Genomic DNA, 115,343 nt, shown 5'->3' on the forward strand with positions numbered 1-115,343 from the left:
ACAGACGCGCCCGCGGACGATACGGAGATCTCGAGCGACGAGGAAGAGACGATTTCGGTCGACTTCGATCCCTCGACCACAGGTGAACTGACTGCGACGCTCGCGATCGAGACGAACGACCCCGACGAGGACACCGTCGAGGTCTCGCTGACCGGTGTTGGGTCTGCACCGAGCGCGTCGGTCGATCAGAGTCAGAGTTCGACCCAGTTCGGAGCGGTCGAGACGAACACCACGAGCTCGCCGGCAACGGTCGAACTGACGAACGACGGTGGCGAGGACCTCACCGTCTCGGACGTCAGCGCTTCGGGTCAGTTCCGCGTGACGGGCCCGGCTGACAGTGAGTTACCCGTCACCATTGTCCCCGGCGGGACCCGCACGATCACGGTCGTGGCTGAACCGACAGCGACCGGCGAGCAGACGGGGACGCTCACGATCCAGTCCGACGACCCGGACGGTGACACTACCGTCGATCTCGACGCGGACGGGATCGAACCGAACCTCACCGTCACCAGTGAACTGAACGGGACCTTCGGCGACGTTCGCACCGGAAGTTCCGCCCGGCGCTCCCTCACCGTCACTAACGACGGGAACGCGACGCTGGAGATCGACGAATCGAACGTTACCGGATCCGACGCATTCACCATCGTGAGCGGCGAACCGACGTCGCTCGCCCGCGGCGAATCGGAGACGTTCGCCGTCGCCTTCGGCCCCGATGCAAACGAGAGTTACAGCGGGACGTTCGAGCTGACCTCGAACGACCGCAACCGCTCGATCGCCCTCACAGGTGACGGCGTCGCGGGCAACGCGTCGCTCTCGCCGTCGGCCAACGACTTCGGCGCGATCCCGATCTCCGACGCGCGCGAACAGACGTTCACGTTTGAGAACGAAGGCACCGCGGCGCTCGAAATCACGAGCATCACGGTGACGGGCGACGATGCCTCGGCGTTCTCGGTGAACGGCCTGTCGACCGGCACCGTCGACGACGGTGGCGAACGGACGTTCACTGTCGAGGCAGCACCGGGCGTGACCGGTAGCGCGACCGCGACGCTCGAGATCGGGACGGCCCAGTCCGGGACGACGACCGCCAGCCTCGGCGCGACCGGTGTCGAACAGGACATCGAACTCGACACGGAGGGCCTCACGTTCAACCGGACGCGCCTCGGAACGACCACGACTACGACACTCACGATCTCCAACCCCGGTAATGCGCCGCTGAACGTGACAGACCTGGCGCTCGCTGGGACCAACTCCGACCAGTTCAACGTGAGCGATCCGACCGTTACCGACAGTTCACCACTGACGGTCGCGGCCGGCGGAAGCCGTGATGTCGAGGTCACCTTCACTCCGGCGATCGACGATGTCGAAGACGCGAAGAACGGCACCGCACAGACTGCACGGCTTATCGTCCGTAGCGACGATCCTGATGCCGATGAGAGCACCCTCGAGGTCGCTCTCAGCGGTACGGGTAAGACACCCGAACTCCGCGTGAGCAGTGAATCGATCCGGTTCGGTGCGACGTCGCTCGACGACACGTCCACGCGGACGCTGACGGTCACGAACGACGTCAGTGCTACCGCAGACGTGAACCTCCGTGCTGTCGCTGCTTCGGGTGGCATCGGCAACGAATTCACCGTGACCGATGCTGGAGCAGACGTCCTCGAACCGGGTGATTCGACGACCGTCACCGTCGAGTTGACACCGCAGGTCCCAGGCGCGAAGTACGGGTCGCTGAACATCATTACGACCGACCCGCGCCAGCCTGGCAAGTCGGTGTTCCTCTCGAACTCCGAGACCATCGTGACTGTCACGTACGGCAGCGTCATCGCGTCCTATCAGAATGTCCAGCCCGGACTCCAGCCAGAGCGCTCGTTCCGGCCGTACCCGGGCGCCGACGCGGAGGTGATCGGCACGCAGCCGTTCGTCCAGACGAGCGACGACTTCGAGCTGTCCATCGACGGCTCGCCGACTCCGTTCGGCGAAGCGGTCGACGAGACTGAGTACACCGACATCCGGTACCTCTCGGCCACGAAGTCGAACATCTCGGCCAGCTCGCTCGAGAACAACACCTTCACGTTCCGCGTGAGCAAGTCTCGACTCAACGAGTTAGACGCTGACCCGTCGGATGTCAAGCTGCTCCGGTACGACGGGAGCGACTACGTCTCCACGAACGTCGAAACCACGTACCTGTCCGGCAGCACCCGTAGTCTCGCTCAGACCAACTACATCTACGAGGCAGAGACCGACGAACTCTCGCAGTTCGCCATCGTCGTGGACGAGCCGCAACCAAACCTCGTATTGAGCAATGCGAGACTCGGTTCGAGTGAGGTCGAAGAAGGAACGAGCGTCTCCGTCTTCGTGGACGTGAGAAACGACGGCGGACTCCGAGGAAGTACGACGGTCGCTCTGAGCACGAACCGCACTGTGGGAGGTCCGGATCAAACCGTGACACTTGATTCCGGCCGATCCACGACGGTCGAATTGACGTTTACGCCTACGGACACCGGCACGTACGACATCAACATCGGTGGCCTTAGCGCCGGTAGCCTGACAGTGAACGCGGCTGAAGAAGGTGATGGTCCCACCGGTGGCGGTGCTCCGCCTGCCCTCACCGACACGCCCGGCGCCGGAACACCCGCCCCAGTTTCGGCCACGGCCGACCTCGACGAGACCGGAACGGCCGCGGTCAATCTCTCAGGCGGCACCGGTGCGACGAGCGTCTCGGTGAACGTCCCCGAGACGACCGGGCAAGTAAACGTCCAAGAGCTGCCGAGCCCGCCGACGGACGTCCCCGAACCGACGGGACAGTACGTCAGCGGTGTCGACATCGACGCACCCGATCCGCCCGAGGGGCAGACTGCGACGGTGACGCTAACTATCTCGCAGTCCCGGCTTGACGATCTCGGTGTCACCGCCGATGATCTGGTGATCCAGCACTACACCGACGGCGCGTGGCAGGAGCTCGAAACGACTGCGACAGAGTCCGGCAACCAGGTTACGCTGAGCGCTCCCGTCACCGGATTCTCACCGTTCGCCGTCACGACGCGTGAACAGGTGACGACGACCGCACCGCCGGAAACGACGGCACCGCCCGAAACGGAAACGACGACACCGTCGGACACAACCACCTCGCCTACTGAGGTACCGGAAGAGCCGGGCGGATTCGGCTTCCTCCCGGTGATAGTCGTCGTCGCGCTGCTCGCGGCCGCGGGGTACCTCATCTATCGGCAGCAAGACTGAGGGAGCCCTCGTCGCCGCATTTCGACTGTCTCGTTTAAGCCGTCCATCCGACTGAGGACGACCACCCTATCCGGGACTCTCCGAGCGCTCGGAATCGGGTCAGTTATGATTTCTGCCTCTTTGGCGGGAGCCTTCCAACCGCGGTTTCAGTGCCCGCCCGGAGTCGACTCAGCGTCTTTCTCGTCCACACGTAACTGGACCCGACCGTTAGCGCGACGAGGTAGACAACAAATAACACCAGAATCTGACCGACATCGCGCAGGTACCCTCGCCCGTCGTTATCGTTCATACGAGGCCGTAGGTACACCCGGTTTCAAAAGATACCGGTGTGAGTATCAAAATTGATTATATCGGGCTTCCAGACGTCTTTTTGTCTTGAGCACGTAATTACGGTGGGGTGAAACGATGCCCCTGGTACCGCACTACCCGACAGACGAACCTCGGCGTGATCGCCGCACTCCGGACATCGACGACATCGTCGAAGATATCCTCGGGAGCGGCGGCGACGACCCTGCACCGGTCGTCGGCTGAACCCGACAGGGGGTGCGGCGACCATTTTTGTGTCAAGTAGTAGTACTATACAGGGGGTAATGATACCATATTATTTTACGAATAGCCACTTCTCCGTTCCAATATATTGTTAGATACTGAATATACTGCCGCGACTGACGGCGAAAATCTCACGCTCGCTCCGTTCGGCTCGCCCGCGGTTCGCCTCGTCGGGAACCTCACCAGCGATGCTGATCCGTCCCGATCGGACGACTGCCTGGCAGTGCTGGCCAGTCGGCCTTTCGTGCAGGCACCGTTGCGTTCGGGGCGACTGTCGTCGAGACGCTCTGGGGGTGGGGCAAGCCGAGCGCGCGACCTTCGCCGCCGACCGAATCCGCTCCCCCGATCGCGTTGACCTGAGTTGCGCCCTCGATACGGCGGCTTCGACCGACAGCTAAAGGTAGACGCACGTTGGAGTAACGCGCAAGATCCGACGGGACCACCTGGCTCGTCTCCTCACGGCCGTCCGGTGGAGCGTCGAGAACCCGGACAACAGGCACCACACAGAGAGAATTCAGCATATGTCGATCACAGCAAAGGTACACATCGAGCACGAGCACCTCGCGCTAGTCCCGACCTTACGACGCCTCGGGGACGTGAAGATCCGTGTGATCACACAAGGGACGACCGATCCGGGGTCGACGTACTTTCCGTTCCTCATCGAATACGACGACCCCGAGGAACTCGAAGCGGCGCTGGCGGACGACGTCACGGTCGAGGCGTTCGAGTTGATCGACCGGACCGAAGAGACGGCGATCTACTACATCGAGCACACGCCGCAGACGCGGTTGATCAGCAGCATCGTGACCGACGAGAACGGGTTCTTGGTCCACACCGAAACCAAGAACGGCGGGTGGATGGTCCACCTGCTGCTGCCGGATCGAGCCGCCCTCAACTCGATCTGGGAGTACGCGATCGCGAACGACATCGCTCTCGACATCGTCGAGATTTACAGTAACGAGGACGCCAGCGGCGACTCCTCGTACGGCCTCACCGACGAGCAGCGCGAGGCGCTCCAGCTCGCGTTCTCGGAGGGCTACTTCAGCGAACCGCGGGACATCTCGCTGAGCGAGGTGGCCGAGAAGATGGACCTCTCCTCGACGGCGATGAGCGGACGGCTCCGCCGCGGGATGCGGAACCTCATCGGCGCGACGATCGCCGAGCGAGACGACTGAGCGGGCGGAGCGGCGGCCGATCGAGGCGTGTGAAACGTTCCGCGACGCCGATCCGTCGGCGGCACCGCCGGCACGCTCCGGTCGTCGCTCTCTGGTCGTCGCTCCGGGACTGTCATCGTCCGCCCGCCGCTTTCGGCCTGTCTTTGTCCGGCCGCCACTCTCCGACGTCACTCTTCGACCGTCACCTGATCGCCGGTACGGAGGCGCTTCCCCCGGTCAGCCTCGACGACGCGTGCGAGGATCATCGCCGTGTAGTAGTGATCGAAGGCCGCGGCGTCGGCCCACGCCGGTAACGTCTCCACGCGCTTGTCGACGAAGCGCTCACGGAATCCTGCGGTCTCCGTTCCCGTCTCTGGGTCGCGTGCCGGGACGATGCAGCGACCGCAGGGGCCGAGACCCTCGAATTCGACGCCCCCGATCTCGAACCGCGGTGCCGCATCGCTCACGAAGCGGTCCTCCCAGAACGCCGGCACTCCCGCCACCTCGACGTTCGCTCGCAGCCGTCGGCGAACGCTCTCGGGCGTCACCTCGGCGAACCACGACGCGATCTCCTCGACGGTGCCGGTACTCAGGACCGAGAGCCCCATCTCCCGGCGGTCGACGAACCCCCGACTGCCGTCGCGTTCGAGCGTGAGGTCCACCTCGAAGAACTCGCTGAACCACGCCTCGGCCCGGTTGCGATCGTCGGGGAGGACGAACCGCTCGGTCTCGCCGGCGGGCGTCTCGACGGCGAACGCGCCCGTCTCCGGGTCGAAGTCGGTACGGAGGTCGTGAACGCGATCCGTGCGCTTCCCGTTCAGGACCTCGCCCTGAGTGTCGAAGAGCGCATATTCGCGGTCGTGGGCGAGCGTCCCGCCGTCGCGTACCGCGGCCGCGTCGACGTCGACGCCGTCGAGTCCCTTCACCGGATAGACGCGGAGCCGTGCCAGTCGTGTCATCGTCTCTGAGACGTCGGTCACGAGCGTGGTAGCGTTTGTGGTCGCCTCGGCACGGACGACGGCGACGCGTTCGGCCAGTGGCAGAGTCGGGCTCAGCGCTCGGTGCGGTAGACCGGTCGGAGCGCGGTCGCGTCCTTGTTGTAGCCGAGCCAGAGGCTGAGACCGACGGCGACGAACACGAGATAGACGGGAAACAGCAGCACGATCGTGTACGCAAAGAGCAGCAGCGTCAGCGCCCCACTCCAGTACAGCAAGCCGATACCTGTGAGGCCGATCAACGCGCCGGCGAACATCCCGAGCCGGAATGCGCGCGCCGCGTCCGGGCCCGGAGCGGGACGAGACGAATTCATACCCGGGATTAGGAGCCCACGATCATAAGCAATGCGCGGTATGGAGTGGAATATCACGCCCAGATTTCGCCGGCCGGGATAAAAGTACGGTACTATCAGGGTCATCTTTTATTGAGATCTGTTGTGTGGATTCAGGAGATGTCAGGGGACCACCCGAACCACCCGAGTATCGATCAATCCGACCGCACCCTCCCGCGTAACCTGCGACAGACTGGCGACCCCGGAATCCGGATGCTGGTCTCGACCCGCGTCCGCAAGTCGCCGTTCTTCGACAAGTCGTTCAACGAGGAAGGCGCCTGGCGCGCGACGGTGTACAACCGGATCTATCACCCGCGCGGCCTCGTCGAGCCCGAAGACGGCGGCGCAATGGCCGAGTACGAAGCGCTGACCGAGAAGGTGACGCTGTGGGACGTTTCCGTCGAGCGACAGATCCGCGTGAAAGGTCCCGATGCGGAGGCGCTCACGGACTACGTCATCACGCGTGACGCCACCGAGATCGAGCCGATGCACGGCAAGTACGTCATCCTCTGCAACGAGGACGGCGGCATTCTCAACGACCCGATCCTCCTGCGAGTTGCCGAGGACGAGTTCTGGTTCTCGATCTCGGACTCGACGCTGATGCAGTGGATCCAGGGCGTGAACGTGGGGATGGACTTCGACGTCGAGGTCGACGAGATCGACGTCGCTCCGATGCAGATCCAGGGCCCGCTCTCCGAGGACGTGATGGTCGAAGTCGTGGGCGAAGAAGTCAGCGAGATTCCGTACTACGGCCTGATGGAGGCCGAAATCAACGGCGCGTCCGTGCTCGTGAGCCAGACCGGGTTCTCCGGCGAGAAGGGCTTCGAGATCTACGTGCGGGACGCGACCAAGAACGCCGAGCGCGTGTGGGACCCCGTGATGGAGACCGTCAAAGACCACGGCGGCCGTCAGATCGCGCCGGGACACCACCGCCGTATCGCCGCAGGGATCCTCTCGTGGGGCCAGGACATGGACCACGAGACCTCGCCGTTCCAGGTCAACCTCGGCTACCAGGTCCCCGACGACAAGGAGGGCGACTACATCGGCAAGGAAGAACTCGAGCGGCAGCAGGAACTCATCGAGAACGGCGAGTACCCGTTCAACCTCAAGATGGTCGGCCTGAAGATGGCCGGCGAGCCGATCCGCGACTACGCGCCTGACTTCTGGCTCATCTCCGATCCGGAGACGGGCGAAGAGTGCGGCTACATGACCTCACCGTGGTGGAACCCCGATCTCGAGACCAACATCGGTCTCGGGTTCGTCCCCGCCGACAAGCTTGAGGACGCCGCGCAGGCGACCCTCGACGACGAGATCTACGAGGACGACCTCGACCTCGAGTTCCAGGTGCACCTCCCCGACGAGTACGCCGAAGAAGAAGGCGAGCCGGTGTTCGCAACGGTCGCGGAAGTCCCGTTCAAGGAGTCCGTGAACCCGAGCGCCCGCGAGCAGGCGAAACTGAACGCGCGCGAAGACGCTCAGTCCGAATAACGTCCGGAGCCCCCCGGTTCCGGCGGGCCTGATTCGCTCGGCTGGGCCGGTCGACTCCGTGTTTTCCGCTCTCCTCTTCGCTTCTGTCGCGATCCTCACACGGCGAGCGCTGCCGCCGCGACTCCCGACCACCGTGGCTCTCGACCACCGTGGCTCTCGACCACCGCGACCCACGCTCTGGGCGCGTATTCGCGTCGCACGGTGAGTCGGGTGCTCACTACCGAGAAGGGCCGGGGCTCGGGACGTGAGCTACCCGGTGAGCGTGACCGGCCGGTCCGCCGAGAGCATCACGTCCTGCACGATGCTTCCGAGCAGGACCTTCTGGACGCCCGAGCGCTTCCGCCCGCCCATCACGATCCCGGTCGCATCCCGGGTTTCCGCCTCCTCGACGATCGTCTCCGTGACGCCGCCACCGACGGCGACGCGTTCGGTGTCGATGCCGTGGTCTTCGAGCGCGTCCGCCGCCTCGACGGCGGCGTCGACGTCATCGAACTCGTGTGCTGGCGCGCCCTTGTAGTCCTGCTCGGGGAACACGTAGAGCACGGTCGCCTCGACGTCGTCCGGCGCGGCCGGGAGACTCGTGACGTACTCGACCTGGTGGTGTACCCGGTCGGCGTTCGAGTCGACCGGGAGCAACAACCGCCGCGTCCCACGGTGGATCGACATCTCCGTCCCGGTCATCGTCACCGGCCGATCGGTCGAGACGAACACGTCGTTGACGACGCTCCCGATGAGCAACCGGGCGACGCCCGAGCGCTTGCGACCGCCCATCACCAGTTCGTCGGCAGCGATGTCGTCGGCGACGTCGATGATCTCTCTCGCGATCGTCTCACCGCCCTCGACTCGCCGCTCAACGGAGACACCGTTCGTCTCTAAGTACTCCGCGGCCGCGACAGCGGAGTCCATATCCGAGAAGTCGACGCCCTCGTCGGTCTGCAGCGAGTCGGGCGGGACGACGTACAGCACCGTCACTTCGGCTTCCGCAGCCGATTCTGTGAGCGCGACCGCGTGATCTGCTTGCGCGAGCGCCCGCTCTTCGTTGCCGTCGACTGGAATGAGTACTCGGTACATAGTCCAGTTAAAACGATGACATCAGAGGTGTTAAAACGGCCGTTGAATCCCAGTTCCCCGTAATCGCGGGCGCTCGGGGCCGTTACTCGTAGAGGGTGTACTCGTCGGTCAGTTCGTCGACCCGCGTCGCGACCGCCGAGAGGGTCTCCTCGTCTTCGGGATCGTCCACGATGCGGGCGATGAGGTCTGCGACCTCACGGCACGTCGACTCGGTGAAGCCGCGCGTGGTCACGCCCGGCGTGCCGATTCGGATGCCGCTGGGGTCGAACGCCGACCGCGTCTCGCCGGGGACCGTGTTGGCGTTGAGCACGACGCCGACGGATTCGAGCGCCGACTCGACGGTCTTGCCCGTCGTGTCCGGATGCGACGGTCGGAGGTCCACGAGCAGCAGGTGGTTGTCGGTGCCGCCAGAGACCAGCGTGAAGCCGTGTTCCTGCAGGCGGTCTGCGAGCGCCTGGGCGTTCGCGATCGTCTGTTCGGCGTACGCCTGGAAGTCCTCGGAGAGCGCCTCGCCGAATCCGACGGCTTTGCCGGCGATGTTGTGCATCGCGGGGCCGCCCTGTGCGCCGGGGAAGACCGCATTGTCGATGGCGTCGGCGTACTCGTCGTCGCACATCACGATCCCGCCGCGCCCCGCGCGGATGGTCTTGTGCGTCGAGCCCGTGACGAAGTCGGCGACGCCGACGGGCGACGCGTGGACGTCGGCGGCGACGAGCCCGGTGATGTGGGCGATGTCCGCGAGGTGGTAGGCATCGGCCGAGTCGGCGGCCTTCTGAATCCGCTCCCACTCGACCTCCCGGGGGTACGCGGAGTAGCCCGAGACGATGATGTCGGGGTCGAACGACTCTGCCTTCGCGGCCAGTCCCTCGTAGTCGATGTACCCCGTCTCCTCGTCGACTTTGTACTGTTCGACCTCGTAGGTCTTGCCGGCGAAGTTCGCGGGGTGCCCGTGTGAGAGGTGCCCGCCGTGGGTCAGATCCAGCGAGAGGATCTTATCGCCCGGGTCGAGCATCGCCAGATAGACCGCCATATTCGCCTGTGACCCCGAGTGGGGCTGGACGTTGACGTGGTCGGCTCCCCACAGTTCTTTCGCCCGGTCGATCGCTAGCTGCTCGACCTCGTCGGCGTACTCACAGCCCGCGTAGTAGCGCTCGCCCGGATAGCCCTCCGCGTAGTTGTTGGTCAGCTCCGAACTCTGCGCTTCCATCACGGCCTCCGAGACGTGGTTCTCGCTCGCGATCATCGACAGCGTCTCGTTCTGTCTCCGGCGCTCGCCTTCGAGCGCCTCGGCGACGGCCTGATCGACCGACGCGACAGTTTCATACGTCATATCTGTTCCTCAGAACCGGATCCGCATAACTCTCTGTTCGACACAACATTCCTGACTTTCGAGAGGCTGAGTGACTCGGCCTGTCGGTGGGGTGCATATTCATTCGTGTGAGTGGTCCGCCGCTCGGACGCGCCGGGTCGGTGCTGCGTCCGCGCCGTCCGGTCGATCGTCGATTAGTTCTGGAGCCGACTCTGTCGCCAGTTCTCGAGGTCCGGCGTCTGATTGAACGTGTAGATGTGGACGCCGCGGATCTTGTACTCGTCGTCGTTCACGTACGGTGCCAGCCCCTCGATCAGGTCGTCGGGCTTGTAGCGTCCGCGCGATCCGACCAGTTGCTTGACGAACCCGAAGATCCCGGTCGTCTTCCGCAGGAACTTCACCGAATCGCCGACGCCGACCTTCTGTGAGATGCTCAAGAGACGCTGGTAGTTCATCACGCCCGGGATGCCGACCTCCACCGGGAGGTCGACGCCGCGGGCACGAATGTCCTCGATCCACTCCAGGATCGCATCGGGATCGTAGCACAGTTGCGTGACGATGTACGTCGCGTACGGCGCCTTCTTCTCCATCGACTCCGCGAGTTCCTCCTCGCCGATGAAGTCGTGGCCCTCCGGATAGCCCGTGATGCCGACTTCCTCGAACTCGTACTCGAGGTCGTCGAGGGCGACCAGGAGGTCGTAGGCGGACTCGAACTCGCCGACCGGCTCCTCCTTGTCGCCGCCCGGGACGAAGATGTCGGTGATACCGGCTTCGGTGAGGCGTCGACAGACCTCTTCGAGTTGCTCGGGCCCGTCGATGTAGCGGGCCGCGATGTGCGGAACGACCTCGTAGCCCGCCGCGGCGGCGTCTTCGGATCGCTCGACTGTCTTTTCGATGCCGAGTTTCGGTGAGGTGGTGATCGCGATGCTCGATCCCTCGGGCAGCTCTTGGATCTCGTCGTCGAAGCTGTCGAACGGCATCAACTCGAACCGCGCCTCGCGCAGCAGGAACTCCACGCCGGCCTCGGCGTCTCGTTGGGTACCCAGTGCCATACAAATACTGGAGGGGCCGAACCCACTTTTGTCTATGGGCAGCGACCCCGGGTCCGACGGCGCGAAGCGGCGTCCGATCGATGCAGCATCCGCTGATCAGTCGCACCCGGTCGACGTGATCCCGAGTGTTACGCGCTCTCGATCGTACACTGCCTGATCCGCCCGGCGACGGTCTCGACGCTACAGCGTCCACCCGAGGCGTTCGAGACGCGGCACAGGACGAGATCGAGGACGTTGAGTTGCCGGAGGAGCCGGCGGGTCCGATCGTGCTCCAGCCCGAGTTCTCGTCCGACCTCGTGGACGGTCCGGGCGTCGATGACAGCGTCGACGACGTCGGGCAGGGTCAGCGTCTCCGGCAGTCCGATCCCGTCGGCGATCAACTGTTCGTCCGGGAGCGAGTCCGGTGCCAGCAGTTCCTCGGCGTCCTCCGCCGTCGCCTGGGAGCCGTCGCCGTCCCCCCGTCGTTCCGACGAGCCGTCGGGCGCCGGGGGAGCCGTCTCGTCCGCCCGTTGCTCCCCCTCTGACGCCTTGCTTGGGGCCGCTTCCGGTGTCGCGTCGCTCGCGTCCCGCTGTCCCGTCGCGTCCGCCACATCGGGGGTTCTCCCGTCGTCTGTCGTCGATCCCGAGTCGGCGGCGTGCTCGACAGCGTGTGTCGCCGCTCCGTTCTGTGTCGCCGCCTCACTCCGTGTCGCCGCTTCACTCTGGGTCTCGTCGTCGTCGGTTGTGGACACCTCGGCGTCGCCGAGCGTGTACGACCTGGGCGAGTGGACGTCCGCGTCGATCATATACCGTCGCACCGTCTCCGCAGAGACGTCCATCTCGATCCGTTCGCTCATCTCGTCGAACGTGTCACAGACCTCGTACAGCCGCCGCAAATACGGCGTGTCCTCGTAGGGCGGAACCGACTCGTCGCGAACCGCTGTGGGGGCCTCTCCCCCGACGTCCGACGCGTCCGGCGCTCCGAGCACCCGGTCCGGCTCCGTCCCCGACTCCTCCCGTCCGCTGAGGGGGCTCCGCTGCGACTCGTCTGTGGTCGCTGCCGCCTCGTTCTCCTCCGGTCGGGCGTCGTCATCGACTGAGGCCGTTCGCTCGACGGCCGGCTCCGAGTCCGGGGACGCCGCTGGTGTGGACTCCTGCGGGGTCGACGCCGGCGTGGTCGACAGTGCGCCGGAGTCGGCGGGGCTTCGGGCTTCGTCCGAACGACTGCCCTCGGGGGCGACGATCACGACCTCGAGGGTCGTCCGCACCGCCGCTCCTGCGACGGTCGCCTCGCGAGAGCGGACGGTGACGTCCGCGTCGGTGTCGCCGATCTCGGGATTCCGTCGAAGTCCGGGGAGAGACAGCTCGAACCGGAGTCCGTCGGCTGCGGTGTCCGACGGTTCGATCCTGACCCCGTCATCGCCTTCCTCCAGCGGCACGTCGACCTCGACTGTCGCACGGAGCTCGCCGTCCTCCCCATCTGCGGCCGCCTCGACCCGATCGACCGACCGACCGTCGGCACCGAGTTGTTCGATGACGGACGCGAGCGCGTCGAACGAGGAGTACGGCTGCTTCGCCATATTTGTCATAGCACGACACACTGTGACTGGTTAACGATCAGTGTGGAATGATGAGGGGATTCAAATAGCCGGCCGGTCCGCGGCGCAGTCCAGGTGTTTCTGCGCGGAAACGAGCCACGCTCGCAGGCCGTTCGCGACCCCGCTACGCGACGCTGGCGATGCTCGCGAGACGCTCGCCGGTGACCACGACGCGACCGCGAGCCACGGAGAAGATGACCCCGTCGCCGGTCGCTTCGATCGTCTCGAGTTGCTCGAACGAGGAGGGGTCGTACACCGCACCGATATCCTCACCGTCCGTGACCTCCGCGCCGATCACGAGGTCGTCACGGAGTTCGAAGAGCCCGGAGGTCTGGGCGACGACGCGCGGGACGTCGTCGCGGAGCAGGCGCTGCTCGGGGGTCGACTCGGGTGGATCTCCGAGGACGTCGCACTCCCGAAGCACGTTCCACACGCCGTCGGCACCAGACTGGGCCGCCTCGCGGCTCACCGTCCGGCTGTTCGACAACTCGGCAGTGATCGCTGGAACGCCCGCCCGCGCTGCGGCTTCCCGAAACTTCCCGGCAAACTCGTCGGCGTCGCCGTCGCTCTCGGGATCGATCGGGTCCTCGTTGACGAGCACGTCGGCAGTCCCGAATGCCGCGGCGAGCGCGCGGGCCTCTGGATCCGACTCCCTGAAGCGGACGTGTTCCAGCATCTCGGGCATTCCCGTGTGCAGGTCGACCGCGGCGTCGGCCCGCTCGACGAGCGGCCAGACGTTCGCGACCAGCCGTTCCTGGAGGCTGCCGTCGGCGTCACCCGGCCAGATGCGGTTGAAGTTCGCGTTGAAGGCGTCGTAGGCCTCCGGCGTCAGATACGAACGGTGATCGAAGGCGATCGGGTTCACGACCGGCACGACGACGACGGTTCCGGCGATGTCGGCGTCGACGAGCCGGCGGTGGAGGCGTCGCAGCGCCGCCGGACCGTTGAGTTCGATCCCGTGCTGGGCCGCTTGGACGAAGACCGTCGGCCCGACGCCGCCCTCGTAGCGGTGGACGGTCACGGAGACGTCGCGACCGGAGGGGAAGCGCCCGAGGCGTCGGCTGACCGTCGTGTGACTCGCGGGGGCGTACTCCATATGCAGGAGCGGTGTCGGCGAGGCAAAAATCCCGGGCATCGGGTCGTCGTCGGGACCGCTGGCTCCCGACCCGCCGGCACCGAGGGCAGCGACGCGTCGACCCGGCAGAGTCATCGATGGGGCGAACAGTCGGCACCGGCTGTCGGCGTCGCCGCCGACTACCCGCATCGGCGTGCCGAGCAATCGCGGCCCGACGCGGGATGGCTCTCACCGCACGGCGACCCTGGCCCCGCCTTCGGAGATAAACCCTCGCTGCAGTCGGTCCGTACGTTTATCGGTCCCCTGAGCCACGGATCGGGTATGCACCTCGAAGAGACCACCTGGACCGACGCCGAGGCTGCGGAGACGAATCTCGCACTCCTGCCGGTCGGCAGCACCGAACAGCACGGCCCGCACGCGCCGCTGGGGACCGACACCCTCGACGCCGAGGCCGTGGCCGACGCGGCCGCCGAGCGGTACGCGGATCCGGTCGTCGTCGCGCCGGCGATTCCGGTCGGGATCGCGGAGGAACACCGCCAGTTCGCGGGAACGCTCTGGACGAGCGAGGACACGTTCCGTTCGTACGTCCGCGACGTGGTCGACAGCCTCGCCTCCCACGGCTGGGACCGTGTGGCCGTCGTCAACGGCCACGGTGGGAACATCGCCGCGCTCAGAGAGGTGACGGCGCGGATCGTCCGCCACGACGACGCCTTCGCCGTCCCGTTCACGTGGTTCGACGAAGTCGGCGACCACAGCGCCGAGATGGGCCACGCGGGCCCGCTGGAGACGTCGATGCTCCGTCACGCCGACCCAGAGACGGTCCACGAGGATCGCCTCGAAGCGGCCGCCGCGAACGGCAGCGACGGCTGGGGCGACTGGCAGGGGCGAGTCAACCTCGCGGTCGACTCCCACGAGTTCACCGACAACGGCGTCGTCGGCGACCCCACCGAGTCCAGTGCGGCGCTGGGCGAGGAACTGCTGGACCGTTCGGCGACCGCGCTGTGTGACCTTCTCGATGCGATCCGCGACCGTGACCCGGAACCTCGCACGACGGAGTGAGCCGATGGAATGAGCCGGCGGACGCAATCCACAGACTGTCCGTCGCGTGATCATTCGAGGCCGCACCCGCCTCCCCGCTCTCCCGTTCGGCTCTCTAACGGCAGGTCGCGACACGTATTTTGCCGTCCACACCAAGGGCGGGTACGATCTATGGATCCCACCGAGCACGTCCCGGAGCAGGCTGGAACCGTCATCGTCGGCGCTGGCATCGTCGGCTGTAATCTCGCGTATCAGTTGACCCAACTGGGGCGCGAGGACGTCGTCGTCGTGGACCAGGGACCGATGCCCACGACGGGCGGTTCCTCGACGCACGCCCCCGGGATTATGTTCCAGACTGCAGAACCGAAGGAACTCTCGCAGTTCGCCGACTACAGCCGCCGACTCTACTCGGACCTTGAGGGTGCCGACGGTCAGCAGGCCTACAACGAGGTCGGCGGCATCGAAGTCGCCCGGACCGAAGAGCGAATGGACTTCCTCCAGCGGCGCGTGGAACACGCGAAAGCGTGGGGCATCGACGATCCTCAGCTGCTCTCGCCCGAGGAGGTCACCGAGCACCTGCCGCTGGTAGACGACGAACAGATCCTCGGCGGCTACTACTCGCCGACCGACGGCCAGGTCTCCGGCGTCGTCGCCTGCGACGCTCTCGCCCGGGAGGCCATCGACCGCGGCGCGACATTCGTGCCGCACACGCGCACTGAAGACGTCGAGACCGCCGATGGCGAGGTTCAGAGCGTGATCACAGAGCGCGGAGCGATCGAGTGCGACGACGTCGTGATCGCGACCAACATCTGGGCACGGCAGTTGGGCGAGAAACTCGGTGTCCACCTCCCGGTTGCCCCGGTCGAACACCAGTACACGATGACCGAGTCGCTCCCGGAACTCGAAGAGAGCGCGGTCGACATCACCGACCACCCCCTCTTCGAGAACTACGAAAACGTCTCCGGCGAGAAGGCAAAACGGCTGCTGGTCGGCCCCGATCGGCCGATCCTCCGGGACCAGGACAACGCGATGTACTTCCGGACCCACGGCGACGCCTACGGTATCGGTTCGTACAACCACGAACCGATCGTCCCCGACCCGCAGGACCTCGGCGGCAACGACCCCGATGGCGAGCAGGGATCCGTTCACGAGTTCACCGAGCAGCACATGAACACCGCGACGCACCCGGACCGGCCGGACAAGGCGCCGCGGCAGGCCAGCGACGAACTCCTGCCCGCCACCGACGGCGCGAATCTGGACTTCAAGTACAACGGGATGTTCTCGGAGTCGCCGAACGGGCTGCCGATCCTCGGTCCCGTCGAGCAGTACGACGGCCTCTGGACCGCGACGGCGATCTGGGTCACGCACGCCGGCGGGGCCGCGCGAGCACTCGCCCAGTGGATGGAGACCGGCGTCCCCAAACTCGACGGCGAACCGATGGACCTGGCGCACTGCGACGTCAACCGCTTCGACGACCACGAGGGCAGTTGGGACTTCACCCGCGACATCGGCGCGGAGGAGTACCGCATCGTCTACAACGTGATGCACCCCAAGTGGGTCTGGACGGAGAACCAGCGGGACGTCCGCCGGACGCCGATGTATCACTCCCACAAGGAACTCGATGCCGAACTGTGGGCCGAAGCGGGTTGGGAAGAACCGCAGTGGTTCGAGTCCAACGCAGACCTCGTCGAGACGTACGAGGATCAGATCCCCGACCGCGACGAGTGGACGGGCACGTACTGGTCACCGATCGAGGGCGCGGAGGCGCTGAACGTCCGCGAGAACGTCGGCCTCCACGACATGACCTCGTTCAACAAGATCGAGGTCGTCGGGAGCGACGCCGGCGCGTTCGTCCAGCGGCTCTGTACGAACGATATGGACCTCGCGGTCGGCGACGTGAAGTACACGCTGATGTGCAACGAGGCCGGCGGCGTCCGCGCCGACATCACGGTCACCCGGACCGACGAGGACCGCTACCTCCTCTTGACGACGGGTCGGGAGGTCGGAAACAACCACGTCGCCTGGGTCCGAGCGCACTCGCCCGACGACGTCGTCGTCAACGACGTGACCTCCAGTCTCGCCGCGATGGTGTGTACGGGCCCGAACGCTCGGAAGGTGCTCTCGGAGGTCACCGACGTCGACCTCTCCGACGAGGCCTTCCCGTTCTTCAGCAGCCAGGAATTCTTCGTGAAGAACGTCCCCGTCCGGGCGCTTCGCGTGTCCTACGCCGGCGAACTCGGCTGGGAACTGTACACGCCCTCGGAGTACGGCGAGCGGCTCTGGGAGTACCTCCTCGACGCCGGCGAAGCGTACGGGCTGCGCCCGTACGGGAACGGCGCGCTCAACGCGCTCCGCATCGAGAAGGGCTTCCGCCTGTGGGGGCAAGACCTCCACACCGAGCACGACCCCTACGAGGCGGGCCTCGGCTGGGCCGTCGACCTCGACACCGACTTCATCGGCAAGGACGCCCTGTCGGACTCGGTGGCCGCAGTCGCCGACGGCGGTGCGCCGAGCCAGCAGGTGGCCTGCCTGACGCTCGACGACGAGAGCGAGACGATCCTGCCGCACCGTCCGGTGTTCGCGCCGGACGGCGATGAGGCACTCGGATACGTCCACAGCGCGGAGTACGGCTACTCGGTCGGTGCCTGCGTCGCCTACACCTACCTCCCGCCCGCCTACGCCGAGCCGGGGACCGAAGTCGAGATCCTCTACGAGGGCGACCGGTACGACGCGACAGTGCGCGAGGAACCGCTCGCGTAACGGCCGGGCGCGCGCTCCCCGACCGCGGCGGCCCCGTCATATCGCCGGACTGTCAGACTGTGGTTCGCGCACGCGTCGCGAGGTGACCAATTCGTAGGGCGGCGGAGAATCGGCACAAAACGCCCCTCTGTAGCTTCACACGCGCGTTTCCTGGGCCGGCCAGCGGGCCTCACCGTTGTCTTTATGCCCGTGACAGAATCACCGAGAGACAGGAACAATGAGTGCAGACTTCCCATCGCAGGCGGACACCGTCGTCATCGGAGCCGGCGCGGTCGGCTGTAGCGTCGCATATCACCTCAGCGAACTCGGCGCCGAAGACGTCGTGGTCGTGGACCAGGGCCCACTCCCCGTCACCGGCGGCTCGTCGGTCCACGCCCCGGGCATTATGTTTCAGACGTCGCCCTCGAAGATCCAGACCAAAGCGGCGTACTACACCAGTCGCCTGCTCTCGGACGCGGGAGTCTACGACGAGGTCGGCGGGATCGAACTCGCCCGTAGCGAAGAGCGGATGGACTTCCTCCGCCGCCGCGTCGAGTGGGCGGAGTCCTACGGCCTTCCGGACCCGCAGTTACTCTCGCCCGAGGAGGTCACTGAGCACTTCCCGCTCGTCGACGAGGACGAGATCCTCGGCGGGTACTACTCCCCGACCGACGGTCGCGTGGACGGCATCTCGGCCCTGCAGTGGTACATCGCCAAGAGCGACGGTGCCGACTTCTACGGCAACGTCGAGGTGACGGATCTCGACGTCGCCGGCGATTCGATCGGCGCGGTCGAGACCGACCGCGGCACGATCGACTGCGACCGCTGCGTCATCGCGACCAACAACTGGGGGTATCAGACGGCCCAGATGGCCGATCTCGACCTCCCGATCGCCCCGGTCGAACACCAGTACGTCGTCACCGAAGCCCTCGAGGAACTCTCGGGCGTAGACTCGAACGTCGGCAGCAACACCGAGGGGCTGCAGGTTCCCGGAAACGGCGATATTCAGGAGTACATGAGCGAGGGGCCCCACCGACCGGTCGGTCGCGACCAGGACAACTCGCTGTACTTCCGAACCCACGGCGACTCGCTGGGACTGGGATCGTACAACCACGAGGCGCTCTCGGTCGACCCAGACGTGATGGGCAAGAACTCAGAAGAGAGCCAGGCGTCCGTCCACAGTTTCACCAGCGAGCACTGGGAGAAGGCCACTCACCCGGACCGCGAGAAGTCCCCCAAACAGGCCTTCGACGAGCTGCTGCCGGCCACGAAAGACGTGGAGTACGAGGCCACCGAGAACGGCATCTTCGTGTTCACTCCCGACGGGATGCCCGCGATTGGCCCGACGCACGTCGACGGCCTCTGGAGCGCGCTCGCCATCTGGTGGACGCACTCCGGTGGCTACGGGAAGATCATCGCCGAGTGGATGGAGAACGGCGTGCCGCGACTCCCGTCGGGCCCCGTCGACACCGGCGGCGTCCACGTCCGTCGGTTCAGCCCGCACGCGGGCGAGAAGAACTACTTCGTCGACAAGGGCGCGACGCGCTACCGCCAGGTCTACAGCATCGTCGAGCCGCGCTGGCAGCCGGACAAGCACCGCGGACTCCGGCGGAGCCCCTTCTACGACCGACAGCAGGACCTCGGGGCGGAGTTCTATCAGTCCGGCGGCTGGGAGTCCGCACAGTGGTACGATTCGAACGCCGACCTCGTCGAGGAGTACGAGGCCCAGATCCCCGACCAGGACGGCTGGCAGTCGATCAACCGCTCGAAGATCGAGGCCGCCGAGCATCTCCACACGCGCGATGCGGTCTCGATGTTCGATATGACCTCGTTCAGTTCGATTATGGTCGAGGGCGCAGACGCCGGCGACTTCCTCCAGCGGGTGTGCAGCAACGACGTCGACATCGACGTCGGCGACGTGCGCTACTCCCTCCTGCTGAACGAGGGTGGCGGCATTCTCGCAGACGTGACCGTCGTCCGCCTCGGTGCCGAGGAGTATATGGTCACCACCGGCGGCGGCAACTCGCCCGGCATCCACGGCGGCTGGCTCGAAGACCACGCCCCCGAGACCGTCTCCGTGACCGTCGAAGAGGGCGCAAAGAGCACGATCGGCCTGTGGGGGCCGAAGTCACGGCTCCTGCTCCAGCGCTGTACCGACGCCGACGTCTCCAACGACGACTTCCCGTACTTCAGCGCCAAGCAGATCTACGTCGGGGAGGTGCCCGTGATCGCCCTGCGCGTGTCCTACGTGGGCGAACTCGGCTGGGAACTGTGGGCGCCGACCGAGTACGGAAACCGGCTCTGGGAAACGCTTTATGAGGCCGGGCAGGATCTGGACGTCCGACCCATGGGCGGCGGCGCGCTGGAATCGATGCGCTTAGAGAAGGGCTACCGCCTCTGGGGCACCGACATCGACACCGACTCCAACCCCTACGAGGCGGGCCTCGGCTTCGCGGTCGATCTCGACACCGACTTCATCGGCAAGGAAGCACTCGAAGCGGCGAAGGCCGAGGGCGTCGACGCCGAGATCACGCCGATCACGCTGGACGACTCCACGGACATCCTGCTGTCGGGCCGTCCGGTCCTCGTCGACGGCGAGGCGCAGGGATACGTCCAGGCCGCCGACTTCGGCTACACGATCGGCGAATCGATCGCCTATACGTACCTGCCCACGGAGTACACCGAGGCCGGGACGGACGTCCAGGTCCGGTGTGAGGGCGAACTGTACGACGCGACCGTCCGGAACGAACCGCTGTTCGATCCCGGCCGCGAGAAGATCATCCGATAACGGGACGAACTCATCCCACTCCCTGGTCGGTCACTGACCGACCGATCCACTCACCACGACGATGACAGAATCAGAATCCACCGACCCCGACGCGGACGAACTGCCCGTGCAGTACGTTGACATCGAACGTGCACGCGAACGACTCGACGACGAGACCGTCGTCAAACAGACGCCAGTCGAGGAGAGCACGTCGCTCGGCGCCCTCGTCGACGCCGACGTCCACTTGAAGATGGAACATCTTCAGTGGACGGGCTCGTTCAAGACCCGTGGCGCGTACAACAAGATCAGCCAGGACGTCGCCGACGGCGTCACCGACTTCGTCGCCGCCAGCGCCGGCAACCACGCCCAGGGCGTCGCACTCGCGGCCACGAAGTGCGGCGCGGACTCGACGATCTATATGCCGACCGACGCCCCGCAGGCGAAGGTAGACGCCACGCGGAGTTACGGTGCGACCGTCGAACTGGTGGGGAAAGACTTCCAGGAGACGATGTCCCACGCGCAGGCCGCCGTCGAGGAGACCAACGCCGAGTTCGTCCACGCGTACGACGACACCGACATCATCGCCGGCCAGGGCACCCTGGGCACGGAGATGTACCACGACCTCCCGGACGCCGACACGGTGATCGTCCCCATCGGCGGCGGTGGTCTGATCAGCGGGATCTCGACGGCGATGAAGCACCTCTCGCCGGAGACGCGCGTCGTCGGCGTCCAGGCGACCGGCGCGGAGACGGTCCACGAGAGCCTCGACAAGGGGATGCCGGTCACCCTCGACGAGGTCGATACCATCGCCGACGGCATCGCGACCGGCGGGATTTCCGAGACCACGTTCCGGTGCATCCGGGCGAACGTCGACGAGGTCGTCACCGTCACCGACACCGAGATCGCCCGCGCGATTCTCCTGTTGATGAAGCGCGCGAAGCAGGTCGTCGAGGGCGCGGGTGCGGCCTCGGTGGCGGCGATGTTGAGCGACGACCTCGACGTGAGCGGCGAGACCGTGATGCCGCTGCTCTGCGGCGGCAACCTCGATATGACGCAGTTGCAGACGGTGCTCGTCCACGCGCTGACCCAGCGGAAACAGCGGATCCGGCTTCGCGTCCGGATCGACGACCGGCCGGGCAAGATGGAGGACATCTCCGGCATCATCGCCGATCAGGGAGCGAACATTCACAACGTCCGGCACGACCGCTCGGTCGCAGACTTAGAAGTCGGCGAGGCGTATCTGGTGTTCACCGTGATGACGAGCGGCGCGGAGCACGCCGCGAGCATCGTCGACGCGATCGAGGCCGCGGACTACCGCGTCGAGGACGTCACCCGATCGCAGAACTGAGGGGGACCGCGGCCCCGGCGGTTCAGTCGCCGCCGAGGGCCGAACTCATTCCACCCGCCGCGGAAACCACTCGCTCGTTGGCTGCCACCCACCGCAGGAGCAGGAACGAGAACACGTACTTCGCGAGGACGTCGAGCGCCGAGTACCCCCACGAGGTGAGCCCCACAGACTGGACGATGGCGAATCCTTCGACGCCGACGGCCCAGATGATCGGATAGCCGAGCCACAGCACGACCGTCAGGACGCGCAGCGTCCCGAAGATCTCGCCGGTGCCGGCGCCATCTGCGGACTCTGGCCACTCGACCAGCAGTGCGTAGAGGACCACGAGGAAGAACGCGCAGCTGACGATGTAGAACAGCCAGCGGAACATGTACGAGGAGGTGATCAGCGCGGCCGCGAGGCCGGTCACACACATCCCGATGTCGGCCGCGATGACGGTGAAGATGCTCCCGGCATCGACGTCAGCCAACAGGCCGAGCGCGAGGAGGATCATCGGCGTCGAGAGCGCCCACGTGAGGTAGCGACCCCACTGGCTCATCACTTCCTCACCCGCCAGGGCGTGCCCCGCGGGCATCTCGATGAAGCCGACGGTCAGCCCGGAGGCGAGTCCCAGATAGCTGGATATCGATACCAGTGGGATCAGGAGCGTCGCGCCCCAGATCAGACGCGCCCGGCCCGCCTCGACGTTCCGTCCCATATACACGAAGAGGAGGATCGAGAGCCCGGCGAGCGCGATGTTGATCCACAGTGACGAACTCAACAGGGCGTCGTTCTGGATCTGCGTGAACGCGTCGCTCTGTGTCGCCTGCAGGAGTACGGTACTTACGTCGATCGTTCCAGGTAATGGCATAGTGCACTATCCCGTACGCGTTCGAGGTACTAATAAGTGGGATGACGATCCGTCGATTATCGGCTCACTCGACACCAATGTGGCCAAAAATTACTTTATATCCGGCGACAAATGGGAACGGAAACTCGAACGGGGATCGCCCCGTTAACTGTGGCCGCGGCGCTCCAGTTCGTCGCTGACAGCCGGCAGGACCTCGTGGAGGTCGCCCGTGACGGCCCAGTCGGCCTTCTGGATGATCGCCGCCTCGGGATCGGTGTTCACCGCGAGGATGTTTTCGGCACCCTTACAGCCGACCATGTGCTGGACGGCACCGCTGATGCCACAGGCGATGTAGATCTCGGGGGCGATCTTGTTCCCGGTCTGGCCGATCTGGTCGTCGTGCGGCCGCCAGCCCTCGTTGACCGCGGCGCGGGAGGACCCGACAGCCGTGTTGGGGAGGTGATCGGCCAGGTCCTCGATCTCCGAGAAGTCGCCGTCGGTCCCGCGACCGCCGGAGACGACGACTCGCGCTTCCGCCAGGGGAACGCCTTCGACGTCGGACTCTTCGACCTCGGTCAGTCGAACCCGGAGGTCGCTGTCTTCGAGGTCGGGCGTGAACGCGCTGACGTCGGCGGGACCGTCGCCGGTCCCGCTCGTCGAGATCTCGTTGGGCGCGACCGTCAGCAGATTGGTGTCTGCGTCGAGTTCCGCGTGCTCGATGAGCGTGCCGCCCCAGCGCTGGCGCGTCAGTTCGTAGGTGTCACCGACCTCGACGTCAGTGACCTCGGCGGCCATCGTCTCGTCGAGTTTCGCCGCCACGTGGGCGAGGATTTCCGACCCGCGGTCCGTCCCGGGCGCGACGACCGCTTCCGTGCCGGTCTCCTCGGCGCACTGGATCACGGCTCGGGCGTACGCCTCGGGCGTGTAGTCGTCGAGATCGCTGTGATCGACCACGTTGAGGACCTCCACGCCGTGTGCGCCGACGTCGTCCGCGACGCCCTCCGCTTCGGGGCCGAAGGCGATGGCTTCCAGCGCCTCGCCGGCGTCATCGGCGACCGAACGGGCGAGGGTGAGCGCTTCGAGCGAGTTGTCGTCGACTGCACCGCTGTCGTGTTCGACTAACGAGAGTACCAATGTTATAGCACCTCCAGTTCCTCGAGCACGTCGACGACTTCGTCCGCCGCCTCGGGGCTTTCACCGAGGATATCGGCGGGGCTGTCGTCGGTCTCGGGGACTTCGAGTTCGAGCAGTTCGAGGCCATCGTCGGTGGGCTCCGGTTCGACCTGGTCGACGGAGGCCTTCCGGGCCTGCATCTTCGCCCGCATCGAGGGGTACCGCGGTTCGTTGAGGCCCTCTTTGACCGTGATGACGGCCGGAAGATCGACCTCGTAGACCTCGGCACCGCCGGGGATCTCCCGCTTCGCGACGGCGGTGTCGCCGTCGACGTCGAGGTCTTTGACCCCGGTGACGCACGGCACGTCCAGGTGCTCGGCGACGCGGACGCCGACCTGGTGGTTGGCCGTGTCGGCCGACTCGTTCCCGAAGAGGAACAGGTCGAAGTCCGTCTTCTCCGCCTCGACGGCGCTCGCGATGGCGCTGGCGGTCGCTTTCGGACCCCACTCCCCGCCGTCGGTGGGGAGCAACAGTCCGTCGTCGGCTCCCATCGCGATGGCCGAACGGAGTTGCTCGGTCGCGTCCTCCTCGCCGAGTGTGAGTGCCGTCATATTGCCGCCGTTCGCTTCGACTAACTGCACGCCCTCTTCGACGGCACACTCCTCGTGCGGGCTGAACGTGAAGCCCAGCGAGCTGGTGTCGATGTCTCGCTTGTCCTCGGTCAATACGATCTTCGCGCCCGTCTCGGGCACGCGCTTGATGGCTGTGAGTACTTCCATACGTGTGTGAATCCTGCGTCGCGTGGTGGTTCGGACGGGCGATCGATCGCGTCGTTCGCCCGTCGCGTGTCCGGACCGATGTCCGGACGCCGTTCAGTAGTCGTTCCGGAACAGGCGGTCACCCTCGGGGTCGAAGACGCCGCCGTGTCCGACGACCTCGACCTCGACGGGGTAGTGCTGGCCGAAGTATTCGACCTGCAGTTCCTCGCCTTCGTTCGCGTACTCCTGCGGCAGGTACGAGAGCAGGAGGTGCTTGCCGACCGACGGGCCCGTCCCGGCGGAGGTGACGTACGAGCGCCGACCCTCGTCGTCGATCAGGACGTCGCCATCCTGGTCGAGGATCGGTTCCCCACCCGTCATGAACCGCGGCTCGCCGCCGTCCGGCGCGTGGTCAGTGACCGAGAGGGTACACAGCGTGGCTGCGTTCTCCGCTTCGATGGCCTCGACGTACGCCTCCTTGCCGACGAAGTCGGCGTCCTTGACGCCGTGGAACGTCAGCCCGGCCTCGGCGGGGTTGTAATCGATCTCGAGTTCCGCACCCATCAGCCGGTAGCTCTTCTCCATCCGGCCGGTCTCGCCGTAGACGCCGGTCCCGACCGGGCGGATGTCGTACTCCTGTCCGGCCTCGTAGATGGTGTCCCAGAGCTTCTGGCCCTGGTCCATCGGGACGTACAGCTCCCAGCCGTACTCGCCGACGTAGGAGATCCGGAAGGCCTGGACTCGCACCGGGCCGATGGTGACCTCCTTCATCTCCGCGAAGTCGAAGGTGTCCGTCGACATCTCCTCCTCGGCGAGTTCGTTCAGCAGTTCCTGGGCGTTCGGTCCCCAGACGCCGAGCGTGGCCAGTTCGGAGGAGCGGCCGATGAGTTCGACGTCGCCTTCGAGGTGGTTCTGGAACCACGTCTTGTCCTGTCCGGCGTGTGCGCCGCCGGTGATGACGCGGTAGTGGTTCTCACCGATCCGGGCGACCGTGAGGTCCGACACGAAGCCGGCGTTCGGTGCCAGCACCGGCGTGTAGGCGGACTCGCCGACGTCGACGTCCATCTCCGCGACGCAGAGCTGCTGCATGTTCTCCATCGCGTCGTCGCCGACGATGTCGAAGATCCCGAAGCCGGTGTCGCCGATCATCCCGACGTTGTCGCGCATGTGGAGGTGCTCGCCGAGGATGATGTCGGACCACCAGCGGCTGTCCCACTCGTTGGGACGCTGGAGGCCTTCGATCTCGTCGCTGTACTTCTCGACGAGGTCCGCGTTCGATTCGTACCACCGCGGGCGCTCCCAGCCGCCGGCCTCGAAGAACTCCGCGTCGAGGTCTTCCTGGCGGTTGTAGAACGCGCTCGTCCGCAGGGGTCGCGTGGACTGCCACTGCTCGCGCGGGTGGACGATGCCGTAGGTCTTCTGGAAGCCTTCGGCCCCTCGGCTCTTGACGAACTCTCTGGTCTCGCCGTACTCGTCGAAGCGGGCGACGTGGTCGTGGGCGACGATGTCGATGTCGGGGTGGCCCTTCGTCATCCACTTCGAGACCTCGCGGGCGATCGCGGGCGCTTCCTTGATCCAGATGGCGGCACACGACCACAGGCCGTCGACTTCCGGGATCGGGCCCAGCAGCGGGTGGCCGTCCGGCGTGACCGAGAGGAGTCCGTCGATGGAGTGACGGATCCCGGCGTCGGGGTCGTCGAGCACGTCGGGGATGATTTCGAGCGCGTGCTCCATCGACTGCTCGAAGGCGTCCTCCGTCAGCGGCGGCTGGGTCGGCGAGAGGGGCGCCTCCTCGATGGAGGGCACGTCGTCGACGTCCCAGAGGATCGGCCGGTGCTCATACGAGCCGACCTCGATGTCGTTGCCGTGCTGTCGCTCGTACATCTGGGTGTCCATGTCGCGGACGACCGGGTAGTTGATCTCACCCTCGCCGTCCTCGAACCGCTCGATGGGGCCCACAGAGACCATCTGGTGGACCGCCGGCGACAGCGGGATGTCGACGCCGGCCATCTCTGCGATCTTTGGACTCCACAGTCCGGCGGCGATGATCACCTCGTCGGCCGCGACGGTGCCCGCGTCGGTCTCGACGGCCTGAATGTCGCCGTCCTCGACGTGGAGGTCGGTTACTTCGGTGTTGGCGGCCGTGCTGAGTGCGCCCTTGTCCTTCGCCTGCTGGCGGTAGAGTTCGCCGGCGCGGAGCGGGTCACACGTGCCCGCGCCCGGACTGTAGAAGCCGCCCTTGATGATGTCGGTGTTGAGATAGGGGACGAGTTCCTCGACTTCCTCGGGCGTGAGGAGTTCGGCCTCCTCGCCGAAGGACTTCGCGGAGACGACCCGTCGCTTCAGCTCCTCCATTCGCTCTTCGGTCCGGGCGACCTCGATCCCGCCGGAGTTGGTGAACGTATCGAAGTCGCGGTAGATGTCCCGGCTGACCGAGGTCAGCTTCGTCATGTCCTTGCTGTGGTCGACCGGGAAGATGAAGTTCGACGCGTGACCGGTCGAGCCGCCGGGGTCCGACAGCGGCCCCTTGTCGATCAGCAGAATATCGTCTCGGCCGCGTTCGGCCAGCTCGCCCGCCAGCGAACTGCCGACGATTCCGGCCCCGATGATGACTGTGCCTGCGCTCTGTGGTAGATCGTTTGTGCTCATATGTGTCGTCTCTCTCTGTTGAGCGGTTGGTCTGTTGCCGTTCGCACCGATGCGTCCGCCGAAGTCACGTTGTGGTCCACATAGGTGTGTTCTTGGCGCTCGATAAGAACCAACTATACCAATCGTCAATTAGATACCCCCGGATTATTGAACCTCGTTTTATGTGATCTCCTGTGACCGACCGCTCGCCGCTGACTTACAGCAGTAAAAAGAGCAGGAACGGGAGGACGAACAACAGGACGAACAACCCCAGGAGTCCGAGGCCGTAACTGACGAGACTCGCGGTGAGTGCAGTCCACGCTGGGTGATCGAATCGGGCGGGTACGTTCATACGATGGGTTTAGCGACACCACGACAAAATACTGGGGTCCCGACGCAGTATCCACAAAATATATGAATTCCTTCATTTTGTGTTTCGGGCGTCGTGCGATCCGCCCCAGCGGGCCGCCGGCGCGATCAGACAGTCGCGGTCCCCCCAACTCGACTGCCGAGTGGCGGTTCGACTGCCGAACAGACGGGTCGGGGCCTCCCACGCGGACGCTCGCACGCCCGAGTGCAGCAACTTTTAAGCCGGAATTAGAGAATTATCGACCGTTATGGTTGCAGAAGGAGCGACGACCAGACCGACGTTCTGGCAGATCGGGCACGTCGGCGAGATCATCTTCTACCTCCTCGCCGCGGTCGCGATCGTGATCTTCGCGTACGGACTGTACAGAAAGATCGACCGATACACCTCGGGGCAGGAAGACTGGTTCGACAGACTCGACGACTTGCCGACGCGGATCGTCGAGGCGACGCGGATCGTCCTCTCGAATCGGAAGCTGTTCGACCGCGACACCACCGGCGGCGTGATGCACGCCCTGATTATGTGGGGCTTTCTCACCCTCCTGATCGGGACGACGATCCTCGCGATCGATATGGACATCTATCAGCCGCTGACGGGGCTCACCGGCGCCGAGCAGTCGTTCTTCATCGGCGATTTCTACCTCTCGTACTCGTTCGTGATGGACGCGATGGGCCTGCTCTTCGTCGTCGGCGTCGGCGTCGCGCTGTACCGCCGGTACGCCGCCCGCGAGGAGCGGCTGTGGGGGAAACACACGAGTATCGAAGACGACCTCTTCATCTGGGCGCTGTTCCTCCTGGGCGTCGGCGGCTACGTCACTGAGGGCATCCGGATCCTCGGGACGGGCTTCCCCGACTTCGAGACGGTCAGTTTCGTCGGGTGGTTCCTCGCGGAGGCGTTCGCTGTCGCCGGGATGAACGAGTCCCTCGCAGCGACGGTCTACCCGGCCGTCTGGTGGTCGCACTCGCTGCTCGCGCTGGCGTTCGTGGCCGCCATCCCGTACGCGAAACCGTTCCATATGCTCTCGTCGTACATCAACATCGTCGCGCGCGACGAGAAGGCGGGCGCGCGCCTCCCGGGCATCCCCGCCGACCTCGACGCCGACACCGGCGCGGAATCCATCGACGACTTCTCCTGGAAGGAGATGCTCGATCAGGACGCCTGTACGAAGTGCGGCCGCTGTTCGTCGGCCTGCCCGGCGAAAGCGTCCGGTCGCCCGCTCGACCCGCGGGACGTGATCCTCGATCTCAAACAGTACCGCGAGGACCTCGACGCCGGCGAGACCGAGGAGATCGACATCGTGACCGACGGCGGCGAGAGCGTGATCGCCGCCGAGACGATGGAGTCCTGTATGTCGTGTATGGCGTGTATGGACGCCTGTCCGGTCGACATCGAGCATCTCAAGTCCTTCACCCGGCTGAACCGACAGCTCACCGACACGGGGCAGGTCGATTCCAACGTTCAGGATACCTTCGACAACATCATGGGGATGGGCAACACCTTCGGCGACCCGCCGGACGCCCGGGCCGACTGGGCCGACGAACTGGGGTTCGACGTCACCGACGCACGTGAGGAGGACGTCGAGTACCTCTGGTACGTCGGCGACTACCCGAGTTACGACGAGCGGAACAAGAAGGTCGCCCGCTCGCTGGCGAAGATTCTCGAACACGCCGACATCGAGTACGGCATCCTCTTCGAGGACGAGAAGTACGACGGCAACGACATCCGCCGTCTGGGAGAGGAGTTCCTCTACGTGGACCTCGCGGGCCACCACGTCGAGCAGTTCGAGGCCGTCGACCCCGAGAAGATCATCTGCACCGATCCGCACTCGTACAACACGTTCAAGAACGAATATCCGGACGTCAACTACGATGACTTCGCCGACGAACCGCTGATGCAGTTCGACTTCGACGGCGAGTGGAACGCCGACGGGGAGATCGACGTGCTCCACTGGACGCAGGCGATCGAGGAACTCGTCGAGGAGGACCGCTTGGACCTTCGCGGCGACGAACTCGATTACACCGTCACCTACCACGACCCCTGTCACCTCGGCCGGTACAACGACGAGTACGAGGCGCCCCGAGCACTCATCCGCGCGACCGGCGCAACGCTCTCTGAGATGCCGCGCAACCGCGCGAACTCGTTCTGTTGCGGCGGCGGTGGCGGCGGCCTCTGGATGGACATCGACGAGGAGACGAAACCCAGCGAGGAGCGGATGCGCGAGGCGCTCGAAGACACGCCTGCCGGCAGCGACGTCGAGAAGTTCGTCGTGGCCTGCCCGATGTGTATGACGATGTACGAAGACGGGATGAAGACCGGCGGCTACGAGGACGACATCGAGATCGTCGACGTCGCTGAACTGCTCGTCGAGGCGCTCGAGAGCGGCCCAGGCATCGAAGCCGGCGTCACCACGGACGCCGACGCCGACGGTCGGGCCAGCGGACAGGCAGACTGAGCACCGACCGGTCACCTGCGCTTGGCGCGTCGGGTTGCGCTCCTCGGTTGCTGTGCGGGGTCGGATCATCCCCGCTGTGTGTCCGAACACGGCCGTTCTCGCGGAAAGTTATTTACTAACGCGTCGTGACGGTAGGCCCGGAGCGATGTACGACCAGATACTAATACCGTACGACGGGAGTGACGAAGCGCGCAAAGGGGCAGAGCACGGGGTAGAACTGGCGGCGGCCATCGGGGCGAGTGTGACCGCCCTCTACGTCATCGATCTTCCCGGGGCACCGCGGGCGCTCGCGCTGCGCGACGACGAAGAGGAGATGCGAGAGCAGTACCGCGAGTACGGCGAGGACGTTCTCGACGAGATCTGCGACGTCGCTAGCGAACTTGACGTCGACTGCTCGACCGCCTTCAGGACCGGCTCGCCCGCCGAGGAGATCACCGACTACGCCGACGAGGAGGACATGGACGCGATCGTAATGGGCTCGGCCTACCGGGGCACGATCGGGACGATCCTCGGCGGCACGGCCGACAGGGTCGTTAGAACGTCCCGGGTGCCGGTGATCACCCAGCGGATGAAGATGGAAGACATCTGAAGGTGGGGACCGTGCGAGCGGACGCTCGGGCCCCTGAGTGCCCCAGCGTCAGTCCGCCACCAGGCGATTTTCTCGGTAGTAGATGACGATACTGGCGCTGAGAAACAGGACTCCGGCCAGCGCGTAATCCTGCAGCGACATCGCATAGAGCGCCGCGCCGAAGAGCGCGAGGACGACGACGATCGCCGCGTTCGCGAGCAGCCTTCCCATACTGGAAGCAGTATAGCCAGACAGCATAAACGTAGTGCTGACTGCCCAGCAGTCCGTCTACTGACAGCACTGCGGGGACCGATCGCAAACACAAGTCATAATGAACCTTTCAGGAAAACGCGCCACCGACGCCGTTGCTATCGATTTCCCGGGGCATACGTCCCCACAATCGCCAGTCGCTGCTGGCTCGGCGGGCGGCTGAATGCGCTGCTCACCCCTTCCAGTCGCTCTTCATACATCGGTTTGCGGGCTGATTGTGCCTAACCTTTAATACAATAGAACAATTCCGGGCCTATGAGGTTGTGTAGCACTCCGCCAACGGAGAGAATGACAACCACACTGGTAGTGGGCATCCATCAAAGTTGCACCGTTCGGTAACCGAGACGCACGCGGAAGGAAGCGGGTCTATGACGATCGGCCCGAGGCTCGATTCCAGGACCGCAGTATGATAACGAACCAGAAACAGCGATCCAACACAGTGGGGGTATCGTATGTCAGACAGTGATCAAACCGGCGAGATGTCCGATGGACTTCAGGTCGAACTCTTCCACCCGGAGTCCGACCGCGAGCCCGGAGACACGAACATTCAGAAGTTCGGATTCGACATCCATCCGGTCGTCTTCCCGGTCGCGCTCGCGATCGTCGCGCTCTTCATCGCGGTGACGGTCATCCTCGGTGACAGCGCCGCGAGTGCGTACACGTGGCTCTTCAACTTCATCGGGGAGAACTTCGGCTGGTTCTACCTGCTGGCGGTGAACATCTTCATCGTCGTGTTGCTGTACTTCGCGTTCGGGAAGTTCGGCAACATCAAGATCGGTGGCGTCGAAGCCGAGAAGGAGTTCAGCGACTTCTCGTGGATGGCGATGCTGTTCAGTGCCGGGATGGGTATCGGCCTGATGTTCTTCAGCGTCCTCGAGCCCGTGTTCTACTTCAACAGCGTTCCGGGCTTCTGGGGCGCTGAGGCCGGCACCGGTGCCGCCGCCTCGGCCGCGATGGCACAGACGTTCTTCCACTGGGGCTTCCACCCGTGGGCCGTCTACGGCCTCGTCGGTCTCGGACTGGCGTTCTTCTCGTTCAACCGCGGACTGCCGCTCACCTTCCGGTCGATCTTCTGGCCGCTGCTCGGTGACCGGATCTACGGGTGGCCGGGACACCTGATCGACCTCGTGACGGTGTTCGCGACGTTGTTCGGGCTGGCGACCTCGCTAGGCCTCGGCGTCGCCCAGGTGAACACGGGACTCCAGTACGTCACGACCGACATTCTGGGAATCCTGGGAAGCTTCCCGAACAACACGCTCACACAGATCGCACTCATCGGGGGCATCACCGCCATCGCGACCCTCTCGGTCGCCGCCGGCCTCGACGGCGGCGTCAAGCGCCTGAGCACGATCAACCTCTACTTGATGTTCGTGCTGCTGGGCTTCCTCCTCATCGTCGGCCCGACGGTCTTCATCCTCGGGACGTGGGTGGAGGGTCTCGGTGCGTATCTCGGGAACATCGTCAGCCTCGGCTTCTTCCGCGGGACGATGGGTGCCGGCGGCGGCACCGTCACCGCGTGGACCGTGTTCTACTGGGGCTGGTGGATCGCGTGGTCGCCCTTCGTCGGGATGTTCATCGCGCGTATCTCGAAGGGCCGGACCGTCCGCGAGTTCGTCCTCGGGGTCCTGTTCCTGCCGTCGATGTTCTCGACCATCTGGCTGTCGACGTTCGGTGGGAGCGCTCTGAACGGCGCCATCGGTGAGGGCACCAACGGTGTCGTGGGCGCGTACAACGAACTCGGCTACGCCACCTTCGAGACGCTGGGGATGTTCGTGATGCTCAATCAGTACCCGCTCGGCGCCATCTCGGCGTCGCTGGCGACGCTGCTCGTCATCACGTTCTTCGTGACGTCGTCGGACTCGGGCTCGCTGGTCATCGACCACCTGACCTCGGGCGGCAAGCACGACGTCCCGAAGACCCAGCGGATCTTCTGGGCGGTCACCGAGGGCGCGGTCGCCGCGCTCCTCCTGTACGGCGGTGGCCTCAGCGCCCTGCAGACGGCGGCCATCACGACCGGGCTCCCCTTCGCGGTGATCCTGTGTCTGATGTGTTACACCGTCTATCTCGGCCTCGATAACGAGTACCAGATCCTCGAGTCCGAGGAGTTCGCAGAGCGCATCCAGGACATGACCGAAGAGGGCGACGTCGACGTCGTCACCACTGGGGACGAAGTCGTCACAAACGTCGAAGACGACACCGTCAGCGGGGACTGAACGCCTCGCGGCACGTTCCCGCTTCGACCTGACGGTCGATAGCACTCGATGGCTGTGTCGATTCAGTCGAATACCCGACGCCGATCGGCTCCGGTTCTTTTTCTCCGCCGCGAAGGATACGACACGCTCCTCAGCGGCTGCGACGGGTAGTGATCCGCGGGGGGAGGGCGGACAGCGTCAGTAGTAATCCCACTCGTCGTCAGTGTTGCCGGGGCTGACGCCGTCGTCGTCGTTCTTGTCGTCCGGCCACTCGACGCCGTCACCGCGGAGCTGTTTGTAGGCGAGCGTGCCGAGGGCGACAATCATCAGCGCCAACACCAGCGTCCCGGCGATACCGGCGATCTGCGCGACGGATTCGAGCGGGCCACCGAGTATCTGGAGTGTAACGGGCGCCATAGCGCTACTAGTGCCGCAAGAAGAAAGAGTCTTACTCCCGTTCGGACGCCCGTCTCACTCACCCACGAGCTTCCGTCTCGACGGTCCGTTCCCCGTGGACCCACCGCCGCGTCGACGCTCCGAGTCCCGCGGCGGCGCCCAGAAACCAGAGCAACAGCGCTGGCAGCGCCGGAACGACGAGCCACGGGAGCGCGCTGAGAACGGCACCCACCACCGCTCCGTGCCACGGCCGGCGCTCGCCCTCGATTTCGGTGAGATACGTGCCGACCACGAGGAACCCGAGCCCCCCGAATCCGACCCCGACCAGCACCGTGATCAGCGACCAGCCCCGTGACAGCAGGGGACTGACCACACCGGCCCGAGCGAGTTGGTTCAGCGCGTAGCCGCCGGCGAACGCCACGAAGACGAACGGGAGGATCCCGTAGAAGACCGCCAGCGGCGAGCCCTCGATCGCGCTATCGACCGCCTGCCTGACGAACCCGCCGCGACTGACGAGCAGGAGGACGCCCGTCAGTAACACGGCAAGGAACGAGAGCCCTGCGTAGGCCCGCCCGGACAGTCCGAAGATCAGCGATGGATCGCCGATCTGCGCGGTGACGCTGAGGGTCGCGGCTGTGTGGTGAGCCATACCCTATCCTCGGGGGAATCAGGGGAAAATGTGTCGACAAGACCGCAGAGCCATCTGCCGGTTCATTTTTACCTGACAGAACCTTTGTGAGGGTATGGCAGGGCGGATACAGGCGTTGATCCGGGTGACGAAGCACATCGGCGAACAGGTCGCCAAACCGCTCCGTCGGGGGGATGGACCGAACAAATTTCGTCTGTCGGCGATGGACACGGCGACGACGACGTACGAGGGGGACGACGGGTGGGCCAAACGACCGCCGGCGATACTGGAATGCCCGCGGTGCGGCGGCGAGATCCCGCAGCACAACTCACGCGACGACATCGACTGTCCGCATTGCGTCGCCGAGTTCGGGTACCGCGAGTTTCCCGACCTCGAACTGAAGCACCTCACCTGCCCGGTGTGTCGAAGCGAGATGACCCACGGTCAGCGACACCCCGAATCGTTCGACATCGTCGAGTGGGCGACGTGTAACGCCTGTCGGTACCACTGGGAGTTCAAGCACTCCTACTCGTAGCGCTACTCCGGATCCAGTTTCCCTGTCGCGGCATCGATCGCGGCCACGTTCTCGGCCACGTCGTGAACGCGGACGACGTCTGCACCCCTGTCAGCCGCGAGTGCCGTCCCGGCGATCGTCGGCGCGAGACGGTCGTCGTCCGCGTGATCGGCCGCTTTGTACATCGACTTGCGGGAGTGGCCGATCAGCACCGGACACCCCAGACCGCGGAGTTCCGTGAGGCGGTCGATCAACGCGTGCGACTCCGTTGGCGACTTGCCGAAGCCACACCCGGGGTCGATGACGATCTGGCCGCCGTCGATCCCGGCCCGCTCAGCCCGGAGCACCTGTTCGCGGAGTTCGCCGATGACGTCGTTGACGACGTCGTCGTAGATCGGATCCTGCTCGGGATCGACCGGAACCGCGAGGCTGTGCATCAGCACGAGCGACGCGTCGTGTTCGGCCACCACGTACGGCATCGCGGGATCGCCGAGCCCCGAGACATCGTTGATGATGTCGGCACCGGCCTCGAGTGCTGCGTCGGCCACGGCAGCCTTCCGCGTGTCGACGGAGATCGGGACGTCCAACTCGGTGACTGCCTCCACGACCGGGACCACCCGGTCGATCTCTTGGTCGATCGGGACTGGCTCGGCCCCCGGTCGGGTGCTCTCGCCGCCGATGTCGAGGATGTCGGCCCCCGCATCGACGAGCCTTTCCGCCTGTTCGACGGCCGCCTCGAACGCCTCGTACTCGCCGCCGTCGTGGAAGCTGTCGGGCGTCACGTTGAGGATACCCATCACCGCGGTGCCGTCCGCGGCGACCGCCTCCAGCCCCGACTCGGCCGGCGCGTCGACGGGCGTCAGCCGATCGCGGAGCTGAGCCGCCACGCGTCGGAGCCCGTGCCCCTCCTCGTCGAGCGTCGATGCCAACTCGCGAAACTGTGCCGTCGTGCCGGCAAGCACCGTTGCGACCAGCTTCTCGGGGCTTCCCGCGCGCGAGCGGTGACACTCGCCACCGATCGCGGCGAGGCGCTCGGCGACCACCGACGCCTGCGTCGGGCGAAGGAGGGTCCGGAAGAGCCGTCGATCGGCGTGCTCGCGTGACGTCGCCGACGCGTCCCGGACCGTGCCCGCGACCTCGGCGTCGGCCTGGAAGTCGGCGTCAACGAAGGCCGCGTCGGCGTGGGTCGCTGGCGTCTGCGAGACCGGAACGACCGTCCGCGCCCAGCGATCGCGCGCCTCCGCGACGGTGTACAGCGAGCCGGTGACGAGGACGAGGTCTCCCGGGTCGGCGGCGTCGATCGCTTCCTCGGTCGCCTCCGGTACCGACGGGACGACCTCGACCGAATCCGCGTATCCGTCGAGCGTCTCGGCGAGTGCTGCGGCGTCCTCCGCGCGATCGATCTCGGGTTGCGCGGCGTAGGCGGCGTCGACGTCGGGGAGGGAGTCCGCCATCGCGTCGTAGTCCTTGTCGGCCATCGCCCCGAACACCAGGTGGAGATCGTCGTAGTCGTAGCGACCCAAGAGCCCCGACAGCGTCGCGGCCGCGCCGGGATTGTGCGACCCGTCGAGGACGGTCATCGGCTCGGTCGACATGATCTCGAAGCGACCGGGCCACGTCACCGAGCGCAACCCCTCGGCGATCGTCTCGGCGTCGACGTCGGTCAGTTGGCGCGCGAGGGTCGCTGCGACGCCGGCGTTCGTGGCCTGGTGAGCGCCCAGAAGCGGGAGCTTCGACTCGACCGACCACCCCGGCCCCTCGATGGTCACCGTGCTCTCGACGTTCGAGTGCATCCCTGTCTCGGTGGCCACGACGTCCGGATCCGATTCGCTCGGACCCACGGAGACCGCGTCCGAGACTTCACGAATCGCAGCGAGCGCGTCGCCGTCTGCTCCGGTCACGATGGGACGGTCCGCGGGGGCGACCTGCGCCTTGTCGGTCGCGATCTCCTCGACGGTCTCACCCAGCAACTCGGTGTGTTCGAGACTGACGCTCGTGACGGCGCTGGCGACGGGGTCGACTGCGCTGGTCGCGTCGTAGCGTCCGCCGATTCCGACTTCGAGGACCGCCACGTCGACGTCCATCTCACTGAAGTGCCGGAGCGCGACCGCGGTCAGTACCTCGAAGTGGGTCGGTTCGTCGTCGTCCTCGCGGAGGCGATCGATACAGGGACCGATCTCGTCGGTGTACGCTGCGACCTTCGACTTCGGGATCTGGCGTCCGTCGACGCGAACCTGCTCGCGGAAGTCGTTCAGCCCCGGCGAGGTGAATAATCCGACGCTCACCCCGGCGCGTCGGAGGACGCTCTCGAGCATCCGGGCGGTGCTCCCCTTGCCGTTCGACCCGGCGATCTGCACGCAGTCCACGTCGTGGTGCGGATCGCCGAAATGTGCGAGCATCCGAGCCGTGGTGTCGATGCCCAGCTTCGGCCGACGCTGCTGAAACGAGGTGAGGTAGTCGGCGGCCTCGCGATACTTCATACCACGTATCGGCACCGGTTGCCTGATTAAGGTATCGCAGCGAGGACGCGCGCCCGCCCGTGTCGTGTCATATACCGTATTATTCGAGAGGGACTATATATCCGATCATACCGGACAGAAACGCCACTCAACGTATCGGTCAGCGAACAACTGCCACAGACGAGAGCGTCGGTGAAATCGGTGATTTGAGGCACAAATCGGTGTCGTTCGTGGATATTGGTGATTCTGACCGCCCGCGTCTGCACCGATTAGATCCGATACTACCGGACGAAACCCAAATCCGCTATCGGCTCACCGAAACACGACATATCGGCTATCGGTTAGGTTTTTTCGGTACGCTTACGTGGCCTGCCCGGGTCATCCACACCTATGGCGTCAGACGAAGACAGCGGCTTCCCGACAGACTACGAAATCGCACAGGACGCAGAGAAAGAACCGATCACGGACGTCCTCGAATCCTGGGACGTCGCGGCAGACGATCTCGAACTCTACGGCGACTATAAGGCGAAACTCTCCCACGACGCGGTCAATCGGTTCCGCGACCAGTCCGACGAGAAGGAAGGCAACCTCGTCCTCGTGACGGGGATGACGCCGACGCCGATGGGCGAGGGCAAGACCGTGACGACGGTCGGCCTCGGCCAGACGCTCAACCACGTCGGTGAGGACGCGATGATCGCGATCCGTGAACCGTCGCTCGGGCCGGTCTTCGGTGTAAAGGGCGGCGCGGCCGGTGGCGGCTACTCCCAGGTCCTTCCGATGGAGGACATCAATCTCCACTTCACGGGCGACCTCCACGCGCTCACCTCCGCGCACAACCTCATCGCGGCGATGCTCGACGCGAAGATCTCCCAGAGCGACGAGTTCGACATCGACGTCAACGAGGTCTCGTGGCCGCGGGCGATGGATATGAACGAGCGAGCCCTCCGCGACATCGTGGTCGGCCTCGGTGGCTCGTCGGGCGGCACGCCGCGCGAGAGCCGGTTCCTCCTCACGGCGGCCTCCGAGCTGATGGCCGTCCTCTGTCTCGCCGAGGACCTCGCCGATCTGAAAGAGCGCATCGGGCGCATCATCCTCGCCTACACCGAAGACGGCGACCCGGTCACCGTCGACGACATCGACGCGACCGGCCCGGCCGCGATGCTCCTGAAGGACGCGATCCGACCGAACCTCGTCCAGACGATCGAGGGCACGCCCGCGTTCGTCCACGGCGGTCCCTTCGCGAACATCGCCCACGGGACGAACTCCCTGATCGCGGACAAGGCGGCGTTCGGGATGGGCGATTACCTCGTCACCGAGGCCGGCTTCGGCTCTGATCTCGGTGCGGAGAAGTTCATGAACATCGTCTGCCGTCTCGGCGATATGACGCCGAACGCCGTCGTCCTCGTCTCGACGGTGCGCGCGCTGAAGTACCACGGGATGGGTATGTGGCCCGCCGACCTCGACGAGGTCAAAGAGGCCGGCGTCGAGGAACTGAAAGCCGGCTTCGCGAACCTCGACAAGCACGTTCGCAACCTCCAGAAGTTCGGCGTCCCGGTCGTCGTCGCGCTCAACCGCTTCCCCGACGATACCGACGAGGAGATCGAGGCCGTCGTCGAGCACTGCCGCGAGGATCTCGGCGTCGAGATCGCCGAGTCGAACGTCTTCGCCGAGGGCAGCGAAGGCGGCGTCGACCTCGCGAACCACGTCACCGACGCGGTCGAGGAGAACGACCCCGAGGACTTCGAGCACCTCTACCCCGACGACGCGCCGATCAAAGAGAAGATCGAGACGGTCGCTACCGAGATCTACGGTGCCGACGGCGTCAACTTCACCGGCGACGCCGAAGACGACATCGAGCGCCTCGAGGACCTCGGCTTCGACGACGTGCCGGTCTGTCTCTCGAAGACGTTCCACTCGCTCAGCGACGACCCCTCGAAGAAGGGCGCGCCCGAGGGCTGGGAACTGGAAGTCCGCGAACTCTACCCCTCGGCGGGCGCAGGCTTCATCGTCGCGCTGACGGGTGACGTGCTCGACATGCCCGGTCTGCCGGCCGAACCCGCGGCCGCCGGGATGGACATCGACGCCGACGGCAACATCAGCGGCCTGTTCTAAGCCGAGCCTCGGCTCGGTCTGCGGTTCTCTCTACGCGTCTCTTTCGACGGTGACCCACAGCGCACGGTACAGCTCCCACAGCGAGCACTCACAGCGCTCGGCGAGCGCCCGGTACGCCGAAAGATACGTCTCGTAGTCGTCGACGCTCGGGGGGTCCGGGTAGTCGCCGTCGAGTTCGCCGAGGTCCCGCAGGACGCCCCACTGGCGACTGTCGATCACGACGTACCGGTCGGGGTCGATGAACTGACAGAAGGCCGATCCGATCGCGACGTCGACGCCCGCGAGTTCGGTCAGCGACGAGAGCATCCCGTCGGCGTCTTCGGCCTCGACAGCCGCGCCGATGGCGTCGTGGACCGCTTCGTACTCGTTCTCGTCGTATGCGGCCTCCAGTTCACGCCGATCGGCGTTCGGCATCCCGCTGAGGAACCGCCGGCCGTACCACTGGACGACCCACTCGGCGTCGCGCCAGCCGTAGTCGCCGCTCGCGAACGTCTCGGGCAGGAGGTCGACGTGTTCGTCTTCGACCGTCGAGAACGGCTGGTACTCGGGGTACTCCGCGACGAGTTCCTCGATCGTATCGGCGGTGAGTTCCATACCGATCGTTCGGCGGCCAGGGTCTTAGGGTGTTGGCTCGGCGTCCGAGACGGCCGGTGTCGTCGCCCACCCTCGACATCGAGTCGAGCGTCTTTCTTCGCCTGTGAGTGCGGGTGTAACGCCCTCGCCGGCTGGGAATCCCGCAGAAAAGCCGCGAATCGAGCTCTCGAAAATGGCGTATTTCACCGCTCTCAGCCGTCAGCGCACACAATCCCAGTATCTGAACATCTGCGGGTCGTTTATTATCAATTCTGCCATACCGACTGATGATGTCGCCAGAAGTTGCCCGACTCGGACACGTCGCACTGGAGACGCCGGACCTGGACGAGTCGCTGTCGTTCTACGTCGACACGTCAGGGATGGAGATCGTCGAGCGGACAGACGAGACGGCGTATCTTCGGAGCGTCGAGGAGTACGATCATCACTCGCTCAGCCTGACCGAGGCCGACGAGCCAGGCATCGACCATATCGGATGGCAGACCGAAGCGCCCGAACACGTGGCCGCGTTCGCAGAGCGGTTCGAAGACCAGGGGCTGGACGTCACCTGGGTCGCGGAGGGTACCGAGGCGGGCCAGGGAGAGGCGATCCGCTTCGAGGTCCCGAACGGCCACCGCTTCGAACTCTACGGAGAGATGGCGAAGCCCGAACCGCCGAAGGAACGACGCTCGCAGTTGCGAAACCGGCAGTACGACCCCACCGACAACCATCCGATCGCACCGAACCGAATCGACCACCTCCAGATCTGGGACCAGGACGCGTTCGAGTGCGCCGAGTGGATCCGGGAGGAACTCGGCTTCCAGGTCCAGGAGTACTACGACCTCCAGGACGGCTCTCGGTGGGGGACGTTCCTCAGCGCCTGCGGCGTCAAGATCGATCTGGCTATCGTTCAGTCCGAGAACGACGACGACGACGCGGCCGTCCACCACATCGCCTTCGAGGTCGACTCCGCGAACGACCTCTTCGAGGCGCACAACGTGATGAACGAGAACGACGTCCCGGTCGACGGGATCGGGCAACACGGCATCTCGCGCGGTGAGTTTATGTACGCCCGGGATCCGACGAGCGGCCACCGCATCGAGTTCAACACCGGGAGTTACCTCACGCTCGATCCGCACTGGGACCCCGTCGCCTGGGAAGAAAACGACATCAGCGACGGCGACGATCACCAGTGGATCGGTGGGATCGACTCCCTGAAGCGAGTCACCTACTGAGACCACACCCGTCCCCGCTGTTCATCGTCGCTCGCGTCACACCGAGTCGCCGAGGGCGGGAGACCATCGCGAGGCCCAGATTCGGTACCTGCGGGGTTCGACTCGTCGTCCGCCGCGCAGTTCTCGGGCCGACTTGTCGATGCGCTGTCCGATTGGCCAGACGGTTCGTCCGCCGTCACGTGTAAACCGTCTATACTAACGGATCAGGGGTTCCGAAACTATCGCCGGACACGAGCGCGGTCCGAGTATTTCGATCGAAATCAGTTGTGTTTCCCACGATACGGAGATACAGACCGTGTGAGAAAGATTCATACTCGTGGCACGGAACCTTTACGAACGAGATGAACGCTCATCCGGAGGGACCACAGTATGTCGAGTGAACAACAAGATCAGCAACCGGTGAAGACGATCTGCCCGTACTGCGGCGTGGGTTGCGGGATCCAGATCGCACAGGACGACGAGGGCGAAGTCTCGTTCCGTCCGTGGGGTGATGCGCCGGTCAACGACGGTAGCATCTGCATCAAGGGCGGCGCGGCGACGCAATCGGTCAACCACGAGGATCGCTTGACCGACCCCCTGATCCGCGATGACGACGGTGAACTCCGCGAGGCGTCGTGGGACGAGGCCTACGATATGATCGTCGAGAACATGGAGCGCATCCGCGAGGACCACTCCGCACAGGGAGTGGGCTTCTACGGGTGTTCGAAGGCGATGAACGAGGAGAATTACCTCATCCAGAAACTGGCCCGACGCTACGGCACCAACAGCGTCGATACCTGTACCCGGATGTGCCACTCCTCGACGGTGTACGCCCTCAAGAACAGTCTCGGCGAGGGTGCGATGACAAACAGTATGGCCGACCTCGAAGAGGCGGCGGACGTGTTCTGGATCCAGGGCGCAAACCCCGGCGAGCAGCACCCCATCGCCAACAGTCAGTACTTCCGGCAGGCGGTACTCGAAGGGGCGACCGTCATCCAAGTCGACCCCCACGCCAACAAGACCACGCGGTCGTTCAAGATCGACGAGACCGACCGCCACATGCACCTCCAGCTCGAACCGGGGACCGACATTCCCCTGCTGAATATCGTCATCAAGACCATCCTCGAAAAGCACGAAGAGAACCCCGACGAGGGCTGGATCGACGAGGAGTTCATCGAGGAGCGCACCGAGGGGTTCGAGCACCTCAAGGAGACCCTCGAGGACTTCGACAAGGAAGCGGCGGCCGAGGAAGCCGGCGTCCCGCTCGAGGACATCGAACTCGCCGCCGAGAAGTACGCGATGGCGAACAACGCGGCCATCTTCACCGGGATGGGGATGAGCCAGCACACCTGTGGCGTCGACAACGTCCAGAACGAGATCAACCTCGCCCTGATCACGGGCAACCTGGGCCGACCGGGGACGGGTGTCAACCCCCTGCGCGGCCAGAACAACGTCCAGGGCGCGTCGGACGTCGGTGCGATGCCGAACGTCCTCCCGGGGTACCGTGACGTCTCCGATCCCGAGGTTCGTGCTGATGTCGAGGAGGTCTGGGACTTCGAGATCCCCTCGGAACCCGGCCTGACGAACGTCGAGGTCTCCCACGAGATCGGCGACACGATCCACGGGCTCTACATTATGGGTGAAAACCCCGTGATGAGCGAACCCGACACCAACCGGGTCGAGGAGCGCCTCGAAGAACTCGACTTCATGGTGGTACAGGACATCTACAAGACCGAGACCGCCGAGTACGCCGACGTGATCCTTCCCGCAACGTCGTGGGCGGAACGCGACGGGACGGTGGTCAACACGGACCGCCGGACCCAGCGGATGCGCGGCGTCGACAAGGTCCACCCGAACACCAAAGACGACCTCGAGATCCTCTGTGACGTTGGCAATCGCCTGTTCGGTGACGGCTCCTTCGACTTCGACGGGCCCGAGGAAGTCTTCGAGGAACTCCGGCAGGTGGCTCCCATCTTCCACGGGATGACCTACGATCGCCTCGGCGAGGAGGGGATCCACTGGCCCTGCTACGAACCCGGCGACGAGGGCGACGACTACCTCTACGGCGACGGCTTCACTACCGAGAGCGGTCTCGGCCAGATCGAAGGCGTTAGACACCAGCCGCCCAAGGAGACCCCCGACGAGGAGTACCCGCTCATCCTCACGACGGGCCGCATCATCGAACACTACAACACGGGGACGATGAGCCGACGCTCCGAGACGCTCAACCGCGTCGAACCGGAGAACTTCGTCGATGTCCACCCGAACGACGCAGACCGCTACGGCATCGAGGACGGCGACTACGTGACGCTCAAATCCCGGCGCGGCGAGATCGAGGTCGAGGCGCGGGTCACCGAGGACACGAAGGAGGGTACCGTCTGGACGACGCCGCACTTCGCCGACGCTGCGGGCAACCGCCTCACCAACGACGTCCTCGACGAACGCGCGAAGATCCCCGAGTACAAGGCTGCAGCCGTGGAAATCGAGGTCAGCGTCACGACCGACGACACCGACGACGCCGCCGACGCGCCCGCGGACGACTGATCACCTCGCCTTCCGAGGCACGCTCCGATTTTTTTTGCGCCCGCGCACCAGCACCGACTCCAGCCTCAGGCCTCCCACCAGTTACCGGGTCGCTGTCGCTCCCCAGACACTTTCCACAGCGCGTTCGGTGGCTCGGTCCGTCGGCTACGGCGAATCGCGGTCGGTCACTGCGCTCCGGGCGACGGGCGTCTCCTCGTCGACCACGTCGGCGAGGTCGAGTCGGTCCAGCAGCGACGTCGTCGGGACGCCTTCGGGACTCCACCCACGGGCCGCGTAGTACCGGCGGCGTAACCCGTCGAACCACTCCGTATCGAGCGCGGATCCCGCCGCCGGTCCATCGGAGAGCGGCCGCTCGAACGCGTCGGGGAGCGCTTCGTCGGCCGCGTCGAACCCCTCGCGAACGTTGAACAGTCGCGTCATCGTCCACGTGCGTTCGCCGACCCGGAGCAGTTCTGCGGGATCGGCCGGTGCGCGTGTGTCGATCGCCGCCAACCACTCCGCGCCGAGGTCCGATTCGAGCGCCGCGCCGGCGAAGTCGTCGGCGATGAGACACCACAGCGCCGAAGTGATCGTCTGCTCGCGGATCACGAGTTCGACGCGGTCCGTGTCGTCCCAGCCCTCGCCCTCGAACACCTCCGTCTCGGCGGGCAGCGAGCGCCGGTGGCAGGCCCCCCGGTCGCTGGTCGCGTACGCCAGTGCCGTCGTCGGCGAGCCCCGGGGGTCGTAGGCGGGCACCTCCATCGATTTGACCGTCGGGACGAGGTCCGCCCCGCCCAGTCGCTCCGCAGCGGCCTCGACGCCGTCGGCGAGCGCGTCGCCGACCTCGCCGCGCCGGTGGGCGATCGCCTCGATAAGCGTCCTGGCGGCGTCGTCGTCGCCGAACGAGAGGGACCCGTCCAGATCGAGTGCGGCGTCGACGGCGTCGGTCTCGTCCGCGCGGATCGCCCACGCGACGGCGTTGCCAGCGCTGATCACGTCGAGTCCGAGGCGGTCGCAGGCCTGACCGAGCGACGCGACGGCGTCGAAGTCGTCGATGCCCAGTCCCGCCCCCAGCGACATCGGGGCCGCGCCGCGCGGGACCGACTCGCCATCGTCGGTCTCGACGCGGAAGCCGCCCGGGATCTCGTCGTCGCCGCGCTCGCGGTCGATGGCAGCGTCCCGGACCGCTTCGATGCCGATCTCCGCCGCGCCGTCGAACCGTCCCGCCTGCCAGCCGTGCGTCGAGAGCACGCCGACCTCGTCGGCGAAATCCACTGTTTCGAGCGTCGCACTCGCCGCGTGCCAGCGGCCGACGTCGTCCTCGCGGTAGCGCTCCTCGTACTCGTCTCTGAGCGCTTCGATCTCCGGCGGGCGTTCGGGCGGTTCTCCGCGGGCGACGATCGCTTTCAGCCCCTTCGACCCCATCACGGCCCCCGCGCCGCCGCGGCCGGCGTGGTGCTCGCCGCCGTCGGAGGCGACGGTGGCGAAGCGGACCCGATGCTCTCCGGCGGGCCCGATGCAGGCCACCGGGTCATCGAACGCCGCACAGGTCGCGACGGCGTCCTCGCCCCACAGGGCCCCCGCGGGAGTGAGCGTCGCTTCGCCGTCCCGGAGTTCGAGGACCTGTGGCTCGTCGGTGCGTCCGGTGATCGCCACGCCAAGTGCGCCGTCGAGCGCGCCGACAAGCGCGGCCGCGAACTCGCCGCCGCTGTAGGAGTCCAGGAACGTCCCGGTGAGCGGCGACCGGGTGATAGCCGCAAACTGCGGTTCGCCCGGTAAGAGCCCGCTCAACGGACCGATCGTGAAGAGGAGGTGGTTCTCGGGGCCGAGCGGATCCGTCCCCGGCGCGAGCCGATCGTACAGGTAGCGCGCACCGAGGCCCTTACCGCCCACGTACTGCGTCAGCCACCGATCCGGAAGCCGTTCGCGCTCGACCGTGCCGGCGGTCAGGTCGACGCGAAGGAGATCGGTTGGCGCCCCGTCAGTCATACAGACGCTCGTAGCGGGGCGAGATTCATTAAGCGTTTGTTACGGGACTGTCCGACCGGTTCGGACCCACTCGCGATCCGTCCGGCTTACTCGGTCGTCGCGATCGCTTCGATCTCGACGGCAGCGCCTTTCGGCACGGCACCGGCACCGACAGCGCTCCGGGCGGGCGGTTCCGCCTCGAAGAACTCGCTGTAGGCCTCGTTGAATGCGTCGAAGTCGTCGATGTCGTCGAGGAAGACGGTCGTCTTCAGGACGTCCGAGAGCGAGAGCCCCTCGGATTCGAGGATCGCTTCGACGTTCCGGAGACACTGTCTGGTCTGTTCGCCGACCGGTTCGTCGTCGAGCAGTTCGCCGTCGGTCGTCAGCGGGAGCTGCCCGGCCGTGATGAGCAGATCGCCGTTCGTAGTCGCCTGGCTGTACGCGCCGACCGCCGCAGGTGCGTCGTCGGTGCTGATGGTTCGCTTCATACGGACTATCGTACCCCGTGGGGTTCCTTAAAAGTCGGTAGCGCGGCGGAGCGAGCACAGTGTGACAACACTCGAAGACGTTGTGTCGAACGGGGTCACTCCCCGCTCACTGATTGATGACGATGATCGCGACGAGCGCGAGGCCGATCCCCGCTGCCTTCTGTAGCGATAGCGGCTCGCCGAGCGCGGCGATACTGATCACTGCGGCCGTCACGAAGTACATCCCGCCGATCGTCGAGACGATGGCTGTCGACCCCACGGTGACGCCGATGAACGTCGAGACGACACCGACCGCCGCGGCGACGCCGGCGACCGCAGAAAACGCCAGCCCCCGGTTCGTGAACGCCAGCGAGGCGTCCGAGACGACGACGAAGAGACCGGTGACGACCGTCGCGGTGAGATATGAGAGAAACGCGGCCATCTCCGGATCGATCGTGTTCGAGGCGATGTCGCCGAAGATGATCCAAAAGCCCCACGCGATCATCGTCCCGGCGCCGAAGAGGATGGCGGGGTTCACGCGGTGGTCCCCCCCGTGGGACCGGGCTCACGAGTCTGGCCGTTTCGACTCCGACACCGCGCTGCGGTCTCGTCTCTGGGGTGCATACGTCCCGATACGCTCAGGGTCGGTTTGAGAGTGCTGCCGAAACACAGCATCTCCGAAATCCTACAGTACTGTTTTTTAGGGGTGGTCCGACAGTATGTGATAGTGGTTGACTCACAGGACGAGCACGGGACGCGGCCGTTCGAGGAGGTCTTTTACCCCGCGGAGCGGGTGCCCTTCGTCGAATGGCGCGAGTTCTCCGGGGCGAAGCCGACGGTCGCCCTGGTGGCGGCGGTTGCAGTCCTCGCGTTCGTGACGGGGCTCTCGAATCTGAGTCGGGCGCAACCCGTCGTCGAGGGGCCGTTAGCGACACTCATCCCGGCCGCACCGATCCTCGTCCGCTTCGTGGGCGTGCTCTTGGCCTTCCCGTTAGGCATCGCCACCGTGGGGCTCGGTCGCCGCAAGCGCCTCGCGTGGCTGGGCGCGATGGTGCTCGTCCCCGCACTCGCGATTCTCCCGCTCACCACCGGGCGGACGACCGAGATCCCGCTGTTGGTGCTCGTCCTCCTGACGGTGCCCCTGCTGGTGGCGAACCGCGAGGAGTTCGACCAGCCGCTCGGGCTCTCCTCGCTGCAAATCGCCTCGCTGGCGTCGATCCTCGGGGTCGGACTCTACGGGACCGTCGGCGCATATGGCCTCCGGAGACAGTTCCTCGAACTCGAGGGGTGGGGCGACGCGATATACTACGTGATCGTGACGATCGCGACCGTCGGCTACGGCGATATCACGCCGACGACGCTGGAAGCCAAACTGTTCTCGCTGTCGGTGATCCTGCTCGGGACCGGCGCGTTCACTGTCGCGGTCGGCGCGCTCATTGGACCGGCGATCGAATCCCGGATGGCGGCTGCCTTCGGAACGATGACTGCATCAGAACTCTCACTCCTCGAGGACCACGTGGTGGTCCTCGGATACGGCGACGTAGCCGAATCGTTTCTCGACCGCGTCGGCGACGGGACTGACCTCGTCGTCGTGACCGACGACGCAGAGGCCGCCTCGCGGCTGACCGACGCCGGGTTCGAGGTCCTGACTGACGATCCGACCGACGAGGCGGTGCTCGCGGACGCGCGTGTAGATGCGGCCCGCGGTGTCGCCGTCGCCGGCGACGACGACGCCGAGAACGTCCTCGCGGTCCTCGCCGCCCGCGACGTGAGCCCCGACATCCGGATCGTGGCCGTTGCGAACAAAGAGACGCACGCGAAGAAACTCGACGCCGTCGGTGCCGACGAGGTCATCGACCTCCGGTCGATCGGGGGGCGACTCCTCGGGGCGTCCATCCTCGACGGCGACGCGCCCGACGTCGACCCGGCCGCAGTGCTCGGATTCGCCGAGCAGGAGGCGGACCCCACCGCGGAGGACCAGCGGACGACGGATTCGGAGACAGGCGAGGACAGCGACGCTGACACGGACGACCCGGAGAGTCAACAGTCTAATACCGACGCCCGGTAACACTTGACACAATGAGCACAGCAGACGCCACGGGCGCGCAGCAGTTCTTGGCCAGCGCGCTGCTCGCGACCTTCGTCGGTTCGGGAGCGATCGTGCTGGTCGGATTCTTCTTCCCCTCGGCCGTGGGGCAGGCGCTCGGCGGACAGGCGCTGCTCGGGATGTCGTTGCTCTTCTTCGGCTCCGGACTGGGATACCTCGCTGTGCTGCCTTACGAGCGGATTCGAACGGACGACGCCGGCGTCTCCTCGCTCGTCAGGATCCGTCGGACGTCCGTTCGGTCAGTCATCTCGAATCTGATCTCCGTGCACGATCCCGTGACACTCGGGCTTCCGGTCGCCGTCTTCGCCCTGTATTTCCTCATCCGGATCGTCCGCCCGGCCGCGACGACGGCGGCGGTTGACACGCTGACCACGGCCGTCTTGCAGGGGATGGGGCCGTTCCTCCTGGGCGCGATGCTGGTCGCGGTCGCCTTCTGCGTCTTCGTGTTCTTCAGCGCCTGGGGCGGCGTGAAACTCGGCGGCGAGGACACCGAACCCACCTACACCTATCCGACGTACTTCTCGCTCGTGTTCACCGCCGGGATCGCCGCCGGGATCGTGTTCTGGGGGCCGGCCGAAGCGCTCTTTCATTACCAGACGCCCCCGCCGTTCTTCGACGCCGCACCGCAATCGGCCGCGGCGATCGACGCTGCACTCGTCTACGCACTCTTCCACTGGGGGCTGTCCGCGTGGAGCGCGTACGCGGTCATCGGGATCCCGATCGCGTACTTCGTCTTCGAGCGCGGCGCGCCGCTCCGCGTCTCGTCGATTCTGACACCGTTCCTCGGCGTCGACGGTCTCGATTCGCCGTGGAGTCGGCTGGTGGATACACTCGCCGTCTTCGCGACGATCGGCGGCATTGCGACGTCGATCGGCCTCGTGTCCCAGCAGTTCCTCGCCGGCGTCGGCTTCCAGTGGGGGGTCGCTCCGGGCGAACTCGGGCCGGTACTCTTCGTGGGCGGCCTCGCTGCGGTGTATATCCTCTCTGCGGTCTCGGGGCTGCACCGGGGGATCCGCCGGATCGCCGGGGTCACCGTCGTCCTGTTCGGCGTCTTCGCGCTGTTGATCTTCCTGGTCGGTCCCCGAGGGCCCGTCGTTGCACAGGGGACGGACGCGCTCGGCGCTTACGCCGTTAACTTCGTCCCGATGAGCCTCTACACCGGCGGCGCGTGGGTCACCGAGTGGACGGTCTGGAACTGGGCGTGGTGGTTCTCGTGGGCCCCCTTCGCGGGGACGTTCCTCGCGGCGCTCTCACGGGGTCGTCGCCTCCGGACAGTCGTCCTCACGAGCGTCGGCGCGACCTCGCTGGCGACCGGGGTGTGGTTCCTCGTCGTCGGGGGGACGTCGCTATCGCTGCAGCACTCCGGTCGAGCCGACATCCTCTCGGCGATCACCGCCCGCGGCGGGTCGGAAGCCGTCGCGGGCTTTCCGCTGCTGTCTGCGCTCCCGCTCGGAGACCTGTTGCTCTTTCTCTTCTTGGCGCTCATCGTGGTGTTCATCGTGACGTCGGCCGACACCGCGACGCTGATCGCGGCCATCCTGGCCTCTCGGCGGGGCGTCGCGCCCTCCCGCGGGACGATCGCGCTCTGGGGCGCGTTCCAGGCCGTCGTCGCGCTCGCGGTGCTTCTGATCGGCGGCGGCGAGACGCTTCAGGCACTGGCGGTGCTGACGGGCGCTCCCTTCGCGATCCTGTCGATGCTCGCGATCGTGGGACTGGCCCTGGGAGTCTCTCGGGAGGATCGAGGCAGTGACCACACGTCGCTCGTCAGGATCGCAGTTGATCGGTTGCCGACGATCCAGACGCATCACGACGTCGAGCCGCCGGACCGCGAGGACTGACCCGGGTCCGGGTCCTCAGTCGGCGATCGACGTGCAGAAGTTCTCGACGATCTGCTTGCCGGCGTCGGTCAGGATGCTCTCGGGGTGGAACTGCACGCCGTACTGCGGCTTCGACGCGTGTTCGACGCCCATCACGACGCCCTCGTCGTCGGTCGCAGCGGTCTCGACGAGCACGTCCGGGAGGTCGCCGCGCTCGACGGCCAGCGAGTGATACCGGCCGACCTCGAACGGATCGTCGACGCCCGCATAGAGCGCACTCCCGTTGTGCCGGACCGACGAGGGCTTGCCGTGGACGACCTCCGGAGCGTGTCCGACATTCGAGCCGTAGGCCGCACACAGCGCCTGGTGACCGAGACAGACCCCGAGGGCGGGATAGCCGGTCTCCGCGAAGACGTCGATCGAGACGCCGGCCTCCTGTGGCGTCCCCGGGCCGGGCGAGACGACGATCCCATCGGGATCGAGCGATCGGATGTCGTCGGCGTCGACCGCGTCGTTCCGGCGGACTTCGACGTCTTCGAACTCGCCGACGTACTGGACGAGGTTGTACGCGAAGGAGTCGTAGTTGTCGATGATGAGGATCACTGGCCGGACCCCTCCCCGTCGCTCTCGGTCCTGTCGGTGGCTGTTTCTTCGTCCGCTTCAGCGACTCCGACCGTGCGCCCGGTGGCAGTGCCGCCGTCGGCCTCGACGTCGGGGCCGCCCTCGACGTCGGAATCGTCCTCGCCGACGGCGAACGACGCGGTCTCACCGAGCGCCTCATCGACGGCGTTGAGCAGGGCGCGGGCCTTATCGAGCGTCTCCTGATACTCCGCCTCGGGGACCGAGTCGTGGACGATGCCCGCGCCGACGCGGAGGCGGTACTCCTCGCCCCGACGCACGAGGGTCCGGATCGTGATGTTGAGCGTCGCCCGCTCGTCGAAGCCGAAGATGCCGACGCTTCCGGTGTAGGGCCCCCGGCGCGTGGTCTCCACCTCGTCGATGATCTCCATCGTCCGCGGCTTCGGCGCGCCGGTGATCGTCCCTCCCGGGAAGACCGCTGCGACGGCGTCGGCGATGCTCTTGTCCTCGTGCCGTCGCCCCTCGACGAGCGACACCAGGTGCATCACCTCGGAGTAGCGATCCACGCGTCGGTACTCGGACACCTCGACGGTGCCGTAGTCGCTCACCTTCCCGAGGTCGTTCCGTTCGAGGTCGACGAGCATCGCGTGTTCGGCCCGCTCCTTCTCGTCACTGAGCAGATCCGTTTCGAGTTCGGCGTCTTCACTCGGCGTATCGCCGCGCGGCCGCGTGCCGGCGATCGGTTCGGTGAGGAGCCGGTCGCCCTCGACTTCGAGCAGGAGTTCCGGACTCGCGCTGACGAGGTCGACGCCGGGAAATTCTAGCAGCCCCGAATACGGGGCCGGATTGACACGGCGCACCGCGTCGAACGCCTCGACGGGGTGGACCGCGGCGGGTGCGGTCAGTCGATGCGAGACGTTCGTCTGGAACGTGTCGCCGTCGCGGACGTACTGCTTGATCGTCCGGACGCGGTCCGCGAACGCGCGCTCGCCGCACTCGCTCTCGAAGACCGCGCTGTCCGATGCCACCGGCGGCGACACGTCGACCGGTGTCCCGGTCAGTGCGGTCTCAGCCAGCGCTCTGGCCCGCGAACGTCCCGTCTCGTACGCATCGGCGGCGTCTTCGGATGACTCGCCGACAGACGGGCACGCGGTCACGCGTAGGTCGACCGCGTCGCCGTCGCGCGGCTCTTCCCAGGCGACCACGCGATCGAACACGCCGAGTTGGAGGCGCGGCAGCCCGTCGGACTCGGTCGTGTCCGGGAGGTCTTCGAGTTCGCGCGCGACGTCGTAAGAGAGCCATCCGAACGCCCCACAGGGGTACGGGACGTCGCAGTTCCCGCGAACCAACTGTTCGCGATCGAGCAGGTCGTCGATGGCCGCGACTGTCGGACTGTCGCCGCCGAGGCCGCTTCGCGCCGTTCGCGCTCCGTCGCTCGCCTCGCTCTCGGCGCTCCCCGCGCGATCGGATCCCTCGTATCTCCCGGGCTCGTCGACCTGGATCTGGTCGATCGGATCCACGGCGAAGTACCCCCACCCCGACTGTCCGCCGGTGGTCTCGAGGTACACCCCATCGATGTCCGGCGCGCGGACCCGTCGGTACGCCTCGAAGGGGTCCGACACGGTGACTCGCACTTCGACCGGGACGCGGGCCCCTGCCGGGGCTGTCGACGCCGTCTCGACGAACTCTGCTCGCTCAGTGACGACCGTTATCTCACTCATCTGGAACGATTTCCTCCACCGGCGGCACGGAGTCCCCCAGTGTTGTCGTTCCATCAGTAGCAGTGAGACCGGCAAAAGGCTTGCGTGAGCGGCCCTTTCTACGAGTCAGTCGATCGGCTCGATGAGCGACGCTCGAACGCGAGCGCGAGCTCCGCCTCGTCGCGGCGAACTTCAAGACGTTGCGTATTCCCGCCAATCAAATATCAGGAACTGTCCACAACTACTGAGAGAGTCGCCCTTGGCAGGAATGCGACGGTCCGAGGCCCGACACGAACGATGAAACAGGAACCACAGACGACCCTGATCGACGGCAACGAGGTCAGCGGCCGGATTCGCGACACGCTCCGAGAGGCCGTCGTGCGGCTGCGAACCGACGGCGTCACGCCGCGACTGGCAACGGTCCGGATGGGAGACGACGGAACGAGCAAGACCTACGTGTCGATGAAACAGCGGGCGTGTTCGGATCTCGGAATCCAGAGCGAACATCACGAGGTCGACACCGACGAACCGTCCGCGACGCTCCTCGACCGAATCGAGGAACTGAACGCCGATCCCGACGTCGACGGGATCGTGGTACAGCGACCGCTGCCGGTCCACATCAACGAGCGCGACGCGTTCCGCCGGATCGACCCCGAGAAGGACGTCGACGGTTTCCACCCCGAGAACGTCGGCCGACTGGTCACCGGTGATCCGCGGTTCAAGCCGTGTACGCCGCACGGGATTCAGCGGTTACTCTCCGCCTACGACATCGAGACCGACGGCCGAGACGCGGTCGTCGTCGGCCGTTCGAACGTCGTGGGTCGGCCGACAGCGAACCTGCTCTTACAGCGTGCACCTGGCAGTAACGCGACCGTGACCGTCTGTCACTCCCGAACGACGGATCTCGCCCAGAAGACACGCGGAGCGGACATCGTCGTCGCGGCGACGGGCGTCCCCGAACTGATCGACGCGGAGATGCTCTCCGCGGGCGCGGTCGTCGTCGACGTCGGGATCAACCGCGTCGACACGGCCGCCCGCGACGAACCCCAGTTCGTCGGCGACGTGGACTTCGAGAGCGCGTCGCAGAAAGCACGCGCCATCACGCCCGTCCCCGGCGGTGTGGGGCCGATGACGATCGCGATGCTCCTCTACAACACGGTCAAGGCGGCGGGTCTCCGCGCCGACGTCTCGGTCGACCTCCCGTGACTGCGGGTGCGATAGCGAATCGAAGCCGGCGAGTGGTGTCGATGCCTCTTTGATCGCGCTCCCACGAGCGCCTGTATGGACTCGTTAACTGCCCACCACGTCGGTATCACTGTCTCGGATCTCGACCAGGCCGTCGAATTCTACAGAGATGCCCTCGGACTCGACGTCGTCGCAGAGTTCTCGGTCGGGGGTGAGGCCTTCGCGACCGGTGTCGGCGTCCCGGACGCCCGCGCGTCGTTCGTTCACCTCGACGCCGGCGACGTCCGGCTCGAACTCGTCTCGTATGACGCCACCGGCGACAGCCAGGCCGGCCCGCAGATCGATACCGCCGGTGTGACCCACGTCGGCCTCGCGGTCGACGACGTGGCGGCGTGTTACGGTGGCCTCCCGGACTCCGTCGAGACGGTGAGCGAACCGCAGACCACCGAGAGCGGTACGACCATCTTTTTCGTCCGCGACCCGGAGGGTAATCTCGTCGAGGTCCTCTCACCGTGAGATCGAGTGTCGTTCACGATCGTTAGGCAACGTTTTTTCGAGTATACGCCAAAATATGGAACGTTTCTGCAAGAGACGACACCGTATACGAACGAAGAATAAAAATACCCGAACTAGTCCTAACAAACCCTCATAGGGGTCAGGTGCCTACGAGTAAATACAATGGCAACAGCAAGCAACTTCGAGAACAACCAGACGAGCGAAACCGAATTCTATCTCCCCGGCACGTCGATCTCGACGGTCTACGACCGCGTGGGCGACAAGATCAGCGCGATCTTCGGCCGTCACGGTCGCGTCCTGATCCCCTCGTCGTACAACAAGTAAGCCGCCGAGTCCTTCGATCGTTCGCGGCTCTTACACTGTCTCGCCGTTTTCGACCGCGCTCTTGCGGATATTCGCTGCCTCTCGCTTTTTCTATCGATCGTTCCGAGGTCCGATTCCGTTCAGGGCGGCAAGCCGAGGGTCGCCCGTCAGTCGGCCGACTGTGGCGCGGCAGTCGGCGGTTGCGAGCGCAGTTCTCGGATCGAGTTCACCACGACTGCCCCGCTCACGAGCATCGCCGCGCCGACGATGATCGCCAGCGACACCGTGTTGAGGACGGGCATCTCGATCGCCCCACCGATCTCGCGAACGGCGACGGCCACCGATCCCAGGAGCAGCATCACGCCGAAGTAGACCTTGATGTCGTCCTCCTCGACGAGGCTCGTGGCGGCGGCACCGAGGCGGGCCCCGAGTGCGCTCCCCGCGAGCAGCGGGACGACGATAGCGAGGTCGACAGCGCCGTCCATCGCGTAGAGGAAGCTCCCGATCCCACCCGAGAAGACGATCTCGAAGAGGTCGGTACCGACCGCGACGGGGACGGGAACACCGATCAGGTAGAACAGCGCGGGCATCCGGATGAAGCCCCCGCCGACCCCGAGGAAGCCCGAGAGGAGTCCCGTCGCGAACGCGACGCCTAAGATCATCCACAGCGAGACCGTGAGTCCCCCCTTGATTGACATCATCGGCGGAATCCGGTAGGACTGGATCTTCTTGGCGATGTCGGGGATATCTTCGGCCGCCTCCTCGGCGTCCATCCCTTCGGCGTCGTGGTCGACGCCGCCGCTGTCGCCGCTCTTCAGTGCATTGTACGTGATGAAGACCCCGATTCCGCCGAGGAGCGCGACGTACGCGACGCTGACGACGGTGTTAGCCAGTCCGATGTCCTGCAGCCAGTGCAACCCGAACTTGCCGACCTCGATGCCGGCGGTCGTTCCGGCGATCATCAACACGCCGAGTTTGTAGTCGACCTGTCCCAGGTCGCGGTGCTTCAGCGTCGCGATGACCGACGTCCCGAAAACGAACGCTAGCCCCGATGCGACGGCCACGTCAGTCTTGTATCCCATCACGAGAAGCGCCGGCGTGACGAGGAAGGACCCACCCATCCCGAAGAATCCGAACAGGAGCCCGATCAGGACGCCGAACCCGGCGAACATCCCGAGCAAACTCACGGCGACGCCGAGGATCTCCACGATCACTCACCCCGCAGCATGCGGGCGATCTTCGGCCCGAGCGCACTCTCTAACAGTCCATATCCGACGTACAGGACCAGCGCTTCGACGAGTACTGCGCCGATCAGTATCGCCGCGCCCGTCGGCCCGGCGGCAGCTTCAAGCCCGAACATCGGTTCTCCCCTCGATGAATATTGCGTACATCATGGATTTCTGCGCAACCGACCCTAACCGACGCGTTCACTTAACGGTATTGGGATTGTTGTACAATACAATATCCGCGTATCCAACGCATGGTTGCTGATAGGTTATGAGTGAGTTTCCACCCCAAACGTCGACGTTCAGCGGGTGCGCGCGCAAAAACGGTGATCAGAGCCGGACTGGTCGGTAACTGTCGGCGCTCGACGACTCACCAATAATACGGGGAGATCACATAATCGAACACGACTCTTTCGCCGTGTGACCCCGTTAACGCGCCGCTGTTCGCCGTCGAGTGGTCGGATCCAACTCCTGCTTCGATCGAACCGCCGCCACCACCTCCCAGTCCCGCATCATTGCCGGACGCGGCACCGCAGAATTGTGGATTGTCTGAACAAATCTTATAAGCACACGGTGCGTACTCGTATCCAGTACGATGCCCGATTCGATGTCCGAACAGCTGCGACGAGATATGGAGTGCGAAGGGCTCTTAGAGTGCTTCCACGGTCTCAAGCAGCTCGACAAGCAGTGTTTCCAGGTACTTGTCCGAGCGGAAGAGCCGCTCACTGTCGACGAAATCGCCGACATTGTCGGCCGCGAGCGCTCGACGGCGTACCGATCGATCCAGCGACTGCTCAAGGCGGGATTCATCCAGAAAGAGCAGGTCAACTACGAACAAGGCGGCTACTACCACGTCTACTCCCCGACCGACGCCGAGCGGATCTCCGACAATATGCAACGGATGCTCAACGACTGGTACGCAAAGATGGGGCAACTCATCCAGGAATTCGAGGACAAGTACGAACAGGAAGGCAGCGAAGTCGCCGTCGAGGGCTGATCTCGGTCGTCGAATCGGTACTGTCTCGAACGCGGTGGAGCAGTCAGTCGAACCGGAACGTCTCCAGGTTTCGGGGCGCGTACGTTCGCACGTCGTACTTCTGATACAGCCCCGAAGAGAGCTGATCGGTCGACGCCTCGTCGCCGTGCACACAGAGGATCTCCTCCGGCCGCGGATTCATCGTGCCGACGAAATTCTCCAGCCCGTTGCGGTCGGCGTGACCGGAGAAGCCGCTCACCGACTCGACGCCGAGTCGTAGCGTCAACTGCTCGGTCCGGCCGCCGCGGTCGCTGAACGGGATCTCCCGCCGACCACTCTGGATACGCCGACCGAGCGTTCCCTGTGCCTGGTAGCCGACGAAGATCAGCCGGTTTTCGGGGTCGCCACCCAGGAGTTCGAGCCACGACATAATCGGCCCGCCGGTGACCATCCCTGACGTCGAGAGCACGATGCAGGGGTCGTCGCCGGCGATATCTTCGCGCATCTCCTGGCCGCCGTCGACCTGCTGGAACTGGTCGGCAAGGAAGGGGTTCTCGTCCTCGTGGAGAATCCGATCCCGGAGCCCGTCACGCAAGAACTCGGGGTAGGCGGTGTGGATGGCCGTCGCCTCGCGAATCATTCCGTCGAGGTAGATCGGCATCGTCGGCAGGTCGCCCTCCCGCATCGCTTCCTCCAAGACGAGCATCAGTTCCTGCGAACGCCCGACGGCGAACGCGGGGATCACGACCTTGCCGTCGTTCTCGTACGTCTCTTCGATGAGTTCGATCAGGGTCTGCTCTGAGTCCGCCTGGTCGGTCTGGTAGTCGTTCCGCTGGCCGTACGTCGACTCCATCACGAGCGTCTCAACGCGCGGGAAGTCGTTGGAAGCGCCGTTGAACAGGCGCGTGTCCGTGTAGTGGATGTCGCCGGAGAAGACGACGTTGTGGAAGCCGTCGCCGATGTGGAAGTGTGAGACTGCCGATCCCAGGATGTGTCCGGCGTTGTGGAAGGTGAGTTTGATGTCGGGCGCGATATCGGTCACGTCCCCGTAGTCCAGTGTGATGGTGTGTTTCAGTTCCTCGCGAACCATCTCGGACTCGTACGGCGGCGTCCGCCCCTCTTTGGCGGCCACGTCGAGGTAGTCCAGTTGGAGCAGCCCCATCAGGTCTCGCGTCGGCTCGGTGGTGTACACCGGACCGTCGTACCCGTACTTGAACAGGAGGGGCAGCAGCGCGCTGTGGTCGAGGTGCGCGTGCGTGAGGACGACGGCGTCGAGGTCGGCGATCGGATTCGCTTCGGGGACCTGGAGGTACGGCACCTCGCCTTCCGCGCCGGGCTTGTCACCGCAGTCGATCAAGACGCGGCTGTTGGGTGTGCTGAGCACGAAGCTCGCACGACCGACCTCACGGCAGCAGCCCAGTGTCGTCACGCGGACCCAGTCGGTCTCGGTCTCGGGGTCGCGGTGGATCTGCTGGCCCACCCGCTCTAAGAAGTCGCGACGGTCGTCGCGTTCCTGCATCAGGAAGTTCCGGACGTTGTCGACCGTCGAGGACTCCATCGGTGGGGTCCGGAGTACCTCGGGCGTCCAGCCGACTTCCTGGGTGATCTCTCGGAGCGTGCTCGCGCGCCGGCCGATCGCGAGGCCGGGCTTCTCGGCTTCGATCAGCACCTCGCCGGTCGCGGGGTAGAACTGGAGGTTCGTGATCCCCGCCTCGTCGGGGATGAGTTCGAGAATCCGGGGCTTCGCTTCCGCCGGGTCCATCTGGGTGCCCGCGGCCGGCCGAACTGTGATCCGTTTTCGGAGCGTGCTGGCCAGTCGGCGGATCAGGCCGTCGCGCTCGGCGAACTTCCGCGGGGTCTCGGTGTAGACCACCAGTTCCGGTCCTTCGTAGGCGACGCGAGAGACGACGAGGTCGTCGGGGATCTCGTCTTCGAGTCGTGATTTGACCGCTTCGAGCGGGTCCGTGGTGTCGTTAGTGCTCATACATATCTGGAACGCCGTGGAGAGGTACCACCAAAACCAGTGGTCCGTCTCTCGGGATCGTGTTGATGGGTCACGTCGACCGCGCCGACGAGACCGAACGGACGAAATCGTTCGTTCGTACCTATCCGACAGTGTATATAAACGTTTTTCGCTGTGGGAGGAGCGCTCGGGCCCCGCTCCGGTCCGAATGCGTCGCTCGCGGTGCCGGCGCGAGGAAAAAACGTGGACGGTGAACCGAGTGCCGCCTCAGTCGAGGTCGAAGCGGTCGAGCTTCATCACTTTGCTCCAGGCCGCAGCGAAGTCGTTGACGAACTTCTCCTCGCCGTCGTCGCTGGCGTAGACGTCAGCGGTCGTCCGGAGCCGGGAGTTCGATCCGAAGATGAGGTCGAAGCGGGTCGCCTCCCACTCGACCTCGCCCGTCTCGCGGTCGCGAATCTCGTAGATGTCCTCGTCGGCCGAGACCGACTCCCACTCGTAGTCCATATTGAGCAGGTTCACGAAGAAGTCGTTCGTCAGCGTGCCCGGTCGGTCGGTGAGGACGCCGAGATCGGAGCCGTCGTAGTTCGCGCCCAGCGCGCGCATTCCGCCGAGCAGAACCGTCATCTCCGAGACCGACAGGTCCAGCAGGTCGGCCTTGTCGACGAGCAGTTCTTCGGGCTTCTCCTCGTAGCCGCTGCCGAGGTAGTTCCGGAAGCCGTCCGCCCTCGGCTCGAGTGCCTCGAACGACTCGGCGTCGGTCTGTGCCTGCGTGGCGTCCGTCCGTCCCGGCTCGAACGGGACCGTCACGTCGTAGCCGGCCTCTGCCGCCGCGTGTTCGACGGCCGCGTTGCCGCCCAGCACGATGAGATCGGCGAGCGAGACCCGCACGTCGTCGGTACGGGATTCGTTGAACGCTGCCTGGATCTCTTCGAGCGTCGAGAGGACCGTCTCCAACTCTTCAGGATTGTTGGCTTCCCAGCTGCGCTGGGGCTCCAGACGGATGCGAGCGCCGTTCGCTCCGCCGCGCTTGTCGCTGTCGCGGTAGGTCGACGCCGACGCCCAGGCAGTCCTGACCAACTGGGAGACGGACAGGTCCGATGCGAGCAGCGTCTCTTTGAGCTCGGCGACCTCCTCCTCGCCGACCTGTTCGTAGTCGGCGTCCGGGAGGGGATCCTGCCAGAGCATCGTCTCCTCGGGGACCTCGGGGCCGAGGAACCGTTCCGGCGGCCCCATGTCGCGGTGGATGAGCTTGTACCAGGCCTTCGCGAAGGACTCACGGAACCGCTGGGGGTTCTCCTGGAACGTCTCCAGGACTTCCCGGTAGTCCGGGTCCTTCTTGAGGGCCACGTCGGTCGTCAGCATCATCACGTCTTCTTTGTCCGACGGGTCCTGGACGCCCGGAGCGGCTTCCTGGAGTTCGCCGTCCTTCGTCGTCCACTGCCACGCGCCACCGGGACCCTTCTCCGGCACCCACTCGTGCCCGAGGAGGTTGTCGACGTAGCTCATGTCCCACTGGGTCGGCGTGGTGTTCCACGGGCCTTCGATCCCGCTGGTGATGGTGTCGGGGCCCTTGCCCTCGCCAAAGTCGTTGTCCCAGCCGAAGCCCTGTGCGTCGATGGGTGCGTCCGACGGATCGGGGCCGACGTGCTCGTCGGGGTCGGCCGCGCCGTGGACCTTCCCGAAGGTGTGCCCACCGGCGATGAGGGCGACGGTCTCCTCGTCGTTCATCGCCATCCGGCCGAACGATTCGCGGATGTTCTTCGCCGAGCCTTCGACGTCCGGTTCGCCGTTCGGGCCCTCGGGGTTCACGTAAATGAGGCCCATCACGGTGTTACCGAGCGGGTCTTTGAGGCTCCCCTCTTCGTCGAAGCGCTCCTCGGAGGTCGTCTCCCACTCGTCTTCGGGGCCCCAGTCGACGGCCTCGTCGGGGGTGAAGTCGTCCTCGCGGCCGCCCGCGAAGCCGAACGTCTCGAAGCCCATCGATTCGAGGGCGACGTTCCCGGCCAGGACGATCAGGTCGGCCCACGAGAGTTTGCGGCCGTGCTTCTGCTTGACCGGCCAGAGCAGTCGGCGGGCCTTGTCGAGATTCACGTTGTCCGGCCAACTGTCTACGGGCGGCAGGCGCTGATGACCGCCGGCCGCGCCGCCGCGGCCGTCAGTCGTGCGGTACGTGCCCGCGCTGTGCCACGCCATCCGAATGAAGAACGGCGCGTAGGTGCCGTAGTCCGCCGGCCACCAGTCCTGTGAGTCTGTCAGTACCTCCTGGATGTCTGCCTTCACCTCGTCGTAGTCGAGTTTCTCGAACTCCGCCGCATAATCGTAGTCCTCGTCCATCGGACTGACGTCGCCGACGTTCTGATCGAGAAGCTCAAGGTCCAACTGGTCCGGCCACCAGTCTTGAGTGGTCCTACCCATATTCAACGACACGTCACCGTCGCTGTTAAGATTGTCTAATTCGGAAACGATGCCTTGGCTGTGACCAATCACTCTTTCGGATTGGTGAAATTATTTCCCGTTACAGGGGAGGACTCCGTCCCGCGCGGGAGCGGTTGGCGCTCTCAGATCAGCAGGTATCGAGACGGATACGTGCAATCTGTTCGGGTCGGGCCTGCTCCAGACTCGGCTGTCGCGATCACTCCCGCTCTCGCAGGTCTTCGGTGCGGAGTTCTCCCTTCGCACGCCAGGTCCGCGGCCGAAACGCCACGACCGCGGCCGCCACGTAGCACGCGACGACCCCGCCGACGACGACCGTGCCGGAGATCATCCCGATCGACGCCGTCTCCACCCACCCCATCGGCGAGAATGCGGTGATCCGGACGAACCAGGCGGCCAGCAGGATGCAGGAGAGAGGCAGGTACACCCGCCGCAAGCGGTGAGCGATTGCCTCCTCAGCGCTGATCTTCAGCGTCGGGACGCGGTAATCGTCGCCGAGGTCGGCCCGCCACGTTTCGGTCCCGATCCCGCCCTCTGGGTCTAGCCCGTACGCCCAGACGTTCTCCTGGAGGGTCCGCACACGGGTCCGCCAGATGTCGTAGCCGCGATACCGTCGCGCTTCGATCACCAGAAAGACGCTGAGCGTCGCCATCCCGATCAGGATGATGTAGTGGGGGTTGTCGGGACTGGAAAACGCCCAGGTGAGGATGGCCGCGATCACCACGACAGCCCAGTTGGTCGTCTGATCGAGGCGTTCTCGCCAGAGTTTCATCCGGTGGAGTTCCCCGCGGTACAGGTGCGCCAGCGCGGAACTCGGTCCCATCTCCGCGTCGAGCAGTCCGGCGCCGACGTACGGCGACGCGTCCCGCTCGGCGTCTGTCGACGCCCCGTCGCCGGTCTCCTCCTCGGAGCCGCCGTCGGGCTCCCCCGTCATCGGTCGCAGCGACCGCGCTCGGGTGGTGAATGTGTGCTGTACAATCGAGTCATACATCCGAATTACTGCAAGCAGGTTTAGTCGTTGTGCCGCGGGAGTGTCAGTCACGTGAGCCGCGTTAGGTAGATAAATACACGAATACAATTATACCTTAGATAAATATATAAATAAAATATCATTCCGTACAGTAGCTTGAGAAACCTTTTGTGACACTGAATTCCGACTGTTCAGATATTCTTAGTATAATAGATAAACAGTGAATTTGTTAATTCTGACTGTTATTCAGACTCCTGATATTCGAAGTGCTCTTCTCGAATGTCCGCGCGCAGCAGGGTGCCGGTGTCGGATCGCGGGAGTGACTCGTCGATGACCACGTACGACCGGGGGCGCTTGAAATCCGCCAACTCGTCGTGATCGCGACAGTGCTCGTCGAGGAGGTCCGGGCTCACGTCGCCGCTGACGACGGCGGCGACCCGTTCCCCCCACTCGTCGTCGGGGACGCCGACGACCGCGGCCTCCCGGACGCTCGGGTGGTCCTCGAGGGCGAGCTCGACTTCCTGGGGATAGATGTTCTCGCCACCGCTCACGAGCATATTGTCCACGCGGTCGACGATGTGGAGTCGGCCGTGGTCGTCGACGTACGCGACATCCAGCGTTCGGAGCCACTCGCCGTCGACGAACAGCCGCGCCTCTGCCTCGGGACTGTCGAGATAGCCGCTGGCGGCGGGCCCTCGACCGATGAGCTCCCCAGTTTCACCACGATCGACGATCGCAGTCGGATCGGGATCCTCGTCGGGTCGCGCGGCCTCGACGACGCGTAGATCCCAGGTGAACGTTGCGTTTCCCACGGTGCCCGGACTCTCGAGTTGCTCGTCGGGGTACGCGTGCGTCAGATTCGTGATTCCCTCGGTCAGTCCGTAGGTGTTGTGGACGCCCTCGGTCATCCGTTCGCGGACGCGCTCGACCAGCGATGGGGGGACGACCGCCCCACCGGTTCGGACGTACGACAACGCCGAGAGGTCGTGCGATCCCTCCTCGTAAACGTCGAGAAGCGCCTCGAGCTGTGCCGGGACCGCGAGCAGTCCTGTCACGTCGTGTTCGTCCATCAGTGCTAGTGACTTCGGGGGGACGAACTCCGGCTGGAGAACGAGCGTCGCCCCCACCTGGAGGTGCGGGTAAATCCACGCGACTGTCGTGACGTCGTGATACCACGGAGTCGTCACCAGCGCGACGTCGGAGGGGTCGAGGCTCATCTCCATCACGGCCTGTGTACTCCCCATCCAGACGCGTCGCTGGTCTTCGAGGATCGCCTTTGGCTCGCTGGTCGACCCGCTGGTGTAGAGGACACCGGTCTCCGCGTCGCCGTCTTCGACCGCGTCGTAGCCGGTCCCGCCGGAGTCGATCGCCCGCTCGTAGGGCTCGACGTCTGGACGATCGGGCACGTCGTCGCCGACGTACAACGCGACGTCGAACGTCACCTCCTCGAGGACGGCTTCGGCCATCTCGGCGTTCGCCGCGTCGTAGACCAGCATCTCTGCTTCGGCGGTCTCGACCATCCGCCTGAGTTCGCCCGCAGCGCCCCGAAAGCTCAGTTGCGCGTTCGCCCGCCCGCGCTTTTGCGCGGCCACCATCATCTCGATCGCTGCGGGGCTGTTCCTGAGCAGTGATGCCGTCCGGGCGTCGCCGACGCGAGTATCGAGTGCGTTCGCCAGGGCGTCCGTCCGGCGGCCCAGTTCGCCGTAGGTGGTTTCGGCTCCGTGCGCTGTCACGAGCGCCGTCCGTTCGCTGTATCGATCGACCGTCCGCCGGAATGCGCGTAGGTCTCTCATCGTGTGGTGGCTGATACTCGCACGGTGTCGGTTGCGTGGTCGTTCGCGTCACAGGGCAACCGGCGTGGCTGTGTGGCCATCACAGGTGCTACATCGACCGCTGGTCGTACGCCGGTGCCGGGTACTCGATATCCGTCGAGGCCTCGCTGTCGACGTCCGACGGGATAACCAGACGAAGCTGCCCGTCCTGCCACTGACCCATCGGCGGTGCCAGATCGCCCTCGACCGGCATCCCGTTCTCGTCGAACCGGAACGATCCGAGGACCGTCTGGAACTCCGAGTTGAGGAGCGCGTCGCGGACTGCGTCGGGCTCAACCGACCCCGCGGTCTCGAACGCCTGCTTCGCGGTCTGGGTGACGTTGTACGAGCCGCCGACAGTCGGGGCCGGGTAGGCGTCGGATGCGACGTCGTCCTGGGCACGGAAGGCCTCCAGCATCTGCTGGTTCCCGCCGCCGGTCAGTCCGGGAACCCAGCCGGGGGTGGAGTTGGTGTAGAGTCCCGAGACACCGGTGGCATCCAGCCAGGCCGTGATCGTCGCAGCGCGCTCGATCGTGGCGAGCTTCGGGTTGAATTCGTTTTCCTGCATCTGGTTCACCATCGTGATCCCCCCGCCCGGCGAGGGGTTCGTGAGCAGGTACTCCACGTTTGCGCTCTTGGCCTGCGAGATGAGCGTCGAGAAGTCCGAGGAGCCGATCTGGAACTTCTCGTTGAGGACGACCTCGTGGCCGTTGGCTTCGAGCGCGTCGGACCACACGCGGCCGAGTTCCGCTCCCCAGCCCGTGTTCGTCTGCCAGATGCCGACGTTCACCGGTTTGTTGTCTTCGGGTGCCAGATTAGCCAACTTCACCGCGCCGTTGGCCATATCTCGGCTCTTGCCGAACGGCGCGAACGTCCACTCGTAGTTGTTGTTGAGGTGGGGCTCCATATACGCGAAGTTCGCGCTCAGCATCGGGAGCCCCTCGCGCTCGGCGACGGACGCTGCCGCCCCGACAAGCAGGCTCCCGAACGTGCCCCAGATCATATCGACGTCGTTGTTTTCAATGATCGTCTGGAGCGACTCGCGGACCTGCTGTGGGTCGCTCTCGTCGTCTCTGATGATGACGTTGACGTCCCGACCGAGGATCCCACCGTCGTCGTTGATCAGTTGTTCCCCGAGCCGGTAGGCGGTCTCGACGTCCTCGCCCGCACTCGAGAAGGATCCCGTGCGCGAGACCGTCGCGGCGACCGTGATCGGCTCGTCGCTCCCGCTCGATCCCATCGTGGTCGTGGTTGCGTCGGTTCCGCTGTCGGACGTCGGGGTCGCTGTGCTGTCGCCGTCTCCGTCAGCACCGAGACACCCTGTGACGAGCGCTACTGCCCCTGTTCCTGCCGCGGTAATAAATCGCCGTCTGTTACTCGTAGGCACGACCACTCCTTAGCAAAAGAACGTTATAAATTTTTCTATGGTCCCAATCTGATCCGCTTGGATACCACTCCGAAAAGAGCCCGGCGGGTGCTGCTCGCCGGCAGACTCGCGACCGCCTGTGGTGCGATGCGACGCTCAGTTCACGTTGTAGTTCGCGGTCTTCCGCTTGTCCTCGAAGTACGGCGCGGGGGCGACCTCTGCCGTGATCTCCGTCTGCTCGTGGTGCTCGACACGAGGGTTCTTCGAGTCTGGTTCTCCCCAGACGATCGTGACCTCGGTGCCCGGTTCGGCGAGCTCGGTGTCGATGCTACACAACGAGAACATCCGGTTCTCGAAGTAGAGGTAGCGGGTGTTACACGCGATCCCGACCTGCTCGCCGTCTTTCAGGACTTTGTCGTTCTGCGTCAGCGCCCAGTCTGCGACGGGCAGTTCGGTGTACCGGTACGTCTCGTCATCGTCGAACAGTGACCCATAGAGGTCCTCGGTGTCCTCGCCATCCCAGACGAGCGTGACCCGCGTCCGTTCGTTGTTCTCGACTTCCTCACGCAGGGCTTCTTTGCCGATGAAGTCGTGATCGAAGTCGATGAATCGCTCGTGACCGGCCTCGACGGGCGTCAGATAGTGGTCCGTGATGTCTTCGGAGTCGTGGCTTCCACCGATCGCAAGGGCACCCTCGAAGCTGTTGACGTCGAGCCACTCGCGGTACTCCCGAACCGTCTCGTTGTCGTGGTAGATCGCCGGCAGCGGGATCGACATCCACGCCGCAGTGATCACGTTCGTCGGATACGCTTTCGCACCGATTCGCCGGATGTCGTAGTCCTGTCCGGCCTGCATAATCGTGCTGCGGACGTCTTCGGCGTACTCCCAGGGACCGAAGAACTCGAATCCGGGTTCGTTCAGCATCCCGTGGCGCAGGGCGTTGATCTGGTGACCGGCGATCGAGACCTCACGGAAATTGAAGAACGGAACTTCCGGCAGGTCGCCGTCGACGACCTCTTTGATCAGCTCGAGCGCGTCGGGACCCTGGACTTGGTATCGGAACGTCTTCGGTGGGCTCTCGCGCATCCCGCCGTGTTCGTCGCGCTCGGTGTCGACGTCGTAGTCGCCGGTTTCGGCGTGATACTCAACCCAGTTGATCGGCCCGTAGCCGACGAGGTTGAATTCGTCGTCGTCGAGGTGGAAGAGGATCCCGTCGCCGATCAGGTACCCGTCGGGGCTGCAAGCGACGAACTGCTTGGCCTGGCCGGGTTCGAACGAGGCGAAGTCGTTGATCCCCAGATTCGCGAACAGGTCGAGTGCGTCCGGTCCCTCGACGTGGAGGTCGGTCATATGGTGCGAGAGGTCCGCGAGTCCGACGCTGTCGGCCCAGGCGGCCTGTTCTTCGCGCCAGTTCGTCACTTCGTCGGGCAGGTCCTGAAACAGGCGGAGATGTCCGGAATCGGCCCCTCGTGCGGGCGATCGGACGAACTCGAGGGGACTGTCTGCTTGCTGGAGTGCGCTGTCGAGACTCTGTGTCATAGTGCGGTCTATCACCAACTTCCATACTATATTATTTAAATTTTTCTTAGTCTCTGGTCAACCTCGCCGAGAAGCGGCCTGCACGCCCGCCTGTCACGACCCCGATGAGCGACAGCATTTCATACCGAGGGCTCCGGAGTGAGGGTGTGAGCTCCGACATCCCACTGCAGACGGTCGCGCGGGCGTTCGAGGTCCTCGACCTCCTGGAGCGCGAACGGGAAGCCGGTCCGGCGGAGATTGCAGAGCTGATGGACGTGACGCGGAGTACCGCGCACGACTATCTCGTCTCGCTCGAGGCCACGGGCTTCGTTGTGCGGGAGGCCGGCACCTACCGGATCAGCTACCGCTTTCTCGAACGCGGGAGCCTCCTCAAGTACCGGAACCGGTACTTCCACTCCTCGGACGTCGTCCTTCGGAAGCTCTCAGAGCAGTCAGACGAACTCGCACAACTCGGACAGGAGGAGGCGGGCGACTGGGTGATGCTCCACGAGGAGGGAGACCTCACGTCGGTCCAGACGGGAACGTATCCGGGCTTCCGTACGCCACTGCATTCTCACGCCGCCGGCAAGGTTCTGCTCGCACATCTCCCCGACGAGCGCGTCGATGAGTTACTCGACGTTGACGAACTGGCGGCCGTGACGGAACACACCGTCACCGACCCAGCGGTCCTCCGGGAGGAACTCGAAACGATCACCGACCAGGGATACGCCATCGATCGGGAAGAGCAGGTCATCGGGATCGGCTTCGTCTCCTGCCCGGTGATCGAAGACACCGAACTGCTTGGAAGTGTCTCCGTCGCGTGCCCCACCGGACGCCTCGAGCAGGACGAGTACCGCGCGGAACTGATCCAGAACGTGCGCGCGGCCGCCGAGGAGATCGCCGTCAACTACCGATTCTACTGAGCGTCGACCGCGGTGCTTGGAGACCGATCAGAGAGGAAAAATTATTACGGTCTGTTCGAATACGTCGTACCGTATGTTGTTCCCTCTCACGTTCGAGCAATCGGTGGCACGAACCCCGGATCGGCCCGCAGTCGTCCACCTGAACGACGGGACCGCGATGACGTACTCGGAACTCCAGACCCGGGCGTACCAGGTCGCCAACGCGCTCCGCGAGCGCGGCCTCGAACCCACTGACCGAGTGGCGATCTGTATGGCGAACCGTCCCGAACACGTCGTGACATTCCTCGCGACGCAACTGGCCGGCCTCGTGGCCGTCCCGTTCAATTTCCGACTGGCCCCGAGCGGCGTTCGCTACCACATCCGGGACGCAGACCCCGAGTTGTTCCTCTTCGACGACGTGTCCCGGGAGTCGGTCACCTCGGTGGCCGACGACATCGAGGTCCCGATGGTCCACGTCGGCGACGACACACCTTCGTTCGCGGAACCGTTCGAGGCCTTCAGCGACGCGCCAGCGGACGATCTCGGGGTCGACGTCTCCTACGAGGATCCGAGCGTGATGCTGTACAGTTCGGGAACGACGGGGGATCCGAAGGGCATCCCGCTGGATCACAACGCCACGTTCTCCCGGTGGATGATCAACTCGCTCGGCCAACACTACTACCTCAACGAGACGATGATCGGCGTGATGCCGCTGTATCACACCGTGGGCCTCCACGGGATCCTCTGTGGCCTCCTCTCGATGAGCGGTACATACCTGTGTATGTCGGAGTTCGACCCAGCAATCGCCGTTCGGGCTATCGAAGAACACGAGGTTTCTGCGCTGCACGAGGCGCCCACCATCTTCGCGAATATGCTCGACACGGAGCTGATCGAGGAGGTCGACCTCTCGTCGGTACAGACAATCGGCTACTCCGGCGCGCCGATGAGCCAGTCGGTCTTCGAGCGGACGATCGAGACGTTCGACCCCGATCACATCGCGAACCTCTACGGGACTACCGAGGTCTACGGCACCCTCGCGTACGACGACCTCCACGAGATCCGCGACCCGACCGTTACCGGGCCCGCGAACGTCGGTCTCGAGGTCCGCGTCGTTACTGTCGGGAGCGAGGACCCGGCAGACACGGTCGACCCGGGCACGCAAGGAGAACTCATCGTCAACACGGACTCACCCGTCGCTTTCGAGGGCTACTGGAACAAACCTGAAGCGACCGAGGAGGCGATCACCGACGGGTGGCTCTACACCGGTGACGCAGCACGCCGGACGGCGGAGAATCGGGTCATCATCACGGGCCGCGTCGACGATATGATCATCAGCGGGGGTGAGAACATCCATCCCACGGAGGTGGAGGACGTCCTGCTCACCCATCCCGGTATCGACGACGTCGGCATCGTCGGCCACCCCGACGAGGAGTGGGGCGAGGTCGTCGTCGCTTTCGTCGAGGAGAGCGGCGGAGTGACCGAGGCGGAACTGGACCAGTGGTGTCGCGACAGCGACGATCTGGCGGACTACAAACGGCCGCGGGAGTACCGCTTCGTCGACGAACTCCCCCGGAATCCCAGTGGGAAAATCGAACGGTACAAACTCGAATCTCGCGGCGAGGAGTAACGGTCGACCGACCGGCTTGCTCGGCAAGAGGTGGACCCGCTCGGGCGGCTTTTCGGCTCGCTACTGTCGCCATCGCCCGCGATCGACGCTCCGACACTTGTCCGGTAATACCGGACGAATTAGCGTCGATGGAACCCGAGATCAAGTCCCGATTGAAATCGACACACAGCGACCAACGACCGGACTCGTACCGAAACTACCGGGCCCACGGTGGAAACATCATAACACACGTACGGATGTTATCTAATTTGGGCCATCGCCGAGCCACTCATTGATGGGTGAACCCTTCGTTTTCGCCGCTTTGCGGCTTCTACACCCAAATTTCGAATTCTTGGTCGTTGCCGATTGGCCTCGGGAGGACCCAATCGAAAGCGCAGGCGGCGGCAGATCTGTCCGAATTTACCGTACAATGTCTCACCTCTTTATATCATTATACTGTTTTTTCTGCATAATATAATATTTCGGAATAGATCTACATTACAATAACTGATCTTAGAGGAGTCCTAAAGCAGCTTGACGTAATTATCAGTAAATTATCTAAATAAAATATACTAGTAAGTCAAATTATGGTTATTCACCGGGCATTGTTCCGATCGCAGCGCGAAACACTCCGTACCGCACCGGCCGGTCACGTGGAACCGGGACTTTATCCCTCCTGCCGTCGTATCTAGATTGTGAGCGAAGAAAGAGGGCGTCGAAACTTACGGATGCCCAACGATGACGAGGTGTTCGCGGTTGTCACCGAGCACAACGGCGGCAACCACGTTCGCGTGCGGTGTGCAGACGGCGAGAACCGGATGGGGCGGATCCCCGGTCGGATGAAGTACCGGACGTGGATCAACGAGGGCGACGTCGTTCTCGTCGAGCCGTGGGACTGGCAAGACGAGAAGGCGAACATCGAGTGGCGCTACTCCGAGCAGGACGCCGAGCAGCTCCGCGAGGAAGGCCACATCGAATAATCCGCGGTCAGGACTGACGGTACAGCACGACTAAGACGACGATAAGCAGTACCTGGACGATTTTGTCGGCGATTCCCGGCGGGGAAAAGTCAGGCGCATTGAGCGCCGCCCACGCGACGATCTGCCCCGCAGTGAATGGAATGCCGAGCAGATACAGCAACTGGCGGCGGTAATCGACGAGGATCGCGACGATCGCGCCGAGGAAGCCGACGCCCGCAATGATGAACGCCCAGCCGAGCGAACTGGTCAGTGAACTGCTGAGCAGACTCGCCGCCAGCCCGAGATGCAGGAGTCCCGTGATCGCCGCCAGAACGATCCCGGCCCAGTGCAACCCCGTCAGTGATCCCGTACTAACTGCCCCGCTGTTGGACGTGTTTGTTGCCATACGATAGCAATGTGCGCAGTTCGACTTCAATGTACCCGCCGTCGGACGGCCTGACGGATCGCGTCCTCGAAGCGGTCCGAGGAGAACCGGTCGGGGTCCAGCGCCGGTCGGTCTCCATTCTCGACCGCGGTCGCGATGCAGTCGACGGCCGCGGGAACCGAATCGAACAGCCGATCGTCGCGGCCGGCGAGGATCTCGCGCTGTCCGCCGCTGTCGGGGGCGAACGCGATCATCCCCGCGGCGACGTACTCCGCGACGGACATCCCGAAGTGTTCCTCGGGCTTGCAGTTCAGTCCGTATCGGTGCGTCCCGAGCAACTCCTCGATCCGCGCTCTCGGGACGTCGCGTTCGACAAATACGTACGATCGGTCAGCGGCGGCCGATTCCACCCGCTCGACGTAGTCGCGGTACGCCCGGGGTGCGCCGCCGACGATGTGAAGGTGCAGATCGTGCCCGCGCGCGCAGACGCCGTCCACGATCTCGATCGCGTCCAGCAGCCGCTTGTCGGGCGCCAACCGGCCGACGACGACGACGCCGCGTTCGCGAGAGTCCCACGGGATCCCTCCCTCGATCGGGTCCACGGGCGGGTGGACGACGGCCGGCTCGATGCCGTACACCGCGTCGACGACGCCCGCAGTCCACTCCGAGTTCGCGAGCACCGAGGTCGACCGCTCTAACTCTGTCCGGGTCGGCGCCGCGATCCCGCTCCAGATGCGATGGAGGAGCCCACCGGTCGCACCCTCGTCGTCCCGCAGCCGGTGGCGATTGTACTGCGGGTAGTGCACGTACTGCACAGATGGAAGCGACACCGACAGTTCGTTCGCCGTGCTCACCGCGAGGTCGTACCGGTCTGCGCGGCGCTCGAAGACCGCCCGGAGCAGCACGCTTCGGAAGGGAAGTTGCGGTCCGACGAAGGGCGCCACCGTCGAGAGCAACCGGCCGACCCGCTCGGACCCGAACGCGGGCCGGACGGTGAGGGCGTCAGCGTCGAGGTCGATGTCGAACCGTTCGGCCAAGACGCCCGGCTCCGTCTCGGAGAGCGTGAAGAGCGAGACGTCGTACTCTCGCTGCAGCGCGGCGCAGACCGACAGACAGACCACGTCGGCACCGCCCTGGAAGTCGAGGGTGTTGTGCAGGACCGCCACACGGGTCATACAGACCCATCGACGGGACGGTTCCTGTGTGTTCCGGCTCACCCCCACCGCCCGGCGGGCTTTTGGCCCCACCGTCCGAACGGCCGGCGTGATGGAGTGCGCGTTCGTCGGCGCGGGGGCTGTCGCCGAGAAGTACGCCGCGGGACTGTCGGAGTCGTCGATCGAGCTGACGGCGGTCTGCGATCTCGCGATGGACCGGGCCGAGCGGCTGGCGGACGCACACGGTGCGACGCCCTACAGCGATCTGGAGTCGCTTCTCGACGCCGAGCGCGTCCCTCTCGTGGTCAACCTCACGAGCCACGCCGCACACGCCGATGTGACCGAGACGGCCCTCGGCCGCGGCCGACACGTGTTCAGCGAGAAACCCCTGGCGCTCGACGCCGACCGGGCCGCCGCCCTGGTCGAAGCGGCGGACGAGCGGAACCTGGCCCTCGATTGCGCGCCGATCACTCACCGCTGTGATGCCCAGCGACACGCCCAGTCGTTCCTGCGAGACGGCCGGTTCGGTCCGGTTCGACTGGGCTACGCCCACGCCCACGTCGGTCGTGTGAACGAGTGGCACGACTCGCCGGGGTCGTTTCTCTCGGTCGGGCCGCTGTACGACGGGGCGGTCTACCCCCTGACCCTGCTCGTCGAGTGGTTCGGCCCGGTCGAACGCATCCGGGTCGCGGACGCACTCGACATCTGGCCCGACCGGGCGGACGACCGGCCGGAACGGCCGGCGCACGTCGAGTCCACCATCGAATTCGCGTCGGGCCCGGTCGTCCGGCTGACAGCGAGCCTCTATGCCCCACACCGGAGCCGCGAATTCTACGGACTCGAACTGCACGGCGACGACGGATCGCTGTCTCTCGACGACACCGGGGCACTCGCGGCCCGCCCCGACACGGTCTCCGTCGGTGGGCTGGGTCGGCCCTACGTGTCGGCTCCGCATCCGTCTCCGGAGCGCGAACGCTCACACCTCTCGGGCCCGGCGCAGTTGGCCGCGGCCATCCGCAACGGGCGGCGGCCGACCCGTGGGGCACGACGAGCCGCACACGTCGTCGCCGTCTGCAACGCGATCGAACGCGCCGCTCGGGACAGGACCGAGGTGGCGGTGTCGATCACTGAGCGGGACCGGTCGGCGTTGACAGTGACGACCCCCGAGACACTCGCCGTTCGACCGCCGACGCAGTCGGCCTCACTGATCGGTGCGGACACCGACGAGCGGATGCGGAACGGAGCGCTTCGCCTCCCCCCGGTCGGGTTCGGCTGTTCGCGCTACCGCGACGGCGCCTACGTCGACCGCATCGATTCGATCGCGACGGCACTCGACGCGGGCTATCGGCTCCTCGACTCGGCGGAACTCTACGGCAACGAGGCGCGTATCGGGGACCTCCTGGACGCGCCGGGGTCGCCCGACCGCGACGGTCTCGTTCTCGTCAGCAAAGTCTGGAACACGAACCACGCGCACGTCGCAGAGGCCTGCGAGGGGACGCTCACGGAGTTGGGCATCGACGCCCTCGACGCCTATTTGCTCCACTGGCCGGACGCGTGGCAGTACCAGGGGCCACTCACTGAACTGGCGGACCTGCCCCCGGCCGAACAGGAGGCACTGACGTTCCCGACAGACGACGCGGGTGCTCCCGCGACCGCCGACGTTCCGCTGACCGAGACCTGGCGGCGGATGGAAGCGGTCCACGACCGGGGCCTCACCCGAACGATCGGCGTCTGCAACGTCTCACTCGCGCAGCTGCAGGAGCTCATCGAGATCGCTCGGATCCCACCGGCGATCGTACAGATCGAATCACATCCGTATCGTCCACGGGACGACCTGATCGAGGCGTGTCACGCCCGCGGCATTCGTGTGATGGCTCACTCGCCGCTCTCGGCCCCTGGACTCCTCGAAGAGCCGGTGCTCGAAGCGATCGCCGCCGAGCACGACGTCGCTCCGGCGGCCGTGGCCATCGCCTACCACGTCGACCGCGGCGTCGTCCCGATTCCCTCGAGCACCGACGCCGACCACGTCGTCGATAACCTCGCGGCCGCGCGGCTGCAACTCACCGAATCGGACCGCGATCGGCTGTCGACGCTGGCCGGGACGGAGTACGAACGGTGAGTACCGCTGGCGTCGTCCCCGGGCCGCTCCGCCGGCAGTGGGCGGGAGTCGTCGTCTCGCTCGCTGCCGTCGTCACCGGCGGTGCGGCGGTACTGTCCGTCGGCGTCTCCACGGCCGTCCCGCTCATCGGAGTCGGTCCAGTCGGACTCTCTGCGGGGGCTCGATGGACGCTTCCGACGGTCGCCATCGCCGGGTACATCGCGTGGTTCTGTTACCGTCACCTCGACGCGAACCGGCCCGAATCGGACGACGACGATGTGTACCGTTCGCTCGGCGCGCCGAACCTCGTGACGCTCGGACGCGGCACGCTCTTCGCCGCCGTCGCGGGGTTCGGCGTCCTGGTACCGACGGCCCGGATCGCGTGGGTACCGGCGGTGCTCTACGGCGCGGGCTGTGCGCTGGATGCCGTCGACGGGCTCCTGGCCCGTCGCTACGATCGGGCCACCGAACTCGGAGCGAAGTTGGATATGGCCGTCGACACCACCGGGTTCCTCGTCGCGCCGGTCACCGCCGTCTTGTGGGGGGAGCTCCCGGTCTGGTACCTGTCGCTGTCGGCGGCGCGGTACCTGTTCAAACTCGGGCGCGGCCTCCGACGGTATCGGGGGCAGCCCGTGCACGAGCTTCCGCCGAGTCGGCTTCGCCGTCCCCTGGCAGGCCTCCAGATGGCGTTCATCGCCTTCGCGCTCTCGCCGCTGTTTCCCGAGGTGGTCCCGCCGCTGGCGGTCCTCGTGCTCGTGCCGTCACTGGCGGTGTTCGGCCGTGACTACCTCGTCGTCGCCGGTCGGCTCGGCGGGTCCGAGTAGGCGCGCCAGCGACCGCGATCCGAGGGCGGTCAGCCGACCGCGCGGATGAGCACGAAGAGCGTTCCCACGGAGCCGAGCGTCGTCAGAAACACGTTCAGCGACGCGAACTCCGGGTCGCCCCCGAGTTCGTTCGCGAACACGTACGTCGAGACGGCCGTCGGCGTCCCGAGCATCACGACCGACGCGGCGAATGCCGCGGGATCCACGCGGAGGAGCGAGAAGACGGCCCACGCCAGGATCGGCATCACGCCGATCTTCAGGGCGACGACCGCAGCGCTCGCGCCGACGTCGACCTCCGGGAGATCGATCTGGAGCGTCGCCCCGACGCACAGGAGCGCGAGGGGCAGCGCGAGCGTTCCCAACACGTCCAGGCCCGCCGTGAGCGACCCCGGAAGCGAGAGCCCGAGCGAGCCGACTGTCAGCCCCAGGAGTAACACGACGAGTACCGGGTTACGGGCCAACTGGGAGAGTTCGCTCCGGACTGAGCCGCCGAATTCGCCGCCGCTTGTCAGTACGATGATCGTCAGCGGGACTTGCGTCAGGGAGGCCACGCCCAGGACGACACTCGCCAGCGCCGTCACGTCGTCGCTGAACGTCGCTGCGACGAGCGGCAACCCGAGATATCCGAGGTTCGAGTGGTACGACTGAACGATCGCGACGCTCCGGCGGTCACGGGCCGTCCGCGCTCGGTGGATCACCCACGCCAGGCCGGCGATCCCGACCAGGACGACGACGGGTCCGAGTAGTAGCGCCGGCGTGAGCAGTTCGCCGATCGTTCGATCGTACGTCGAGACGAAGACGAGCGCCGGCAGCGCGACGTAGTACGCGAGGGCGTTGAGGCGCTGTGTCCGGCCCTCGTCGAGGATCCCGACAGACCGGAGCCCGGTGCCGAGGGCGAGAAGCACCAGCAGCCCAAGCAGCCGGCCGAGCACCTCCATATCGTGCTGGACTCGGCGGGAGTCCTTACACCGTTCGGTCCCGCTCCGGATCTTTATTGTGCCCCCGTTCGACTGATCTGTATGCACGAGCGCACCGAGGAACTGATCGAGGAGTTCGATATCGTCCCGGAACTGCTCGAAGGGTTACTCCTGGAGTACGCCCCGGACTTCGACGGCACCGATCCCAGTTCGCTCGACGAGGCCGAGGCACAGGTGTACGAGTTTCTCACCGAGGCGGACCAGCCGATCCGCTCTGCGGCAGATCACTTCTACCAGTTCGAGGTCAGCGACGAGTACGGAGTTCGCTCGGATGCGCCGGCGACCGAGCCCGATTTCGAGATGGCGCTCGAAACACTCGTCACCGAGGGACTGATCGCCAGAACCGACGAGGATCCGCCCCGCTACGCCGCGTCGTTTCACGACGCGCTGTGGGAACTCGGACCGGACTTCACCCCCGGGAGGGTCGATCGGCTCTGTTCGGCGACCGGTATGGACCCCAGCGCCGTCTACCGGACGATTCTGGGATCGCTCGACCTCGACCTGGAGATCGGACGATGAGTGACGAAGCAGCAAGCTCCGAGACTGACGAGGACGTCACCAGTCGGATCGAGGACGCCCCGTCACCGAGCGCGGTCGACGTCCCCGACGCTCCCGCGGACCAGCAGGCGCTGGCAGCGGACCTCCTCGAAGACGCCAAGACCTCTCCGGGAGACGTCACACACGAGGACATCGCTCGAGTCGTCGCACTGCTCTCGACCGACGACCCCGAAGCGCGCTCCAGCGCCGCGAAGGTGCTCCAGCACCTCTACAACCAACCGCACCTCTTCGCGCCCTACATCGAGGAGTTGCTCTCGAACGTTGGTTCGTACCCGGAGGAGTTCGAGGGGATCCCCGCGCCAGCCGTGTGGATGGGGTCGCCACACGTTCGCGCGACGATCTACGTCACAGACTCGCTCGCCAGAGTGGCCCAGCGACAGCCGGAGCTCTTCGTCCCGCACGTCGAGACGATGGAGACGATGCTCCGAAGCGACCGGAACGTCTCGCGATACGTGCTCTTTATTCTGGGACTGACGGAGGCTGAAGCGCCCGGACAGGTGTCTCGCGAGTGGGTGCGAGCGTCGCTCTGTGACCTCCTCGACCGCGGTCGCGGCAACGGCTACCCGTCGTGGGCGGCCGACGTCCTCGGCAAACTCGGCGACGCCGAGGCCCTGCCGGCGATCCGTGCTGCCCACCCCGGAGACGACGCCGACGAACGGACGCGTGAGGCCTTCGACGGCGCGATCGAGGCCCTCGAATCGGTCGAGTAACCGAGACGACGACCAGCCGGCACGCAACACGGATCCCGGGTCGGTGTGCCGGGGCCCCCGCGGGTCGACCTGGGCCGACGGTCGGATCACCCACCAGCTGGGCTCGCGAGTGGGGCGCACCGGGCGCCCGGCGGAGGTAGGCCTTTGATGATCGGCCGCGTACGCCGCCGGTATGAACGCACCTGACGGGTTTCGATTCGACTTTCACCCCGGAACGATCGTCGCCGGTGCCGGCTGTGTCGCGACCCTCGGCGAGGAACTCGACGCCCGCGGATACGAACGGGCGATCCTCGTGAGCGGACAGACCGTCGGAACGACACCGGCGGTGGTCGAGCCGATCCGCGACGGACTCGGTGACAGGCTGGTCGCGGAATTCCCCGAAACCACGCCCGAAAAGACGCTCGGGACCGCACTCGCGGGACTGCGACGCGCCCGTGAGGCAGACGCGGACGTCGTCGTCGCCGTCGGCGGCGGAAGCACGCTCGACACGGCGAAGGCGCTCTGTGCGTTGGACTCGTACGGACCTGCGGCAGAAGACGCTGCCCGAGACGCTGTGGAGTCCGGCGACCTCTCCGTTGCCGAGGCCGATCCGATCCCGCTCGTGGCCGTCCCGACGACGCTGGCCGGTGCGGATCTCTCGGATCTGGCCGGCGTGACACTCACGCTCGATCGTGGCATACCGACCGACGGCTCCCCGCCGAGCGGCGGCGTCTCCGACCCCAGACTGATGCCCGAGGCGCTGTTCTACGACGCCGAACTGTATCGGACAACGCCGACGTCAGTCCTCGCAGCGTCCGCGATGAACGGCTTCGACAAGGGACTCGAAGCGCTCTATTCACCGCTCGCAACTCCGATCACCGACGGGACGGCCGCTCGCGGCCTTCGCCTCCTGGCTCCCGCACTGGGGACGATCCGGCAGGAACAGATGGACGGGGCGCGCCTCGAAGACATCCTCTCGGGTATTGTGGCCGTCCAGTACGGTCTCGCCGGTGCGGACGGCTACCGGGCGTCGATCATCCACGCGTTCGGGCACGGGTTCTCTCACGGATACGACGTGCATCAGGGAACGATCCACGGCGTTCTCGCGCCGCACGTTCTCCGGTACGTCTTCGACCGGGTCGACGGCCGGCGTGACCGCATCGCCGAGGCGCTCGACGTGACGACCACGGGGGGCCCGGAGGCGACCGCCGCAGCCATCATCGGCGCCGTCGCGGACGTCCGCGACGACCTCGGACTGCCCAACCGCCTCCGGGACGTCCAGGGGGTGGGCCAGACCGACTTCCCAGCCATCGCCGCGGCGATCTGCGACGACGACCTGCTGGCGGTCGCGCCCGAGGGGATCGATCCGGATCCTCAGGACGTCGTCGCTATCCTGGAGCGAGCGTGGTGACGGAAAACTGACAGTTACCGCGCCTCACTGGTCCGACCCGTCGGCTTCGCCCCCACCTGTGGCGTCGACTTCGACGTCTGCCTCGCGAACCGCGCCGGCCAACCGGGAGGATTCGGGAACCGATCGGCGGAACGCCTCGGTCCCGACGCCGGCGTCGCCGTTGACAGACAGGAACGCCAGGTCCCCGGCAGGTGCCTCGTCGAGGTTGACGAGAAACGCCACCTTCCGCTCGGCGGGGACCCCGTCGATCGCGAGTTCGGGGTCCACCGATCCGTAGAGCCGCCGGTGTTCGAACACGTGTTCGACGCACTTCGCGGTCGGAGCGAACAGCAGCAACAGGTGAACGCCGGGGCCCTCCCGCCCGAGTCGCTTCCGGAGGTCGTGAGCGTCGTCGGCGTAGAAGTATCGCTCCATCCGCCGGTACTGTCGGAGGATCTCGTTTGCCCCCGCCGCCATCCGGACCGCGGGATCGGCCTTCAGTTCGACGAGGTAGTCGACTCGGTTCGGCGGCGACGTCCGGACGTAGACGTCCACCGACCCGCGGTTCCCGTAGTGGTCGTATGGTTCTTCGAGGGCGACGTCGGACCCGGTGAACGCCGCCTCGAAGTGTTCGACCACGGCGCTCGCCAGTTCGTCCTCCCGCATCACCCGTACCGACTCGGCCGGCGGATAAATGCGCTCCGCTGTCGGCCTCTCCGAAGAACGAACCCACGCCACAGCGATCGGTGATCGCTGGCGGTCCGTCACGCTCTTGAGGACCCACGGAGTACAGCCGCGTATGCGAGCAGTCCTCGTGATCGCCGGCGGTCGATCGACCCGGTTCGGCGACCGCGACAAGGCCGTCGCCGAACTCGACGGGACGCCGATGATCCGGCGGGTCGTCGATCGGGTCGCCGACGTCGTCGACGAGGTGGTGATCAACTGCCGGGCGGATCAGGTCGATCCCATCTCGGCGGCGCTCGACGACGGGTCGTTCGACCCGACGTTCGCGGTGGACCGAGAGACCGACGGCGGGCCGATGGCCGGCATCGCGCGAGGGCTCGAAGCGATCGACGCGGCGTACACGCTGGTCGTCGCTTGCGATATGCCGTTCGTCGATCCGGTCTTCGTCGATTACCTGTTCGAGCGCGCGACCGACCGTGAGGCTGCCATCCCGCGGCCAGACGAGTGGTTCCAAACGACTCAGGCCGTCTACCGGACCGAGCCGATGCTCGCGGCCTGCCGACGGGCACTCGAACGTGACGACCACCGGATCATCGCACCGGTCGAGGACCTCGACGTCGTCGTGATCGACGACGCGGACATCGACCGCGTCTCGTCGCTCGACACGTTCGAGAACGTGAACACGCAGGCGGAACTCCGACAGGCGACCGAGCGACTGCAGCGAGACTGAGAACCTTGGACCGGTTCTGCGATCGAGTCAACTCACTGCCGACTCAGTTCCGGACGACGTCGACGATCGGATCGTCTGCACGCATCTCTGCCAGGACGACTCGGGGGACGTCCGCGCGGTCGTGAATCTCGGCGGCGACCTCTCTGGCAGTCGCCGCCAGGGCGTCGTCGTCGACCATATTCAGGAGCGGGATCGACGTCGCGTCCGGCGGGACCGACTTGCGTCCGCCCTCCTCGCTGGCGAGGACGGTCGCGAGATCCGCGGCACTGATCTCGTCGCCGGGGTCGAGTCCCGTCAGTGCCGAGACCTCGTCGACGCGGTGGACGAGGTCGTCCGAGAGCGGTTCGCCCACGACGTGCACGCTCGCGATCGGCACCACGGTGTCGGCGCTCGACGGAACCCGCGGTTCGTCCGTACTGGGGGCCTTGAGTCGTCGCATTCGCGCGCCGTCCGCTTTGGCGAGGATCGGGACGTCGCGCGCTGCGAGATCGTCGAGCACCGAGAGTTCGTAGCCGTAGTAGCGGTCCTCGCGCTCGCGCTCGGGCACGACACCGAGCGGCCAGTCGGCGTCCGTAGCGGCGAGCGCCTCGTCGACTACCGCACCGGGCGTCTCGGTGACGGCCACGCGGCCGACCCAGTCGTCGAAGATCGGAATCCGGACAGTCGCGGTGACGACGGCGCGGTCGAGTTCGTGCGCGAGCGTCGCCATCGTGGTCTTCTTCCCGCCAGCGCCGACCACGCAGGTCGTCCCCTCCGCGGCGTCGAGAGCTTGGACTGGGTTCATCTCAGGACAACTGTGCGGTGATGTCGGTCGAAGAGACCATCCCCACGAGATCGTCGTCGACCACGGGGAGGTGACTGAACCCGAAGTTCTCCATCATCGCGGCGGCCTCGGTGAGACGGAGTTCCGGCGGCACGGTCTCGACGGACCGGGTCATCACCTCCTCGACGGTGATCGAACTCGGATCGTGTTCGTCGGCGACGGCTTCGAGAACGTCAGTGCTCGTCACGATCGCAATCTCCGTCGAGGGGACCAGCAACGCGTTGATGTCGTGGCTCTTCATCCGTTTCGCCGCGTCGACGAGCGTCGCGTCGGGGCTCACAGTCACGAGCACCGTCGACATCACGTCTTCGACGAGCGTCGGTTCGTTGGACATAGACGTTGCGACGCTGCCGGGGGGTTTCGGTTTTTCGCCACGCGCCGATCGGTCCCCGAAGTATAACCCGACCCAGTCCGTCGTGTGTCCTGATGGCACGCGAAGTCACACACCGGGAGGACGGCCCCGACGTGATCGACCCCGAGGAACTCGACCCGGAGTACCGCGACGGCGGCATCTACATCTGCCGATGCGGGCTCTCCGACGACAAGCCGTTCTGCGACGGCTCCCATCGAGCGACGGCCGACGAGGAGGCGGGCGTCGATTACAAGTACGAAAACGACGACAGCGAGGCCCCACGGCACCGCATCGCGTCGATCGAGTTCGAGTCGCCGTAGCCGCTACTCGTTGTAGCGCTTGCGCTCCTGCGTCGGGTGCTCTTTGATGAACACCTTGGTCTGTGCGGGGATGTCCTCGGTAATCCAGGAGTTCGCACCGATGCTGACGTGGTCGCCGACGGTGATGGCGCCCAGCACTTTGGTCCCGGCCCCGATGACGACGTGGTCGCCGATCGTCGGGTGTCGCTCGTAGCCCTTCTTGAGCGCGTGCTCGTCGCTCTCTTCCTCCTCGAAGTGGAGCGCCCCGAGCGTGACGTCCTGATAGAGTCTGACCCACTCGCCGACCTCCGCGGTCTCGCCGATGACGACGCCCGTCCCGTGGTCGATGAAGAAGTGCTCGCCGATCTCAGCACCCGGATGGATGTCGATGCCCGTCTGGGTCTTCGCGTACTCGGTCAGTTCACGGGCGTATTCCGGCGCTCCGATGTCGTAGAGTACGTGTGCGACCCGCTGGACCGAAATCGCCAGGAAGCCCGGGTACGAGCGGATGATCTCCATATACGTCTTCGCCGCCGGATCGCCCTTGTACGCGGCCTCGACGTCGAGTTTCAGCGCCTCCCGGATCTCCGGGAGGCTGTCGAGCACTGCGGAGACCTTCTCGTCGGGCCGGCCGTCGGTGTACGGGCAGATCCCGGCTTTCACCAGGGTTCCCAGTTCGTCGAGTTGGTCTACGATTGCCAGTTCGTCGCGGACGAGTTCGGGCGCGTTCCAGCACGTCGGAAACAGCAGTTCCTGCAGCAGCGCAATCTCCTCGCGTCGGTGTTCGCGTTCGGGGAAACACGCTGTGACGCTCGTGGGGAACGGTTCGGAATCGTCCTGATACGCGGCGAACAACCGTTCGTGAGCGTCGCCAGCGTACCGATAATTCACCATAGCCTGGATTACTTCGGGAACCGTATTAGGGTAGTGTTTGCGGGGATGGCCGCCGACTGTGCCGGGTCCCGTTCCCGAATCCCGCGCAGTGCCTGAGTGCTCCCCGCCGCTGTCTCCCGGTCGCGATCTCATCTCCGATTTGATCGCTACTGATAGATATGATAATTGATAGAATACAAAAATACCAAGAAAAGTAATACGATCTCATCTCACTCGAACGACGTCCTCTGTACCACCTCGTTCGATTCCCTCGGTGTTTGCAACCCGATAGATTTCCGAATGTACCGAGTCGGTTCCTCGACAGTCGGACACCGACTATTCGTAAAATCCCTCTTCAGGGTACCAGTTGCGGTCGAATTCGTACTCTTCGACGAGCGACGCCCAGTTGTCCGGGAACTGGATCTGCTTCGTCACCGGCCCGCCGATCGACATCCCGATGATCGCGTTGAACGCGCCCGATCCGCCGATCGTCGCGATTTTCACCGAGTTATTGTCCTGATACTGAGATACCTGTTTGAGATGAATATCCGTGTCCTCGAACAGCTGTTCGTCCTCGAGGAGGACGGGACGACCCTCCGTTCGCATGTCTGAATTCTCGACGAGATACGATTTGATCTGGTCCTTGCTCAGGTCCGCCTTCGCGAGTTCGTCGGCGTTGTAGGGGTTGATCGCGTGCGTGACCGTGGCGTTGAGGTCCTCGCCCGAACTGCCGCGCATCGATCGGGGAGTGTTCTCGATCATATCGCGAAGAATCTGTTCGGCGGTGTTCTCGCGGGGAACCCACTGTGACCATCCGTTCGGGCCCGCGAGGGTGATGGTGCTGTCGTCCACGTCGTAACCGTGGGTGACGTGGTAGGGTTCCCAGGGGCTGGCTTCCTCGTTCTCGCCCGCGAGCATATAGAATTTCGCGGGGTTACCCATCACGCCCATATCCTTCTCGCCGGGGTAGATCTTCGCCGTGTTGCGGTACGCCATCCCCAGCGCGCGAGAGATCGTCTGATTCGCGTGGTAGTTGGGACCGAACGCCCCCGTCCCGCTCTCGATGTCCAGTTCGTTCCGCACCGGGCCGTTGACGATCCACTGGTAGGCCCACGACCCCGTGCTGACCGAGAACTGGATCGAGTTCGAGTCCGGGTCCGCGAGCGCCCGGGCCCCCGCCTCGAGGACCGGCAGATACGGCGGGACGCATCCGGCCATCACCGCGTTCGCCGCGAGGTCCTCGACCGTGAGCGGGTTGTCGTTGTTGCCTAACCGGCCGATGACGTGGTCCCGCGGGTGGTCCGTCCCCCGAAGCATCTCCGCGACGCGTTCCTCTGTCGGTGGCACGACCGGGAGGCCGTCAGTCATCCCCTCCTCGTACAGCGACCGGTACAGTTCCTCGAACGACTCCGAGTTCGATGATTCATCAGACATTGTGGGTGCTCCGTGCGGACCTCGGGTCGTCGCCGGATTCCGCCCCGGGCGTCGGCGACGCGCTGCCAGAGTCGTCTGCCGGACGTCGCGGCGGACCGTCGGCGGGATCGACGAGGGCCATACTCGGTGATGACGAATACAGTATATAAAGTTTGGCTCGCGGACGATACGAACCGATCGACGGGACGGACCCGCGACACCGGGGACGCAATTCCGTCTCACACTCCCCGCCGGTGTTGGTGACGCTGGCGACGGCAATCGTCTCGGCGTTCTCGTGGACGACGATCGGGCTCTTGCCGCTGAGTTCAAGCGTGACGTCGGTGACGTTGCCAGCGGCGTCCCGCGTCGGCAAACCCGCCCGACAGCAATCGGCAGGTCCCGTCCGGCGACTCTGTACAAAAAATTCATTATGGATGGTTTCCTGCTGTCAGGTGATTATGGCGAACACCTACGACTACGTCATCGTCGGCGCTGGGTCGGCCGGCTGCGTCCTGGTGAACCGCCTCTCGGCGGACGAGGACACCGACGTCCTGCTGCTGGAAGCCGGGAAGCCCGACGAGAAAGACGAGATTCACGTACCGACGCTGTTCCCCGGACTGATGCAGTCGGACGTGGACTGGGAGTACTGGACAGTTCCCCAGGAGGGACTCAACGGCCGCGAGGAGTACTGGCCGCGGGGCAAAACGCTCGGTGGCTCGTCGGCGATCAACGCGATGATGTACGTTCGGGGCAACCCCCACGACTACGACCGGTGGGCCGAACTCGGCAACGAGGGCTGGAGTTGGGACGAGATGCGCCCGTACTTCAAGCGGATGGAAGACTTCGAGGGCGGCGAGTCCGAGTATCACGGCGAGGGCGGCCCACTCTGGGTCGAACAGGAGCATCCCTACGGAGACGTCACGAACGCGCTGATCGACGCCGCCGTCGAAGTCGGATTCGACCGCAACGAGAACATCAACGCCGGCCAGCAAGAAGGGATGGGACCGCTCCCGCTGACAGTCAGGGACGGGACCCGAGAGAGCACTGCGGTCTCGTACCTCCATCCGGTCCTCGACCGAGAGAACCTCGCCGCTCAGACCGGCGCGCACGTCACGCAGATCGAGTTCGAGGGCGACACCGCCACCGGTGTCACCTACGTCCAGGACGGATCGACCGACACCGTCGACGCGGATCAGGAAGTGATCCTCTCGGCGGGTTCGATCGACTCCGTGCAGTTGCTGCTGCTCTCGGGGATCGGCCCCGCGGACGAACTTGAGGAACACGGGATCGACGTCAAGAACGACCTGCCCGGCGTCGGGAAGAACCTCCAGGATCACCTCGTCGCGTCCGCCGCGTACGAACTGCACGGCGATCCCGAGATCCAGCAGGGGGAAGTACTCTGTCAGGTCACCGGCTTCGAGCGGACCGACCCCGACCTCCCCGCGCCGGACCTCCAGTACTTCCTCGCGCGGGTCTACTTTATGCGCCACGGATTCGACAATCCCGAAGAGGGTGCCGGAATGACCCCGAGTGCGACGCTCTTACACCCCGAGAGCCGCGGCGAGATCACGCTCGCGTCCGCCGATCCCTTCGACGACCCGGTCATCGACCCGAACTATCTGGCCCACGAAGCGGACCTGGACACACTCGTCGAGGGGGTCAAGCGGACCCGTCAGATCGGCCACGCGGACGCGCTTGAAGAGTACCGCGGCGATGAAATCTGGCCCGAAGGCGACGTCGAGAACGACGCGGACCTGCGTGAGCACGTCCGCGAGACGGCCCAGACGATCTATCACCCCGTCGGGACCTGCAAGATGGGCGACGACGAGATGGCCGTCGTCGACGACGAGCTTCGGGTCCACGGGATGAACGACCTGCGGGTCGTCGACGCGTCGGTGATGCCGGAGATCACGAGCGGCAACACGAACGCCCCTACCATCGCCATCGCCGAGCGGGCCGCTGACATCATCCGCGGTCTCGACTAGTCGACGCCGGCCGAGCGCCTCCGCAGTCAGGCCTTGGACTGTGAAATGTCTCCGCAGTCACGCCGGCCTCCACTTCCTGCGTTCGTCGCACATCACCGGTTTCTCCGCCGAAACGGCCGAAACGGGGAAAGATACTATTTTATCACTCGGGACAGAAGTCTAACGCGAAATGACGATACTCGCCGCCGTCGACGAAAAAGAACGATCGAAGCACGTGATCGAAATCGCCCACGACCTCGCGACCACCTACGGTGACGACCTCGCCGTCCTGCACGTCATCCCGACGGAGGAACACGACGAACACCAGCGATCCATCCGCGACATCCCCGAGTTCGAGAACTTCTCGTTCAACGCCGAGGTCGAGAGCGCCGAGCGATTCGCCCGGAAGTTCGTGCTCGAGACGATCGACGACATCGACGACGATATACTCGATCCCCGCGGCCGAGTCGGTGACGTCGCAGAAGAGATCATCTCCGAGGCCGAAGGAGAAAAGCCGCGGTTTCTGGTCATCAGCGGTCGTCGCCGCTCGCCCACCGGCAAGGCCCTGTTTGGCAACAAGACACAGAAAGTGCTGCTGAACGTGAACTGCCCGGTCGTGACCCGAATGGACGAGGTCTGAGCACTCGGGGACACGCCAGCGATCCACCCGTTCTCTGATTGCGATCCACCCGCAGTGAGTACCACTGGACCGGGACAGCAGCGTCAGTCGCGAAAACTATCCTCTTTGATCACAACAAATTTATTCGTATCGGGCTGTCACACGAAGATATGCCGGCTCAACACGGCGGACGACGGATCGAGGCGGTCGACAAGAGCCTCGACATCCTGCGGTTCATCGCTGAAGAGGGCGATACGACCGTGTCGGTGATCGCCGAGCACGTGGGGCTCGCCCCCGGCACCGTCCACACGCACCTGTCGACGCTCCGGGCGCACGGGTTCATTGAGCAGGTGGACGGTCGATACCAACTCGGGATGGAGTTCATCCCGTTCAGCGAGCGCGTGCGGAATCAGACGCCGCTCTACCGAGCCGGAAAAGACGAAGTCGACAAACTGGCCCACCAGTACGACGCAGTCGCGCACCTGGCCACGGAGTACAACGGGAAGATTCTCATTCTTCACGAGACCTTCGGCGAAGACGCCGTGGGCAAACAGATCCACATCGAGAAGCGTGACGAGCCGCAGACGCATATGCACTGTACGGCGGCGGGGAAAGCGATCCTCGCACATCTGCCTGAAGAGCGCGTCACCGAGATCATCAACGAGAAGGGACTGCCCTCGTACACGTCCCACACGATCACCGACGAAGCGGCACTCGCCGACGAACTCGCCCGGATCCGCGAACAGCGCTTCGCCGTCAACAACGAGGAGGTCGTCCACGGGAACAAGGGGATCGGGGCCCCCGTCATCTACGACAACGGCGACGTCGCCGGTGCGATCAGTATCTCCGGGCCGGCGAACAACTGGCGCGACGCATCGATCGAAGAGGAACTGATCGAGGCGGTGATCCGCTCGGCAAACAACGCCGAGATCGAGATCTACACACAAACTGAGGCGTGATTTGACCCAGTCAAATACTCAGCGATGAGAACACCAAGAGAATAACTCGTGTACTCCTGTTAGCACACGGTTGAACCGCCGACCGAGACGACTTTGTTTCAGGATCTTTCACGAGAGAAGTTGTCAAGACCCAAGATTCGCCGCTTCTGTCCAACACTAGTCACCTTGTCACGGATTTACGTGCCACAATATTCTTTTTGAGAGGGTCAAATACCTGCTCGCCGGAGTGCTTCAGCGAGTCGGGTACTCGCCCCGTCCGACCTGCGAGTCCGGCGACTCTCCCGCGGTGAGCGAAAGATATTAGTTAGTGTTTTCATACACGATAGAACGTGATGTACGATTATATCATCGTCGGCGGCGGTGCGGCCGGGTGTACACTCGCACACCGGCTGACGGCGGACCGATCTGTCGACGTCTTACTCCTCGAATCGGGGAATCCCGAAGAGGACCGCGATGCAGTGAAAGATCCGACCCGCGTGTGGGACCTGCTGGGGTCAGACCTCGATTGGGGCTTCGAGGTCGAACCACAGCCAGGACTGAACGGCCGGTCTATCGCCTGGCCCCGCGGGAAGGCGCTCGGCGGATCGACCGTGATCAACGGAATGGCGTACGTCCGCGGACACGCCTACGACTTCGACAACTGGGCGGATCTCGGCAACGACGGGTGGAGTTACGACGACCTGCTCCCGTACTTCAAAAAGTCCGAGAACCTGACTGCGGACGGCGACGCGGCGTACCACGGCACGGACGGGCCGCTCACCGTCTCGCGCGGGACCGAGCCGAGCGAACTCGACGAGATGCTGGTCGAGGCCGCCGAGGAAGTCGGTTTCGAGAAGAATATGGACTTCAACGGGGAACAGCAGTCCGGCGTCGGGTACTACCACTCGACGATCGAAGACGGCCATCGACACAGCACTGCGGCGGCATTCATCAAACCGATCCTGGACCGCGACAACCTGGACATCAAGACCGGCGCCCACGTCACCGAACTGACCTTCAGCGGCGACACCGCCACCGGTGTCGTCTACAACGAGGGCTGGACGAGTGACCAGGCGACGGTCGCCGAAGACGGCGAAGTGATCGTCGCGGCCGGCGCGATCCAGTCCCCGCAACTGCTGATGCTCTCGGGAATCGGTCCCGCCGACCATCTCAAAGACCACGACATCGACGTCAAAGTCGACCTGCCGGGCGTCGGGCAGAACCTCCAGGACCACCTCCGCGTCAACATCGCTTTCGAGACGACGGGCCCAGTCCCAACGCGGACCGACCGGGCGGGTCGCGGCACCCGATACGACCGCGTGAGCGTCGGTGCGTTCAAGCGCTCTGCCCCGGACCTCCCGGCGCCAGACATGCAGTTCGGGCTGGCCCCGGGTCTCTCCCCAGAGGAACCCGAGACCGGTTACGGGATCACCGTCCTCCCGCTGCGCCCGACGAGCACCGGCGAGGTCAGGCTCACGTCCGACGATCCCTACGACCACCCGGAGATCGATCCCAACTACCTCGACACCCAGAAGGACGTCGACGATATAATCACCTGTCTCCGGTGGGCCCGTCGGATCGGGGAGGCCGACGCGCTCGCGGAGATCCGCGACGAGGAACACCTGCCCGGTTCGGAGGCGGAGTCCGACGAAGAGCTCCTCGAGTACGCCCGGAACACCGCCGTCACCGGGTACCACGCGACCTGTACGGCCAAGATGGGCGACGACGACATGGCCGTCGTCGACGACGAACTCCGCGTCCACGGGCTGAACAACCTCCGCGTGATCGACGCCTCGGTGATGCCGGAGATCACGAGCGGCAACACGAACGCCCCCACTATCGCCATCGCCGAGAAGGGCGCTGATCTACTCAAGGAGGCACAGTAGCACACCTCGGGGGCACCGACAGATCCACCGTCTTTCTCCATCCGGTTTTCGAGCCGCCTCCAGGGCTGACGACCAGTCGTCCGCGAGGCCACGCCTCGAGAATGCTTCCGTCGCTTCGTCGCGTTTCACCGAACCGAACAGCGGAGCGACCCCGCTTCGTGCGGCCTCACTCCTCTCGCTCTTTGAGGAGTTTGGTCTTGTACTCGCCGGCCGGGAGGTCGTCGACGTCGACCACCGTCGGATCGATGCGTGCCTTCAACTGCTCGCGAACTTCGGTGATAGCCTCGTCGACGAGTTCGGCCTCGTCGCGGCTGCTGCCCGGTTCTCGGGCGATCTCGACCGGGATCGGTGTCTCGAAATTGACCGTGCCTTCCTCGGGGAGAATCACCCGGAGTCGGGGCGCGATGCCCTCGACGTCGGAGATGACATCGCGGATGGCCGACGGGAAGACGTTCATTCCTTTGTAGATCAGCATATCGTCGGCACGGCCCGCGACCTGGATCTTCGGGGCGGTGCGGCCGCAGTCGCACTCGGTGTCGATCACTTCGACGTAGTCGCCGGATCGGAATCGGAGGAGCGGGGTCGCCTCCCGCCGAAGGTGCGTGTAGACGAGTTCGCCCTCCGCCCCGGGTTCGAACGGCTTCGCCTCGCCCGTCTCGGGGTCGATCAGTTCGGGATGGACGAACCCCTGCGCGTGGAAGTGCATCCCGTTCTCCTCCTCGCACTCGGCCCACATACTGCCGAGAACGTCGCCGAGGCCCATCGCCTCCCGGACGAGATCGGCGTTCCAGACGTCGTAGAACTCGGCGCGGATTTCGGGGTTCGCGATGCCGGGTGCGGCCCCGCCGATGACCTTCGTGAACCCGAAGTCGTCGGGCGCGACGCCGACGACGTCTTCGGCGTTCTCAGAGAGGTACCGGATGTGTGAGGTCGTCGTCCACAGAATATCGGGCTGGACGTCGAGCGCGACCGAGAGCAGCCGTTCGGTGCTCTCTCCGCCGGCGGGCACCACGTTCGCGCCGAGTTTGGTCAGGCTCTCGAAGTAGGGGGTCCCGCCCGTGATCATCGTCTGCCCCGCGCCGAACAGGACCGTATCCGCCGGTCGGACGCCGACCGTGTAGAAGGATCGCTTCTGCACCGTGTTCCAGTTCCGGCGATCCTGCGTGGTCAGGCCGAAGTAGGTCGGCTTGCCGGTCGTCCCCGAGGAGGAGATCGTCCGGTTGAGCGCGGACTTCGGCGCGGCCTGGTGCTCGCCCAGCGGTTTCGCGGGGACGGTGTCAGTCTGTGAGTCCCGCTCGTCCTGCTTCGTGGTGAACGGGACCTCCCGGAGCGCTTCCAGGGAGGTGATGTCGTCGGGATCGATGTCCCACTCGCGGAACCGACGGCGATAGAAGTCGGAATGCTCGCGGAGATACTCGATCTGCTCGGGCAGCAGTCGCTCGTGATCGGCACAGACGTCCCCCCACGGACGCGTCTCGATCGGGTCGTAAACATCCGCCATACACCAGCGCTTAGCGAACCACATATTTTAATATAACGGACGGCAGGTCCCACGACGACCTCGGCCTCTCAGTGGTGCCGCTCGACACAGCGGGCCGGTAAAACCCTGAGGACCCGAAATCCAGTCCGTTCGCCCGAGTGGTTCGGAATCCGTTCCGTCGCTGTCCAGGATTTCACTCCGCCAACACAAATTATATGTCGTGTTAGTATGTTATATAGCGTATGGGACTGATCACTCCCGGATCGGAGTCAGACGAGACCGAGCAACTACCGCTGGTCCCGCGAGTCGATTCGCTGGACGGCAAGACCATCGGCCTGTACGATAACGGGAAACCGGCAGCCGAACCGCTTCTCACCGCCGTGAAGGAGAAACTCGCGGACCGCTACCCCGACGCCGAGTTCACCTGGTACCACGTCGAACACCTGAACCAGATCAAGAACGACGACGAGCAGGACGCTGTCAAGGAGTGGGCCGCAGACGTCGACACCGCGATCGGCGCGATCGGCGACTGTGGGTCCTGTACGAAGTTCCTGGCGTGGGGCATCGAACTGATCGAGGACGCCGGGACCCCCGGCGTCGGCCTCATCGACGAGGGCTTCGAGCTCGACTACCAGTCGAACGCGATCGAACGGGGCCGGGCGTTGCGGTACAAGAAGACGCCGGTCCGCTGTGAGACGACCGACCTCGACCGCGTCCGCGACGAAGTGTCCGAAGACGTCGTCGACGGGATCGTCGACGAGTTGACCCGCGAACTGAACGAGAAGGAACGCGCGGACCCGGTGCCGCAGTAACTCCCCTCCCTATCCTCTATGTCCGAACAATCAGAAACCGAGCAGTCGCTCGACGAGATCAACAAGTCGCTGTACAGCGAAGGAATGACCGACGGCTTGCCGGTCATCCCGCCGACCGACGAGCGGGTCGAAGAGATGCTCCGCGGGATCGACCGTCCCCGCGACGACGTGGTCGCTCGCCTCGGGAACAACGAAAACGCCCTCACCGTCGAGACGCTCGCGGCGAATGCGGTGATGGCCGGCTGTCTGCCGACGTATATGCCGGTTCTGGAAGCGGGCGTGCGCGCGCTCGCCGATCCGGATTCGAACTCGATCCAGTTCTCGGTCAGCACGGGGTCGTGGGCCTATCAGTGGATCGTCAACGGCCCGGTTCGGGAGAAACTCGACATCGAGAGCAGTTCGGGCGCGTTCGGCCCGAGCTTCCACGCGAACCAGACGATCGCCCGTGCGCTGGGGATGGCGTACCGCAACACGGCGAAGATCTACCCCGGCGAGAAGGACATGGGCGTGATGGGTAACCCCGCGAAATTCTATATGCTGGCGGCCGAGAACGAGGAAGCCAGTCCCTGGGAGCCCTACCACGTCACCCACGGTTACGACGCGGACGACAGCACCATCTCGCTGGCGGGCCCGAACAGCTGGGTCCAGTGGCTCCCCAGCGAGAACGAGGGCGAACACGTGCTTCGCGGAATGATCCGGAACACGCCCGAGTCGATGCGCGCGAGTTCCGGCGAGGACCTCAATGCGACGATCACCCACGTGATCAACCCCTACAACGCCGAGGAACTCGAGAAAGAGGACCTCACTAAAGAAGAGATCAAGGAGTACATCGTCGAGAACTCCTACCGGACGACAGACGAGTACGCGCCCGCCCGTCACTCCGGCGACGGCATCCCGCCGCGACAGGTCAAGCAGTATCAGGACACCGACGCCGTGAAAGTGGCCTGCATCGGCGGCCCCGGCCGGGTCAACGCCATCTTCGGCACTTCGATCGGGGGGCCGGTCACGAAGAAGATCCACTTCCCCGACAACTTCGACGAACTCCTGGAGGAGTACGCCGACGACGTCGAGCGGAACTGGGTTCCCACCGAGGGCTTCTACGAGTAGTCCCTCGCCCCCGACCGAGCATCGATTCTCCGTCCGTTTCGCTGCGTTCCTTCGTATTCGGCCGGCTCGGAACCGACGCTGACAGCCGCGTCGAAATGAATCATAGGAAACTGAGGCTGTCTCGATCCGACTACGGGCAGACGAGGATCTTTCGCTCCTCGCTCTCGTCGTCGGTCAGCGCGTCGAAGCCGTCCGCGACGATGTCGTCGAGGCCGACTCGCGAGGTCACGTACTTCTCGGCGTCGAGGTCGCCGTTCTCGAGCTGTCGGATGACGACGCCGTACTCCTCGGTCAGTCGCGGCCCGACCAGATGCGAGGTCGACCCGCCGACGGTACGCTGATCCTGGACGAGCAGTTGCGGTTCGAATTCCGCAGGCCCGCTGAACACGCCGATAACGGTCGTGTGGCCGTCTGCACGCGTCGATTCGACCGCCTGCGTCAGCGTGTTCTCGTGGCCGACGGCCTCGAAGGCGACGTCGGCGCCGCGGCCCGTCTCCTCGTGAATCCGCTCGACGGGGTCCTCCTCGGTCGGATCGATCAGGACGTCTGCACCGAAGTCCGCAGCCACCTCGCGCCGAGAGTCCTGCGGTTCCGAGACGTAGATCGGCCCGCCGCCGGCGGCCTTCGCCGAGCGGATCGCGCCGAGACCGATCGGCCCCGCGCCGACGACGGCGACGCTGTCGCCGACGCCGAGCGGCGACTGGCGAACCGCGTGCAGACCGACGCTGACCGGTTGGGCGATCGCGGCGTCCGCCGGCGAGACACCGTCGGGAAGCGGCACGGCGTTATCGGCGCTCTCGACCACCTGTTCGGCGTAGCCGCCCGGACGGGCCGACGTGGCGTTCAGGTCGCGACACAGATTGTATTTGCCCTCCTCACAGCACCAGCACTCGCCGCACGGGGTGTGTGGGCCGAGCACGACCTCGGTTCCGACCGCTAGGTCGACACCCTCACCGGTTGCAGCGATCGTCCCGCCGATCTCGTGACCGAGCGTCTGCGGGAGGTCTTCGTCGTCGAAGAAGTCGTCGGTGTGTTGATAAAAGTGGAGGTCAGATCCGCAGATCCCGCAGGCCGCGACGTCGACGAGGACTTCACCCTCGCCGGGTGTCGGTGCTTCGACGTCGTCGATACGAATGTCTTCCTCACCGTAGAGTCTGGCTGCTTTCACAGTCGTTTATCCCTATCGATCAGCATAAATATACTGGTGAGAGGGGTCCCTGTGGGACGGTGTTTCGGCCGTAGAAACCTTTTTGCCTGCGCTGGAAGAATCGCGAGGTAACTGTGACACACGACCTCATTATCGTCGGAACCGGCCCTGCCGGTCTGACCGCGGGCGCGTACGCGGGACGCAGCGGACTCGACGTCCTGTTCTTCGAGCGAGAATCGATCGGCGGCGATCTCGTCAACCGCCACGAGATCCGGTCTTACCCGGGGTTCCCGGACGGCGTCTCCGGGACGGAACTCCGTTCGAAGATGGTCGAGGCGGCCGAGGCCTACGACCCTGACGTCGAACTCGATACTGTCGAACAGATCGACCCCGGTGCGGACGGTGCCCCGCACGTGCTGCACACCGAGGGCGGCGAGTACGAAGCCCACGCGGTCATCCTCTCGCCGGGCGGCACCGACCAGCGCCTCGGCGTCCCCGGCGAGGAGACCTACGAAGGCCGGGGCATCTTCCACTGTGCCACCTGCGACGGCCCCCTGTATCGGGACGAGCGCATCGCCGTCGTCGGCGGGCGGAACCACGCCGTCATCGACGCGGTGTTCCTGACCGAGTACGCCAGCGAGGTGGTGGTGCTCGACTCCGAACCGGAACTCGACGCGGACGCGACGATCGTCGCGGAAGCCGAGTCCCACCCGGACGTCGAGATCCACACGGAGACGACCGTCACCGAGTTCGTCGGCGAGGACGGCCTCCTCGAGGGCGTGGCAGTCGAGCGCGGGGCGTCGGGGGAGACCGAGACGCTCGACGTCGGCGGCGTCAACGTCAACGTCGGCTCCGTACCGAACACCGACTTCCTCGAGGGGACGCTGGACCTCGATACGGAGGGACGTATCGTCGTCGACAACCGGATGGAGACCACCGTGCCGGGAATCTACGCCGCTGGCGACGCGCGGCAGGGGAGCCCACACGAGATCGCCGCGGCCGTCGGCGACGGCACGACGGCGATCATGGCGGCCAAAGATCACATCGCCCGGTCCGCAGAGTGAGGAATCGGCCGTCTCTCCGCCCAGATGAGCCGGTGAAGATTTCTATAACGAATGTTATGAATAACGTTATTTAGCAGAACGACGAATCACATTCCACAGCGGTCATTCGGACGCCTGCGACCGGTCCCGCTGGTGGAATACAATGTCACTCGCAACCCAAGAACGGTATCCCCTGTTCATCGACGGAGAGCACGTAGAGCCATCGAGCGAGGAGTACCGCGAGACGATCGACCCCGCGACCGAGGAACCGATCGCACAGTACGCCGTGGCGTCGGCCGCGGACGTCGACCGAGCCGTGACGGCGGCCCAGCGCGCCCAGACCGAGTGGGCGGAGACGGACGCCGACGAGCGCGCTCAGGTCCTCGGCGACGTCGCCGACGCGATTCGGGAGAACGCCGACCGCCTCGCGGAGATCGAAACCCGGGATCAGGGCAAGCCGATCGGCTACGCCCAGGGGATGATCCAGGGGGCGGCGTCGACGTTCGACTTCTATGCGGGTGCGACGGACAAGATCGAGGGGGAGAGCTTCCCGGTCGGCGAGGACGGCGTCAACTTCACGCTGAAGGAACCCTACGGCGTGAGCGCGCAGATCATCCCGTGGAACACGCCGCTCAACCTCACCGCACAGGGCATCGCTCCGGCGCTCGCCGCCGGCAACGCGGTCGTCGTGAAACCCGCGCCGACGACGCCGCTGCCGCCGCTGTACCTCTCGGAAGTGTGCCAAGAGGCGGGCGTTCCGGACGGACTGATCAACGTCGTCAACGGCGGTGCGGAACCCGGGGCCGCGCTGTCGGGCCACGATGGGGTCGACACCATCTCGTTCACCGGCAGCGTCCCGACCGGACAGGCCGTGATGGAATCCGCAGCCAAGAATATCACTCCGGTGACGCTCGAACTCGGCGGGAAGAACCCCGCCGTCGTGATGCCCGACGCCGACCTCGAGGAGGCAGTCACCGCGATCCAGATCGGGATCTTCAGCAACACCGGACAGATCTGTGCGGCCGCCGACCGGGCGATCGTCCACGAGGACATCTACGACGAGTTCGTCGAGATGATCGTCGAACGCGCCGAGGGATACGAACTCGGGGCGGGGATGGACGATCCGGATATGGGTCCCCTCAACCACGAGGCCCACTTAGCGGAGGTACTGGAGTACATCGAGACCGGGATCGACGAGGGGGCGACGCTGGAGACTGGCGGTGACGCACCCGACCGGGACGGGTACTTCGTCGAACCGACGGTGTTCTCCGACGTCGACAACGGGATGACGATCGCCCAAGAGGAGATCTTCGGCCCGGTCCTCTGTGTGATTCCGTTCTCCGATCAGGCGGAGGCGATCGAGATCGCCAACGACATCGAACTCGGCCTCACAAGCGGTGTGTTCACGCAGGATCTCGACACCGCGATGGAGATGACCAAGGCCATCGAGGCCGGTACGGTGTACGTGAATCAGTGGTTCGGCGGGTCGACCGCCTCGCCGTTCGGCGGCTACAAGAAGAGCGGCATCGGTCGCGAGATGGGAATGTACGCCTTCGAGTCGCACCTGCAGACCAAGACCGTCTCGATCGATCTCTGAGCGCCGCAGACGCCTCCGTTTCGACCTGTAACGAACCGGTTCTCTTTCCGCCGCTCACGAAACACGTCGGAGCCGTGCGCCACTCACTCGCCGTCGAGGGAGCCGACGACCGCCGAGACGAACCGTTCGGGAGCGGTGTTCATCGCCGCGTGGCCCTCGCGGTCACCTGCACCATACGACGGCTACTGGGGACGGTCGTCTAAATCTTGGCTCCGGGGGCGGCGAGACCAAGCTATTTACCGCCCTGTATCGTCAGCCAGAGTCGTGCGCAGCACACTTCGCGAGGAGGTGCGCTCAGCCCTGGATGCGTATCCGGGGGCGCTGGCGCGCCTCGGCATCCTCGACCGCGAGATGGGCGAGGAGATCTTCGACCTCGCGGTCCCGGTGATCGTCACCGGCAGCCTCCGGACGCTCGTTCGGACCGTCGACTTCTTTATGGTGAGCCTCGCCCTCGGTGCGGCGGCGGTCGCTGCCCTCCAGTTCGGCTTCCAGTACAGCCTCCTCACGCTGGGGATCGGCCTCGCGCTCGCGAGCGGGACCATCAGCATCGTGTCCCGGTTCACCGGCGCCGGCGAGTCGGCCCGGGCGAACCTTGCCCTGGAGCAGTCGCTGTGGCTGACGCTCTGTCTATCGACGCCGTTCGCTGTCGTGGGGTGGGTCTGGCCCGCGCCGTTGATCGACGTGCTGACCGACGATCCGGCAGTCATCGAACTGGGGGGAACGTACCTGAAGCTGCTGATGATCTCGACGCCGTTTCACTTCTGGACCATCGTCGCCTCCCGCGCGCTCGCCGGCGTCGGGAACACGCGAACGCCGATGTACATCAGGACCAGTTCGCTCCCCGTGAACACCGCAGTGAACGCCGTGCTCATCTTCGGTCTCGGACCGGTCCCGGCCCTCGGGATCGCGGGGGCTGCAATCGGCACGACGGTCGCGAACGTCCTCCAGGCGGCGCTCTTTACCGCCGCGTTCTTCTCCGGACGGTACGGCCTCGAACTGTCGCTCTCGGGGCCGCACGTCGATCGCTCGATTATGCGCGAGATCGTCCGAGTGAGCCTCCCGGTTTCGGGCTCCCAACTCGCGACGATCGCGGCGCGATTCCCCTTCCTGTTCATCCTCGGAACGCTGGGAACGAACGTCGTCGCCGCCTACGCGATCGGCCGGCGGATCGTGACCCTGGCGCGGATGCCGGCGTGGGGCTACGCCACGGCGTCGAGCACGCTCGTCGGACAGGCGCTGGGCGACGAAGACGATGCGTCCGCAGAGCGGTACGGGTGGCAAAGCGTCAGGATCTCGCTCGCCACGGGCGTCATTCTCGGATCGCTGATCGTCGTCGGCGCACGCCCGCTGGCGCTGCTCTTCGGCGCAGACGACGTTGGACTCACGGTGACGTTCATCTACGTCTTCAGCGCCGCGGTCGTCGGCTTCAGCATCAGTCGCACCTTCCAGGGCGCGCTTCGGGGTGCGGGCGACACCCGAATCCCGTTCTACGCGTCGCTGATCGGCAACTACCTGATCCGCCTCCCGATCGCGGCGCTGGCGCTGTCGGGCAGCGTCACCGTCGGTCTCCTCGGGGTGTCGATCGCGCCGGGACTGGGGCTGGGACTGACCGCGGTCTACGTCTCCGTCTGGGCGGACATCTACGCCCGAGCCGCGATCAACTGGGGCCGGTACCGCTCGGATCGGTGGAAGGAGATCGGCCGCGCCGGCGTCGCCAGGGCCCGGGCGGGGGCGGACTGACCCGTCTGTAGAGAAAAATTATTACCAACCCGGCCGAAAGCAGTTGTCGATGGCCTATCAGGGATACGCGGACTACTTCGAGAAACCGGTAATCATCAGTGTCGCTCCCACGGGCGGGATGCACGGCAAGGAGGCGAACCCGAACCTCCCCGAACAACCCGAAGAGATCGCCGCTGACGTCCGGGCGTGCGAGGAAGCCGGCGCGTCGATCGTCCACGTTCACGCACGCGACGAGAACGGCGACCCGACCAAGGATCCGGCGAAGTTCCAGGAACTCCGCGAGATCATCGACGAGCGGTGTGACGACATCATCGTGAACTTCACCACCGGCGGCGGCAACGACCGCGAGGGACGCATCCGCCCGGTACTGGAGACCGAACCGACACCCGACCTCGCGACGGTCGACCTCGGCCCGCTCAACACCCGCGGTGACACGGTCGCGATAAACACCCGCGTGCAGAACGAGGAGTACGTCCGCCGGATGCACGACCACAACGTCAAGCCCGAACTCGAGGTGTTCGGTCCCGGGCACCTCACAGAGGTGCACCACCTCGTCGACGAGGAGATGCTCGAAGAGCCGTTCTGGACCACGCTGATCCTCGGGATGCAGACGGGGACGATTCCGGAGCCGCGAAATCTGATCAATCTGATCGACAACCTCCCGGACGGAGCGGAGTGGCAGTGTATGGCGATCGGTCGCCACCAACTGCCGCTCACCACGATGGCGATGATCCTCGGCGGCCACGTCCGCGTGGGGATGGAGGACAACGTCTACTTCCGGAAGGGCGAACTCGTCGAGAGCAACGCACAACTGGTCGAGCGCACTGCCGCGATCGCCGACCAGCTTGACCGCCCGATCGCCTCGACCGAAGAGACCCGAGAGATGCTGAACCTCTGAGGCCGGCCGGTCGTCGATCGCTCGGCACCACAGCGACAATACTGCCAGATCGACGAGTCCCAGACGGGCTGCACGCCCGTCACCGAGTACGGACGACACGAGGGCCGGACTCGTCACGGCATACGTCGACGAGAGCTGTTTCACGATCGAAGACGTCGCGGATCACACCGTCGCCGACGCGATAGTCTTCGAAGAGGGATGCGAGTCGGTCGACAACGAGACCAGAGTCACGTGACTGTGCCGTTCGACCGCAGGACGTCCGCGATTCGCATTTCGATTGACCGCAGCACGTCCGCGATTCGCGTTCCGACCGATTGCACCACTTCCGCGGTGTGCGTCTCGCTCGACAGTCTCCGATTGCTTCCTCGTGATCCACGGACAGAGAACGAGTGAGGTGCGGAAGAGAGAGATCCGACGTCGAGGCTATTCGCCCTCGATGGTGATGCGCGGGTCGATGATGGTGTAGAAGATGTCGACCAGGAAGTTCCCAGCCACGATCCAGATGGCGATGATGAGGAACATAAACTGGATGACCGGCGTGTCGCGCGCGAACACCGAGGTGAGCAACAGTTGTCCAATACCGGGCCAGTTGAAGACGATCTCGATGAGGACCAGTCCGCTGATGGAGGTGGCGGTCACCGCCGGCAGGACCGTGATGACCGGCAGGGAGGCGTGTTCCATCACGTGCCGGAACCGGGTCCACCTACCGAGGCCCAGGAGCCGCTGATAGACGGCGAACTCCTGGTTGCGGACCTCGACGACGCTCCCCCGCATCACCAGCGTGGGGTAGTACATATACTTGATAACGACCGTGACGAACGGCAGCGTGTAGTGGTACCAGAAGCTCTCGGTGAGGTATATCTGCCATCCGGGGTTGTTGGTCACGACCTCGATCGACGCGATACTGCCTGATGGGAACCAACCCAGGGCCGACGAGAAGATAGCGATCAGCAGGATGCCGATGAAGAAGTCCGGCGTCGTCCCGATGATGTTCGGCGGGATGATCCCGTACTTCTCGAGAGTGCTCCCGGGGTTGGTTCCGAGCAGGGCGCCGTACAGCGAGCCGATGACGAAGGCCGTCAGGACGCCGGGCAGGGCCAGGATCATCGAGTTGCGCAGCGCGGGCGCGACGACGTCGATGACCGGCTTGCTGAACTGTCGGGACATCCCGGCGTTTCCGGTGAGCATATTGCCCATCCACGTCAGGTACTGGATGTAGATGGGTTCATCGAGGCCCCACGCCTCGCGGACCGCCTCGACCTGTTCTGGCGACGCCCCCTGCTGGAGGAGGAGCGTCGCGTAGTCTCCCGGCATCAACCGGAAGGAGAAGAACAGGAACGTGGCGATGGCGAACACCAGCAGTATCGACACCACCATCCGCCTGGCGTAGTAGTAGAGTTGACTCATCGCTGCTCACCCCCGTCGCTGATGGCGGCCGCAGGCGCGTCGGCGACCTTCTCGACCTCGGCGTACTCCTCGTGGTCGTAGTGAAGGTGGCAGGCCGTCTGGTGGTCGTCGCCGTCGACGTCGACGTAGGCCGGTTTCGTGTCGCAGATGTCCATCCGGTCGGGACACCGGTCCTTGAACCGACAACCCCCGGGGAGGTCCGTCGCATCGCCCGGCGTTCCGGGCAGTTCCGCCCACTCCCGCTTGTGGTGCGGGTCGGGCACTGGGATGGCCTGCAACAGCGACCTGGTGTAGGGGTGCTTGGCCTCGTTGAGGAGTTCCATCGTCGGCGCGCTCTCGACCAGGCGGCCGAGGTACATCACGTTGACCCGGTCACAGACGTACGAGACCGTCGAGAGGTCGTGAGAGATGTACAACATCGATACGCCGTACTCGTTGGTCAGGTCGTTGAGCAGGTCGAGGACCGACGCCTGGGTCGACACGTCGAGCATCGACACCGGCTCGTCGGCCAGGATGACGTCCGGTTCGAGGATGAGCGCGCGGGCGATGGCGACTCGCTGTTTCTCACCCCCGGAGAGCTGTGACTCGCTCCGGTCGATGTACTGCTCGGCGGGCGTGAGCCGCACCTGTTCGAGGATGTCCAGGACCCGTTCCTCGCTGCGCTCCATATTGTGGATGCGCAGGGGCTCCATCAGCGTCTCCCGGACCGTGAAGTGCGGATTGAGGGTGTTGAAGGGGTCCTGGAGGATGATCTGGACCCGCCGGCGGAACTCCTTCCAGTCGCTCTTATCGAACTCGGAGACCGGGTCGCCATCGAACAGTATCTCGCCGTCGGTGGGGGGGTACTTCCCCATAATCGTCTGGAGCAGCGTCGACTTCCCACAGCCACTCTCACCGATGACGCCTTGGATCTGGTTGCTCTTCAGTTCGAGGTCGACTCCGTCGACGGCCCGGACCGGTTCGTCCTCCTCGCCGAAGAATCGGGACTTGATGCTGTCGATGATGTTGGTCGACTGATCGAAGTGCTTGTGGAGGCCGTCCAGTTCGAGGACGGTCTCTTCGTCACCGCCCCGGTCGGCGTCCGCCGAGGCGCCCTTCGCGATTGGGTTCTCGCCCGCGGCCCCGCCCGTCTGATCGCGCTCGCTGAGGTATTCAGCGGCGAGTTCTTCCATCTCGTCGCTCCGGATGCAGGCGACCTCGTGGTCATCGTCGTTGTCGGGCACGTCTTCGAGGGGCGGTGCCCCCTCCCAGCATTCACGTTCCGCCCACGGGCAGCGGTCCGCGAACGTACAGAAATCGACCTCTTCCTCCTGAAGCGAGGGGGGAGTCCCCTCGATGCCTTCGAGTTTCCGATTGGGGTACCGGATGTCGGGGAACGCCCGCTGGAGGAGCGTCGTGTAGGGGTGACGGGACTCGTCGAAGAGGGCCTCTGTCGATCCCTGCTCGGCGATCTGTCCGCCGTGCATCACCGCCATCGAGTTACACATCTCGAAGACGACGGCGATGTCGTGGGTGATGAACAGCAGGCTGAAGTCCCGTATCTCCCGCAGTTCGTCGAGGTGTTTGAGGAACTGGTCCTGCATAATCACGTCGAGCGCCGTCGTGGGCTCGTCCGCGATGATCATCGAGGGTTCGAGCAGGAGCGAGAAGGCGATGATGGCCCGCTGTTTCATCCCGCCGGAGAACTGGTGGGGGTAGTCGTGGACCCGCGATTCGGGGAGGCCGACGACGTCGAACAGCTCTTTGAGCTTGTTGACGGCCTTCTCCTCCGACCAGTCGGTGTGTGCCTCCGCGACCTCGATGGCCTGCTCGCTGATGCGCGCGAGGGGATTGAGGCTGTTCATCGCCGACTGGGGAATCACGGCGATCTCCTTCCAGCGTATCTTCTCGTTGTACTCCTTCTCGGAGAGGTCTTGGATCTCCTCGCCGCGGTACTTGACCGTCCCGTCGGTGATCCCCCCGTTGGCGTCCAGCGAGTTCGTGACCGCCTGTGCGAGCGTCGACTTCCCGCAGCCGCTCTCTCCGACCAGCCCGAAGTACTCGTTGGGGTCGATGCTGATCGAAGCGTCCGTGACCGCGCGGAGATCGCCGCTGTTCGTCTGATACGTGATGTCTAGGCCTTCGATCTCGAGGAGTGGTTCCGTCATATTAGCCACCGAATTCGGAGACGTTTGTTTCGTGCACGCGCTCGTAGCCGCGGCCGAGCATAAAGATGCACAGCACGGTCAGCGAGATTGCGAACCCGGAGGTGAACGACCACCACCACGCCGAGGCGATGTACCCCGAGTTGTAGGCGTTGCGAAGCATCAGCCCCCAGGAGGGGACGCCCAGATCAGCGAACCCGATGAAGGCCAGCGACGCGCTGATGATGATCGTGAGACCGGTCCCCAGCGAGAAGAAGAGGACGATCATTCCACCGAGGTTCGGGAGGATGTGCCGGGTGATGATGTACCGGTCGCTCGCCCCGAGCATCTGGGCTGCCCGGACGTGTTCCCGTTCGCGTATCTGGAGGACCTGTGACCGGAAGACGCGGGCGTTGTTCCGCCACAGCAGGCACCCGATGATGAGGATGGTCGTCCAGGTGCCGACGCCGAAGTACGCCGCGAGGACGATCGCGGTCGGGATGAGGGGAATGCCGAATGCGAAGTCCGTGACACGCATGAGGATGTCGTCGACGCGGCCGCCGTAGTACCCCGCGCTGACGCCGATGGCGACGCCGATAGTGACGACGAGCGCACCGCCAAGGAGGCCGGTGAACAGCGTCGGACGCGCCCCGTACAGGAGACGGCTGAACACGTCTTGTCCTCGTGAGGTGGTGCCGAGCGGGTGCTCGACCGACGGCGGCTGGAGTTCGAGGACGCCACCGCTCTCAGCGAAGAATATCTCGTCTGGCTGATAGGGGGCGATGGACGGTCCGAACAGCGCGAGGAACAGCACGAACAGGAACCCGAGGAGGAACGCGACGGTGAGCCTGTCCGAGAGGTACAGTCGCAGTGACGAGCGGAGGTTGCGGAGCAGATAGTGGTCCGTTATCCTGCTGATGCTACTAAGTATCATGGTCCCTCATGACGCATTCATACTTGTAGGAGGACATAACTCTTTCCAATAGTGAGGGTGACGAGCGCCAGACACCGTCGCGCGGAGGCACGGTTTCGAGCGGTCCGCCGCGCTGACTGACGGCCCGCGCTACGTCTCGATGTCTTCGACGAGGAGGGCGATCTCTTGGCGCAACGCGTCGATGCCGGGGTTGCCCACGAACCGGGACTCGACGGTCGAACCCGAGAAGAAGAGGACCGTCGGCGCGGCACCGACCTCGTACTCCTCGCGGAGCAACTCGACGTTGTCGGGCCCGTAGACGGCGCCGAGGCCGACCGACTCCGGAATGGCCCCGTCGTGGCGGAGGGCAGAGAGGTCCTCGCGGACTGCCGCACAGGGCTCGCAGTCCTTCCGCCAGAAGTAGAGGACGGAGGCGGGCTGGCTCTGCGTAAACGGTGCGATCTCCTCGCCCGAGAGGGCGACGAACCCGGCGGGAAGGTTCGGGTCCCCGTCCGCTGTTTCGGTCCGTTCGAGCGAGAGGGCGACGTGGACGCTGGTCGCTTGGTCGAGGCTGTCACACGTTTCCCAGACGGCTATGGCGTCCCCGAGCGTGCGCCTGTCGATTTCTTCGACGTCGAAGTCGGTGCCGTCGACGTATCCTTCGACCTGCTCCCGGAACGTCTCGTCGTCGAGGTCTGCCACGCGCTCCCGGCACTCGTCCCGGGCCTGACGGAACGCGTCGGTAAACCGGAGGTTCTCCGCCGACTCCTCGAATAGCCCTTCCTCCCGAAGCAGTTCGTAGAGTTCCTCAGGGTCGGTACTGGTGCTCATACACGGGGGTATCGTGGCACGGATAAACATCTTTCCCGCGGAACGGAGAAAAAATACCGCGAAACGGACGAGCGAGACGATCGGTTTGTCCTTGCGGTCAGGTCACTCGCAGAGCTCGGGGAGGCAGGGGAAGTCGTCGGGGTTTTCACACGGCGAGGAGTCCTCGGGCCAGCGCGGCGTGAGGTCCTTATCAGCCGGGTATCGGAGCCGGCCGTCGTCGTCCCATCCCCACCCCTCGTCGCGCAGGATCTGCTTGGCGGTTTCGGGGTTCGCCTGCGGGCTGTCCGCGATCTGCGTGAGCATATCCTCCGGCGGACGCCACGGGTGGGTCTTTCCGATGAACGAGGAGTACAGTTCCGTGCTCCCATTGCCACTGTTCAGGATGCTCAGCATCCGCTGGCGGTTGATCGCCTGGGAGACGGCGTGACGGAACTCCGTAAACATCGAGGGGGCGAAAGAGTGCTGGGTGCGCACTTCCCAGGAGGTGAACGCCTCCCCGGTGACGACCTCCGCGGTATCGCCGAGCGACTGCTTGATCTGCTCGTTCGTGTCCGTCGTACTGTTGATGAGCACGTTCAGACTGCCCTCCTCGAAGGCCCGGCGGGCGGTCTGTCGGTCGGAGTAGCCCCGGAACGTGACACCGCCGTTGGTTTCGATCCAGTGGTCGTCGTACTGGGAGAGCGCGAGAAGCTGTCGGGGCTGGTAGCTGTCGACCTGGTAGGGCCCCGAGCCGATGATCTCATCGAGGTCCGGGTCCTTGGGATTCTCTTCGGCGCCGGCCTCGACCCACACGTCCTTGGGGAGGATGCCGCTCCAGTTCGGAATGAAGGCGTTGATGTACGGCGGCTGGGGGCTCTCCATATTGACGACGACGGTCGTGTCGTCGGGCGTCTCGATGGACTCGTAGGGGAAGGAGTTGATCGACGACAGGGAGTCGGAGTTGTCGTTGAGCCAGTTGAGTGTCCACTTCACGTCTTCAGACGTGATCGGATCGCCGTTGTGGAACGTCATCCCCTCCCGGAGGTTGAATGTGAAGGTCTGGAAGCTGTCCTCGACGTCCCAGCTCTCCGCGGCACCGGGGGCGAGTTCGTAGTCCTTGTCCCGGTAGATGAGAGGCATGTACACCGTCCCGACCCAGGGCGTCGCCGGCCGGGTGTTCTGGTAGACGACGCTGGGGATGTTCCCCGGCGTCATATTCACGAGGAGCTTGTCCGCCCCGTTGATGGGTTCGGACTCCCAGAGGAACTCGGGGTTCCGTGCCGCGACACCCGCGGTGCCGATACCGCTCGCATCGACCTGGTCGGTGCGATAGACGCCCGCCACCGTGTTCGTCACGAGGGTGATCGGGGTCACTTCCTCGCTCGCGATGGCTGTTGCCTCGTTGACCAGCGTCTCGCGCTCGTCCGGATTCGACGCCGCGCGCTGTGCGTCGACCTTCCGCGAGTACTCGCAGTTCGCGTAGTTGCTCGTGTTAGGCTTCCCGTTCGTGCCCGCGAACGAGATGTGGAACGGCCCAATGAGGTTGTCCGGATCCAGGAAGCTGGGGAACGGCGGGCTGAGGTCGACGCTGAAACTGAACGTCCGGGCGTCGTTGTACACCTCGTTCCAGTACGTGGTTAGCTCCTTGACCGTCACCTCCGAGGGGACACCGAGGACGGACTCCAGCTGGTCACGGATGTGGAGGTTGGCTTGCTCGATGTTTGAGGCGCCCGCCACACCGCCGAGTGCCCCGATCGAGACCGTCGGAACGCGCTCGCCGAGGTCCTGCTCGCTGCCGCTGGTGGTCCCGTCACCGCCGCTGTCGCCACCGTCGTCGTCGCTGCTGCCGCCGCCACCGCCGCCACAGCCCGCGAGGCCCGCCGCCGCGGTCGCGCTTAGCGCTGCCAGGTATGTTCGTCGGTCGATACCGTCGTCGTCCGGTGATTCTGCGCTCATAATGTCACCTTCGTACCGTGTCCGGATGAACGCCTTCCCGACGAGGGGTGCAGCGTGTTCCCGTACACCTCGTTCAACCCATGTAATCAACCATAATAAACCCATCGCGGCGGTGGCCAAATTGCTGTTACCGTGAGAAAAAGAACGCGTAGTCGCAAGCGGGTCACCGGCCCGAAAGTGCGGCGGCGGCATCGCGCAGACAGTTCGGGAAAGCAGGAGACGTCCTCGATCGTCGAGACCCTGAGACGTTCAGCTCCAGCATCGCGGATGGGGAGTGTGACGGGTTGTCCCACCCTCGACCGCTTCGCTCTCCGCGAGATCTGTCGCCATCTCGTCGTCCCCGTCCCCGCAGCAGACGGGTATCGACACCGCTCGCAAAGAAGCGCGGCCAGCGGCCGCCTGACGCACACCGGCCTGGCGGTGGTGACGGGTGTGTTGTTCGCGACGATGCCGTCGGCGCTGTCGTTGAGTTCCGTGTTGCAGCGAAACGCGGCGTTCCGGACGGTGACGCCGGAGTCGCCTGTGTCGACGGCATTGCCGGAGGCTGCCTTCGAGCCGCCGGGTTCGAACTCGATCGGATCATCTCTGTCCGAGGCACTGCGTGGGGCTCCTGTGATGATTCTTCAGTCATCCGTTCTGTCGAGTGCCAGTCCCGTCCAACACCACGAGTGGGGACGCTCAGGTGGTACGCAGATGTATCATATATAATATATTATGAAAATTTTTGTCTACTGCTGGCGAACCCCGGTCCAATGCGCAACCGAATCGATGCGTACTCACACGTCTTCACCCGGGAGGTCGAGGAGGCGTTTCTCGATCTCGACCCCTCGCACGGCAAGCACAAGCCGAACCTGCTGTACCACGAGAACGTCGACGAGCGGATCGACCATCTGGACCGGATCGGCGTCGACAAGCAGGTGATCACGATGACCGGCCAGCGGATCTGGCCGAATGTCGATCCCGCCGACGGCATCGAGGCGACGCGGCTCGCGAACGACGAGGTCCGGCGCTACGCCGACACGGACCCCGATCGGTTCGTCCCCGTCGGGACCGTCCCGTTCCTCACCGGCGAGTACGTCGACGAGTTCGAGCGGTGCGTGAACGACCTCGATCTGGCCGGCATCCAGATCTTCACGAACGCGAACGGCAAGCCGCTTGACCACGACGACTTCGACGCGTTCTACGCGGCCGTCGACGACGCCGACGTTCCCATCTGGATTCACCCCCTGGACTCGGAGTGGTACCCCGACCTCGACGCGGATGACTACTGGCTGTACGCGATGATGGGGTGGCCCTTCGACACCGGCCTGGCGATCGGCCGCCTGGTGTTCAGCGGCGTCCTCGACCGGTTCGAGAACCTCGAAATCGTCACCCACCACCTCGGAGGCGTCCTGCCGTACCTCGAAGAGCGGATGCGATCGTGGGTCGAGACCCGCCAGGAGTACGGCGACGCCTACACTGGTGCGGAGAGCATCCAGGCGCTGTCGGAGCCGATCGACGCGTACTTCGACCGGGTGTACGCCGACACTGCGGTCAGCAGCCGTGGGCTCACCCACACGCTAGCGAGTGGGCTGGAGTTCTTCGGCGAGGACAACATCCTGTTCGGCGCCGACGTCCCCTACGGGCCAGGTGGAGGGACCAAGTGGCTGGAGACGACGATTCCGACGATCGAAGAGTGGGACGTTCCCGAACGGACCAAACGAAAGATCTTCTCCGAGAACGTCGAATCGCTGCTTGCACCGCAACGCCTGTGAGGGACCATCCGGAGACTGTTTCCGTTTGATACTCAGTAGGGGGCTCTTCACCAGGACAAGACGGTCAGACGGCCGGGTCAGTGTCGTGCCCAGTGCTCGTGGGATATGGTGTTCCAGCGTCGAGCGAGTTGGAGTACGACGGGGCGTAAACCCCCCTGGAGGTAATCCCACCACCCCTCGACGGCGTTCCATTCGGAGCATTCGGCCGGACGTCCACGATCCGAGATCGTCTCCCTGCACGCACGACGCCGTTCGTCCGGGTTAGCGGTCGAATGCGAAGAGTTATCACACTTCCGTCGGACACCTTTCGCCACCGAGATGACTGCCCGATCCCCCGATCAGTTCCCGGTCGTTCACGAACCGACACAGGAGTGGATCGAGTCGACGAACGTCTGGGCGTTTATGCAGGCCCACGACATCGACGACCACGAGGAATTCCTCGCGCGGACGACGGGACAGCACGACCGCGACGACGCCGGCGTCGAGTGGTTCTGGGACGAACTCGTCGACTACCTCGATCTGGAATTCGACGAGCCGTACGACGCCGTCCGCGACGACACCGACGGCCCACAGTTCACCGACTGGTATCCGGGCGGCCGCCTGAACATCGCTCACAACGTCCTCGATCGATATGCCGAGGGCGACCGGGCCGACGAGAACGCCATCGTCTGGGAGGGTGAACCGGGCGAGGTCCGCGAGATCACCTTCGCGGAACTACACGCGCAATCGAACCGCGTCGCGAACTATCTCGAATCTGTCGGGATCGGTACCGGCGACACAGTCGGCCTGTATATGCCGATGGTCCCGGAAGTCACCTCGATCCTCTATGGGTGCTTCAAAGTCGGCGCGATCGCGGTACCGATCTTCTCGGGGTTCGGCGTCGACGCGACGGCGACGCGCATCGAGGACAGCGAGTGTTCCGTGCTGTTTACCGGCGACGGCTTCTACCGGCGGGGCGACGAACTCACGCTCAAGGACGCCGCCGACGCGGCGATTGCGGAGACCGGCCACGTCGAGGACGTGGTCGTCTACGATCGTCTCGGCTCGAGGGGGGAAGAGTCCGACGCGGACGTTCCGTGGAATCCGAACCGCGACGCGTGGTGGGAGGACGCCGTCGGGAGCGCCGCCGACGCCTACGAGTCGAAGTCGCTCCCGTCCGATCAGGAGTCGATGCTCCTGTACTCTTCGGGGACGACCGGAGAGCCGAAAGGAATCGTTCACACGCACGCGGGATCGCTGGTCCAGCCGGCGAAGGAACTCCACTTCGGGTTCGATCTCCAGCCGGATGACCGGTTCTTCTGGGTGAGCGATATCGGCTGGATGATGGGCCCGTGGACGCTCATCGGGACCCACGCGTTCGGCGGGACCGTGTTTATGTACGAGGGCGCGCCGGACCACCCCGAGCCGGACCGCTTCTGGGAGATGATCGACCGGCACGACCTCACGCAGTTCGGCATCTCGCCGACGGCGATCCGAGCGCTGCGCGAACACGGCGATCACTGGGTCGAGAAGCACGACCTCTCGAGCCTGCGACTGTTGGGTTCGACGGGCGAACCGTGGGACCGGGAGTCCTGGGAGTGGTTCTACGAGGCCGTCGGCGACGAGGCGTGTCCGATCATCAACATTTCCGGCGGGACCGAAATTATGGGCTGTTTCCTGCTGCCGATGCCGACGCAGTCGCTGAAGCCCTGTTCGCTCGGGAGCCCCGGCCCGGGGATGGACGTCGACGTCGTCGACGCCGACGGCAACAGCGTCGCCGACGACCACGAGCGCGGGTATCTGGTCGCCCGCGACTCCTGCCCCTCGATGACGAAGAGCCTCTGGAGCGGCGACGAGCGCTACCTCGAGGAGTACTGGTCGACGTGGGAGGACCTCTGGGACCACGGCGACTGGGCGCAGCGAGACGAAGACGGCTTCTGGTTCCTCCACGGGCGAGCCGACGACGCGCTCAACGTCGCCGGTCGGAAGGTCGGGCCCGCAGAGATCGAGGGCGTCCTCGCCGAACACGACGCCGTCACGCAGGCTGCAGTGGTCGGCGTCCCGGACGAGACCACAGGCACGGCCGTCGAGGCCTTCGTCATCCCGGATCCGGACGCCGAAGCCGACGACGCGCTGGCCGCGGATCTTCGCGAACTCGTCGGCCGCGAGCAGGGCAAACCCTTCCGCCCGCGGGCCATCTACTTCGTCGACGACCTCCCGCGCACGCAGTCGGGCAAGATCATCCGCCGTGCCGTCAGGTCGCTGGCCCAGGACGAGGACCCCGGCGACCTCTCGTCGATGGAGAATCCCGAGGCGCTGGCGGCGCTGCGAGAGCGGTTAGCAACGGACAGTTGAGCAGGGTCACGCCGGCGGCGACCGTCTGTGAGTGGATCCGCTCCCGGAAGCTGTCGGGAACTACCGCACGGCGAAGCCCTGGTACAGAGAAGCCGGAGCATAGCGGACGGCAGTGCCAGGGACTGCGTCCGGTCCTCAGCGTGCTTCTTTCAGCAGATCTGCGCCCTTCTCGGCGATGGCGATGGTGGGCGCGTTCGTGTTCCCGCTGATCAGGTTGGGCATAATCGAGGCGTCGATGACGCGCAGTCCCTCGACGCCGTGGACGCGAAGCTCGTCGTCGACGACGGCCAACTCGTCGTCTCCCATCTTGCAGGTCCCGACCGGGTGGTAGCCGGACTCAGCGATCTCCCCGCAGTACGCGAAGATCTCCTCGTCGGACTGGACGTCGGGACCGGGTCGGACTTCCTCGCCGCGAACGTCGTCGAGGGCGTCAGCCTGGGCGATACGCCGAGCGCGACGGATCGCCGTGACGATGTCCGCCCGGTCCTTCTCGGTCGTAAGCAACTGTGGGTCGATGATCGGATCCTCGTAGGGATCCGTCGAGGCCAGCGTGATGCGACCCCGACTCGACGGCCGAAGCGGGAGCGCGGCGATCGAGAAGCCCTCCGTCGGGTTCTCGGGGTCGAGTCCGGCCGAGAGGCCGTACTGGATGTCCGGCGCCGGGAGGTCCGCAGACGAGCGCTCGAACGCCCCTGTCAGGACGCGGTCGTAGCGGGGGCCGGTCTCAGGCTGGTCCTCGGGATCGCGTGGCGTGATGTCTTCGGTCGTCTCGTATGCGACGTTGACGCGGAGGTGGTCCTGGAGGTTCCGGCCGACGCCCGGGAGGTCTGCACGGACGTCGATCCCGTGGTCCTCGAGGTGGTCGGCGGGACCGATCCCCGAGAGCAGCAACAACTGCGGGGACTGGATCGCCCCGGCCGCCATCACGACCTCACCGCCCTCGGCGACCGTGACTTCGTGTTCCTGCCCGTCGGACTCATAGACCGCTCCGGTCGCCCGGTCGCCCTCGAAAGTGAGTTCGGTGACGTGTGCACCGGTCTCGACTGTGAGGTTCGGGCGGTCGAGCACCGGTTCGATGAACGCCTTGGCCGCGCTGTGACGCTCGCCGTCCTGCATCGTGGAGTGATACCAGCCGACGCCGGCCTGCTGTTCGCCGTTGAAGTCCAGGTTCCGCTCCATCCCGGCCTCCTGTGCGGCCTCGATCAACTGTTCGGAGAACTCACTGGGGGTGAGGTCGTCCGGGTTGTCGCCGCGAGTGATCGAGAGCGGGCCGTCGGTGCCGTGGTACGCCATCTCTCCCCTGGCCTGGAAGTTTTCGGACCGCTTGAAGTACGGGAGCAGGTCGTCGTAGCTCCAGCCGTCGTTGCCGAGTTCGGCCCAGGTGTCGTAATCGTCGGGATGACCGCGGATGTACGCCATCCCGTTGATCATACTCGACCCGCCGAGGGCCTTCCCGCGGGGCCAGTCGATCCGGCGATCGTGCATCTGTGCTTGGGGTTCGGTCTTGAACGCCCAGTCGAGTTCCGATTCCATCAGCTCCCAGACGCGGGAGGGATCTTTCACTGCCTCGTTGTCGGAGGCAGGCTCTCCGGCCTCCAGCAGCAGCACCTCGACGTCGTCGTCTTCGGTCAGCCGGTGAGCCAGGGTACACCCCGCGCTCCCGCCACCGACGATCACGTACTCGTACATCTACGTGAATGTATACCAGCGAGCAATCGTACATTAATGTTGGTGTCGGTCCGTCGCGATTCGAGAGACGTCCCACCTGGACCACAATTTATTATCGCCGCCCGAGCAGGTGGGGGCGAGATGGACGCAGCACGTTACTACGGAAACAGAGACCTTCGAATCGAAGACATCCAAGCGCCGACGCCGGGGCCCGGTGAAGTCCTGATCGACGTCGGGGCCTGCGGGATCTGCGGGTCAGATCTCAGCGAGTACCTCCACGGGCCGCGGTACGACGACTCCCTGCCGTACACGATGGGTCACGAGTTCGGCGGGCGGGTGGCTGCCGTCGGCGACGAGGTCGACATCGAACCCGGCAGCGAGGTCGGTGTGAACCCGCTTGTCGCCTGTGAAGCGTGTCGGTGGTGCGACGAGGGAGCGTACAACCGCTGTGAGAACCTCGAAGTCATCGGCGCCCAGCGCCCGGGTGCGTACGCCGAGCAGGTCGTCGCCCCCGCTGGGAACGTGCTTCCGCTCCCGGACTCGCTCTCCCCTGCCGACGCTGCAGTCGCGGAGCCGTTCACCGTCGCGTACCACGGACTGCTGCGCTCGCCGCTCCAGCCGGGCGATTCGGCGGTTATAATCGGGATGGGGCCGATCGGACTCGCGCTGGTCCAACTCGCGGCGGCCGCGGGCGCTCGCCCGATCATCGCCTCGGGACACCGGGAGGCGCGTCGCGAACTGGCTCGCGAAAGCGGTGCCGACGCGGTCGTGGATCCGAGCGCAACCGACCTCGGTGCGCGAGTTCGCGAACTGACCGATGGCGGCGCGGACGTCTCATTCGAGGTCGCCGGCAGCGAATCGGCGCTGAACGACGCGATCACGGCCACGAGCGCCGGGGGCAATACGACCGTCTTGGGCGTGTTCAAAGGCGACGTCGAGATCGATCCGATGCACGTCGTCAACCACGAGCGAACGATCACCGGGTCGGCTGCCTACGAGACGGGACCGCTGGCCGGCCGGGAGTTCGGGCAGATCTACGAGATGCTCGCCCGGGACGAACTGGACGGCGACGCCCTCGTCACGTCCCGGCTCGACCTCGAGGAGATCACCAGCGGGTTCGAGGCGCTCGGCGACAGCGAGAGCGGCGAAGTGAAGATACTGATCGAGCCGTGAGGCGGCTCCATCGCTCCTGGGGCCCCGCCCGATAATCGCCTATCGGCTGGGGGCAGGTGACACATTCACAGGATTCAAGACAGTTCCGCTGGATGGCAGGCTATGATCGATCTCTCGGGAGAGACTGCGATCGTGACAGGTGCAGCTCAAGGCTTCGGAGCCGAGACCGCCACCCGGCTCGGCGAGGCCGGCGCGAACGTCGTCGTGGTCGACGTTCAAACCGAGAAGGGCCAGGGCGTCGCAGACGACCTCGCCCAGGAGGGCGTCGAGACGCTGTTCGTCGAGTGCGACGTGACCGATCGCGAGTCAGTCGAGGAGATGGTCGCCGCCGCCGAAGAGCGATTCGGCAGCGTCGAGATCCTCGTCAACAACGCCGGTGGGAGTGGCGGTGAAACGTTCCAGGAGATCGACCAGGAGGCCTGGCAGTTCGGGCTCGATCTCAATCTCACGGGACCGTTCAACTGCTCGAAGGCCGTGATGCCCGGGATGTTGGAGCACGGTAACGGCCGGATCGTGAACATCTCCTCGATGGCCGGCCGCAACGTCACGGTCAACGGGAACCCGAGTTACACTGCCTCCAAGTGGGGGCTGATCGGCCTGACGAAGCACGCGGCGCGCGACCTCGGCCCCGATATCCGGGTGAACGCGCTCTGTCCGGGCGGCAGTCCCCGCGGGCCGATGGGACGCTTCGTCGAACCCGAAGACGTCGCCAACGGCGTGCTCTATCTGGTCTCTGACCTCTCGGAATTCATCGACGGGACGATTCTCGAAGTCGACGGTGGCGGCCACCTGAATCCCTCGGCCGAAGACCTCGACCTCGATTACAGCGAAGTCGAAGAGGATAGCTGAACGCCCGCCGACGGCGGCGACCCGACTGCGGGGGACCACCGCGCCCCAGGTACCCGGACGACGACGCCTGTTTCGTCTCGGGCTCCTCGAAAATATCCAAAACAATTAAATACCTCTGATATGGGATAGTTTATTATGACACTTCGAGACCGTCGATCGTTCCTCAAGACCGGTGCCGCGCTCGGTACAATCGGCGTTTCCGGGTTGGCCGGCTGTTCCGGCGTCATTGGCGGCGAGACCCCACCGCTCACGCTGGCGTTCACCGTCCCGGTCGAGAACATCGCCTCGCTGTTCGCGATCCCCGAGATCCAAGAGCAGCTCTCGAACCTTGGCTCGGCGTACGAACTGGAGGTACAGCGGGACCAGAGCACGCCGGATTCGCTCAACTCGATGGCGGCCGGCAACGTCGATATGGCGCTCCTGTCGACGGTGAGTTACGCCTCCGCCGTCCGCCAGGAAGCGGTCCCGGGGAACATCTCGATGATCGCGACCGACTTCTGGGACGCGCATCCGGAGTGGTACGGCATTACGGTGTTCTCGGGTCCTGACTCCGACGTTCAGGAACCCGAGGATCTGGAGGGGGCCACCATCGGCGTCAACGCCACCGGCACCGGAGTCCACGCCCTGATCGTCAAGCAGATGCAGCAGCTCGGACTCGATCCGGAGAGCGACGCCGAGATCGTCGAACTGCCGTTCCCGACGTTCGTCTCCGCGATCAACGACGGGCGGATCGACTGCGGGACTTTCCCGGCCATCTTCGCCGTCTCGGCCCGCGGCGAGGGTTTCACCGAGGTCTACTCCAGCCAGGACACCTGGGAGCAGGCGTACCCGTTCGCGTACACGGTGGCCTCGAACAACGCCCTCGACGAGAAAGGTGACGCCATCGGTGCGTGGGGTGAGGACTTCCGCGAGATGGTCAACTACGCCTACGACAACCGCGACGAGGTCGTCTCGCTGGCCGCCGAGTACTTCGAACTCCCCGAACCACTCGTGGACGGCTTCTTCCTCACTAACAACGACTACTACCGACAGGATCTGACGATCGATACGGACCGACTCCAGTTCACGATGGACCAGTTGGTCGACCTCGGGTTCGTCGAGGAGAGCTTCGACGTGACCCAGTACGCGACCAACGAGTACATCCCAGAGAGCTGATCGGCACGCGTCCCCGTCCCCCCGTGGAATCCCGTTTCTTCGCGCTTCAGTCGCCGGTACCGACAGAAACGGCGGCCGCTGCAGAATTAGGATCGATACTCAGACCCCGAATACCTCGATCGCGTTCCCGCCGAGAATCGCCCGGCGGTCGGCGTCTTCCAGCATCGAGAGTTCGTTGATGATCGAGGGGCTGTCGAAGTCCCAGTGTGGATAATCAGAGGCGTACAGGAGCCGGTCAGTCCCGATCATATCGAAGCACAACTCCAAGAGGTCAGGCCGCGCGGAGACTTCCAGTGGTTGGGTCCCGAAGTAGAAGTCAGTGATGTACTCGCTGGGGCGGGTCTCCAAGAGAGGCGCTTCCTCGGGGCGCTTGAGGTACTCCTCGTCGAGCCGACTCACCAATCCGGGGATGTAGGTGACGCCGGATTCCATAAAGACGATGTCGAGGTCGGGGTACTTCTCGGGGACGCCCTGGCAGGCGACGCTGACGATCTGGGACATATTCGACTCCAGGAACCCGAGCGTGTGCGTCTCGATCATCTCCTGGTAGCCGGCCCGGACGTACTCGTCGAGGCCCGACCCGCCGGTATGATACACGACGGGGAAGTCGAGTTGCTCGCAGCGCTCGTAGATCGGGTCGTACTTGCGGTTGCCGAGCGGCGGACTCGCCCCGGCGGTCACGAAACACGCCCCGACGTAGGCCTCCTCGTCTTCGACCCGCTCTAGGATGTCGAGGGAGGCCTCGACGTCGCCGTATGGCATCGGCGCGAGGCCGTAGATGCCCGCATCGGGATCCAACACCTGATCGAGCATGTATTCGATGTAGCCCTTGGTGAAGGCCTGGACGCGCTCGTCGTCGGCGGTTACCCCGCCCATCGCGAGGATCAGATGCGAGATTTGCACGGAGATGTCGACGTCGAGGAAGTCCATCCCTTCGGTGACGCGCTCGGGGTCCTCGGGAGCGTCGGGGTAGTTCGAGTGTTCTCGAAGGACTTTCCCGTAATTTTGTCTGTCGCCCGTCGACG

The 115,343-nt window shown here is 65.1% G+C and carries 95 protein-coding genes (2 of these 95 cut by a window edge); 46 read left to right on the plus strand and 49 right to left on the minus strand.

Features of this window, described 5'->3' with window-relative positions:
• A protein-coding gene (locus BLU74_RS07610; RefSeq protein WP_089766678.1) for a choice-of-anchor D domain-containing protein crosses the window boundary here: on the plus strand, positions 1–3,237 show its 3' portion. The gene continues 8,964 nt to the left of window position 1, outside the view; 3,237 of the gene's 12,201 nt are visible here — the last part of the coding sequence; its start codon lies beyond the left edge, outside the window; its stop codon occupies positions 3,235–3,237.
• A gap of 103 nt (positions 3,238–3,340) precedes the next feature.
• Here BLU74_RS07610 and BLU74_RS07615 read toward each other — a convergent pair whose 3' ends face one another.
• Positions 3,341–3,526: a hypothetical protein gene (locus BLU74_RS07615; protein ID WP_089766679.1), complete on the minus strand. Its 186-nt coding sequence runs from the start codon at positions 3,524–3,526 to the stop codon at positions 3,341–3,343.
• Between the two features lie 116 nt (positions 3,527–3,642).
• On the opposite strand from BLU74_RS07615, the gene BLU74_RS19460 reads away from it, so the two are divergent.
• Both BLU74_RS19460 and BLU74_RS07620 read left to right on the plus strand, forming a co-directional pair.
• Complete coding sequence (locus tag BLU74_RS19460) at positions 3,643–3,768, plus strand: hypothetical protein (protein WP_281241833.1); 126 nt, start codon at positions 3,643–3,645, stop codon at positions 3,766–3,768.
• A 539-nt stretch (positions 3,769–4,307) separates the two neighbouring features.
• Positions 4,308–4,961 (plus strand): helix-turn-helix domain-containing protein, encoded by a 654-nt coding sequence (locus tag BLU74_RS07620; RefSeq protein ID WP_089766680.1) that lies wholly within the window; start codon positions 4,308–4,310, stop codon positions 4,959–4,961.
• 167 nt (positions 4,962–5,128) lie between these two features.
• Here the strand turns inward: BLU74_RS07620 and BLU74_RS07625 are convergent, their stop codons facing one another.
• Both BLU74_RS07625 and BLU74_RS07630 read right to left on the minus strand, forming a co-directional pair.
• Positions 5,129–5,899: an MOSC domain-containing protein gene (locus BLU74_RS07625; protein ID WP_089766830.1), complete on the minus strand. Its 771-nt coding sequence runs from the start codon at positions 5,897–5,899 to the stop codon at positions 5,129–5,131.
• 92 nt (positions 5,900–5,991) lie between these two features.
• Complete coding sequence (locus tag BLU74_RS07630) at positions 5,992–6,249, minus strand: hypothetical protein (RefSeq protein ID WP_089766681.1); 258 nt, start codon at positions 6,247–6,249, stop codon at positions 5,992–5,994.
• Between the two features lie 138 nt (positions 6,250–6,387).
• Between BLU74_RS07630 and BLU74_RS07635 the strand changes: the two genes are divergently transcribed.
• Positions 6,388–7,755: an aminomethyltransferase family protein gene (locus BLU74_RS07635; protein ID WP_089766831.1), complete on the plus strand. Its 1,368-nt coding sequence runs from the start codon at positions 6,388–6,390 to the stop codon at positions 7,753–7,755.
• Between the two features lie 249 nt (positions 7,756–8,004).
• Here BLU74_RS07635 and BLU74_RS07640 read toward each other — a convergent pair whose 3' ends face one another.
• The 5 genes from BLU74_RS07640 to BLU74_RS07660 all read right to left on the minus strand — a co-directional run bounded on the left by BLU74_RS07640 (position 8,005) and on the right by BLU74_RS07660 (position 13,860).
• On the minus strand, positions 8,005–8,826 hold the full coding sequence (locus BLU74_RS07640) for a universal stress protein (protein ID WP_089766682.1): 822 nt from the start codon (positions 8,824–8,826) through the stop codon (positions 8,005–8,007).
• Positions 8,827–8,908: 82 nt separating this feature from the next.
• Positions 8,909–10,156 carry a serine hydroxymethyltransferase gene (glyA, locus tag BLU74_RS07645; protein ID WP_089766683.1) on the minus strand — a complete coding sequence of 416 codons (1,248 nt, stop codon included), beginning with the start codon at positions 10,154–10,156 and terminating at the stop codon, positions 8,909–8,911.
• A gap of 173 nt (positions 10,157–10,329) precedes the next feature.
• Positions 10,330–11,187, minus strand: coding sequence for a methylenetetrahydrofolate reductase (locus tag BLU74_RS07650; RefSeq protein ID WP_089766684.1), 858 nt, complete (start codon positions 11,185–11,187; stop codon positions 10,330–10,332).
• A gap of 128 nt (positions 11,188–11,315) precedes the next feature.
• The gene (locus BLU74_RS07655; RefSeq protein ID WP_089766685.1) at positions 11,316–12,746 is read right to left on the minus strand and encodes a DUF8073 domain-containing protein; all 1,431 of its coding nucleotides are present in this window, start codon (positions 12,744–12,746) and stop codon (positions 11,316–11,318) included.
• Between the two features lie 142 nt (positions 12,747–12,888).
• Complete coding sequence (locus tag BLU74_RS07660) at positions 12,889–13,860, minus strand: succinylglutamate desuccinylase/aspartoacylase family protein (protein WP_089766686.1); 972 nt, start codon at positions 13,858–13,860, stop codon at positions 12,889–12,891.
• A 300-nt stretch (positions 13,861–14,160) separates the two neighbouring features.
• On the opposite strand from BLU74_RS07660, the gene BLU74_RS07665 reads away from it, so the two are divergent.
• The 4 genes from BLU74_RS07665 (at position 14,161) to ilvA (ending at position 21,731) form a co-directional block, all read left to right on the plus strand.
• Positions 14,161–14,898, plus strand: coding sequence for a creatininase family protein (locus BLU74_RS07665; protein ID WP_089766832.1), 738 nt, complete (start codon positions 14,161–14,163; stop codon positions 14,896–14,898).
• Between the two features lie 150 nt (positions 14,899–15,048).
• Positions 15,049–17,637: a GcvT family protein gene (locus tag BLU74_RS07670; RefSeq protein ID WP_089766687.1), complete on the plus strand. Its 2,589-nt coding sequence runs from the start codon at positions 15,049–15,051 to the stop codon at positions 17,635–17,637.
• A gap of 217 nt (positions 17,638–17,854) precedes the next feature.
• Positions 17,855–20,404: a GcvT family protein gene (locus BLU74_RS07675; RefSeq protein ID WP_089766688.1), complete on the plus strand. Its 2,550-nt coding sequence runs from the start codon at positions 17,855–17,857 to the stop codon at positions 20,402–20,404.
• Positions 20,405–20,465: 61 nt separating this feature from the next.
• Entirely contained in the window at positions 20,466–21,731 is a 1,266-nt protein-coding gene (gene ilvA / locus BLU74_RS07680; protein ID WP_089766689.1) for a threonine ammonia-lyase, read from the plus strand.
• Between the two features lie 22 nt (positions 21,732–21,753).
• Here the strand turns inward: ilvA and BLU74_RS07685 are convergent, their stop codons facing one another.
• The 5 genes from BLU74_RS07685 to BLU74_RS19465 all read right to left on the minus strand — a co-directional run bounded on the left by BLU74_RS07685 (position 21,754) and on the right by BLU74_RS19465 (position 27,411).
• Positions 21,754–22,581, minus strand: coding sequence for a bacteriorhodopsin (locus BLU74_RS07685; protein ID WP_089766690.1), 828 nt, complete (start codon positions 22,579–22,581; stop codon positions 21,754–21,756).
• 144 nt (positions 22,582–22,725) lie between these two features.
• On the minus strand, positions 22,726–23,694 hold the full coding sequence (locus BLU74_RS07690; protein ID WP_089766691.1) for an electron transfer flavoprotein subunit alpha/FixB family protein: 969 nt from the start codon (positions 23,692–23,694) through the stop codon (positions 22,726–22,728).
• A gap of 2 nt (positions 23,695–23,696) precedes the next feature.
• Positions 23,697–24,452, minus strand: a complete 756-nt coding sequence (locus BLU74_RS07695; RefSeq protein WP_089766692.1) for an electron transfer flavoprotein subunit beta/FixA family protein — start codon at positions 24,450–24,452, stop codon at positions 23,697–23,699.
• 93 nt (positions 24,453–24,545) lie between these two features.
• Positions 24,546–27,080 (minus strand): GcvT family protein, encoded by a 2,535-nt coding sequence (locus BLU74_RS07700; protein WP_089766693.1) that lies wholly within the window; start codon positions 27,078–27,080, stop codon positions 24,546–24,548.
• A 196-nt stretch (positions 27,081–27,276) separates the two neighbouring features.
• Entirely contained in the window at positions 27,277–27,411 is a 135-nt protein-coding gene (locus BLU74_RS19465; protein ID WP_281241834.1) for a hypothetical protein, read from the minus strand.
• Between the two features lie 265 nt (positions 27,412–27,676).
• On the opposite strand from BLU74_RS19465, the gene BLU74_RS07705 reads away from it, so the two are divergent.
• Together BLU74_RS07705 and BLU74_RS07710 are read left to right on the plus strand one after the other, a co-directional pair.
• Positions 27,677–29,878: a (Fe-S)-binding protein gene (locus BLU74_RS07705; protein ID WP_089766694.1), complete on the plus strand. Its 2,202-nt coding sequence runs from the start codon at positions 27,677–27,679 to the stop codon at positions 29,876–29,878.
• Positions 29,879–30,023: 145 nt separating this feature from the next.
• Entirely contained in the window at positions 30,024–30,467 is a 444-nt protein-coding gene (locus BLU74_RS07710; protein ID WP_089766695.1) for a universal stress protein, read from the plus strand.
• A 48-nt stretch (positions 30,468–30,515) separates the two neighbouring features.
• Here the strand turns inward: BLU74_RS07710 and BLU74_RS18895 are convergent, their stop codons facing one another.
• Positions 30,516–30,677: a hypothetical protein gene (locus BLU74_RS18895; RefSeq protein ID WP_175454590.1), complete on the minus strand. Its 162-nt coding sequence runs from the start codon at positions 30,675–30,677 to the stop codon at positions 30,516–30,518.
• A 491-nt stretch (positions 30,678–31,168) separates the two neighbouring features.
• Between BLU74_RS18895 and BLU74_RS07715 the strand changes: the two genes are divergently transcribed.
• Positions 31,169–32,929 (plus strand): BCCT family transporter, encoded by a 1,761-nt coding sequence (locus BLU74_RS07715; protein ID WP_089766696.1) that lies wholly within the window; start codon positions 31,169–31,171, stop codon positions 32,927–32,929.
• 177 nt (positions 32,930–33,106) lie between these two features.
• On the opposite strand, the gene BLU74_RS07720 is transcribed toward BLU74_RS07715, so the two are convergent.
• Positions 33,107–33,325 (minus strand): hypothetical protein, encoded by a 219-nt coding sequence (locus BLU74_RS07720; RefSeq protein ID WP_089766697.1) that lies wholly within the window; start codon positions 33,323–33,325, stop codon positions 33,107–33,109.
• A 58-nt stretch (positions 33,326–33,383) separates the two neighbouring features.
• Positions 33,384–33,953 (minus strand): hypothetical protein, encoded by a 570-nt coding sequence (locus BLU74_RS07725; protein WP_089766698.1) that lies wholly within the window; start codon positions 33,951–33,953, stop codon positions 33,384–33,386.
• 94 nt (positions 33,954–34,047) lie between these two features.
• Here BLU74_RS07725 and BLU74_RS07730 point away from each other — a divergent pair, with 94 nt between their 5' ends.
• On the plus strand, positions 34,048–34,467 hold the full coding sequence (locus tag BLU74_RS07730) for a hypothetical protein (protein ID WP_245705760.1): 420 nt from the start codon (positions 34,048–34,050) through the stop codon (positions 34,465–34,467).
• Between the two features lie 2 nt (positions 34,468–34,469).
• On the opposite strand, the gene folP is transcribed toward BLU74_RS07730, so the two are convergent.
• Positions 34,470–36,926 (minus strand): dihydropteroate synthase, encoded by a 2,457-nt coding sequence (gene folP / locus BLU74_RS07735; RefSeq protein WP_089766699.1) that lies wholly within the window; start codon positions 36,924–36,926, stop codon positions 34,470–34,472.
• A gap of 369 nt (positions 36,927–37,295) precedes the next feature.
• On the opposite strand from folP, the gene BLU74_RS07740 reads away from it, so the two are divergent.
• Positions 37,296–39,017, plus strand: coding sequence for a formate--tetrahydrofolate ligase (locus tag BLU74_RS07740; RefSeq protein WP_089766700.1), 1,722 nt, complete (start codon positions 37,296–37,298; stop codon positions 39,015–39,017).
• Positions 39,018–39,047: 30 nt separating this feature from the next.
• Here BLU74_RS07740 and BLU74_RS07745 read toward each other — a convergent pair whose 3' ends face one another.
• Positions 39,048–39,611: a hypothetical protein gene (locus BLU74_RS07745; RefSeq protein WP_089766701.1), complete on the minus strand. Its 564-nt coding sequence runs from the start codon at positions 39,609–39,611 to the stop codon at positions 39,048–39,050.
• Between the two features lie 269 nt (positions 39,612–39,880).
• Here BLU74_RS07745 and BLU74_RS07750 point away from each other — a divergent pair, with 269 nt between their 5' ends.
• A complete protein-coding gene (locus BLU74_RS07750) occupies positions 39,881–40,822 on the plus strand; it encodes a VOC family protein (protein ID WP_089766834.1) in 942 nt (313 codons plus the stop codon).
• A gap of 369 nt (positions 40,823–41,191) precedes the next feature.
• Positions 41,192–43,345, plus strand: a complete 2,154-nt coding sequence (fdhF, locus tag BLU74_RS07755) for a formate dehydrogenase subunit alpha (RefSeq protein WP_089766702.1) — start codon at positions 41,192–41,194, stop codon at positions 43,343–43,345.
• 144 nt (positions 43,346–43,489) lie between these two features.
• On the opposite strand, the gene BLU74_RS07760 is transcribed toward fdhF, so the two are convergent.
• From BLU74_RS07760 to BLU74_RS07770, 3 genes are all read right to left on the minus strand, one after another.
• Positions 43,490–45,313 carry an aldehyde ferredoxin oxidoreductase family protein gene (locus BLU74_RS07760; RefSeq protein ID WP_089766703.1) on the minus strand — a complete coding sequence of 608 codons (1,824 nt, stop codon included), beginning with the start codon at positions 45,311–45,313 and terminating at the stop codon, positions 43,490–43,492.
• Between the two features lie 86 nt (positions 45,314–45,399).
• Positions 45,400–45,780 (minus strand): Rid family detoxifying hydrolase, encoded by a 381-nt coding sequence (locus BLU74_RS07765; protein WP_089766704.1) that lies wholly within the window; start codon positions 45,778–45,780, stop codon positions 45,400–45,402.
• A gap of 106 nt (positions 45,781–45,886) precedes the next feature.
• Positions 45,887–46,297: an EamA family transporter gene (locus BLU74_RS07770; RefSeq protein WP_089766705.1), complete on the minus strand. Its 411-nt coding sequence runs from the start codon at positions 46,295–46,297 to the stop codon at positions 45,887–45,889.
• A gap of 189 nt (positions 46,298–46,486) precedes the next feature.
• On the opposite strand from BLU74_RS07770, the gene BLU74_RS07775 reads away from it, so the two are divergent.
• Positions 46,487–47,827, plus strand: coding sequence for an NAD-binding protein (locus BLU74_RS07775; RefSeq protein WP_089766706.1), 1,341 nt, complete (start codon positions 46,487–46,489; stop codon positions 47,825–47,827).
• 11 nt (positions 47,828–47,838) lie between these two features.
• The gene (locus BLU74_RS07780) at positions 47,839–49,704 is read left to right on the plus strand and encodes a BCCT family transporter (RefSeq protein ID WP_089766707.1); all 1,866 of its coding nucleotides are present in this window, start codon (positions 47,839–47,841) and stop codon (positions 49,702–49,704) included.
• Between the two features lie 15 nt (positions 49,705–49,719).
• Here the strand turns inward: BLU74_RS07780 and BLU74_RS07785 are convergent, their stop codons facing one another.
• Together BLU74_RS07785 and pabB are read right to left on the minus strand one after the other, a co-directional pair.
• Entirely contained in the window at positions 49,720–50,286 is a 567-nt protein-coding gene (locus BLU74_RS07785) for an anthranilate synthase component II (protein WP_089766708.1), read from the minus strand.
• A complete protein-coding gene (pabB, locus tag BLU74_RS07790) occupies positions 50,283–51,983 on the minus strand; it encodes an aminodeoxychorismate synthase, component I (RefSeq protein WP_089766709.1) in 1,701 nt (566 codons plus the stop codon). The genes BLU74_RS07785 and pabB overlap by 4 nt, the downstream gene beginning before the upstream one ends.
• A gap of 276 nt (positions 51,984–52,259) precedes the next feature.
• Between pabB and BLU74_RS07795 the strand changes: the two genes are divergently transcribed.
• The 3 genes from BLU74_RS07795 (at position 52,260) to BLU74_RS18900 (ending at position 53,987) form a co-directional block, all read left to right on the plus strand.
• Positions 52,260–53,168 (plus strand): bifunctional 5,10-methylenetetrahydrofolate dehydrogenase/5,10-methenyltetrahydrofolate cyclohydrolase, encoded by a 909-nt coding sequence (locus BLU74_RS07795; protein WP_089766710.1) that lies wholly within the window; start codon positions 52,260–52,262, stop codon positions 53,166–53,168.
• Between the two features lie 75 nt (positions 53,169–53,243).
• Positions 53,244–53,663, plus strand: a complete 420-nt coding sequence (locus BLU74_RS07800) for a VOC family protein (RefSeq protein ID WP_089766711.1) — start codon at positions 53,244–53,246, stop codon at positions 53,661–53,663.
• A gap of 162 nt (positions 53,664–53,825) precedes the next feature.
• Complete coding sequence (locus BLU74_RS18900) at positions 53,826–53,987, plus strand: hypothetical protein (RefSeq protein WP_175454591.1); 162 nt, start codon at positions 53,826–53,828, stop codon at positions 53,985–53,987.
• Between the two features lie 146 nt (positions 53,988–54,133).
• Here BLU74_RS18900 and BLU74_RS07805 read toward each other — a convergent pair whose 3' ends face one another.
• Positions 54,134–55,138 carry a sulfite exporter TauE/SafE family protein gene (locus BLU74_RS07805; protein ID WP_175454606.1) on the minus strand — a complete coding sequence of 335 codons (1,005 nt, stop codon included), beginning with the start codon at positions 55,136–55,138 and terminating at the stop codon, positions 54,134–54,136.
• Positions 55,139–55,176: 38 nt separating this feature from the next.
• Positions 55,177–55,326: a DUF7512 family protein gene (locus BLU74_RS18905; RefSeq protein ID WP_175454592.1), complete on the minus strand. Its 150-nt coding sequence runs from the start codon at positions 55,324–55,326 to the stop codon at positions 55,177–55,179.
• A gap of 461 nt (positions 55,327–55,787) precedes the next feature.
• On the opposite strand from BLU74_RS18905, the gene BLU74_RS07810 reads away from it, so the two are divergent.
• On the plus strand, positions 55,788–56,189 hold the full coding sequence (locus BLU74_RS07810; RefSeq protein WP_089766712.1) for a helix-turn-helix domain-containing protein: 402 nt from the start codon (positions 55,788–55,790) through the stop codon (positions 56,187–56,189).
• A 43-nt stretch (positions 56,190–56,232) separates the two neighbouring features.
• Here BLU74_RS07810 and BLU74_RS07815 read toward each other — a convergent pair whose 3' ends face one another.
• The 6 genes from BLU74_RS07815 to BLU74_RS07840 form a co-directional block, all read right to left on the minus strand.
• The gene (locus BLU74_RS07815) at positions 56,233–58,152 is read right to left on the minus strand and encodes a beta-CASP ribonuclease aCPSF1 (RefSeq protein ID WP_089766713.1); all 1,920 of its coding nucleotides are present in this window, start codon (positions 58,150–58,152) and stop codon (positions 56,233–56,235) included.
• 246 nt (positions 58,153–58,398) lie between these two features.
• Positions 58,399–60,546 carry a catalase/peroxidase HPI gene (katG, locus tag BLU74_RS07820; protein ID WP_089766714.1) on the minus strand — a complete coding sequence of 716 codons (2,148 nt, stop codon included), beginning with the start codon at positions 60,544–60,546 and terminating at the stop codon, positions 58,399–58,401.
• 217 nt (positions 60,547–60,763) lie between these two features.
• Positions 60,764–61,498, minus strand: coding sequence for a DUF2270 domain-containing protein (locus tag BLU74_RS07825; protein ID WP_089766715.1), 735 nt, complete (start codon positions 61,496–61,498; stop codon positions 60,764–60,766).
• 278 nt (positions 61,499–61,776) lie between these two features.
• Positions 61,777–63,327, minus strand: coding sequence for a class I adenylate-forming enzyme family protein (locus BLU74_RS07830; RefSeq protein WP_089766716.1), 1,551 nt, complete (start codon positions 63,325–63,327; stop codon positions 61,777–61,779).
• A gap of 88 nt (positions 63,328–63,415) precedes the next feature.
• Complete coding sequence (locus tag BLU74_RS07835) at positions 63,416–64,732, minus strand: amino acid ABC transporter substrate-binding protein (protein WP_139175684.1); 1,317 nt, start codon at positions 64,730–64,732, stop codon at positions 63,416–63,418.
• A gap of 135 nt (positions 64,733–64,867) precedes the next feature.
• Positions 64,868–66,250 (minus strand): aminomethyltransferase family protein, encoded by a 1,383-nt coding sequence (locus BLU74_RS07840; protein ID WP_089766718.1) that lies wholly within the window; start codon positions 66,248–66,250, stop codon positions 64,868–64,870.
• Positions 66,251–66,396: 146 nt separating this feature from the next.
• On the opposite strand from BLU74_RS07840, the gene BLU74_RS07845 reads away from it, so the two are divergent.
• From BLU74_RS07845 to eif1A, 3 genes are all read left to right on the plus strand, one after another.
• Complete coding sequence (locus BLU74_RS07845; RefSeq protein WP_175454593.1) at positions 66,397–67,152, plus strand: IclR family transcriptional regulator; 756 nt, start codon at positions 66,397–66,399, stop codon at positions 67,150–67,152.
• Positions 67,153–67,225: 73 nt separating this feature from the next.
• Positions 67,226–68,758 carry a class I adenylate-forming enzyme family protein gene (locus BLU74_RS07850; RefSeq protein WP_089766720.1) on the plus strand — a complete coding sequence of 511 codons (1,533 nt, stop codon included), beginning with the start codon at positions 67,226–67,228 and terminating at the stop codon, positions 68,756–68,758.
• Between the two features lie 674 nt (positions 68,759–69,432).
• On the plus strand, positions 69,433–69,717 hold the full coding sequence (eif1A, locus tag BLU74_RS07855; protein WP_089766721.1) for a translation initiation factor eIF-1A: 285 nt from the start codon (positions 69,433–69,435) through the stop codon (positions 69,715–69,717).
• A gap of 7 nt (positions 69,718–69,724) precedes the next feature.
• On the opposite strand, the gene BLU74_RS07860 is transcribed toward eif1A, so the two are convergent.
• The gene (locus tag BLU74_RS07860) at positions 69,725–70,102 is read right to left on the minus strand and encodes a DUF7475 family protein (protein WP_089766722.1); all 378 of its coding nucleotides are present in this window, start codon (positions 70,100–70,102) and stop codon (positions 69,725–69,727) included.
• A gap of 26 nt (positions 70,103–70,128) precedes the next feature.
• The gene (locus BLU74_RS07865) at positions 70,129–71,256 is read right to left on the minus strand and encodes a glycosyltransferase (protein ID WP_089766723.1); all 1,128 of its coding nucleotides are present in this window, start codon (positions 71,254–71,256) and stop codon (positions 70,129–70,131) included.
• Positions 71,257–71,347: 91 nt separating this feature from the next.
• Here BLU74_RS07865 and BLU74_RS07870 point away from each other — a divergent pair, with 91 nt between their 5' ends.
• Positions 71,348–73,354, plus strand: a complete 2,007-nt coding sequence (locus BLU74_RS07870; RefSeq protein WP_089766724.1) for an aldo/keto reductase — start codon at positions 71,348–71,350, stop codon at positions 73,352–73,354.
• Positions 73,351–74,157, plus strand: a complete 807-nt coding sequence (locus BLU74_RS07875) for a CDP-alcohol phosphatidyltransferase family protein (RefSeq protein WP_089766725.1) — start codon at positions 73,351–73,353, stop codon at positions 74,155–74,157. The genes BLU74_RS07870 and BLU74_RS07875 overlap by 4 nt, the downstream gene beginning before the upstream one ends.
• A 29-nt stretch (positions 74,158–74,186) precedes the next feature.
• Here the strand turns inward: BLU74_RS07875 and BLU74_RS07880 are convergent, their stop codons facing one another.
• Positions 74,187–75,095 carry an AEC family transporter gene (locus BLU74_RS07880; RefSeq protein WP_089766726.1) on the minus strand — a complete coding sequence of 303 codons (909 nt, stop codon included), beginning with the start codon at positions 75,093–75,095 and terminating at the stop codon, positions 74,187–74,189.
• An 81-nt stretch (positions 75,096–75,176) separates the two neighbouring features.
• On the opposite strand from BLU74_RS07880, the gene BLU74_RS07885 reads away from it, so the two are divergent.
• From BLU74_RS07885 to BLU74_RS07895, 3 genes are all read left to right on the plus strand, one after another.
• Positions 75,177–75,653 (plus strand): hypothetical protein, encoded by a 477-nt coding sequence (locus BLU74_RS07885; protein ID WP_089766727.1) that lies wholly within the window; start codon positions 75,177–75,179, stop codon positions 75,651–75,653.
• Positions 75,650–76,402, plus strand: coding sequence for a hypothetical protein (locus BLU74_RS07890; protein ID WP_089766728.1), 753 nt, complete (start codon positions 75,650–75,652; stop codon positions 76,400–76,402). Before BLU74_RS07885 ends, BLU74_RS07890 begins: the two co-directional genes overlap by 4 nt.
• Positions 76,403–76,574: 172 nt before the next feature.
• Complete coding sequence (locus BLU74_RS07895; RefSeq protein WP_089766729.1) at positions 76,575–77,792, plus strand: iron-containing alcohol dehydrogenase family protein; 1,218 nt, start codon at positions 76,575–76,577, stop codon at positions 77,790–77,792.
• Positions 77,793–77,816: 24 nt separating this feature from the next.
• On the opposite strand, the gene BLU74_RS07900 is transcribed toward BLU74_RS07895, so the two are convergent.
• Entirely contained in the window at positions 77,817–78,437 is a 621-nt protein-coding gene (locus tag BLU74_RS07900) for a hypothetical protein (RefSeq protein ID WP_089766730.1), read from the minus strand.
• Between the two features lie 133 nt (positions 78,438–78,570).
• Between BLU74_RS07900 and mobA the strand changes: the two genes are divergently transcribed.
• Positions 78,571–79,185: a molybdenum cofactor guanylyltransferase gene (gene mobA, locus BLU74_RS07905; RefSeq protein WP_089766836.1), complete on the plus strand. Its 615-nt coding sequence runs from the start codon at positions 78,571–78,573 to the stop codon at positions 79,183–79,185.
• 43 nt (positions 79,186–79,228) lie between these two features.
• Here the strand turns inward: mobA and yqeC are convergent, their stop codons facing one another.
• Together yqeC and BLU74_RS07915 are read right to left on the minus strand one after the other, a co-directional pair.
• Positions 79,229–79,969, minus strand: coding sequence for a selenium cofactor biosynthesis protein YqeC (gene yqeC / locus BLU74_RS07910; RefSeq protein ID WP_089766731.1), 741 nt, complete (start codon positions 79,967–79,969; stop codon positions 79,229–79,231).
• Between the two features lies 1 nt (position 79,970).
• The gene (locus BLU74_RS07915) at positions 79,971–80,342 is read right to left on the minus strand and encodes a CBS domain-containing protein (protein ID WP_217635345.1); all 372 of its coding nucleotides are present in this window, start codon (positions 80,340–80,342) and stop codon (positions 79,971–79,973) included.
• 92 nt (positions 80,343–80,434) lie between these two features.
• On the opposite strand from BLU74_RS07915, the gene BLU74_RS07920 reads away from it, so the two are divergent.
• Positions 80,435–80,680 carry a CDGSH iron-sulfur domain-containing protein gene (locus BLU74_RS07920; protein WP_089766732.1) on the plus strand — a complete coding sequence of 82 codons (246 nt, stop codon included), beginning with the start codon at positions 80,435–80,437 and terminating at the stop codon, positions 80,678–80,680.
• 3 nt (positions 80,681–80,683) lie between these two features.
• Here BLU74_RS07920 and epsC read toward each other — a convergent pair whose 3' ends face one another.
• From epsC to BLU74_RS07935, 3 genes are all read right to left on the minus strand, one after another.
• Positions 80,684–81,550, minus strand: coding sequence for a serine O-acetyltransferase EpsC (epsC, locus tag BLU74_RS07925; protein ID WP_089766838.1), 867 nt, complete (start codon positions 81,548–81,550; stop codon positions 80,684–80,686).
• A gap of 318 nt (positions 81,551–81,868) precedes the next feature.
• Positions 81,869–82,966, minus strand: a complete 1,098-nt coding sequence (locus BLU74_RS07930) for a hypothetical protein (protein WP_089766733.1) — start codon at positions 82,964–82,966, stop codon at positions 81,869–81,871.
• Complete coding sequence (locus tag BLU74_RS07935) at positions 82,959–83,318, minus strand: hypothetical protein (RefSeq protein ID WP_089766734.1); 360 nt, start codon at positions 83,316–83,318, stop codon at positions 82,959–82,961. Before BLU74_RS07935 ends, BLU74_RS07930 begins: the two co-directional genes overlap by 8 nt.
• An 85-nt stretch (positions 83,319–83,403) precedes the next feature.
• Here BLU74_RS07935 and BLU74_RS07940 point away from each other — a divergent pair, with 85 nt between their 5' ends.
• From BLU74_RS07940 to BLU74_RS07955, 4 genes are all read left to right on the plus strand, one after another.
• Positions 83,404–84,930 carry a GMC family oxidoreductase gene (locus BLU74_RS07940; protein ID WP_175454594.1) on the plus strand — a complete coding sequence of 509 codons (1,527 nt, stop codon included), beginning with the start codon at positions 83,404–83,406 and terminating at the stop codon, positions 84,928–84,930.
• Positions 84,931–85,099: 169 nt separating this feature from the next.
• A complete protein-coding gene (locus tag BLU74_RS07945) occupies positions 85,100–85,549 on the plus strand; it encodes a universal stress protein (protein WP_089766735.1) in 450 nt (149 codons plus the stop codon).
• Between the two features lie 149 nt (positions 85,550–85,698).
• Positions 85,699–86,487, plus strand: a complete 789-nt coding sequence (locus BLU74_RS07950; protein ID WP_089766736.1) for an IclR family transcriptional regulator — start codon at positions 85,699–85,701, stop codon at positions 86,485–86,487.
• A gap of 332 nt (positions 86,488–86,819) precedes the next feature.
• Positions 86,820–88,352, plus strand: a complete 1,533-nt coding sequence (locus BLU74_RS07955; protein ID WP_089766737.1) for a GMC family oxidoreductase — start codon at positions 86,820–86,822, stop codon at positions 88,350–88,352.
• Positions 88,353–88,518: 166 nt separating this feature from the next.
• On the opposite strand, the gene BLU74_RS07960 is transcribed toward BLU74_RS07955, so the two are convergent.
• On the minus strand, positions 88,519–89,853 hold the full coding sequence (locus BLU74_RS07960; RefSeq protein WP_175454595.1) for a phenylacetate--CoA ligase family protein: 1,335 nt from the start codon (positions 89,851–89,853) through the stop codon (positions 88,519–88,521).
• 221 nt (positions 89,854–90,074) lie between these two features.
• On the opposite strand from BLU74_RS07960, the gene BLU74_RS07965 reads away from it, so the two are divergent.
• Positions 90,075–90,644 (plus strand): UGSC family (seleno)protein, encoded by a 570-nt coding sequence (locus tag BLU74_RS07965; RefSeq protein WP_217635346.1) that lies wholly within the window; start codon positions 90,075–90,077, stop codon positions 90,642–90,644.
• A gap of 18 nt (positions 90,645–90,662) precedes the next feature.
• Entirely contained in the window at positions 90,663–91,751 is a 1,089-nt protein-coding gene (locus BLU74_RS07970; protein ID WP_089766739.1) for a hypothetical protein, read from the plus strand.
• Positions 91,752–91,881: 130 nt separating this feature from the next.
• Here the strand turns inward: BLU74_RS07970 and BLU74_RS07975 are convergent, their stop codons facing one another.
• On the minus strand, positions 91,882–92,919 hold the full coding sequence (locus BLU74_RS07975; protein ID WP_089766740.1) for a zinc-binding dehydrogenase: 1,038 nt from the start codon (positions 92,917–92,919) through the stop codon (positions 91,882–91,884).
• Between the two features lie 113 nt (positions 92,920–93,032).
• Here BLU74_RS07975 and BLU74_RS07980 point away from each other — a divergent pair, with 113 nt between their 5' ends.
• The 4 genes from BLU74_RS07980 to BLU74_RS07995 all read left to right on the plus strand — a co-directional run bounded on the left by BLU74_RS07980 (position 93,033) and on the right by BLU74_RS07995 (position 98,176).
• Positions 93,033–93,962: an NAD(P)/FAD-dependent oxidoreductase gene (locus tag BLU74_RS07980; protein ID WP_175454596.1), complete on the plus strand. Its 930-nt coding sequence runs from the start codon at positions 93,033–93,035 to the stop codon at positions 93,960–93,962.
• Between the two features lie 142 nt (positions 93,963–94,104).
• Positions 94,105–95,538 (plus strand): aldehyde dehydrogenase family protein, encoded by a 1,434-nt coding sequence (locus BLU74_RS07985; protein ID WP_089766742.1) that lies wholly within the window; start codon positions 94,105–94,107, stop codon positions 95,536–95,538.
• 264 nt (positions 95,539–95,802) lie between these two features.
• The gene (locus tag BLU74_RS07990) at positions 95,803–97,278 is read left to right on the plus strand and encodes an MATE family efflux transporter (protein ID WP_245705761.1); all 1,476 of its coding nucleotides are present in this window, start codon (positions 95,803–95,805) and stop codon (positions 97,276–97,278) included.
• 49 nt (positions 97,279–97,327) lie between these two features.
• Complete coding sequence (locus tag BLU74_RS07995) at positions 97,328–98,176, plus strand: beta-keto acid cleavage family enzyme (protein WP_089766743.1); 849 nt, start codon at positions 97,328–97,330, stop codon at positions 98,174–98,176.
• Between the two features lie 423 nt (positions 98,177–98,599).
• Here the strand turns inward: BLU74_RS07995 and BLU74_RS08000 are convergent, their stop codons facing one another.
• The 5 genes from BLU74_RS08000 to BLU74_RS08020 form a co-directional block, all read right to left on the minus strand.
• On the minus strand, positions 98,600–99,583 hold the full coding sequence (locus BLU74_RS08000) for an ABC transporter permease (protein ID WP_089766744.1): 984 nt from the start codon (positions 99,581–99,583) through the stop codon (positions 98,600–98,602).
• A complete protein-coding gene (locus BLU74_RS08005) occupies positions 99,580–101,730 on the minus strand; it encodes an ABC transporter ATP-binding protein (RefSeq protein WP_089766745.1) in 2,151 nt (716 codons plus the stop codon). Before BLU74_RS08005 ends, BLU74_RS08000 begins: the two co-directional genes overlap by 4 nt.
• 1 nt (position 101,731) lies before the next feature.
• The gene (locus BLU74_RS08010) at positions 101,732–102,640 is read right to left on the minus strand and encodes an ABC transporter permease (RefSeq protein ID WP_089766746.1); all 909 of its coding nucleotides are present in this window, start codon (positions 102,638–102,640) and stop codon (positions 101,732–101,734) included.
• 129 nt (positions 102,641–102,769) lie between these two features.
• Positions 102,770–103,450, minus strand: a complete 681-nt coding sequence (locus BLU74_RS08015; RefSeq protein WP_089766747.1) for a thioredoxin domain-containing protein — start codon at positions 103,448–103,450, stop codon at positions 102,770–102,772.
• Positions 103,451–103,552: 102 nt separating this feature from the next.
• A complete protein-coding gene (locus tag BLU74_RS08020; RefSeq protein ID WP_175454597.1) occupies positions 103,553–105,385 on the minus strand; it encodes an ABC transporter substrate-binding protein in 1,833 nt (610 codons plus the stop codon).
• 752 nt (positions 105,386–106,137) lie between these two features.
• Here BLU74_RS08020 and BLU74_RS08030 point away from each other — a divergent pair.
• Together BLU74_RS08030 and BLU74_RS08035 are read left to right on the plus strand one after the other, a co-directional pair.
• Entirely contained in the window at positions 106,138–107,139 is a 1,002-nt protein-coding gene (locus BLU74_RS08030) for an amidohydrolase family protein (protein WP_089766750.1), read from the plus strand.
• A gap of 318 nt (positions 107,140–107,457) precedes the next feature.
• A complete protein-coding gene (locus BLU74_RS08035) occupies positions 107,458–109,473 on the plus strand; it encodes an AMP-binding protein (RefSeq protein WP_089766751.1) in 2,016 nt (671 codons plus the stop codon).
• Between the two features lie 135 nt (positions 109,474–109,608).
• Here BLU74_RS08035 and BLU74_RS08040 read toward each other — a convergent pair whose 3' ends face one another.
• The gene (locus BLU74_RS08040) at positions 109,609–111,162 is read right to left on the minus strand and encodes a GMC family oxidoreductase (RefSeq protein ID WP_089766752.1); all 1,554 of its coding nucleotides are present in this window, start codon (positions 111,160–111,162) and stop codon (positions 109,609–109,611) included.
• Positions 111,163–111,282: 120 nt separating this feature from the next.
• Here BLU74_RS08040 and BLU74_RS08045 point away from each other — a divergent pair, with 120 nt between their 5' ends.
• From BLU74_RS08045 to BLU74_RS08055, 3 genes are all read left to right on the plus strand, one after another.
• Positions 111,283–112,314, plus strand: a complete 1,032-nt coding sequence (locus BLU74_RS08045) for a zinc-dependent alcohol dehydrogenase (RefSeq protein ID WP_175454598.1) — start codon at positions 111,283–111,285, stop codon at positions 112,312–112,314.
• Positions 112,315–112,416: 102 nt separating this feature from the next.
• Positions 112,417–113,163 (plus strand): SDR family NAD(P)-dependent oxidoreductase, encoded by a 747-nt coding sequence (locus tag BLU74_RS08050; protein WP_089766754.1) that lies wholly within the window; start codon positions 112,417–112,419, stop codon positions 113,161–113,163.
• Positions 113,164–113,298: 135 nt separating this feature from the next.
• Positions 113,299–114,318 carry an ABC transporter substrate-binding protein gene (locus BLU74_RS08055; RefSeq protein ID WP_089766755.1) on the plus strand — a complete coding sequence of 340 codons (1,020 nt, stop codon included), beginning with the start codon at positions 113,299–113,301 and terminating at the stop codon, positions 114,316–114,318.
• Positions 114,319–114,417: 99 nt separating this feature from the next.
• On the opposite strand, the gene BLU74_RS08060 is transcribed toward BLU74_RS08055, so the two are convergent.
• Positions 114,418–115,343: the 3' portion of an amidohydrolase family protein gene (locus BLU74_RS08060; RefSeq protein ID WP_089766756.1), read on the minus strand. 163 nt of this gene lie beyond the right edge of the window; only the last 926 of its 1,089 coding nucleotides appear in the window; the start codon falls outside the window, past its right edge — the gene reads right to left on this strand; the stop codon is at positions 114,418–114,420.

Source organism: Halobellus clavatus (assembly GCF_900107195.1).
GTDB lineage: Archaea > Halobacteriota > Halobacteria > Halobacteriales > Haloferacaceae > Haloquadratum > Haloquadratum clavatum.

Bases quoted from the DNA above. Each gene is read 5' to 3' on its own strand.
- BLU74_RS07615 (WP_089766679.1), bottom strand. From the start codon at position 3,526: ATGAACGATAACGACGGGCGAGGGTACCTGCGCGATGTCGGTCAGATT.
- BLU74_RS19460 (WP_281241833.1), top strand. From the start codon at position 3,643: ATGCCCCTGGTACCGCACTACCCGACAGACGAACCTCGGCGTGATCGC.
- BLU74_RS07620 (WP_089766680.1), top strand. From the start codon at position 4,308: ATGTCGATCACAGCAAAGGTACACATCGAGCACGAGCACCTCGCGCTA.
- BLU74_RS07625 (WP_089766830.1), bottom strand. From the start codon at position 5,899: ATGACACGACTGGCACGGCTCCGCGTCTATCCGGTGAAGGGACTCGAC.
- BLU74_RS07630 (WP_089766681.1), bottom strand. From the start codon at position 6,249: ATGAATTCGTCTCGTCCCGCTCCGGGCCCGGACGCGGCGCGCGCATTC.
- BLU74_RS07635 (WP_089766831.1), top strand. From the start codon at position 6,388: ATGTCAGGGGACCACCCGAACCACCCGAGTATCGATCAATCCGACCGC.
- BLU74_RS07640 (WP_089766682.1), bottom strand. From the start codon at position 8,826: ATGTACCGAGTACTCATTCCAGTCGACGGCAACGAAGAGCGGGCGCTC.
- glyA (WP_089766683.1), bottom strand. From the start codon at position 10,156: ATGACGTATGAAACTGTCGCGTCGGTCGATCAGGCCGTCGCCGAGGCG.
- BLU74_RS07650 (WP_089766684.1), bottom strand. From the start codon at position 11,187: ATGGCACTGGGTACCCAACGAGACGCCGAGGCCGGCGTGGAGTTCCTG.
- BLU74_RS07655 (WP_089766685.1), bottom strand. From the start codon at position 12,746: ATGGCGAAGCAGCCGTACTCCTCGTTCGACGCGCTCGCGTCCGTCATC.
- BLU74_RS07660 (WP_089766686.1), bottom strand. From the start codon at position 13,860: ATGGAGTACGCCCCCGCGAGTCACACGACGGTCAGCCGACGCCTCGGG.
- BLU74_RS07665 (WP_089766832.1), top strand. From the start codon at position 14,161: ATGCACCTCGAAGAGACCACCTGGACCGACGCCGAGGCTGCGGAGACG.
- BLU74_RS07670 (WP_089766687.1), top strand. From the start codon at position 15,049: ATGGATCCCACCGAGCACGTCCCGGAGCAGGCTGGAACCGTCATCGTC.
- BLU74_RS07675 (WP_089766688.1), top strand. From the start codon at position 17,855: ATGAGTGCAGACTTCCCATCGCAGGCGGACACCGTCGTCATCGGAGCC.
- ilvA (WP_089766689.1), top strand. From the start codon at position 20,466: ATGACAGAATCAGAATCCACCGACCCCGACGCGGACGAACTGCCCGTG.
- BLU74_RS07685 (WP_089766690.1), bottom strand. From the start codon at position 22,581: ATGCCATTACCTGGAACGATCGACGTAAGTACCGTACTCCTGCAGGCG.
- BLU74_RS07695 (WP_089766692.1), bottom strand. From the start codon at position 24,452: ATGGAAGTACTCACAGCCATCAAGCGCGTGCCCGAGACGGGCGCGAAG.
- BLU74_RS07700 (WP_089766693.1), bottom strand. From the start codon at position 27,080: ATGAGCACAAACGATCTACCACAGAGCGCAGGCACAGTCATCATCGGG.
- BLU74_RS19465 (WP_281241834.1), bottom strand. From the start codon at position 27,411: ATGAACGTACCCGCCCGATTCGATCACCCAGCGTGGACTGCACTCACC.
- BLU74_RS07705 (WP_089766694.1), top strand. From the start codon at position 27,677: ATGGTTGCAGAAGGAGCGACGACCAGACCGACGTTCTGGCAGATCGGG.
- BLU74_RS07710 (WP_089766695.1), top strand. From the start codon at position 30,024: ATGTACGACCAGATACTAATACCGTACGACGGGAGTGACGAAGCGCGC.
- BLU74_RS18895 (WP_175454590.1), bottom strand. From the start codon at position 30,677: ATGGGAAGGCTGCTCGCGAACGCGGCGATCGTCGTCGTCCTCGCGCTC.
- BLU74_RS07715 (WP_089766696.1), top strand. From the start codon at position 31,169: ATGTCAGACAGTGATCAAACCGGCGAGATGTCCGATGGACTTCAGGTC.
- BLU74_RS07720 (WP_089766697.1), bottom strand. From the start codon at position 33,325: ATGGCGCCCGTTACACTCCAGATACTCGGTGGCCCGCTCGAATCCGTC.
- BLU74_RS07725 (WP_089766698.1), bottom strand. From the start codon at position 33,953: ATGGCTCACCACACAGCCGCGACCCTCAGCGTCACCGCGCAGATCGGC.
- BLU74_RS07730 (WP_245705760.1), top strand. From the start codon at position 34,048: ATGGCAGGGCGGATACAGGCGTTGATCCGGGTGACGAAGCACATCGGC.
- folP (WP_089766699.1), bottom strand. From the start codon at position 36,926: ATGAAGTATCGCGAGGCCGCCGACTACCTCACCTCGTTTCAGCAGCGT.
- BLU74_RS07740 (WP_089766700.1), top strand. From the start codon at position 37,296: ATGGCGTCAGACGAAGACAGCGGCTTCCCGACAGACTACGAAATCGCA.
- BLU74_RS07745 (WP_089766701.1), bottom strand. From the start codon at position 39,611: ATGGAACTCACCGCCGATACGATCGAGGAACTCGTCGCGGAGTACCCC.
- BLU74_RS07750 (WP_089766834.1), top strand. From the start codon at position 39,881: ATGTCGCCAGAAGTTGCCCGACTCGGACACGTCGCACTGGAGACGCCG.
- fdhF (WP_089766702.1), top strand. From the start codon at position 41,192: ATGTCGAGTGAACAACAAGATCAGCAACCGGTGAAGACGATCTGCCCG.
- BLU74_RS07760 (WP_089766703.1), bottom strand. From the start codon at position 45,313: ATGACTGACGGGGCGCCAACCGATCTCCTTCGCGTCGACCTGACCGCC.
- BLU74_RS07765 (WP_089766704.1), bottom strand. From the start codon at position 45,780: ATGAAGCGAACCATCAGCACCGACGACGCACCTGCGGCGGTCGGCGCG.
- BLU74_RS07780 (WP_089766707.1), top strand. From the start codon at position 47,839: ATGAGCACAGCAGACGCCACGGGCGCGCAGCAGTTCTTGGCCAGCGCG.
- pabB (WP_089766709.1), bottom strand. From the start codon at position 51,983: ATGAGTGAGATAACGGTCGTCACTGAGCGAGCAGAGTTCGTCGAGACG.
- BLU74_RS07795 (WP_089766710.1), top strand. From the start codon at position 52,260: ATGAAACAGGAACCACAGACGACCCTGATCGACGGCAACGAGGTCAGC.
- BLU74_RS07800 (WP_089766711.1), top strand. From the start codon at position 53,244: ATGGACTCGTTAACTGCCCACCACGTCGGTATCACTGTCTCGGATCTC.
- BLU74_RS18900 (WP_175454591.1), top strand. From the start codon at position 53,826: ATGGCAACAGCAAGCAACTTCGAGAACAACCAGACGAGCGAAACCGAA.
- BLU74_RS07805 (WP_175454606.1), bottom strand. From the start codon at position 55,138: ATGTTCGCCGGGTTCGGCGTCCTGATCGGGCTCCTGTTCGGATTCTTC.
- BLU74_RS18905 (WP_175454592.1), bottom strand. From the start codon at position 55,326: ATGTTCGGGCTTGAAGCTGCCGCCGGGCCGACGGGCGCGGCGATACTG.
- BLU74_RS07810 (WP_089766712.1), top strand. From the start codon at position 55,788: ATGCCCGATTCGATGTCCGAACAGCTGCGACGAGATATGGAGTGCGAA.
- BLU74_RS07815 (WP_089766713.1), bottom strand. From the start codon at position 58,152: ATGAGCACTAACGACACCACGGACCCGCTCGAAGCGGTCAAATCACGA.
- katG (WP_089766714.1), bottom strand. From the start codon at position 60,546: ATGGGTAGGACCACTCAAGACTGGTGGCCGGACCAGTTGGACCTTGAG.
- BLU74_RS07825 (WP_089766715.1), bottom strand. From the start codon at position 61,498: ATGACGGGGGAGCCCGACGGCGGCTCCGAGGAGGAGACCGGCGACGGG.
- BLU74_RS07830 (WP_089766716.1), bottom strand. From the start codon at position 63,327: ATGAGAGACCTACGCGCATTCCGGCGGACGGTCGATCGATACAGCGAA.
- BLU74_RS07840 (WP_089766718.1), bottom strand. From the start codon at position 66,250: ATGACACAGAGTCTCGACAGCGCACTCCAGCAAGCAGACAGTCCCCTC.
- BLU74_RS07850 (WP_089766720.1), top strand. From the start codon at position 67,226: ATGTTGTTCCCTCTCACGTTCGAGCAATCGGTGGCACGAACCCCGGAT.
- BLU74_RS07860 (WP_089766722.1), bottom strand. From the start codon at position 70,102: ATGGCAACAAACACGTCCAACAGCGGGGCAGTTAGTACGGGATCACTG.
- BLU74_RS07865 (WP_089766723.1), bottom strand. From the start codon at position 71,256: ATGACCCGTGTGGCGGTCCTGCACAACACCCTCGACTTCCAGGGCGGT.
- BLU74_RS07870 (WP_089766724.1), top strand. From the start codon at position 71,348: ATGGAGTGCGCGTTCGTCGGCGCGGGGGCTGTCGCCGAGAAGTACGCC.
- BLU74_RS07880 (WP_089766726.1), bottom strand. From the start codon at position 75,095: ATGGAGGTGCTCGGCCGGCTGCTTGGGCTGCTGGTGCTTCTCGCCCTC.
- BLU74_RS07885 (WP_089766727.1), top strand. From the start codon at position 75,177: ATGCACGAGCGCACCGAGGAACTGATCGAGGAGTTCGATATCGTCCCG.
- BLU74_RS07890 (WP_089766728.1), top strand. From the start codon at position 75,650: ATGAGTGACGAAGCAGCAAGCTCCGAGACTGACGAGGACGTCACCAGT.
- BLU74_RS07895 (WP_089766729.1), top strand. From the start codon at position 76,575: ATGAACGCACCTGACGGGTTTCGATTCGACTTTCACCCCGGAACGATC.
- BLU74_RS07900 (WP_089766730.1), bottom strand. From the start codon at position 78,437: ATGCGGGAGGACGAACTGGCGAGCGCCGTGGTCGAACACTTCGAGGCG.
- mobA (WP_089766836.1), top strand. From the start codon at position 78,571: ATGCGAGCAGTCCTCGTGATCGCCGGCGGTCGATCGACCCGGTTCGGC.
- yqeC (WP_089766731.1), bottom strand. From the start codon at position 79,969: ATGAACCCAGTCCAAGCTCTCGACGCCGCGGAGGGGACGACCTGCGTG.
- BLU74_RS07915 (WP_217635345.1), bottom strand. From the start codon at position 80,342: ATGTCCAACGAACCGACGCTCGTCGAAGACGTGATGTCGACGGTGCTC.
- BLU74_RS07920 (WP_089766732.1), top strand. From the start codon at position 80,435: ATGGCACGCGAAGTCACACACCGGGAGGACGGCCCCGACGTGATCGAC.
- BLU74_RS07930 (WP_089766733.1), bottom strand. From the start codon at position 82,966: ATGTCTGATGAATCATCGAACTCGGAGTCGTTCGAGGAACTGTACCGG.
- BLU74_RS07940 (WP_175454594.1), top strand. From the start codon at position 83,404: ATGGCGAACACCTACGACTACGTCATCGTCGGCGCTGGGTCGGCCGGC.
- BLU74_RS07945 (WP_089766735.1), top strand. From the start codon at position 85,100: ATGACGATACTCGCCGCCGTCGACGAAAAAGAACGATCGAAGCACGTG.
- BLU74_RS07950 (WP_089766736.1), top strand. From the start codon at position 85,699: ATGCCGGCTCAACACGGCGGACGACGGATCGAGGCGGTCGACAAGAGC.
- BLU74_RS07955 (WP_089766737.1), top strand. From the start codon at position 86,820: ATGTACGATTATATCATCGTCGGCGGCGGTGCGGCCGGGTGTACACTC.
- BLU74_RS07960 (WP_175454595.1), bottom strand. From the start codon at position 89,853: ATGGCGGATGTTTACGACCCGATCGAGACGCGTCCGTGGGGGGACGTC.
- BLU74_RS07965 (WP_217635346.1), top strand. From the start codon at position 90,075: ATGGGACTGATCACTCCCGGATCGGAGTCAGACGAGACCGAGCAACTA.
- BLU74_RS07970 (WP_089766739.1), top strand. From the start codon at position 90,663: ATGTCCGAACAATCAGAAACCGAGCAGTCGCTCGACGAGATCAACAAG.
- BLU74_RS07985 (WP_089766742.1), top strand. From the start codon at position 94,105: ATGTCACTCGCAACCCAAGAACGGTATCCCCTGTTCATCGACGGAGAG.
- BLU74_RS07995 (WP_089766743.1), top strand. From the start codon at position 97,328: ATGGCCTATCAGGGATACGCGGACTACTTCGAGAAACCGGTAATCATC.
- BLU74_RS08000 (WP_089766744.1), bottom strand. From the start codon at position 99,583: ATGAGTCAACTCTACTACTACGCCAGGCGGATGGTGGTGTCGATACTG.
- BLU74_RS08005 (WP_089766745.1), bottom strand. From the start codon at position 101,730: ATGACGGAACCACTCCTCGAGATCGAAGGCCTAGACATCACGTATCAG.
- BLU74_RS08010 (WP_089766746.1), bottom strand. From the start codon at position 102,640: ATGATACTTAGTAGCATCAGCAGGATAACGGACCACTATCTGCTCCGC.
- BLU74_RS08015 (WP_089766747.1), bottom strand. From the start codon at position 103,450: ATGAGCACCAGTACCGACCCTGAGGAACTCTACGAACTGCTTCGGGAG.
- BLU74_RS08020 (WP_175454597.1), bottom strand. From the start codon at position 105,385: ATGAGCGCAGAATCACCGGACGACGACGGTATCGACCGACGAACATAC.
- BLU74_RS08030 (WP_089766750.1), top strand. From the start codon at position 106,138: ATGCGCAACCGAATCGATGCGTACTCACACGTCTTCACCCGGGAGGTC.
- BLU74_RS08035 (WP_089766751.1), top strand. From the start codon at position 107,458: ATGACTGCCCGATCCCCCGATCAGTTCCCGGTCGTTCACGAACCGACA.
- BLU74_RS08040 (WP_089766752.1), bottom strand. From the start codon at position 111,162: ATGTACGAGTACGTGATCGTCGGTGGCGGGAGCGCGGGGTGTACCCTG.
- BLU74_RS08045 (WP_175454598.1), top strand. From the start codon at position 111,283: ATGGACGCAGCACGTTACTACGGAAACAGAGACCTTCGAATCGAAGAC.
- BLU74_RS08050 (WP_089766754.1), top strand. From the start codon at position 112,417: ATGATCGATCTCTCGGGAGAGACTGCGATCGTGACAGGTGCAGCTCAA.
- BLU74_RS08055 (WP_089766755.1), top strand. From the start codon at position 113,299: ATGACACTTCGAGACCGTCGATCGTTCCTCAAGACCGGTGCCGCGCTC.